Here is a 110,755-nt window from a genome sequence, read left to right on the forward strand (position 1 = left end):
GGGGAGTCCGAGGTACTCGACCAGGGCCGCGCAAAACGACTCTTCACCGGCCCGCAGATCCTCGCCATGGGGATCCGCGACAAGACCTGCCGCAGCGAAGGGTGCCTGGTGCCGGCCAAGTGGTGCGAAGCCCACCACCACACCTTGAGCTGGTTGCACGGCGGCACGACCGACACCAAGGACGGCAAGCTCCTGTGCCGCTGGCACCACCACCGTGCCCACGACGACACCTACGACATGACCCTGATGGCCAACGGTGGGCGGATTCAAGGAGTCAGCGCAACACCTTCATCGTGAAGGAGTTGTTGTCATGGCCTACCAGCCGTTGCGCGCAGAACAGAGCGCGTTCTGGGAGATGTATTCAGTCGGGTCGACGACCGCGGAAGCAAGTGCGCGTGTCGGGCACAGCTTGGGCTGGGGACGGCGGCTCGTGATCAAGGCTGGTGGCGTGCGCCCCGAGTTCACCAAGTCACGTGTCCCGTCGTCACGTTTCCTGAGCATCGCCGAACGCGAGCAGATCCTTGCCGGGATGGAGCGGGGTGACTCGATCCGACAGATCGCTCGTGATCTGGGGAGGGCGCCCTCGACAATCCAACGCGAGATCCGACGCAACGTCCGCAAGAGCCAGAACTACCGCTCGCGGGCGGTGTACGAGAAGAAGCGTCCCGGTGGCCGGCCACGGATCCGTGCGTTGCGGTACTCCCCGCACGTCGCGCAACTGCGCGCCGACCACTTCGCTTCCCGTGCCCGCGACGGCAAGTTGGTTACGACCCAGCGGCTACGCGTGTGGGTGCAAGATCGGCTGGAGGAAGAGCATTCACCCGAGCAGATCTCGGCCATGCTGCACATTGAGTTCCCGCACGACCCGGAGATGCGTGTGTCGCACGAAACGATCTATCGAGCCCTTTACGTCCAGGGTCGGGGCGGGCTTCGGCGTGACCTGCACCAGCGGCTTCGGACCGGACGAGCTGTTAGAAAGCCAGACCGCCACGCAGCGCGGAGGCGTCAGCGGATCCCCGGGATGGTCCTCATTAGCGAACGACCCGCCGAGGTGGCCGACCGTGCCGTTCCTGGCCATTGGGAAGGCGATCTGATCATGGGAGGAACCGGGACCAAGTCGGCGATCGGCACTCTGGTCGAGAGAGCAAGCCGCTATGTGATGCTGCTGCACCTGCCCGACGGGTTCGGGGCCGACGCCGTCGAGACCGCGATGGTCGAGTCGATGTCCAAGCTCCCTGAGCAACTACGCCAGACGCTGACATGGGACCAGGGTTTCGAGATGGCGAATCACGTCCGGATAGCTGCGGCGACCGACCTGGATGTCTACTTCTGCGACCCTCACTCGCCGTGGCAGCGGGGCACGAACGAGAACACCAATGGGCTTCTGCGCCAGTACTTCCCCAAGGGTGCCGACCTGAACAACTTCCCGCCCGACTACCTCGAGCACGTTGCACGCAAGCTCAACACCCGTCCCCGCAAGACCCTCGACTGGAAGACGCCAGCACAAGCCCTTGAGGAGCTACTGTCCAACCCATCCACCCCACCAGGTGTTGCGTTGACCGGTTGAACCCAAGGTGACGTCCGGTTCCGCAAACGCACCTAGGCCATACCCGGACAGCCACAGACACAAGGGCAGCACACCGGGGATTCCTTTGCCATGCCCCGGTGTGCCGTGATGGCGTGGCTTGGTTTCGAGACGGTCGCCAGGGCGACCTCCTCAACCAACGGTCGCGCGGGGCGGCATGGCGGGGGTCTCGATACGGTCGCAGAGCGACCTACTCGACCACCGAAAGAAGACCGCGACCTACTCGACCACCGAAAGAACCGCGGCCTTCTCGACCAACGGTGGCGCGGGTCAGGTGGGAGTGGCGTAGGCCGCGACGCCGGTGTCGAGGAGCACGCACGGCTCGTCGCCGACGGTCCATGCGTCGTGACCGGGGTCGAGGTCGATGACGTCGCCGGGACCGATGGTGATCTCGTCTCCGTCGTCGGGCTTGATGGTCATCTGCCCGGACACGCAGAACCCTGTGTGGTGGACCTGGCAGGAGTCGGTGCCGGCGATCGGCTTCACGTCGTTGGACCAGCGCCAGCCCGGTTCGAAGACGCCGCGGCCGAGCGTGAAGTCGCCGAGGGTGACGACGTCCATGTGCCCGTGGTCGGTGAACGGACGTCGTTCGTGCGCGTCCTCGATGTTCTGCTTGGCGGACATGATGCACTCCTCTTGTCGAAGGGACTGACGGTCGGCGTCGGACTGCCCACGAAGCGATCAGGCGGGGACCTTGGGGCGGATGTTCTGGTTGCCGGAGAAGACGTTGCCCGGGTCGTACTCGGACTTGATCTGCACCAGTCGCTCGTACTTCTCCGCGCCGAAGGCCGCCTTGATGCGGTCGTCACCCTCGTCGCCGATGAAGTTGAGGTAGACGCCGCCGGTCGTGAACGCGGCGTTCGCCTTCCGGTAGTCACGAACCCAGGCGATGTTGGCCGCGTCGTCGGCGGGGTCCTCCCAAGTCGCGAAGGGGTGACTCACCCAACGCGCCGAGCGCTGGCTCAACGGTGTGGCGTCCGCATCGAGGCGTGCCAGCGCGCCGCCCCACGGCAACAGCAGGTGTTGGGTCATCGGCGAGGCACGGCGTGCGCCTGCATCGAGGAACAGGTCGAGCGCCTCGTCGGGGAAGGCATCGTGGTAGTCGGCGCTCCAGTACTGCCGGAACCCGGGCGGGTCGTCGATCATCGACTGCAGGACCGCGTAGGGCATCGGGCCGACCAGGTCGACCTCCGGTGCCAGGTCCCGCAGGACCTGGACGACCTCCAGACCAGTTGCCTCGTCACCGTTCCAGCAGACCGCGACGGCGATCAGGGGCTCACCCTGCAGGTGCGGTGGGATGAACTCCTCGGGCGGTCCGCTGAGCATCACCAAGCCGGGGCCGAGCTCATCCGGAGCGTCGTCCGCCCAGTCCCGGAAGGCGCGAGAGACCTCAGGTCCGCGGTCGGCCGGCCACGCCATCAGCCCGCCGATGATCGTCGGACCGACCGGGTGCAGCTGGAACTCCAGCGCGGTGACGACTCCGAAGTTGCCGCCTCCTCCCTTGCTGGCCCAGAGCAGATCCTGGTGCTGGGTCTCGTCGGCGCGGACCTCTCGGCCGTCAGCGGTCACCAGCTCGACGGCCAGCAGATTGTCGCAGCTGAGTCCGTGCTGGCGTTCGAGCCAGCCCGAGCCGCCTCCGAGTGTCAGCCCGGAGACCCCGGTGGTGGACACTCGCCCGCCGGTGGTGGCGAGACCGAACTCCTGCGCCGCCGCGTCGAAGTCACCCCAGGTGCAGCCGCCTCCGACCCTGGCCCGTCGGGCCGCGACGTCGATGTCGACGGCCTTCATCGGCCGGACGTCGATGACCAGTCCGTCGTCGTTGCTGGACTGCCCGGCCACCGAGTGGCCGCCCGAGCGTATGGCCACCGACAGATGGTCATCGGCGGCACGCTCCAGGGCCTCCTTGACATCGGCTGGCCCGTCGCATGCCGCAATGATCCGCGGCCTCTTCACGATCATCGCGTTGAACAGCGCGCGCCGCTCGTCGTACTCGGAAGCGTCTGCTTCGATCCAATTCGTCATGCTCGCGCCTTCTGCCGGCCCCGCCCTCCTCACCATCCTCCGCGCAGGAGACGGTGACAACGGATCGGGGACGACTGGCCTGCCGAATCCCGAAAATGGGGGACGACCGCGGATCAGCGGCGGGTTGTCAACGCGTGAGGCGATCCCGAGCCTGCGACATCCGTGACGGCCGTCGCGATCCGGATGCGGGCATGTCGACGAGTATTGGGGATCTTGTCGTGCGGCTATGGACGATGCGGGACCGGAGGCGTACGACGGTCAAAGGGGCTCTGAACACACAAACGAAGGGCTCGATCATGATGAGACGCGGCATCACATTGGTGGGGACGACCACGGCGCTGTTGATCCTGGGTGTGACCGGGGCCTCGGCGCACGAGTGCTACAACGCCAGTCGCAGCGACACCGGCAACGCGAACGCGGTCAATGGCCAGGCGATGGTCTCGTACGGCGAGCTGCTCGCCGAATTGTGCCCGGCCGGCGCTGCGATCGTCGAAGGGGCAGTGGCAGCGAACGGGTTCGACACCGACGGGATCCTGGTGAACTCGAACGCGCTGATGGGTGGAGGGAGGCAGGCGACCGATGGCCAGGCCATCGACTACCTGCCGACGTGGTTCTCCGAGAGCGTCGGTGCCGCGTTCGGGACCTGTTTCGGCTGACGGGCGCCAGCCGGTTCCGAGGTTCAGCTGGCTCCGAACTTGGCCTTGGCGAGGTCTTCGACCGCCTGGGGAATCCGGGTCTCGAAGTCGTGGATCTTCACCCAGGTCGGCGTGATGTCTATGCGCGTCATCGTGTCGTAGAGCGCGTTCACGCCCGCTTCCCACTCCGGGAACGCGTCGGCCGGCGTCACCTTCCTGGCACCCTCGACGTACTCCGGGAAGACACCGTCGACGTCGGTGAGCGTGGCCGTCCCGCGGATCAGGAGCGCGTTCGGTGGCCACGTCGGCGGGCTGGTGTCGATGGTGATCGCCACCGCCGGGTTGGCCTTCAGGGCCGCGACCTTCGCGGACGTCGGGATGGTGCCCAGCACGATCGAGGTGCCGTCCCACTCGAAGCCGATCGGGATCACCCGCGGCGTCCCGTCCGGGGCGACATAGGCCAACCGAGCCGGGTTCGCCGACTGCAACAGCCGCTGCGCCACGGGATCTGCCATGGCAGTGCGAATCTCATCCGGGGTCACGAGCCCACCTTCTTCCGAGCGGAGAAAGTACGTCGCCTCGAGCATGCCACTGATCGCCGTGCCTCGCACCGGGTGCCGTGGCAGCGCGACCTCAACCAGTGGTGAGGACGTCGGCGCGGTCGACCAGCACGGCCTTGTGGTCCGAGGCATTCGCCAGCAGCCGCACCGAGGTCGGGAGACCCGGCCCGTGCACGTCGTCGATCTTGCGGCTCGGCCCCAGGGTGCCCGGTTCGGCCTCGCGGCCCTCCCACGCCGAGGTGAGGCCGGTCAGCCGGAATCCGTCGAAGTTCGAGTCGCCGACGGCGTACACCGTGTGCCCCAGGGCCCGGCATTCGTCGACCATGGCCTGCACGCGTGCGACCTCCTCGCGGTGCCGCGCCGCGAGCAGCGGGCGGTCGGCGCGGTAGACGCCGCCGGACTGGACGCCGGGCACGAGGTGGTAGCTGATCAGGCTCACGGTGCGGCCACCCGTGCGGTCGTCGTACGTCGCCACGGTGGCCAGGTGGGGCGGCTCGATGCGACGTCGACGGGCCAGGGCGGCATCGGCGCGGCCGGGCCTGCTGAGCCAGACGGATCCCACGTGCAGCAAGGAGAACCGCTCGCTGCGCGCACCCACCACGCAGTCGCCCAGCACCGGCATCGTCCAGAGGTAGCCGGAGTCCCGGCGGGACCGCCGAGGTCCGCGCAACAGCCCCACACTGCCGGTCTCCGCGAGCAGTCGGACCCGCCAGGGATGCCACTCCTGCAACCCGACGAGGTCGGGCTCGTGCTCGAGCACGTCGCGAAGCGCCTCGCGGGCGTCGCGGGTGCCGAGGCCACGATGGACGTTCGCGGTGGCGACGACGGTGTGGGCGGTCACGGGCCAACCTTGTCAGAAAACAATAATCACCTGCGGATGTTTGCAGGGCACGAGCATGATGTCCTCATGCTGCTGGTGGAGACCCCGCCTCAAGCTGTCGTCGGGGGACGTGTCGCTGCCCTTCTTCGTCAGCGTCCGGGGCATGTCGTCGTGGCGATGGCCGTGCTGACCTGTCTGCTCGGATGGCTGCCCTTCATGGGGCGGCCGTTGAGCCCCGACGAGAGCGGCCTGTTGATGGTGGCCCGGCAATGGGCGCCGGGGGACTCGCTGTACGGCGACTACTGGGTCGACCGGCCGCCCGTCCTCATCGCGCTGGTCGCCCTGGGCAACCTGTTCGGCGGCGCGTGGGGTCTTCGCATCCTCGGCATCGTCGCGGTCTTCACCTCGGTCCTGCTCGCGGGTCGGTTGGGTCGTGTGGTGGCGCCGCATGTGCCGACGGCAGCGCTGCTGCCCGCGGCCACTGCCGCCATCCTGGTCGGTACGCCGCTCTTCGGTGGCACGGTCGTGAACGCCGAGCTGCTGGGGCTTCCCCTGCTGCTGGCCGGCATGATCGCCGCCGTCACGGCGAGCCGGTCGGCCGGGTTCCGCGAGGCGCTGTGGTGGGGGACTGCCGCCGGCGCAGCGGGTGCGGGTGCGGTGCTGACCAAGCAGAACCTCCTCGACGTCCTCGTCTTCCTGCTGGCGCTCCTGATCACCGGCGGCCTCACCCGACAGGGACGTGCGCACGCACGTACGGCGCTCGCCACGGCCCTGGGCGCAGCCCTCGGCGGTGCCACGGTCCTCGTGGTCGTCGTCTCGGGTGCCGCCGCCTTGGGCACCGACCCCGTCGACCTGTGGTCGGCAGCCGTCACGTTCCGATGGGAAGCGGCCAGCGTGGTCCTCGAGTCGCCGTCCTCGGGCGAGCGCTTTCGGTTGATGCTGCTGGCCCTGCTCGGCAGTGGGGCGCCGCTCTTGGTCGGCGTGCTCCTCCCGCGGCTGCGTCGACGGGCGGTCGGTGCCCCCGCGCACCCCGACTTCCGGCTGCCGGTGCTCGCCGTGCTCACCTGGGAGTCAGCGGCCGTCGTCGCGGGCGGCAGCTACTGGCTGCACTACCTGATGGGACTCGTCCCCGGGCTGGTGCTGCTGGCCGCCGTGACCGGCCTGCCCGATCGCGTCCGCGCCTCCCTGGCCCTCACCTACGGGCTTCTGGTCGTGTCGACGCTGTGCTCGATCGGCTGGGTCGCCGTACACCCGATCGACCGGCCGGAGCAGGAGGTGGCGACCTACCTGTCGGATCGTGCGCAGCCGGGCGACACCGCGATGGTCGCCTTCGGGGTCTCCTCGATCCTCGAGTCGTCCGGCCTCGAGAGTCCCTACCCGCATCTGTGGAGCCTTCCGGTGCGGGTGCGTGACCCGCAGCTGCACGAGCTCGCAGCCGTCCTGGCCGGCCCCGACAGACCCACCTGGCTGGTCATCTCGGGCATCGGCCTCGGCAGCTGGGGCCTGGACACCACAGCGGCGCAGCCCCTGATCGCCCGGCACTACGACCGGCTCGCCGACGTGGCCGGCTACCGGATCTTCCGCGAGTCGGAGGCCAGGCGCTGATGGTGATCCTCGAGCTGAAGCCACGCGAGCGGCCACCGATGCCGACGACCCGTCCGGCCGCGCGAGCGAGGGCGTTGGTCGGGTACGTCGCGGTGCTCGCGGTCTGGATCCACTTCATCGGCATCCCCAACGATCCGATCGGCGTGACCCTCTGGCTGTGGCTGTTCACCATCGCCTGGAACGCCGACGCCCCACGCGAGCGGCACCTCGACTTCGGGCGCGACTGGTGGCGGCCGATGCTCCTGTTCACCGGCTACTGGCTCCTGCGTGGACTGGCCGACCAGACCGGGATGCCGATCCACGTCACGGCACCGGTGCGCATCGACGAGTGGTTCGGCGGCGGCACCACACCGACCGTCCTGCTCCAGCACAACCTGTGCGGCAACCCGTGCGACCCCGACAGCGCGCCGCGGTGGTACGACGTCCTGCTCACCACCGTCTACGCGTCGCACTTCCTGACCGCGCTGACGATCGGGGCCGTGCTGTGGATGCGCAACCGGCAGGAGTGGCTGCTGTGGATGCGTCGCTACGTGACGATCCTCTACGCCGGCCTGGTGATCTACTTCCTGTACCCGATGGCGCCGCCGTGGATGGCCTCGAAGCTCGGGGTCATCGAGGAGGTGCACCGGATGACCGGCCGCGGCTGGTCCGAGCTGGGCTTGCACCGCCAGAGCATGGTGTTGATGGGCATGCCCAACAAGGTGGCCGCGATGCCGTCGCTGCACGCCGGCATCGCGTTCCTGATCGTGTTCTACGCGATCACCCGGCTCCGCTCGCAGTTCCGTTGGCTGCTCCTGTTGTATCCGGTGGCGATGTCGACGGCGCTGGTCTACTTCGGGGAGCACTACGTCATCGACGCCGTGGCCGGAGCCGTTCTCGCACTCCTGGTCGTGGTCGGTTGCGCGGCCTTCGAGAGGCGCGGCGAGCGCAGGAAACCTGAACCGCTCGTGCACCACGAGCCCCGGGGCGTGGCCGGACAGCGATGAGTCTCGCGCCGACCCAGGGTCAGTCCTCCGACACTCGTCACCACACCTCGAGGAGAACTACATGACCGCGACCTACACCTGGGACGTCTTCAGCAGTCTTGACGGCTTCGGCTCGTACGACGAGAACGGTGACTGGGGTGGCTACTGGGGCAAGCACGGGCCCGAGTTCCTCGACCGCCGCGTCGAGGTCCTCGCCGAGGAGCAGCGGATGGTCCTCGGCGGCAACACCTTCCGGCTGTTCGTGCGGCTGCTGAGCCCGAGTGCCCCCGAGCCCGTGGACGACCCGGTGAACACCCGCATGAGGAACCTGCCCACCACCGTGGTGTCGAACAAGCTGGAGGGGCCACTCGACTGGCCCGATGCGACCGTCGAGGGCGGCGACGCCGCCGACGTCGTACGCCGGCTCAAGCAGGAGTCCGACGTACCGCTGCGCTCGCACGGCAGCCTCTCGTTGAACCGGGCGCTGATGGCTGCCGGTCTCGTCGATCGCGTGCAGCTGACCGTCTTCCCGGTGCTCACCGGTGAGACCGGCGCCGCACCGCTCTTCCGTGGCGCGGCCGACTTCGACCTCGAGCTCCTCGAGAGCCGGACCCTCGACGGCGGCACCCTGGAGCTGACCTACCGACCCACCCTGCACTGAGTCGGCTGCAGACGAGTGCCCGATCCCACGACCTGACTCTGCCCCGGCACGGGAATCCGCCGAGGCGGCGAACATTCTCACGCCGGGCTGTCGGATCGGGGGGTCGGCGTTCGTAGCGGTGGTGAGAGGCACCCACACGGGGTCGCCATGAACACAAGGAGCTCACCATGACTGCCACCTACACCTGGGACGTCTTCTCCAGCCTCGACGGCTTCGGTTCTGCCACTGGCGACTGGACCGGATACTGGGGCAAGCAGGGCCCGGAGCTGCTCGACCACCGCCTGGCGTTGTACGACGCACCGCAGCGGATGGTGTTCGGCGCGAGGACCTACCGGGAGTTCGTGCAGATGCTGGGCTCGGGCCCGGCCGACTCCGAGGTGCACGACCCGTGGGTCACACGGATGGTGAACCTGCCGGCGACGGTGGTGTCCGCCTCCCTCGAGGGCCCGCTCGACTGGCCCGACGGCACCGTCGAGCGTGGTGACGCCGTCGACGTCGTGGCCCGGATGAAGGAGACCTCGGACGTGCCGCTGCGCTCGCACGGCAGCCTGTCGATGAACCGCGCGCTGATGGCGGCGGGCCTGGTCGACTTCGTCCAGGTGACGGTCTTCCCGGTCATCACGGGACAGACCGGGACTGCGCCGATCTTCGGTGGAGCGGCCGACTTCGACCTCGAGCTGGTCGAGAACCGCACGTTGGACGGGCGCACCCAGCAGATGGTCTACCGGCCGACCCTGCACTGAGCCGGACGCGCGGTTCCTGGTCGTCGGCATGCACGTGCGCTGCTGAAGGCGTCCGGACCGGGGCCCCGGTCCGGACGCACTCACTCTGCGTCGGGCGCGCTCAGCACTTCACCATGGAGCCGTTGTCGCTGAGGTAGGAGTCCTTGAACCACCCCTGCTTGTTGGTGCCGGCGATCCGACCGTGGGTCCACGTGCCGTCATTGTCGGTGAAGGTGAAGCAGTGGTAGTAGATCTTGGTGCGGCGCGCGGCCTGGCCCAGCGACGTGCAGCTGGGGTGCGGCCCTACGCGGTAGCGCAGCCAGTCCGCGTCGACGTACCCGTAGCCGGACTTGTCCTTGTCGGAGTTCGAGTGCGAACAGCTCTGGGTCGTCATGTCGTCGTCACCCGACGGTGGCGCGGCCTGGGCGGTGGTCAGGACGCCGAGTCCCAACGGCACCGCGCCCAGGGTGGTGGCCAGGGTGATGCCTGCGGTCTTCCTGCTGAGCAGTCGTACGGTCATGATGCTTCCTCTCGTGGGTTCCTGCGTTGACTCCACGAGGTTGGCCGTCATCCCTTTCGCATCGCTGTGGTCCCGCTTTCATCCCTGGCCGCACCCGGAGCTGGAGACGACCCGGGAATGGAAGCGGCTCCGCGTGTGGTTGAAGGTTGCATGAAGAAGATCGGATTCCTGAACTTCGGGCACTGGAACGCCTCGCCGCACTCGCAGGTGCGCAACGCCTCGGACGCGCTGCTGCAGTCGATCGACCTGGCCGTGGCGACCGAGGAGCTGGGCGCCGACGGTGCCTACTTCCGGGTGCACCACTTCGCGAACCAGCTGGCCTCGCCGTTCCCGCTGCTGGCCGCGATCGGTGCGAAGACGCAGCGGATCGAGATCGGAACCGGCGTGATCGACATGCGCTACGAGAATCCCCTCTACATGGCCGAGGACGCCGGCGCGGCGGACCTCATCGCAGGCGGCCGACTGCAGCTCGGGATCAGCCGGGGATCACCGGAGCAGGTCATCGACGGGTGGAGCTACTTCGGCTACCAGCCCGGTGAGGACTCCGACGCCTCCGAGATGGCGCGCCGGCACACCGATGTCTTCCTCCAGGTGCTCGAGGGCGAGGGCTTCGCCCGGCCGAACCCGCGGCCGATGTTCCCCAACCCGCCCGGTCTGTTGCGGGTCGAGCCGCACTCCGAGGGCCTGCGCGAGCGGATCTGGTGGGGCGCTGCCTCGGATGCCACCGCACGCTGGGCCGCCGAGCAGGGCATGCACCTGATGAGCTCGACGCTGAAGGCCGACGAGACGGGCGAGCCGTTCCACGTGCAGCAGCGCAAGCAGATCGAGGCGTTCCGTGAGGCATGGGCCGAGGCCGGTCAGGCGCACGAGCCGAGGGTCTCGGTCAGCCGCTCGATCATGCCGATCGTCACTGACACGGACCGCGCCTACTTCGGCCAGGAGGGTGAGAGTCGCGACCAGATCGGGCAGATCGAGCCGCAGCTGCGTGCCGTCTTCGGACGGTCGTACGCCGCAGAGCCCGATCGCCTGGTCGAGCAGCTGGCGCAGGACGAGGCGATCGCCGCGGCCGACACGTTGCTGCTCACCGTGCCCAACCAGCTGGGCGTCGACTACAACGCGCACCTGCTGCGCACGATCCTCGAGGACGTGGCTCCCGGCCTCGGTTGGCGCTGACGTCGTACGAGCCGAGGACGTACGAGGCCCACGAGGCATCAAGAATCCACGGTTCGAGGCGCAAGAACCCACTGTTCGCGGGTGGTGCTGTCAGCCGGCGTGGATGTGCGGGCGGCGCGTCCGCTCGGGCTCGGCACGACGCAGCACCTCCCGGGTGATCGGGGCGACCTCGCCGACACCGAACAGCAGGAAGCGGAGCAGGTGAATGAACGGTTTGCCCTCGGTCCACTCGAAGTAGATGTGCGGGCGTACGCCGGTGCGGTCGCGGATGTCGAGCAGCAGTGAGGCCAGAGTGTTCGGCACGGTCGCGCCGGTGACCGTGAGCACCCGGAACTCGCCGTGCAGCGCCTCCCCGTGGACCTCGATCCGGCTCTCGAAGTCGGAGTAGTCGCCGACGGTCACCTCGACGAAGATGATGTCGCCCGGGTCGAGCAGGTCGTGGTCGTCGACCACCTGGCGGATCTTCTCGCGGTACTCCTCCACGTCCCGCGCGTCCGGCTCGTTGGCGACCAGCCGGATCGAGCGGCGGGCGCAGTCACGCAGGAACGCGTCGGCGCGGTCGTCGTACACGATCTCGGTGGTGCGCAGCTCGAGGGCACGCGCCACCCGGGACAGCAGCGAGACGATCACGATCGCGGCGATGAAGCAGGCGCCGATCTTGACGCCGTCCGGACGCTCGTGCACGTTGTCGAGCGTCGTGTAGGCGAGCACCAGCGTGATCGCGGAGAACGCGACCGTCAGCTTCCGTTGCCCTGCCTTGCGCGCGGCCAGGGTGACGGCGACCGCGGCGGAGGTCATCAGCACCAGCACGCCGGTGGCGTAGGCGCCGCCCTGGGCGTTGACGTCGGCGTCGAAGATCCAGGTGATCAGGAACGCCGTGCAGGTGAGTACGAGCACCAGGGGTCGTACGGCGCCGGCCCACTCCGGCGACATGCCGTAGCGCGGCAGGTAGCGCGGGATCAGGGCGAGCATGCCGGCCATCGCGGAGGCACCGGCGAACCACAGGATCAGGATGGTGGAGGCGTCGTACACCGTGCCGAAGCCGTCGCCCAGGTAGAGGTGCGCGAGGTAGGCCAGGGCACGGCCGTTCGCCGAGCCGCCGTCCTCGAACTCGTGCGCCGGGATCAGCAGCGTGGTGACCAGGCTGGAGGCGATCAGGTAGACGCTCATGATGCAGGCGGCGACGGTGAGCAGCTTCTTGGTGTTGCGGATGCGGCCGGCCGGGCGCACCGGGTCGTCGCCGGGCTCACCGCGCACGTGGCTCATCACGGCCACGCCGGTCTCGAAGCCGGACATTCCCAAGGCCAGCTTGGGGAACAGGGTCAGGGAGACCGCGATCATCAGCCCGATGTTGCCGTGCTCGGCGGTCAGGGTGGTGGTCCAGTCGGTCACCCGGTGCGCGTCCTCGAAGACGTGCACGGCGGCGACCCCGATCACGACCGCGTTGAGCACGAGGTACGTCGACACGAGGGCGACCGCGACTCCGATCGCCTCGGTGAACCCCTTGAGGAAGACCGCGCCGAGCAGGGCCACCAGGCCGAGGGTGATCCACAGCTCCTGGCCGTGCAGGAATCCCGGGACGTGCGGGTTCTCCACCACGTGGGCGCTGGCGTCCGCGGCCGAGAGCGTGATGGTGATGATGAAGTCGGTGAGTGCGAAGCCGAGGAGGACGAGCACGAAGATCTTCCCGCGCCAGAAGGGCAGAAGCCGTTCCAGCATGGCGATCGAACCCTGGCCGTGCGGGCTCTCCGCGGCCACCCGTCGGTAGACCGGCAGTGCGCCGAACAGGGTGAGCAGCACCAGGATGATCGTGGCGATGGGGCTGAGCGCGCCGGCGGCGAGGAAGGCGATGCCCGGCTGGTAGCCCAGCGTGGAGAAGTAGTCGACGCCGGTCAGGCACATCACCTTGCGCCAGGAATGCGTCTTCTCGCCCGGAGGTGCGGCGGCGTGCGGGCCTGCGTGTCGGGCGGTCACCTCGGGACGGTGGAACAGCCACTCCCGGAAGCGCCCCTGGGCGGCCTCGGGTGACTGGAGATCGGTACTCACACCTCCGATCCAACCCGCGGGAACCCCCGACCGGGGGCGGCCTAACGACTCCCTAACAAGGTGCTGACCGATGCACGCGACCAACGGGCGCTCCGCCCTGGGTCGGTGCGACGCATGGGCTCGTGCCGATGTCGTCAGCGTTCTGTCAGGACGTGTCAGGGTTCTGTCAGGAGGCCACCACCCGAGCCCTCGACGGCCTTGACTTGTGGCATGGGCCAGCAACTGATGACGGACGAGGTGGGGGTGCGCTTCGGCATGGGCGCGGGTGCGCAGTTCCTCCTCACCGGACTCGTCGTCGCGACCCAACTGCCGGGGGAGTGGGGCGTGGCCCTGCTGTTGCTGGTCACCGCGCTGCTCTCGGTCTGGCTGGACGAGCCGCACGCCCTCGGGCTCGGCGTCGCGGGGTGGGCGTTCGCGACGGGCTTCGCCGTCAACACTCTCGGCGTGCTCACCTTCGCGCCGTACGACCTTGCCCGTCTGGGCGTCTTCGTCGCGGCGGCGGCACTCACATGTCGGCTCGGGGGTACGGCGTGAGTGCGCGGGCCGGCGACCCGGGGAGCACAATGGGCCGACCCGACAAGTCTGGAGAAGCGATGGTGCGCAGCAGCCTCAGTGCCCGGCGCCGGGGCTACGGCTATCTCCTCGCCGTCCTCGGCACGGCAGCGCTGGTCGGCGTGCTGGTGCCCGCGCGGGAACACCTCGACCTGGCCAGCGACGCGCTGTTGCTCCTGCTCCTCGTGGTGAGTGCGGCCATCCTGGGCGGCCTGGGGCCGGCCCTGACCGCGGGCCTGCTCGGCGCTGTCCTGCTGAACTTCTTCTTCACCGAGCCGTTCCACACGTTCCGCATCTCGGAGTCCACCGACGTCGTCGCCGTACTCGTCTTCGCGGCGGTGGCCCTGATGGTCAGCTGGGTCGTCGACCTGGCCGCCCGCCGTGCGTCCGCCGTGCGCGAGGCCGCCGAGCTCGAGGCGGGCAACAAGTTGCGTACGGCCCTCCTGGCCGCTGTCGGCCACGACCTGCGCACGCCGCTGGCGACCGCGAAGGCAGTGGTCTCGGGGCTCCGGAGTCGCGAGGTGAAGTTGACCGACGACGACCGGGATGAGTTGCTCGAGGCGGCCGACGACGCGCTCGACCGGCTCGCCGGCCTCGTCGACAACCTGCTGGACCTGAGTCGGCTGCAGGCCGGAGCACTGCCGGTGCGCACCCGGCCCGCGTCGGTCCACGACGTCGTCGCGACGGCGCTCGACGACCTCGGTGTGGAGCCCCGGGCCGTCGTCCTGGAGCTGCCCGACGACCTTCCCGACGCCGTGATCGACTCCGGCCTGCTCGAACGGGCGATCGTCAACGTGGTCGCCAATGCGCAGCGCCACGCGAAGCGTCCGCCGCTGCTGACTGCCGGTGTGGTCGGTGAAAGGGTCGAGCTGCGGGTGATCGACACCGGACCCGGGATCCCGGTGGCCGACCGGGACCGGGTCTTCGTCCCGTTCCAGCGGCTCGGCGACACGAGCACCGAAGGACTCGGCCTCGGGCTGGCGCTGTCCCGCGGACTGGTGGAGGCAATGGCCGGTTCGCTGGAGCTCGCCGAGACACCCGGGGGCGGTCTCACCGTGGTGATCTCGCTGCCCGCTGACCCGACCCCGCCGACCGGTACGCCGGACCCGGGACCGCCGGCCGTGCCGACCTCACCCGAGCAGGCATCGCCATGAGCCGGATCCTCGTCGTCGACGACGAGCCGCAGATCCTGCGGGCGCTGACGATCAACCTGCGCGCCCGCGGCTACGCGGTACGTACTGCAGGTGACGGCGAAGAGGCGTTGCAGAGCGCCGCCGCCCATCCGCCGGACGCGGTGATCCTGGACCTGGGCCTTCCCGACCTCGACGGGGTCGACGTGATCACCGGTCTCCGAGGCTGGACCGCCGTGCCGATCCTGGTGCTCTCGGGCCGCAGTGACAGCGTGGACAAGGTGGACGCGCTCGACGCCGGCGCCGACGACTACGTCACCAAGCCGTTCGGGATGGACGAGCTGATGGCCCGCCTGCGTGCCCTGCTGCGCCGAAACGCCCCGACCGAGGAGGCCCCGGCGGTCACGTTCGGGGACGTCGTCGTCGACCTCACCTCCACGCGCGTCACCCGCGCAGGCGAGGAGGTGCGGCTGACCCCCACGGAGTGGCACCTCCTCGCGGCGCTGGTGCGCCACCCGGGCAAGCTGCAGAGCCAACGGCAGCTGCTCGACGAGGTCTGGGGTCCCGGCTACGAGACGGCACAGGGCAACCTGCGGCTCTACATCGGCCAGCTGCGCCGCAAGCTGGAGCCCGATCCGGCCCGGCCGACGTACTTCCGCACCGAGCCCGGCATGGGCTACCGCTTCGAGCCGCACGACGAGTGACCGTGCCCCGGCTACGGTTCCCGACGAAGGTCTCAGACTGCTGTGCACGAGGGGATGACGGATGAGGACGACGAGATCGACGCCCTGGTTGATGATTGGCGCGGTCGTGGTGCTGGTGGCGGCCGGCGTCCTCCTCTGGCAGTCGCGATCTGGTGACAACGACGCGCCCGTGGACGAAGACCTCGCCTCGCGCATCACGGCCACCGGTGTCACGCCGTACGACGTACGCCTCGGCAAGGCCGACATCGACGAGGTGCGGGTGGAGGCCGGCAGTGTGCTGGTCGACTATGACCACACCGACGAGGACCGCCACGCCTACACGCTCGTGCTGTCCAAGGCTCCGTCCGGTGACCTGTGCGGTGCGCAGGGGAGTGGCGAGCAGGACGACGGCAGCACCTGCACGTCGGAGGACGACCGGATGTCCTCCACGTTCGAGGAGATGGGCAGCTTCTCGCTGCGTCGCGACGGCACCCTGCTCACGCTCAGCAACCTGGTGATCGAGAGCGACCCCGGCATCGAGGAACGCGCGTTCACCGCCCTCGAGGCCGCCGAGCCGGTCCCGGCGGACGACCTGGCGCGCCACTGAGTCGAGCGCCGGGGCGAGCGAAGGGCGAGCGAAGGGAGAGGGCCTCCGGTCAGGCGTCGTACGCCGGGTCGCGGGTGCCCACCTTGCGCGCGACGGCGAGGTGGCCGCCCAGGAACCCGGCACCGCCGGCGACAGTCGCACCCAGCAGGGCCAGCCGGGCGCCGGTGCCGTGCGCGCCCCGGCGACGGGCCAGCCAGGACGCGGCATAGAGGCCGATCGCCACGCCGTTGCCGACCGCGTGCACGACGCCCACCCGTTTCTCGCGCGGGCCGGCCTCGGACCACTCCGCCCACCCGGTCCACGCGGTGGGTCCGACGACCACGAGGCCGGTGCCGACGAGGGCCTGTGCCGGCTCGGCCCACCGGCCGCGACCCAGCAGGTCGAGCACGGTCGCCGAGGTCCAGGACCCCAGCACCACGTCGGTGAGCGCCGGATGGACCGCATGCCCCAGCCAGTCACCACGCAGCACGGCGCCACGGGTTCCGGACCCGAAGATCGTCCTGACGTGCGGCTCCAGGGCCTGCACGGGGCCGTCGAGGGCGGCTGAGTCCTCGAGCTTCTTGAGCCAGCGCACGGCTGCGGGCGGTGGTTCGAAGGGAGACATGCGTTCCTCCTCGGTGACGACCGGTCTCGCCTTCACCCTGCCCCGCCGTACGACGAAGATCAACAGCAGCTCAGCTGTGTCGTACCGCCCGGACCACCGCGTCGACACCGGAGCCCGCGATCGAACGCGGCTGCTCCCTTGCGACCACCAGGTCCCACTCGTCCGCCGGGAGCACATCGGTCGCGTCCTTGACCGACACCTGCACCTGACCGGCGGCCGGTGTGGGCTGGCCGGTGGCGGGGTCGACGGGCCGGTGCCCGACCAGGACCAGCGTTCCTCCGGGGGCGACGCCAGCGGCCAGCCGGGTCACGAACTCGGCCACCGACCCGGCAACGTGGACGTAGAGACAGTTGACCAGGTCGAACGCCCCCGCGGCAGGTGCCCAGGTGCCGAGGTCGCCCTCGACCCACTCGATGCGCTCGGCCACCTCGGTGCCGAGCGCCTCTGCCGTGGAACGGCCGTGCTCGAGCGCGGACGGTGAGAAGTCGACGGCGGTGACCTGCCATCCGGAGGTGGCCAGCCAGAGCGCCTCCGCGCCGTGGCCGCACCCGGCGTCGAGTGCACGGCCGGGAGGAAGCCCGACCGTCTGGTCGAGCAGGTGCTGGTTGGGTGCGCGGCTCGCCAGCTTGTCCGGGTGGTCACGCAGAACCTGTTCCCAGCGGTGCTCCCACGCGTCCCGGTCGTGCATCTCGCTCGTCATGGGAGCGACCGTACGCCGGGCGCCCTACTGCTGCTTGCTGTAGCAGGTGATGATCATCGGGTTCACCGCACGCACGGACCACCGCCACACCCCCGGCCTGACGCGGCGCGGGCACACGCGCTCGGCCTCCCGCGTGGCGGTCCGCGACGTGTAGGGGTAGGCGGAGACCCAGCTGAACGTGGCGCGATAGACATGGCTGAGACCACAGTTGATCGCGTAGCCGCGGTAGGTCAGGCACCGTTGGTAGTACTTGCGGATCGCGGGGACCAGCTTGACGGGCTTGCCGGCGGTCGACACCCTCCACTTCCTGGGGGACTGCCAGGAGCCCACGGAGCAGCTCACCCAGCGGGCGCCGCGGCTCTCCTGCGCCGCGGTCGGGAGGAACCTGAACAGCTCGTACGTCGACAGGCCGAACTTCGCACCGCGGTCGCCCAGTGCGGCCTTCACCGCAGGCATACAGACCTTGTACTGGTAGTTGATGGACCTCCTGCTGTAGTCCAGGGGGATGCTGTCCGGGAGGGCGACGGTCCGGAGCACCCACAGCGTGTGTTGGCTCCGGCACGAAACCGTCTGGCTGAGGGAACGCCCGGAGGTCGCCTTCACCCCGGCGTTGTAGCACTGGCCCACGGTGGGCGCGCCGTACATCGTGTCGTCCGCGACCGTCGCCGGCGTCGGGGAGACGGTTGCCGGCGCCGGCGCGACCGGAGCGGCCAGGCCTGCGGAGGGCGAGACGAGGGTCGCCATCACCAGGAGAGTGGTGGTGGCGACCAGACGGAGTGATCGGAGCATGACGGGGTTCCTCTCGAGCGGACTGCGAGCAACCTAGGGGCTGTCGCGTCGTTCCGGGGCGGCTTTGGCGGAAAAGGTGATGGACGGGTGACGCCGCCAGCCCGTCGACACGGCCAGACGTACGCTTCCGGCCCGTCGTCGTCCGCCCTGTCGGTGGTGCCTGTCAGGCTGTCGTCGAGCGAGGACTGGAGGAACCATGTTCCTGATCGACGGGCAGCTTCACTGGAGTGCCTCAGACCTGACCGCCGCCGCGGCCTGCGAGTTCGGGGTGCTCCGCACGCTGGACCACACCCTCGGCCGGGCCGAGCGCATCGAGCAGTCCGAGGACCCGCTGATGGAGCACATCGCGCGACTCGGCGAGCGCCATGAGTCGGCGTTGCTCGAGCAGCGCCGCAGCGCGGGGGGCCTCGTCGAGCTGCCGCACGTGGCGGCTCCCTACACCGCCAGGGCGCTCGGAGCTGCGGCCGACGCAACGCTCGCGGCGTTCCGCGCGGCTCCGACCGTGGTCCACCAGGCGGCCTTCCACGACGGCGAGTTCTTCGGGTACGCCGACTTCGTGGAACGGGCAGAGGACGGCTGGCTGGTCTGCGACGCCAAGCTGGCCCGCCAGGCCAAGCCGCGTGCGCTCCTCCAGCTCGGGGCGTACGCCGACCAGCTGCGCCGTCTCGACCTTCCCGTGTCGTCGACGGTCTCCCTGTTGCTGGGCAACGGCGAGCGCGTCGACTTCCCGGTGGCCGACGTCCTGCCGGTCTTCGAGGAACGACGAGAGCGCTTGCGCACGCTTCTCGGTGAGCACCGGGCCGGGGGAGAGTCTGTCGTCTGGGGCGACCCCCGCTACGTCGCGTGCGGCCGGTGCCAGGAGTGCATCCATGCCGCCGAAGAGACGTCCGACCTGATCCTCGTGGCCGGCCTGCGCATGGAGCAGCGCCGCAGGCTGCGGACCGAAGGACTCACCTCGATCGCCGATCTCGCCCGCGCGACCACGAAACCCGCGGCACTCTCGCAGCGCACCTTCGACAAGCTGCACGCCCAGGCCGCACTCCAGTGGAAGCAGCTCTCCGGCGGTGAGGGAGCACCCGTCGAGTCGGTGCTCACCGACGATGCCGCGGAGACGCTGGCGCTGCTGCCGGCCCCGTCGATCGGCGACCTGTTCTTCGACTTCGAGGGCGACCCGCTCTACGACGAGGGCGACCTGTCGCGCACCGGGCTCGAATACCTCTGGGGCCTCATGGACGACCAGGAGGCGTACGTCCCGTTGTGGGCGCACAGCTCCGCCGAGGAGAAGCAGGCGTTCCTCGAGTTCATGGACCTCGTCGCGAAGCGTCGTGCCGAGCACCCTGACATGCACATCTACCACTACGCGCCCTACGAGACCTCGGCGCTCAAGCGGCTCGCGATGCGCTTCCAGACGAGGGAGAAGGAGCTCGACGACCTGTTGCGCTCGGAGGTCTTCGTCGACCTCTACGCGACGGTCCGCGGGTCCGTGCGCGTCTCGGCGCCCTCCTACAGCATCAAGAAGCTTGAGCCGCTCTACATGGGGGACGAGCTGCGCAGTGCCGACGGCGTGCAAGCTGGTGACGCGTCGATCCTCGCCTACCACGAGTTCCGCGACCTCCGGGCGACCCAGCCGTTGCGCGCGGAGGCGGTGCTCGACGACTTACAGGACTACAACACCTACGACTGCCTCTCGACGCTGCGGCTGCGCGACTGGCTGCTCGCTCGTGCCGTTGACGCAGGGGTTCGCGACCAGATCGTGTCGCGGGCACTCGACGTCAAGGGTGAGGAGACCTCCGACGACGACCCGGTGTTCCTCGCGCTGATGGCGAAGACCGGGCCGGTCAGCCGGGCTGCGCGCACCCCCGAGGAGCAGGCCCACGCCATGCTCGCCACGGCCATCGACTACCACCGGCGCGAGCGCAAGCAGTTCTGGTGGGGGCACTTCGAGCGGCTCCAGCACCCGGTCGACGACTGGTCGCACACCCGCGACGTCTTCGTCGTCGAGAGCGCCGAGGTCGTCGGCGACTGGGCCGTGCCCGAGGGACGCTCGAGCCGGCCCCGCCGCACCGTCCGCCTGATCGGCGACTGGGCTGCGGGCAGCAAGCAGGCGAAGGAGGCCCACGTCATCTACGCCGCACCGACGCCCGTGGGCGTCAACCGGCCCGAGGGTGCCCGCTACGGCTTCGCCCGCACCGAGACGTTGGCGTTCGTCGACACGGACCCACGCGTCGTCCTGCTCACCGAGTCGTGCAAGCCCGACGAGACGTACGCCGAGCTGCCGCTGGCGTTGACGCCCGGGCCGCCGCCGGGCACCCAGGCGCTGGAGGCGGCGATCAAGTCCGTGGCCACCGACGCAGCGGGCGCGGGGTCCCTGCCGCGCGGCGCCGCGCTCGACCTGCTGGCCAGGCGTACGCCGCGTCTCGCCGGAGGACTGCCCCAGGAGGGCTCGGTCGTGGAGCGCGTCGTCGAGGCGCTGCTCGGCATGCAGGACTCCTACGTGGCGATCCAGGGGCCGCCGGGCACGGGCAAGACCTGGAACGGGTCGCGAGTCATCAAGGAGCTCGTGGAGCGCCACCACTGGCGGATCGGGGTGGTGGGGCAGTCGCACGCCGTCGCGGAGAACATGCTGGCCAACGTGGTGGCCGCGGGACTCGACCCTGCCCTGGTCGGCAAGAACTCCAACGACGCGGAGTCGCCCACCTGGACCGACCTCAAGGGTGGTGCGCCCCCGCGGGCGAAGTTCCTCGCCGACCACGCCGAGAGCGGGTGCGTGCTCGGCGGCACGGCCTGGACCTTCGCGAACGCCAACCTCGTCGAGCGTGAGGGCCTTGACCTGCTGGTCGTCGACGAGGCCGGACAGTTCTCGCTCGGACCGACCCTGGCCTCGGCGATCTCCGCCAAGCGGCTCCTGCTGCTCGGTGACCCGCAGCAGCTGCCGCAGGTCAGCCAGGGCACCCACGCCGAACCCGTCGACGAGTCGGCGTTGGGCTGGTTGATGGACGGGCACGACACGATTCCCTCCACCCACGGCTACTTCCTGGAGGAGTCCCGGCGCATGCACCCGGCGTTGTGCGCGAAGGTCTCCGAGCTGTCGTACGACGGCCGACTCTCCTCCGCAGCTTCCGCGTCGCAGCGCCACCTCGACGACGTGCAGCCGGGTCTCTCGGTGGTGACCGTCGCCCACACCGGCAACCGCACGGAGTCTCCCGAGGAGGCCCTGGCGGTCGTGGAGCAGGTGGAGGCGTTGCTCGGCACCGCGTGGACCTCCGCACCCGACGCGGCTCCTCGTCCCCTCGCAGGTGGCGACTTCCTCGTCGTCGCGCCGTACAACGCCCAGGTGGTGACGATCCGCAAGGCACTCGACAAGGCCGGGCTGGCCACGGTGCGGGTCGGCACGGTCGACAAGTTCCAGGGCCAGGAGGCGCCGGTGGCGATCCTGTCGATGACCGCGTCGTCCCACGGCGACGTGCCGCGCGGCATGGGCTTCCTGCTCAGTCGCAACCGTCTCAACGTCGCCCTCTCCCGGGCGCAGTGGCGGGCCATCCTGGTCCGCTCCGAGGCACTCACGTCGTTCATGCCCACCAGCGTGCGCGGGGTCCTCGAGCTCGGCGGGTTCATCGGCCTCTGCCAGGACTGATGTCCGTGATGTTCTCCGGTAACCGAGGGGGAGCCGGGTCAGCGGGCGCGGTCGATGGCGTCGACGATGGCCTGGTAACCCCGGTCGGAGGCGAGTCGGCGGGGGAGCACCCCGTCGCCGTCCGGGATGGCCGGGTCGGCGCCGGCCTCCAGGAGCATCTCGACCACCTTCACGTGTCGCGGTGATCCGTCGCCGAGCACGATCGCCTCGTGCAGTGCCGTCCACGACAGGTTGTTCACGTGGTTGACCGGGACTCCGGCGGCGATCAGGATCCGCACCGTCTCGACGTGCGCGTGCTCGCTGGCGGGGATCAGCGCGGTGCCGCCGTAGCGGTTGATGCTCGACACGTCGGCACCGTGGGCGAGGGTGAGCTCGAGGATCTCGTCGAGGCCCTCGGCCCCGGCGTAGAGGAACGCGGAGTCCTCGAGGTCGTCCTTGGCGTTGGGGTCGGCGCCGGCCTCGAGGAGTGCCCGGGCGATGGCCACCCGGTTCGCCTTGGTCGCGACCACCAGTGGTGTGCGGCCGAGGTCGTTGCGGGACTCGAGGTCCGGGCGGTTGGCGAGGGCCTCTTTCACCGTGGCGAGGTCTCCGTCGGCCGTGGCGCGGGCCAGCAGCGCGGTGGCCTGACGTCGGGTCATCGTGGGTTCCTTCGGGGTGGAGGGCTCGGTGGACTGGGCAGTGGCAGCGGAGCCATCGGCCGCGGAGGTCGGCGACCCGGATGGCGCGGTCGTTGTCTCGGGCGCGGCGTCGTCCGACGTACCACCCGGCGAGCACGCGGACAGCACGAAGACCATCGCCGGGGCGAGGGTCAGTGCCTTCCAGTCGAGGGCCCTCCAGTCGAGGCGGCCGTGGGGGTCTTCCTGCATGGGTGCTCCCTCTGTCAGGGTGAGTCGAGGATCAGGGTGACCGGCCCGTCGTTGACCAGCGACACGGCCATGTCGGCGCCGAACACACCGCGTGCGACCGGTGAGCCGAGACGCTGCAGCTCGTCGCAGAACGCCTCATACAGCGGCTCGCTGACCGCGCCCGGTGCCGCCGCCGACCAGGTGGGACGGCGGCCCTTGCGTGCGTCGCCGTACAACGTGAACTGGCTGACCACCAGCAGCGGCGCACCGGCGTCGGCCACCGACTGCTCGTCGCGCAGGATCCGGACGTCACGCACCTTGCGGGCCAGCCACTCGACGTCGGCCAGCCCGTCGTCGTGGGTCACCCCGAGCAGCACGACGAGCCCGGGTCGGTCGAGCCCGCCGACGACCTCGCCGGCCACGCTGACCGAGGCCGACGACACGCGTTGCAGCACCGCTCTCATGCGCCAATCCAAGCAGAGCAGACCTCATCAGCCCGGACGCGAGCACCAGGACCGGTCCTTCATGGTCCGGTTCCGTGCAGGAGATCAGGTGTGGGACTCGACGAGCGCGGCCAGCTGCTGGGTGACGGCTCCCCAGCCGTCGTGGAAGCCGAGCTGCTCGTGCCTGTCGCGGTCGGCGGCGTCGCGGTGTCGTGCCGTGGCGGCGTACGCCGTACCGCCGTCGGGGTGGTCCGCCATCGTGATGACGGCGGTGACGAACGACGCCGGGGCGGGACGCCAGTCGGCGACCAGTGCGTCGGTCCAGACGAGGCGCGCGAGGTCCTGCACCTCGAGGAAGCAACCCGTGACGTGCGGGCCGTAGGTCGTGCCGTCCTCGCTGATCTCGGTGCGGAAGGCGCCACCGGGTCGCAGGTCGAGCTCGGCGACGCGACACGAGCTGGGCGCCGGAACCCACCACTGTGCGAGGAGCGCCGGATCCGTCCACGCGTTCCAGACGGCGTCGCGGGGTGCGGCGATGATGCGAGTGACGGTGAGGTCGAGGTCGGGGCGGTCGTGCGTCATGAGTCGGCCTTCCTGTTGATGTGCGCGGTGTTCTTGTGGGGATTGCTTGTGCGGCCGGTGACGAACTGCTCGAGACGATCGGTGCGGCCCTCCCAGACCCGGCGCTGCTCGTCGAGCCAGCCCTCGACCAGGTCGAACTGCCCGGTCTCGAGGGTGCACGTGCGCACCCGCCCCGCCTTGCGGGTGCTGATCCAGCCGGTCTGCTCGAGGTGGCGGATGTGCTTCATGAACGAGGGGAGGGCCATGTCGAACGGGGCGGCCAGGTCGCTGATGCTGGCCGGCCCCGCCCCCAGGCGGCTGAGGACCGCGCGTCGGGTGGGGTCCGAGAGCGCGTGGAACACCGAATCGAGGACGGTCGCATGCTGAGCCATGAGGCTAAGTTACGCCGCGCCAACACTTATCGCAAGGGCTAAGTGTTGGCGTGGGTGACCGGTGAGGCCCGCACCACACCACGCGCCGGGAATGCCGGGCCGTGGTGCGGGGTTGCCCGACTGTGCGAAGTGAACCGACCGACGAAGGCGACCTGTTGACCCGTCGCCTCGTCGTCGACCTCGTGCGTCTGCAGCTCTGCAGCTGTCGCTGACCGATCCGGCCGAGCCTGCCCCCGTGATTGGCCCCGTGACTTGGCCCCGTGGTCCGGCCCCGCATCCGTCTGCCCTCCCACCCGACTCTCCTCCGCTGTCGACGCGCCCGGTGGCGCGTCGTACGGCTGCAGTGAAAGGCCCCTCCCGCATGAGTTCCTCCGCAGCAACCACAACCCCCACGAAGCGGCGCAGCTGGCTTCCCTCCTTCGGTGTCCAGGTCCTGATCGGCCTGGCGCTCGGCGTCGTCCTGGGCCTGGTGGCCCGCTCGATGGGCGCCGACGGCGTCGACTCGGCGACCGGCGAGGTCGACCCGAACTGGCTGACCGAGACCCTGACCACCGTCGGCAGCACGTTCGTGACGCTGCTCCGGGCAGTGGTCCCGCCGCTGGTATTCCTGGCCATCGTCGCCTCGATCGCCAACCTGCGTGAGGTCACCGGCGCGGCCAGGCTGGCGTGGAAGACCCTGGTCTGGTTCGCGATCACCGCCCTCATCGCGGTGTCGATCGGCATCGTGCTCGGGCTGGTGCTCGAGCCCGGCAACCACACCAGCGTCTCCAAGGCGGCCGCCGAGGCCCCGGGCAGCACCGGCTCGTGGTTGGACTTCCTCACCGGCCTGGTCCCGGCCAACGTGCTCGGCCTCGAGGCCAGCGCGAACGGCGACGGCTCGATCGGGCTGTCCTTCAACGTGCTGCAGATCCTCGTCGTCGCGATCGCGGTCGGCATCGCCACGCTCAAGGTGGGCGAGGCTGCCGACCCGTTCCTGACGGTGGTGCGCTCGGCCCTGTCCATCGTGCAGAAGGTGCTGTGGTGGATCATCCTGCTGGCCCCGATCGCCACGGTCGGCCTGCTCGGCAACGCGGTCGCGTCGTACGGCTGGGACGCCCTCGGCTCACTGGGCACGTTCGCCGGTGCGATCTACCTCGGCCTCGCGCTGGTGATGTTCGTGGTCTACCCGGTGCTGCTGCGGGCCAACGGCCTCTCCATCAGGCAGTTCTTCTCCGGCGCCTGGCCGGCGATCCAGCTGGCCTTCGTGTCGCGCTCCTCGGTGGGCACCATGCCGGTCACCCAGTCCGTGACCGAGCGCAACCTGGGGGTGCCCTCGGCGTACGCCTCGTTCGCCGTGCCGCTCGGCGCGACCACCAAGATGGACGGCTGCGCCTCGATCTACCCGGCGATCTCGGCGATCTTCGTCGCGCAGTTCTTCGGCGTCGACCTGGCCCTCACCGACTACCTGCTGATCGTGTTCGTCTCCGTGATCGGCTCGGCCGCCACCGCCGGTGTCACCGGAGCGACCGTCATGCTGACGCTCACCCTGTCGACGCTCGGCCTCCCGCTCGAGGGGGTCGGCCTGCTGCTGGCCATCGACCCGATCCTCGACATGGGTCGTACGGCGACCAACGTTGCCGGTCAGGCACTCGTGCCGACGCTGGTGGCCAAGCGTGAGGGCATCCTCGACGAGTCGGCGTACGCCGCATCGCGTCGTGGTGAGGTGTGGCGCGAGGACGACGAGCTGGTCGCCGCCTGACGAACCGCAGGTCTGCTGCGTCGGTGCGTCAGCAGCCCCGCCCCCACACGCCACAACGTTTCGCGTTGAATGAACGTTTGTTCAAGGTCCAGCTTGAACAAACGTTCATTCAACCGCGGCAGGTGGGGCCGCGAGCGCAGGTCGGGGGATCGGCTTCCCGGTCCGAGCTAGGCCACGAGCGCGGTCGGCTCGTCGCTCGAGGCGTTGGCCCGGGGTGAGCCGGGCGAGGCGGGCGCCGAGGGCGCCGCGGGCGCTCGAGTGCCGCGCAGCACCACGATCAACAGTGCGGTCAGGGTCAGGAGGCCGCCGCTCAGCGCCACGACGCCGGTCCAGCCCGCGTGCGTCCAGGCGGTGCTGCCGAGGTTGCCGAACACGGAGGACCCCACGTAGTAGGAGAACAGGTAGAACGACGCGGCCTGGCCGGTGCTGGCCCCCAGCGCGTGCGCGCGCACGGTCACCCAGCCACTGGCCAGGCCGTGCATGCTGAAGAAGCCGATTGACAGCAGGGCGATGCCGAGGACGATCACCGGCAACGATCCGCTCAGGGTGAGCAGGACACCGGCCAGCGCCACGGCGCAGCCGATGGGGATGATGCGCCGGCGGTCGATCCGGTTGGCGAAGCGCCCGGAGACGATCGAGCTGACCGAGCCGAGCGGATTGACCAGGTAGATCAGGCTGATCGCACCCAGTGACAGGCCGTAGGGAGCCGCAGTGAACCTGAAGCCGATCGCGTTGAACACCGAGACGTAGCTGCCGATCAGGCAGGCAGCGAGGGCGTAGAGCGCCAGGAGTGCACGGTCGTCGAGGACTCCGCGCGTGGCCCGGGCCAGGTTGCCGCGGCCCCGGGTGGCGGGCGTGAACTGGCGTGACGACGGCAGCAGGACGGCGACCAGCACGGCGCAGACGAGTGCGAACAAGGCGGCGCTGGCCAGTGCCCACCGCCAGCCGGCCACGTCCGCGACCGGTGCGGTGACGAGTCGACCTGCCATCCCACCCAGGGCGGTGCCTCCGACGTACAGCCCAACGGCGCCGGCCTGGGCGGAGCGGTGCAGCTCCTCGCGCAGGTACGCCGTCGCGACCGCAGGCAGCCCGGCGAGGGCGAAGCCGGCCAGCATGCGCAGGGCGAGCAGGGTCTCCCAGGTGGGGGCCAGGGCGCAGGCGAGCCCGACGACGACGGAGGCCCACATCGAGAGGTGGATCAGCCGGGTTCGTCCGACCACCTCGGAGAGCGGGCCGGCGATCAGCAGTGCCACGGCCAGCGAGGCGGTGGTCAGTGAGACGGTGAGCGTGCTGCGCGTGGGGGAGACGCCGAACTCGTCGACGAAGGCCGGCAGGAGCGACTGTGTGGCATAGAGCAGGACGAAGGTGGCGTTGCCGGCCGCGAACATCGAGATCATGATTCGGCGGTAGCCCGGGCTGCCCGGTGCGTGTCCGGAGTCGGAGGTGGGACGAGTGGTCAGGGTGGTGCTCACGTTTCACAAGGATCCGCCTCCAATGGTGATACGTACAATGCCGAAATTGGAAGCACTCCATACGCAACACGTATGATGTTGGATGTGCTGATCCGAGACCTCGAATGGCTGCTCACCCTGGCCGAGCACGGTCACGTCACGGACACCGCTGCGATCCTGGGCGTCAGCCAGCCGACGCTCTCCCGGTCATTGACCCGGCTCGAGGACGAGCTCGGTGCGCGCCTGTTCGAACGCGTTCCCGCTGGCGTACAACTCAACCCGACGGGGGACCTCGTGGTGGCGGCGGCCCGCGACATCGTCGACCGTCACGCCCAGCTGCGCAGCGACCTCGACACCCGACTCGATCCCGAGGCGGGTGTCGTGCGGCTGGCCTTCCTCGACTCGATGGCCACCTCGTTGGTGCCCCAGATGCTGCGCGCCTTCCACGCCCACGCGCCGCGGACCAAGGTGCTGCTGGCCCAGGAGCCGCACCACGACATCATGCGCGACCTGACCACGGGCGAGGCCGAGCTGGGGGTCACCACCATCCAGCCCGCGGGACCGTTCGGCTGGCTGACGCTGCAGCACGAGCGGTTGGTGGCCGTCGTGCCACCCACGCATCGGCTCCGGGACCGCAAGCGGATCACGCTCCGGGACCTGGCCGGCGACGAGCTCATCACCACTCCGGTCGGCTTCGGCTACCGGGCGGTGGTCCAGCAGCTGATGGCCGAGGACGGGGTGGCGCTGCGGATCTCCTTCGAGAGTGCCGACCTGGCCACCATCGAGGGGCTGGTGGCGGCCGGCCTGGGCGTCGCGATCCTGCCCGAGCAGCTCGCCGGCGTGAACGGAACGATCAGCCTGGCGCTGCGCTCGCCGCTCGCCCGGCGCACGGTCGGCCTGACCTGGCGCACCGACCACGCGCAGGCTCCGCCCGCAGAGCGGATGCTCTCGTTCCTCAGGGACACCTGGAAGCTGGATGGTTCGGTCGTGCCCTGAATGGGGTGGGCCGCGTCGACGGTGGTGTCGCGGTGCAGGAGGATGGATCCATGACTGCCTACTGGATCAGCACCTACAACGAGATCCTCGACCCCGCGAAGATGGCCGCGTATGCCGAGATCGCCGGGCCCGTCCTGACCGAGGCCGGCGGCACGTACCTGGCCCGGGACCAGTCCGCGCACACCTGGGAGGACGCACGAGAGGGCCGCGTGGTGATTATCCGCTTCGACTCGGTCGAGCAGGCGGTGGAGGCGCACGACAGTCCGGCGTACCAGGCAGCGTTGGCAGCGCTCGACGGTGGCGTGCGGCGCGAGGTGCGGATCGTCCCCGGGGTCGAGTGACCCCGTTCCACGCATCCACGAGACAGGCCCACGCTCCCTGGAGGCCGGACCGTCGGACCCCTCTGGAATGCTTGCGCTCCGGTCGGTACGACGAACGCAGTCTGGAGGTGTGGGGATGAGCGAGATCGCCGGTGAGCTGGCGCGGGTCAAGGGGGCGTTCAGCCAGCCCACCCTGACCCTGCTCCACCAGCGCCAGGCGCCCGTGGTGATCACGATCTTCCGGGCCGCGTTCGGACGCAACAACAAGCCGATCCCCACCGCCCGCCTGCATGCCCAGGTCGAGGAGCACCTCGCCCAGATCCGCCTGACCGGCGAGTCCCTGGTGCCCGAGGGGAGCGGACGCGACCTCTGCCAGAAGTGGATGCGCGGTCAGTGGCTGGTGCGCGCGCTCGACGAACGCGGTCACGAGGTCTACACGCTCACCTCCCACGCGCAGCAGGCACTCGAGCTGGTCAAGGGCCTGGCCCGCGACCGGGCCACGCTGAGCGAGCATCGCATCGCCACCATCCTCGGCACGGTCCGGCGGTTCAACGCCGAGGCCAACCCCGATCGCACCGCGCGGGTCTCCCTGCTCAACGAGGAGATCGCCAGGCTCAGCGCCGAGCGCGACCGGCTCGTCGACGGCGCAGAGATGGTCAGCGCCACCGAGGACTACATGCTCGAGGGGTTCACCGAGCTCCAGTCGTTGATCTCCGCGCTGCCGAGCGACTTCGCCCGGGTCGAGGAGCGGTTCGCCGGCATCCGTGCCGAGATCCTGGCCGCCTTCCGCGCCGAGGACCGTCCACCCGGCGACGTGATCGACGACTACCTGGCCCGCGCCGACGCACTGATGACTGCAACCCACGAGGGCCGGGCCTTCGAGGGCGCCTTCGGGCTGCTCCGCGACGACGCCCTGGTTGCCCAGCTCCGCGAAGACCTCACCGCGCTGCTCGAGCACCCGATCTCCGACCGGATCCTCGCCGAGTCCGACCGGGCCGAGCTGCGCGGCACCGTCAAGCTGGTCCGCGACGGGCTCGACCGGGTGCTCACCCAGCGGTCGAGGGTGACCGCGACGCTCAAGGAATACATCGTCTCCCACGACGCCGCCCGTGACCGCGAGCTCGAGCAGACGCTGCGCCAGGTGGAGTCCGAGCTGATGACCTGGATGGCCACCACCGGCCCGCGGGCCACCCACGACGTGCCACTGCTGCCGTTGCGCGCCGGCATCGACCACCTGCGCGAGCGCTTCCACGACCCGGCCGACGACCGGCTGCCCGACCCGATCGAGCCGGTCGACCCCGACGACGCGAGGTCGCCGTCGCTGGCCGAGCTGATGGCCCAGGGCGGGCCGCAGCTGCCGTCGCTGCGGCAGCGCCTCGACGACGCACTCTCCGACCTGCTGCCCGCAGCCACTCTCGGCGAGGTCTTCGACCGGCTCGAGCCCTCGTTGCGCCGACCGGTGGAGATCTACGGACTGCTCCACCTGGCCGCCGACCGCGGCTGGACCACCGACGACGTCGTCGAGACCTGGGCCACGGTCCGCCACGACGGGTCGCGGCGAACCTTCGCCGTGCCGCGGATGCCGCTGCCCGACCCTGACCTCGACGCACACCGCACCCAGCAGAGCCGCACCCAGCAGAAGAGTGAGACCCCCGCATGAGCACCGACGTCGACCTCAACCGGCCGGAGCCGGAAGACGCGCTCGAACCGGACGACGCCCTCGAGCGCGACCCGGCGTACGACGACTCGGTCTCGCTCTTCGAGGGCGACGAAGGCGGTCTCGAGCACTCCCAACGCCAGGCCCTCGTCGTGCTGCTCAAGCAGCGGTTCATCAGCGCCCGCACCCACCCACGTGACTGGCAGGTGCTGGTCGAGCACGAGCGGGTGCTCCGCTCACGCCTCAACGACGTGTTCCTCGACCTGATGGTCGACCGCGAGCGCGAGGTCGCCTGGAAGCGCCAGGCCGTCCCCGAGACCGGCGGCCGGTTCCCGACCCTGCTCCACGACACCGGCTGGTCGCGCGAGGAGACGCTGGTGCTGGTGCACGTGCGCGACCGGCTGCGCGCCGGGCTGGCCAGTGGCGACACCCGGGTCTTCGTCGACCGCGACGACATCCTCGACTACGTGGCCAGCTTCCGACCCGCGCACGCCACCGACGAGTCGGGCGACACCAAGCGCGCCCAGAACGCCGTCCAGAGCGTCGTGAAGTCCGGTCTCCTGATCGGTGCCACCGGTGACGAACGGTTCGAGATCAGCGAGGCGGTGGAGCCGCTGCTCCCGCTCGAGCTGCTCCAGGAGCTCCTGTCCGCGCTCCGCTCCGCCAACGACACCACCCCAGAACCCGAGGAGCCCGCCGACCTCTTCGACGAGGACGGTGCTGACACAGACGGTGCCGGCAAGGACCGTGCCGACAAGGACGGGGCCGACGCCGACGAGGAGCGCGACGCATGAGCACCGACCAGATCAACGAGCACGAGCTCGGCGGCGACGAGGTCGACGAGGCCTCCGACGGGCTCTTCGCCCGACAGGTGGTCGACACCCCGGCCGACGACACCGTCCAGTGGCGGGCGGCCCTTCTCCAGCTGGTCAACTGGGGAGGCTTCGGCGGCCTGACGACGGTGCCGCTGCGCGGTGACACCACGATGATCTCCGGGGCCTCCGGCGTCGGGAAGAGCACGATCCTCGACGCCTACACCGCGCTGATGATGCCCTCCGACACCAAGTTCAACGGCGCCTCCAACGACGCGGTCAGCGGGCGCGCCCGCGGTGTCGGCCAGCGCAACCTGCTCTCCTACCTTCGTGGCGCCGTCGACGTGATCGACGACCCCAGGACCGGCCGACCGGTCGAGAAGCTGCTGCGCGGCAAGGGCGCCGACACCTGGGGTGCGGTCGCGATGACGTTCGTCAACGACCAGGGCGGCCGGTTCACCGCGCTGCGCACCTACTACGTGCCGCGTCGCGCCACCCGGTCGAGCGACGTGCAGATGCAGCTGGCCACCCACGAGGGGGCGCTCACCCTCGACACCCTCGAGGTCGCCGTCCCCGAGCGCTTCCACGCCAACACCTTGAAGAAGCTCCTCCCCGGCATTCGCGTGCACCGCACCTACGCCGAGTTCTCCGCGGTGCTGCACGCCCGCCTCGGCATCGGCGCGAACGGCGACGGTGCCAAGGCTCTGCGCCTGCTCTCACGCATCCAGGCCGGCAACCAGGTGCGCAGCGTCGACGAGCTCTACAAGGAGATGGTGCTCGAGCGCCCCGCGACGTACGCCGCCGCCGACCGCGCCATCGAGCACTTCGACGACCTCGACGCGGCGTACTCCGCGATGCGCACCGAGGAGGAGAAGCTCGACCTCCTCGGCCCGATCACCGAGCTGCACGCGCGCAAGGTCGCGGCAACCCGCCGCCAGTCCCAGCTCGACTCCTACGGCGTCACCCTCGGCGGCGACACCCCGCTGCGACTGTGGCTCCTGCGCACTCACCATCGCCTGCTCGAGGCGGCGGTCGCCGCCAACCGCGACGCGCGTACGACGAACGCGGACGACCTGTCCCAGACGTCGTCGGCCGAGGCCGCCCTGGTCGCCGACCTCGAGAACGCCAAGGACTCCCACCGCGCCGCCGGTGGAACCACGCTCCAGAACCTCGCCCTGTCGATCGAGCAGGAGCAGGTGGTCCGCGACGACCGCGCCGGCCGGCGCGCCGTGTTGCAGGAGCGCCTGCTGCCGCTGGTCGACGTGGCCGACCCGCACGCAGTCAGCGTCGAGACCGCGCTCGAGTCCGATGCCGGCTTCGGCGCCCTGCAGCAGCAGGCCCGTGAGTGGCTGGCCGGCTGGCAGGACCAGGCGGCCAGCCTCAAGCGTGAGCGTGACATCGCCCGCGACGGACTCTTCCCGGTCAAGCAGCGGCAGGCCGAGCTGCGCGAGGAGCGTGCCTCGCTGCAGAGTCGGGCCGGCCGCATGCCGTCCCGCATGCATGAGATGCGTGAAGAGGTGGCCCTGGCCAGCGGGCTCGGCATCGACGAGCTCCCGTTCGTGGCCGAGCTGGTCGACGTCGCCCCCGACGAGTCGCGGTGGCGCACCGCGGTCGAGACCGTCCTCGGCGGCACCGCCCGCCTCATGCTGGTGCCGATCGACCGGCTCAAGGACTTCTCCTCGGCCATCGACGGGCTCCGGCTGCGTGGCCGGCTGACCTTCGAGGGCGTCGAGCTCGACCTGCCCGACACCGGTCCGGCCGACCCCGAGCGCGTCGCCGGCAAGCTGCTCTTCAAGGACTCGCCGTTCTCCGGCTGGGTGCAGGCCCACCTCGGTGAGCCGTCGCGCAACGCCCTGTGCGTCGAGACCGCCGACGGCCTCGCCGGTGGCGGCTTCCGGGTGACTCTCGCCGGCCAGACCCGCAACGGTCGTCGCGGTGCCCACGGACGCGCCGACACCCGCAACATCATCGGTTTCTCCAACGAGGACGCGCTCTCCGAGATCGACTCCGAGCTCGCCGCCCTTGAGGAGAAGCTGCAGGCCTTCGACGCCGACGTGGCCGAGCTCGACCGCCAGGGCCGCGTGCTGGAGCAGGTCCGCACGGCCTACGACACGATCCGCGCGGCGCGCTTCGACGACATCGACGTCGCGGGCAGCGACGAGCGCATTGCCGAGCTCGGTCATCGGCGAGCCGAGATCCTCCGCGCCGACGACAAGCTGCACGTGCTCCAGGGCCAGATCGACGACCTGTCCGACCGACTGGAGCAGGCCCGCAAGAAGCGGTTCGTGCTCGAGGAGCGCCACAAGCGCCTGGCCGCGGAGCATGCCGAGCTGGTCGACTCCGAAGACCTGGTCAACGACCGCCTCGATGTGATGGACCGCAACGGCACGGTGACGCTCACCGAGGAGCAGGACGCGGCGTTGGCCGCCGACTTCGCCGCGGCCGCGACGCCCGACGACCCCGACGACCTCGACCGCTTCCCGGTCACGTCGCAGCGGTTGGCCGAGCGACTGCGTGACGCGGTGGGGGAGACCGAGACCGAGATCAACCGGGTCGACGACGAGCTCGGTGCGATCTTCCGGATGTACAAGCTCAAGTGGGAGTCGCCGAACCTCGCCGCGACCCCCGACTCGTACGCCGACTACGCCCGCATCCTCGACGACATCCGCGGCACCGGCCTGGCCCAACGGCGCACCGAGTGGCGCCGCCGCCTCACCGAGTGGAGTGGCCAGGACCTCGTGCCGCTCGTGGGCGCGATGGCCGCCTCCATCGAGGAGATCGAGGACCGGCTCGAGCCGATCAACGCGATCCTGCGGCGGCTGGAGTTCGGGGCGTCCGGCGACAGACTGCGCATCCGACTGCGGCGGCTCTCACCCGCCCACGTGCAGGTCTTCATGAAGGACCTCCGCATGCTCTCCTCCGGTGTGACGGCCGAGCCGGACGAGGCCGACCTCGAGAAGCGGTTCCTCGACCTGAGCCGGTTCATGCGCCAGCTGCGCAGGCCGGTCCCGGGTGGCGATCCGGTCACCGACCGCGACCGCCTCCTCGACGTACGCCGGCACGTGGAGATCAGCGCCGAGCGCTATGACCACCACACCGGCGAGCTGCGGGCGACGTACCGCACGCTGGGGGAGAAGAGCGGCGGCGAGAGCCAGGAGCTGGTCGCGTTCATCGTCGGCTCGGCGCTGCGGTTCCGGCTCGGCGACGAGATGCGCTCGCGGCCCCGGTTCGCGCCGGTCTTCCTCGACGAGGGCTTCGTGAAGGCCGACTCCGAGTTCGCCGGCCGCGCCGTCCAGGCGTGGAAGGGCCTCGGCTTCCAGCTGATCATCGGTGTGCCCCTCGACAAGGTCACCGGTCTCGAACCGCACATGGACGAGCTGTTGGCGATCACCAAGAGCACCACGACCTACCAGTCGTGGATCACTCCGATCACCGACGCGGAGCAGACTCCCGCTGGTTGAGGCGCGCCACACCCTCGTTGGTCGAGGAGGCGAGCCAGCGCCGCTTCGAACCACCCGACCCCGAGGTGCGGTGCCGTCGGCGAGGACGACCGTCCAGTACGCTTCGAACATGTGTTCGGAGTCGAGGTGCGACGAACAGGCGTTCCTGCCGTTCGACCCGCCACCGACGGCACCGGCGTCCGCCTCGACGACCTCGGCCAAGCGCCGGGGCGACGGAGCCATCCGTCACCTCATGGTCGACGACGCGCTTGCCTCCCTGGGCAGGCCGGCCGGCACGGAGCTCCTGCTGTCCCCGTGCCGTACGCCGCGCCGCGGCCAGGTCGTCCTCGCCAGCGACGGGAGCAGCCTGCGGATCGGCATCTTCGACCTGCATCTTGGCCGCGCGGCACTGCGCACCGACCACGGCACGGTCTGGATCGGTCGCGCGTCGCAGGTGATCGGCGCGGTCACGGAGGCGGCCGCGCCACTGACCGGCATGCCGGGTTCGTGAGGGCCACGGACTGGGGCCGGAGGCGACTGAACCGGCAACTGTCGGGTACCGCCGGACCTTCACGAGCGCGCCGCGACACGCCGACAGAACGCGATCGAGCAGCATCTGTGCTTGTGTTGAGAAGGTCAAATTCGACGCAACCGGGGTGATTCGCAGGCATGTGGGACTTCGTGAAGGACCGCTGGGACCTCATCCTCTACAACGCGTTGCAGCACGCGAACCTCGTCTTCCAGGCCGTGCTGGTCGCGACCGTCGTGGCCATCCTGCTGGCCGTGGTCGTCAACAGGTTCCGGATGCTCGAGTCGGTGGCCAACACGCTGTCCGCGATCGGATTGACCATCCCGTCCTTCGCGTTGGTGGGCCTGCTCCTCCCGGTGACGAAGATCGGCGCGACGACGGCCTTCATCTGCGTCGCCTTCTACGCGATGCTTCCGATCCTGCGCAACGCGGTGGTCGGGTTCAGCCAGGTCGACGCCACCCTGCTCGAGTCGGCCAAGGGCATGGGCATGACCGAGGTCGGCATCCTGATGCGGGTGCGACTGCCGCTGGCCTGGCCGGTGATCCACGCCGGTGTCCGCACCTCGGTGCAGATGTCGATGGGGATCGCCGCCATCGCGGCCTATGTGCTCGGCCCCGGACTCGGGGGCTACATCTTCACCGGCCTCTCGCAGGCCGGGAACGAGAACGCCGTCCGCTACGCCTTGGTCGGCACGGTCGGCATCGTGATCGTCGCCCTCATCGCCGACCTGCTGATGCTCCTGCTCGGACGCATCACCATCTCGAAGGGAATCCGCGCATGACCCAGACCGGCGCCGCCGACAACGAGCGGGCGATCAGTGGAGCGGAACTCCGCCTCGAGGGCGTGATGAAGCGCTACCCTGGCCAGAAGGTTCCGGCCGTCGAGTCGCTCTCGCTGACCGTTCCGGCCGGAGAGATCGTCACGTTCGTCGGGCCCTCGGGCTGTGGCAAGACCACGTCCCTGAAGATGATCAACCGGCTGATCGAGCCGACCGCCGGCACGATCCTCATCGACGGCCAGGACATCAAGGCGGACAGCGCGACCAGCCTGCGCCGCAAGATCGGCTACGTCATCCAGGGCGGCAGTCTCTTCCCGCACATGACGGTGGCCACCAACGTCGGCGTCGTCCCGAAGATGCTCGGCTGGGACTCCGCCAGGATCAGTGCCCGGGTCGACGAGCTGCTCGACCTGGTCGGCCTCGACCCCGATCGCTACCGCGACCGCTATCCCCGCGAGCTCTCGGGTGGCCAGCAGCAGCGCGTGGGCGTCGCCCGGGGCCTGGCCGCGGACCCGCCGGTGATCCTGATGGACGAGCCGTTCGGTGCGGTCGACCCGATCACCCGCCAGCGGCTCCAGGACGAGCTGATCAGCATCCAGCGCGAGCTCGGCAAGACCATCGTCTGTGTCACCCACGACATCGACGAGGCGATCAAGCTGGGCGACCGCATCCTGATCCTCCAGGAGGGCGCGCACATCGCGCAGTACGACACCCCCGAGAACATCCTCGCCGCTCCCGCCAACGACTTCGTGGCCGACTTCGTCGGCGCCGGCTCGACCCTCAAGCAGCTCTCGCTGACCCGGGTCAGGGCCCTCGACCTGAACCAGCCGACCATCGCGCGGGTGGGCGAGGACACCCGGCCCGTGGTGCAGAAGGCCGAGGCGGCGGGGGACGAGACCGTGGTCGTGCTCGACGACCGGGAGCGCCCGGTCGCGTGGCCCTGGCTGAGGCAGATGCGCCACAACCCGACGGTGCGCGGCGAACCCCGCGAGAACCTGCTGACCATCGACCACGCGGCCACCCTCAACGACGCGCTCGACACGATGCTCACCTCGACGCACTCGAAGGTGATCGTCACCGGCGACCGTGACCGCTACCTCGGCGTCCTCGACTTCGAGACGGTCACCGACCACATGCGCCAGGCCGAACGGGAGGCGGCGGAGCATGTCGAGCTGGCCCAGCAGGATCAGGCACAAACAGTGACGGAGCAGCAGGAAGGCAGCCATGGCTGAGCCCAGCCCTGCCGTTCTCGACGAGCCGGTCCCCGAGGGCCACGAGCCGACCGGCAAGCGTGGCGCGCGGGTGATCACCCGCGAGATGGTCATCATGCTGACCTTTCCGCCGATCCTGGTGGCCGCGGTCTTCGGTGGCTTCGTGTGGTGGCGCCAGACCGCCGAGCTCGACGTGGTCGAGGCGAACCAGCTGCGCTGGAGCCTGCTGTTCGACAGCCACTTCCACGAGGTGTTCCCGAGCTGGAACCCGGCCGACTGGCACGCCCCCTTCCCGGGCTGGAACCCGGCCAGCTGGTACGACGGCCCGTTGCTGCAGGGGTTGATCTGGGAGCACGTCCTGCTCACCGTCGTCTCCGCGATCATCGTCGTGGCGATCGCCGTACCGCTGGGCATCATGCTGACCCGCGGTGGCCTCCGGGTCCTGGCGCCGGTCGTCGTCGGCATCGCCAACGCCGGCCAGGCGGCACCCTCCGTGGGACTGATCGTGCTGCTCTTCCTCTGGCTCGACGGTGGCTTCTGGACGGCGATCTTCGCGCTCAGCCTCTACGGGATCCTGCCGGTGCTGCGCAACACCATCGTCGGCATCCAGGGGGTCGACCCCACGCTTGTCGAGGCCGGTCGCGGCATCGGCATGACCGGCGTGATGACGCTGTTCAAGATCGAGCTGCCACTGTCGGTCCCGGTGATCATGGCCGGCGTACGCACGTCGCTGGTGCTGATCGCCGGCACCGCGTCGCTGGCCTGCTTCATCGACGCGGGCGGCCTGGGCGAGATCCTGCAGACGGGCATCTCCCTGTTCAAGTTCTCACTGATGGTGACCGGCGCCGTCCTGATCGCGCTGCTGGCCCTGCTGATCGAGTGGCTGGGCCGCGTCCTGGAGCTGCTCACCCGACCGAAGGGGATCTGACATGTACGACGCGCTGCGCCGTCGCCGTTCCCTGCTCGCCCTGGTCAGCACCATCTCGGCGATGTCCCTGTTGCTGAGCAGCTGCTTCCTGGGCACGGCGGCCGGCCCTATTCGCAAGGGCGATCTGGCCGGCCCGGTGGCCGACGTGAAGCCCCTCGACGGGCTGGACATCTCGATCGGGTCCAAGAACTTCAGCGAGAACATCATCCTCGGCAAGATGGCAGTCACCCTGCTGGCCTCGGCCGGCGCCGACGTGACCGACCTGACCAACATCCCCGGCAGCGCCGCCGCCCGGCAGGCGCAGCTCGAGGGCCAGATCGACGCGATGTGGGAGTACACCGGCACCGGCTGGATCACCTACCTCGGTCACACCAAGCCGATCCCCGACGAGCAGAAGCAGTACGTCGCGGTCCGCGACGAGGACCTGAAGACGAACGACCTGGTCTGGCTGCCCCCGGCGCCGATGAACAACACCTACGGCTTCGCGATCACCCAGGCGGTCAGCAAGCGGTTCGGCATCACCAAGCTCTCCGAGATCAAGGACGTCCCGGTCAAGGACCGCACGTTCTGCGTGGAGTCGGAGTTCACCAACCGGCCCGACGGGCTGCCGGGAATGCTCAAGACGTACGGCATCCCGCAGGGCCAGGCCAACGGGGTTCCCGAGAAGAACCTCAAGACCTACCAGACCGGCGCGGTCTACAGCGCGACCGCGAAGGGCGAGTGCAACTTCGGTGAGGTGTTCACCACCGACGGCCGCATCGTGGCGCTCGACCTGACGGTGCTCAAGGACGACAAGGAGTACTTCCCGAAGTACAACGTCTCCCTGGTGGTCGACGACGACCTGCTCAAGGAGTACCCGCAGATCGAGAAGCTGTTCGCCCCGATCACCGAGAAGCTCACCAACGAGGTCCTGCTCAAGCTCAACGCGAAGGTCGACGTCGACGGACAGGAGCCGGTCGACGTGGCCTACGACTGGCTCAAGGACGAGGGCTTCATCAAGTGACCAGCCCGGCCCGCCAGCTGGTGATCGCCCCGGGGTCCTGGGCCGCCCGAGCGTGGCTAGACTCGCGAGCATGAGCACAGACTGGCGATCCGACACGGTCGAGAAGGTGCGGTCACTCATCGTGACGGCGGAGCCCGACGTCGAGGAGGAGGCCAAGTGGCGCAAGGCCTCCAACCCCGACGGCGTCCCCACGTTCTCGTCGTCCGGACTGATCTGCACGGTCGAGACCTACAAGGACAAGGTGAAGCTGACCTTCGCCAAGGGCGCCGCTCTCGACGACCCGACCGGGCTGTTCAACGCCAGCCTCGACGCCGGCACCCGGCGTGCGATCGACCTCCGCGAGGGTGACCAGCTCGACGAGGACGCGTTCGCCGAGCTGGTCCGCGAAGCCGTTGCACTGAACAGGTCCTGAAGGGCGGAGACGACATGCGTTCGAACGAGGATCCCAAGGACGACCTGAAGGTCACCAAGCCCAAGGAGTGGGCGGCCGGCGTACCTGCTGTGGCGCACGCGATCGAGTACTCCCTCTCGCAGACGTCGGCGAAGCGCACCGCGCTGACCCTGTTCGCGCTGAACCAGACCGACGGCATCGACTGCCCCGGGTGCGCGTGGCCGGACCCGTCCGGCCACCGGCACAAGAACGAGTACTGCGAGAACGGCGCCAAGCACGTCAACGACGAGGCCACCACCAAGCGGGTGACCCGTGAGTTCTTCGCCCAGCACCCGGTCGCGGAGCTCGACGGGAAGTCCGACTACTGGCTCAACCAGCAGGGGCGCCTCACCGAGCCGATGGTGAAGCGGCCCGGTGCCACCCACTACGAGCCGATCAGCTGGGACGACGCCTTCGACCTCGTCGCCGACGGGCTGAACGGCCTGGGGTCGCCGGACGAGGCGATGTTCTACACCTCCGGGAGGCTGAACAACGAGGCGGCCTTCCTGCTGCAGCTGCTCGCCCGGTCGTTCGGCACGAACAACCTGCCCGACTGCTCGAACATGTGCCACGAGTCGAGCGGCTCCGGGCTGGGGGAGAGCCTCGGCATCGGCAAGGGCAGCGTCTCGCTCGACGACATCCACGAGTCCGACCTGATCCTGGTGGCCGGGCAGAACCCGGGCACCAACCACCCGCGCATGCTCAGCGCCCTCGAGGAGACCAAGCACAACGGCGGGCAGGTGGTGGCGATCAACCCGCTCCCCGAAGCCGGCCTGAAGCGGTTCAAGAACCCGCAGAAGCCCAGCGGCGTGATCGGTCGGGGCACGACGATCGCCGACCAGTTCCTCCTGATCCGCCCCGGCGGGGACCTGGCGCTCTTCCAGATGCTCAACAAGCTCCTGTTGGAGGCCGAGGCCGCCGCGCCCGGCACCGTGCTGGACCACGACTTCATCGAGCGCAACACGATCGGCTTCGAGGAGTTCTCGAAGAACGTCGAGGCGATCACCTGGGACGACGTACTCACCGCGACCGGGCTGACCCGTGACGAGGTCGAGGAGCTGCACCGCCAGGTGTTGCAGAGCAAGTCGGTCATCGTGTGCTGGGCGATGGGACTCACCCAGCAGAAGCACGGTGTGCCCACGATCCGCGAGATCGTCAACTTCCTGATGTTGCGCGGCAACCTCGGCCGGCCGGGCGCCGGAGTGTGCCCGGTGCGCGGGCACAGCAACGTGCAGGGCGACCGCACGATGGGCATCTGGGAGCAGATGCCGCAGCCGTTCCTGGACGCCCTCGGTGCGGAGTTCGACTTCACGCCGCCGACCAGCCACGGCTTCGACTCCGTCAACGGAGTGCGGGCGATGCGCGACGGCAAGGCCTCGGTCTTCGTGGGGGTGGCCGGCAACTTCGTGCGCGCCATGTCCGACAGTGACGTCACCGAGCAGGCGCTGCGCAACTGCTCGCTCACCGTGCAGATCTCGACGAAGCTCAACCGCTCGCACACCGTGGTCGGCGAGACCGCGGTGATCCTGCCGACCCTGGGCCGCAGTGACCGCGACGTCCAGGCGACGGGGGAGCAGTTCGTCACCGTCGAGGACTCGATGAGCGAGGTGCACCAGTCCCGCGGGAAGCTCGACCCGGCCTCGCCCGACCTGCTCAGTGAGGTCGCGATCCTGAGCCGCCTGGCCCGTCGTCTCCTGCCCGACAGCGCGATCCCGTGGGAGTCCTTCGAGGGCGACTACGACCTGGTCCGCGAGCGCATCGCCCGCGTCGTTCCGGGCTTCGAGGACTTCAACGCGCGGGTACGCCGACCCGGTGGGTTCCGGTTGCCCAACCCGGTCAACGAGGGCGTCTTCCCGACCCCGAGCGGCAAGGCGGTCTTCACCAGCAACGAGCTCACCATGCCGCGTCCCCCCGAGGGCCACCTGGTGCTGCAGTCGCTGCGTTCGCACGACCAGTGGAACACCATTCCCTACTCGGGCAACGACCGCTACCGCGGCATCCACAACGCCCGCCACGTGGTGCTGGTCAACCCCGACGACCTCGCCGAGCGTGGCCTCTCCGACGGCGACGTGGTCGACATCGTCAGTGTCTGGCACGACGGCACCGAGCGACGCGCCAGCGGGTTCACGGTGGTCGCCTACCCGGCCGCGCGCGGCTCGGCGGCGTCGTACTACCCGGAGACGAACGTGCTGGTCCCGCTGGACAGCGTGGCCGACGTCAGCAACACACCGACGTCGAAGGAAGTCATCGTCCGCCTCGAACCGGTGGGTTGACGATGGGCCGCGTCACCGCCCGCCGCAAGGTGCTGCGCGTCCGTGACGGCGTGGCCGACCACCGCGTCGACACCATCGCCGCGGAGGAGCCGATGGAGCTCCGGGTCAACGGCCGCACGCTCACCGTCACGATGCGCACGCCCGGTGACGACTTCGACCTGGCCGTGGGGTTCCTGGTCAGCGAGGGCGTGGTCCACGCGTCGTCCGACGTGACGTCCGTGCGCTACTGCGCGGGTGCCACGGCCGACGGCACCAACACCTACAACGTGGTCGACGTGCAGCTCGCGTCCGGCGTACCAGCCCCCGACCCGTCGCTGGAGCGCACCTTCCACACCACCTCGTCCTGTGGGCTGTGCGGCAAGGCCAGCCTCGAGTCGGTGCGCACGACGGCCACCTGGTCGGTCTCCGACGACCCGCTGCGCGTCGGACCCGAGCTTCTGGCGACGCTGCCCGAGGCCCTGCGCGAGGCCCAACGGGTCTTCGAGCGCACCGGCGGGCTGCACGCCGCCGGGCTCTTCTCCGCGGCTGGTGAGCTCCGGTGCGTGCGCGAGGACGTCGGCCGGCACAACGCCGTCGACAAGGTGGTCGGCGATGCCCTGCGCTCCGACACGCTCCCGTTGCGCGAGAGCATCCTGATGGTCAGCAGCCGTGCGTCGTTCGAGCTGGTCCAGAAGGCGGTGATGGCCGGAATCCCCATGCTGGCCGCGGTGTCCGCGCCCTCGTCGCTCGCTGTCGAGCTCGCCGAGGAGAGCGGCCTGACCCTGGTCGGGTTCCTGCGCGGCGCATCGATGAACGTGTACGCCGGCGCCGGCCGCATCGACGTCTAGGAGACTGCTGAACAAATCATGGCCGGCGGCGCGCCGCCCGAATTGTTCAGCATCCTCCTAGCCCGCGGCCTTCTTCACCAGTTCGGTGAGCGCCTTCTCAATGGTGGCGTTCGTCGTGGTGACCGCGAAGCAGGTCGGCCACATGTCGCCGTCGTCGAGGGCGGCGTGCTCGTTGAACCCGACCTCGGAGTAGCGCACGTCGAACTTCGAGGCGTTCTTGAAGAACAGGATGATCTTGCCGTCGCGGTGCCAGGCGGGCATGCCGTACCAGGTCTTCGCCAGCAGGTCGGGCGCGTTGGCCGTGACGATCTCGTCGAGCTTCGTGGCGATGGCCTGCTCGTCGGCGGTCATCGCGGCGATCTTCTCCGCCAGGTCCGCGCGGTCGGCCTCCGCCTTCTTGGGGCTGGTGCTGCGCTTCTTGGCCGACTTCAGCTCGGCCGCGCGCTCCTTCATCGCGGCGCGCTCTTCCTTGGTGAATCCGTCGTACGACGTGTCGCTGCTCATCGCTGGTCCTTCCCTCGTGGTCGGTGTGTCCTCGATCCTAGGAAGGCCCCGGCCGTGGTGCTTCTCGATTCCTGATCGCTTCAGCCGAGGACCTCGTCGGGGCTGACGGCGGCGATGCCGGTGGCCTCGCCGACCGGCTTGTTGGTGAGCCGGCCGTCGTGGGTGTTGAGGCCGAGGGCAAGTGAGTGGTCGTCGCGGCAGGCCTGGTGCCAGCCCTTGTCGGCCAGGGCGACGGCGTAGGGGAGGGTGGCGTTGGTCAGGGCGTAGGTGGAGGTGTTCGGCACGGCACCGGGCATGTTGGCCACGCAGTAGAAGGTTGACTGGTGGACCTGGTAGGTGGGGTCCGCGTGGGTGGTGGCGTGGGTGTCCTCGAAGCAGCCGCCCTGGTCGACGGCGATGTCGACGAGCACCGAGCCGGGCTTCATCCGGGAGACCAGGTCGTTGGAGACGAGCTTGGGTGCGGCGGCTCCGGGGATCAGCACGGCCCCGATGACCATGTCGGCCTCCATCACCTGCTGCTCGATGGCGAGCTTGGAGGAGGCGAGGCCGTGGACGCGGTTGTTGTAGCGCCAGAACGACATCCGCAGCTTGTCGAGGTCGGTGTCGAGGAGGGTGACGTCGGCGCCCATGCCGAGGGCGATGTTGGCGGCGTTCTGTCCGGAGACGCCGGCGCCGATGATGACGACCTTGGCGTTGGCGACGCCGCCGACGCCGCCCATGAGGACGCCGCGCCCGCCCTGGGCCTTGAGCAGTGAGTGTGCGCCGACCTGGGGTGCGAGGCAGCCGGCGACCTCGGACATCGGGTAGAGCAGGGGCAGCCCGCCGCTGGGTAGTTGGACGGTCTCGTAGGCGATTGCGGTGACCTTGCGGGCGAGCAGCTCGTCGGTGAGGGGCTTGTCGGCGGCGAGGTGCAGGTAGGTGAAGAGCAGCTGGCCCTCCCGCATGCGGTGGTACTCCTCGGCGACGGGCTCCTTGACCTTGAGCACCAGGTCGACGCCGCCGTCGGTGCCCCACGCCTCCTCGGCTGTTGCGGCGATCGTGGCGCCGGCGGCGACGTACTGCTCGTCGCTGATCGAGGAACCGACCCCGGCACCCTGCTGGATGACCACGTCGTGCCCGTGCGCGGTGAGCTCGTGCACACCGATCGGTGTGATCGCGACGCGGTACTCGTGGTTCTTGACTTCGGTGGGGACGCCGATCCTCGTCATTGGTCTGCCTCTCCTGCAGTCGTTGCCTCTGCCCACTGTGCCACCGCCGGCCACACCACACGAGGAATTTGGCGGCCCTCAGGCGGACGACGTATCCAAGGATGGTGATGCATTCGCGGCTTCGTCGAGGCTAACGTCGAGGCATGACACTTCTCCGTGTCGCGGTGACCGCATTCAGCGCACTGTTCCTCGGGGTGACAAGCCTGTCTTCATCCGGCGCCCCCGGCCCGGGGGTCGAAGCGGCAGACGAACCCACGGCGAAGTTCACGGTGGCGGGCGACTTCTCGTCCTCGCCTTCCGCCAGAGCCGTCCTCGCTGGAATGGCGGGGGGCGGCAGCGACCTCACCCTCGCCCTGGGGGACCTGTCCTACGGCACGACGGGTGCCGAACAGGCGTGGTGCGACGTGGTGACCGCCGGCGTCGGTGCGGGCTACCCGTTCGAACTCATCGCGGGAAACCACGAGGGCAACGGCCAGAACGGCAACATCAACGACTTCTCCGCCTGTCTGCCGAACCAGCTTCCGGGAGTCATCGGCACCTACGGACGGCAGTACTACGTCGATGTCCCCGCGGCGGCACCACTGGTTCGCTACCTCATGATATCGCCGAACATCACGTTCAGCGACGGAACCTGGTCGTACGACGCCGGAACGCCGCGGTACGGCTGGACAGAGGCTGCCATCGACGGAGCCCGTTCGGCCGGCATCCCCTGGGTCGTGGTCGGCATGCACAAACCCTGCCTGTCGGTGGGGGAGTACGCCTGCCAGCCCGGAGCCGACCTGATGAACCTGCTGATCGACAAGAAGGTCGACCTGGTTCTCACCGGTCACGAGCACTACTACGCACGCACCGACCAGCTCGCAACAGGTCAGGAGTGCCCCGCCCTCGTGCCCGACAACTATGCGGCGGCCTGCGCTGTCGACGTCGACGCAACGATGGTGAAGGGTGCGGGCACCGTGTTCGGCACGGTCGGGACGGGCGGCACGCCGCTCCGCGACATCAACACCTCCGATCCGGAGTTCAGCTATTTCGCCGCGACCTCGGGAGCCAACCGGGACCCGGCCTATGGATACCTCGAACTCACGGTGACCCCCGACCGGCTCGACGGCACCTTTCGCGCGGTCTCGGGTGCGACGTTCACCGACGCCTTCGCCATGGTCAGGGGAAACCTGCCGCCCTCGGCCTCGTTCACCACGACGTACGACGGCACGAGCGTCTCCTTCGACGCGGTCGCCTCCAGTGATCCCGACGGCTCGATCGCGTCGTACCTCTGGGACTTCGGTGACGGTGCCACGGCGTCCGGAGTGACGGCGTCACACACGTACGCCGGTACGGGGGACTACCAGGTGCGGTTGACAGTCACCGATGACGCCGGCTCGACAGGTTCGGTGACCAAGGCCGTCACGGTCGTCGACCCGAATGGTGGGCCGGACCCCTTTGCGACCGACGACTTCGCGCGGAACTCGGTCAACGGGTGGGGCACGGCTCCCCTGGGTGGCAACTGGTCCATCACGGGCGCCGTTGGCAACGCCTCGGTGTCCGCGGGGAGCGGCTCGATCCGCATGCCGACGCCCGGCTCTGCCCCGGGCGCACAACTGAACGGAGTGTCGAGCACTGACACCGAGCTCCGGGTGACCGTCGGCCTGGACAAGGCCTCCACCGGCATCGGCACCTCGGTGCGTGTATTGCCCAGACGGCTGGCCAACGGGGACAGCTACTTCGCCGCCGTCCGGTTCGTGCCGAACGGGACGGTGGTGCTCACGCTGATGCGACTGGTCGGGACGCAGACGAAGCTGGCGACCGTGACCGTTGCCGGTCTCACGCACCAGTTGGGAGACCGGTTCAACGTCCGCACCCAGGCCACCGGAACCTTCCCGACCACGATTCGGGCGAAGGTGTGGAAGGTCGGCACGCAGGAACCGACGGCCTGGGCCGCGACCGTGACGGACGCGACGGCCGCGCTGCAGACCCTCGGTGGAATCGGGCTGCGCGGTGAGCTGGCCACCAACGCGACCAATGCCCCGGTCCAAGCCCTGTTCGACGATCTGTGGGCGGGCCCGACGTCTTGACCCGCAGCCTGTCGCCCACCCCGTACGGCGCATCGTGCTGCTCTCCGGATGCGGCGAGGCCCAGGCCCAGCGGGCGGAGGATCTCGTCGCCGTGGCCGGGCAGCGGTACGGCGCCGACCGGACCTACGAGCTGATCGGGCCCCGACCGATGACGTTCGCCGAGGCGACCGCCGACATCGCGACCGCCCTCGGGCGCCCGATCGCCTACGAGCAGGTCACCGCGGAGCAGCTGGTCGCTGACCTCGTCCGTGCCGGGCTGCCGCGCGACGAGGCCTGCTGCATCGGCGCCGCCCTCCGCGCATGAGGGAGGGCTTCTTACGAGGCGCTTACGACCCGGCGCGCACCCTTCTCCGGCGGCGGTTGCGCTGGCAGCGTGGACGACATGAGTGAGCTCCGCGCAGATGTCGCCGTGATCGGTGGCACGGGCTTCTACGCCCTGTTCGACGACGCCCCGACCGCCACGGTCACCACGCCGTACGGCGCCCCGTCGGCACCCATCACGATCGGCTCCGTGGAAGGGCGCAACGTGGCCTTCCTGCCCAGGCACGGATTGCACCACGAGTACCCGCCGCACCGGATCAACTACCGGGCCAACCTGTGGGCGCTGGCCTCACTCGGCGTACGCCAGGTGCTGGCGCCGTGCGCAGTCGGCGGCCTGGGGACGAAGGTGCGTCCGGGATACATCGTGGTGCCCGACCAGCTGGTGGACCGGACCCAGGGCCGCATCCAGACCTTCGTCGAGACCGGCGCCGTGCACGTGCCCTTCGCGGATCCCTACTGCGACGGCGTGACGAAGGCCCTGGCCGCCGGATCGCCCGACGTGATGGTCGGCGGCGCCATGGTCGTCATCGAGGGCCCGAGGTTCTCCACGCGCGCGGAGTCGCGCAGCTACGCGGAGTCCGGGTGGTCGCTGGTGAACATGACCGGCCATCCGGAAGCCGTGCTGGCTCGCGAGCTGCGGCTCTGCTACGCCCCGCTGGCCCTGGTCACCGACATGGACGCGGGGGACGACACCGGCACCGGGGTCGGCCAGGCGGACGTCTTCGCGCTGTTCCGGTCGAACCTCGACCGACTCGGCACGCTGCTCCGGACCGCGATCACCGAGCTGCCCGATCCGACCGGATGCGCGTGTGCCACCTGGGCCGACGAGATCGAGCTGACCTATCCCTCGCCCACCGGCGCACCGTCGTGAAGGTCCTGCTGACCGGCTCCGCGGGCTTCATCGGCTCCGCGGTGAAGCGCCGGCTCGAGGAACGTGGTGACGAGGTGGTCGCGGTCGACGTGATGCTCGACCTGGCCCACGGCGCCACGACTCCACCCGTTGGCACGCACCGGCTCGACGTACGCGACGCCGATGCGTGGGCCGATCTGCTCAGCGGTGTCGACGCGGTGTGCCACCAGGCCGCCGTCGTCGGAGCCGGCGTACGCGTCGCCGACCTGCCGGTATATGCGTCGCACAACGACCTCGGCACCGCTGTGCTGCTGGCCACCATGCACGAGGCGGGCGTACGCCGACTGGTGCTGGCCTCCTCGATGGTGGCCTACGGCGAGGGCGCCTACGAATGCCCCGAGCACGGGCCCCAGGCTCCCGGACCCCGCAGCACCGAGGACCTCGACGCAGGTCGGTTCGACCACGCCTGCCCGGTCTGCGGCCAGTCGTTGCGGTGGACCCTGGTCGACGAGGCGGCGCCCGTCGATCCGCGCAGCTCGTACGCCGCCAGCAAGGTGGCGCAGGAGCACTACGCCTCGGCGTGGGCACGCCACGCGGATGCGCACGCGATCGCCCTTCGCTACCACAACGTCTACGGACCTGGCATGCCCCGTGACACTCCCTATGCCGGAGTGGCGGCGATCTTCCGCTCGAGTCTCGAACGTGGAGCGGCACCCCGGGTCTTCGAGGACGGCGCGCAGATGCGCGACTTCGTGCACGTCGACGACGTCGCCCGCGCCAACCTGGCCGCCCTCGACGCGGTGATCGCCGAGCCGGCGCCCTTCGCGGCGTACAACGTGTGCTCCGGCCGACCGATCTCCATTGCCGAGGTGGCCGACCGGCTCGCCGGTGCCGACGGGCCCTGTCCCGTCGTCACCGGGCAGTACCGCCTCGGCGACGTGCGCCACGTGGTCGCCTCACCCGAGAAGGCCGCCCGGGAACTGGGCTTCACCGCGCTGGTCCACCCCGACGAGGGCATCGCCGACTTCGCCACCGCGCCACTGCGCGACTGACCTCCGGAGCGCTTGGCGGCCGAACCACCCGCGAGCGGTCACCAGCCGGTGTTGACCAGGTGCGCCAACAACAGCGTCCAGCAGGCCTGCCCGACGAGTGCCGGCCCTCGCCACCGCTTCGGCAGGGCGACCACGGCCAGCGTCAGCCAGGGCATGAACGGCAGCCAGATCCGCTCCACCTCGGCCTTGCTCATCAACGACAGGTCGGCCACGACCATCGCGGCCAACGCCCCGACGACCAGGGCCAGGGGAGCCCGGGGGAGATCGCGCAGCCGGGCGAGTCCGGCGGTCGCCCACGGCCCCACAGTGGCCACCACCAGCGCGAGGTCGGCCCACAACCAGTAGCTCGCGGGGCGCAGCGACGCGACGCCGTCCCAGTAGCGCTCACGCAGCACCGTGAAGCCCTCCGGCCACCAGTAGCCGAACGGCGCCAGGGACAAGGGCACCGCCAGCGCCACCAGCGCCGTCGGCAACAGGGGCCTCCACGATCGGGCCGTGAACAGCACGGCGAGGGCGAGGCACCCGAAGAGTCCCAGCCCGTAGGAGAGCAGGACCAGGCTGCCCAACAGGAGGCCGGAGGGGACGCTCCACCACAGTGACCGGGAGGCGGCGAGGGCAAGCGCGGCCAGGCCCCAGGCCGCCACCGCCGCCATCACGGCGTCCGCACTGACGGCCAGCAGCAGGGCAGCCGGCGTCAGGACCAGGTACGGCGCCGCCCGGCGACCGACCTCATCGGCGTCGAGGGCGCGCAGCGTGACCAGCACGGCGGGCACGATCGTCGCCGCCAGCACGGTCACCACGAGCCCGGCGGCGAGGTCTCCGCCCAGCCCGATCCGGGCCAGGAACACGAAGAACAGGGTCATCCCGGGCGGATGGCCCGAGACATGCACCGGCCAGTTGTCCGCGGCGTCGAGTGGCACCCTGTCGACGAACTCGCCGAGGAAGACGGGCACGTCGTGCACCGAACGCGCGGTCTCCAGGTATTCGTTCGGTTCGCCGAGCACGCCGGAGATGCCGGACGTGCCGTCGATCGTGGCCAGGGACACCAGCCACGCCAGGGAGGCGAGGAAGGTGGCGACCGCCAGGCGGGCGAAGGGCAGGCGTTGCGCCAGGGAAGCGCCTCGGGTCACGACGAGTGCCGCGATCACGAGTGCCGGCAGCGTTCCCGGACCGACGCGTGGATCGAGCCAGCCCTGCCAGGGCGGGAAGCCCTCGGGCGCACTGAACCGCGAGTGCACCTCCCACCCGGTCAGCAACGGCGCCAGGATCGCCGCGGCGACGAGCACGAGTCCGGCGGCGAGTCCCAGCCACGGAGCGACCCCACTCGACGAGCCCACGCGGGGTGATGCCGGGCGTGACGCGTGCGCCCCTGAAGGGCGCGGTCCTGGGGCGGTTCGGGTCACAATCGCGAGTCTAGGTTCGCGAAACGGCCTCGCCCCGGGTCGGGCAGGTGACGTCATCACTTCGTAAGCAGCAGGGACGGTTCAGCGACCGCTCCGCGGCCTAGCGTCAATGACATGACTTCAACACCCTCCATCGACGTGGTGCTGCCCTGCCGTGACGAGGCACCGGCGCTGACGGCACTGTTGCCCCGCATCCCTGACGGAATGCGGGTGATCGTGGTCGACAACGGCTCCACCGACACCACCGCCGACGTGGCCCGAGACCTCGGGGCCACGGTCGTGACCGAGCCCGAGGCCGGCTACGGCGCTGCCGTTGCGGCCGGACTCGACGCGGCCACCGCCGACATCGTGGCCTTCATGGACGGCGACGGTTCCTTCGACCCGGCGGACCTCACCGAGCTCGTCGCCGACGTGGTCGCCGGACGCGTCGACCTCGCCGCGGGACGTCGACGTCCGGCAGCGAGGGGTGTCTGGCCGTGGCACGCCCGGTTCGGCAACGCGCTGATCGCGTGGTGGCTGCGCCGACGGATCGGGCTGCCGCTGAGCGACCTCGCCGCGATGCGCGTCGTGCGCCGTGAGGCACTGCTCGAACTCCACATCCAGGATCGACGGTTCGGCTACCCCGTCGAGCTCCTGCAGTCCGCGGTGCATGCCGACTGGCGGTTCTCCGAGCACGACGTCTCCTACGGGCCGCGCGCGGCCTGCACCCGCTCGAAGGTCTCCGGTTCGTTCCTCGGCACCGTGCGGACGGCGCGGGACTTCCGCCGGGTGCTCGCCGACGGCCACCACGACGGCCCCGGCGCCGGTCGAGCCGACGGCCGCCGTACGGGCGGAACCTCTCTCGACGGGAGTCGGGCATGAGGGCGCAACCGCTGGTGCTGGCCAAGGCGCCGCGTCCCGGGCTGGTGAAGACCCGACTGGCCGCCACCGTCGGCGACGACGCTGCTGCGGAGCTCGCCGCGTTGTGCCTGCTCGACACGATCGCGGCCTGCAGCGCGGCGTCCGCGCGGTGCCACCTGGCCCTGGCCGGGGACCTCGCAGGGGTGGTGCTCGAGGACGAGCTCCGCCGGTCCCTGATCGGGTGGAGGGTCTTCGCGCAGCAGGGGGACGGTCTGGCGGAGCGCATCGCGCACGCCCACGCGACGATCGCCGGACCGGTGGTGCAGGTCGGCATGGACACCCCGCAGGTCACTGCCGACGACCTCGCCGCCGCCGACGCGGCACTGGAGGACAGCCCGGCCGTCCTGGGCCACGCGGACGACGGCGGGTGGTGGCTGCTCGGGTTGCAGGACCCGTCGCGGGCCGGCGTCCTCACCGACGTCCCGATGTCGCAAGCCGACACCGGCACGCGCACGGCCCGGGCCCTGCTGGGTGCCGGCCTTCACATCGAGGTCGTACGCCGACTGCGCGACGTCGACACCGCGGAGGATGCGGAGATCGTGGCGCGGCTGGCACCGGGCACGAGGTTCGGCCGTCGCTGGCACGAACTGCCTGTCAGGAGCCCGGTCCGATGAGCACCGACGTGTCGTTCACCTCGACGTTCTCGGCATTGCTGTCCGGTCACCCCACGGTCGTGGTCGGGGTGGACAGCTCTCCGACACCGATCCCGGTCGAGCGCTGGTCGGCACCGGCCGACGAGGACGACAAGCGCATCCTGACGCTGTGCCACGGTCCCACGCTCGACATCGGGTGCGGCCCCGGCCGGATGGCGATGGCCCTTGCGGAGACGGGTCGTATCGCGCTCGGTATCGACGTCGTGGCCGAGGCTGTCGCCCAGACCCGGCGCCGTGGTGCCTCGGCGCTGCAACGCGACGTGTTCGCCGAGGTGCCGGCCGAAGGCAGATGGGGGACCGTGCTCCTGGCCGACGGCAACATCGGCATCGGCGGCGACCCGGTGGCGCTGTTCCGCCGGGCGGGGGACCTGCTCGCGCCCGGAGGCCGTGCCGTGGTCGAGGTGGCCGAGCCTGGGGTCGAGTCGCGCACCGTCTGGGCGGTCCTCGAGTCCCAGGGCGGCAAGCACCGATCGCGCCCGTTCCGTTGGGCCGTGCTCGGCGTGGACGGGCTGGCCGACGCGGCCGCAGCGAGTGACCTGGTCGTCAGCGAGGTGCACGAGATCGGCGGCCGGTGGGTGGCCGTCCTGGTGCGCGGGGAGCGCCGCTCATGAGGGCCCCGGCCGAGACCGACTTCACCTCACGGCTGAGGTCGCCTGCGGTCGCCGCCCGCATCGGTGTCTGGCTCGGCGTGTGCTTCGCCCTGGCGTTCGTGACCGGGGTGATCAGCCACTACGCCCAACTGCCGCACCCGATCGTGCCGTTGCCGACGTCGCCGTCATGGGGCTACCGGCTGACCCAGGGCCTGCACGTCGCCTCGGGCACGGCAGCGATCCCGCTGCTGCTGGTCAAGCTGTGGTGCGTCTACCCGAAGCTCTTCGCCGCACTGCCCAGGTCGTTGCGCACGGGCCTTCTCACCGCCCTCGAACGGGGCTCGATCGCCGTACTGGTGTCGGCGTCGATCTTCCAGCTGGCGACAGGCCTTGCGAACTCCGCGCAGTGGTACCCGTGGGAGTTCCCGTTCCGCAGCTCGCACTACGCGCTGGCCTGGATCGCGATCGGAGCGCTGGCCGTGCACATCGCCGTCAAGCTGCCGGTCATCCGTGAGGCCCTGGGCGCGCCCCTGGAGTCGACGGAGCTCGACCGGCCCGAAGCCTCGGTGCCCGGCGCGGTGAGTCGTCGTACGGTCCTGCGCACGACGTGGGTCAGTGCCGGCGCCGCGGTGTTGTTGACCGCAGGAGCCACGGTGCCGTGGCTGCGCCGGGTCTCGCTCTTCGCCGTGCGCACCGGGGAGGGGCCGCAGGGCGTGCCGGTCAACCGCTCGGCGCGGGCCGCTGCGATCGATCCGGCCGCGACGGGCGAGGCCTACCGGCTGGTGGTGCGCCACGGAGACCGCTCACGTGAGCTCAGCCTCGCCGACCTCAAGGCTCTCCCGCAGCGCACTGAAGACCTGCCGATCGCCTGCGTCGAGGGATGGAGTGCCGGTGCCACCTGGACCGGGGTGAGGGTCCGTGACCTCCTCGACCTCGTGGAGGCACCGTCCGACACCGAGGTACTGGTGCGGTCGCTGCAACGTCGCGGCGGCTACGCACAGTCGGTGCTCCCGGGGTCGTACGCAGACCACGACGACACGTTGCTGGCGCTCGAGCTGAACGGCGAGACGCTGGACTCCGATCACGGCTACCCGGCGCGCCTCATCGCGCCGAACCGGCCCGGGGTGCTGCAGACGAAATGGGTCAACGAGCTGGAGGTGCTCCCATGACCGCACCTCCCGTGGCTCGGCCCCTCATGATCGGCCGGGGGATGTTGGTGGCGGCCGGGGTGGCAGCAGGTGCGTGGGGCGCCTGGCTGCTGTACGACGCGACGCCGTGGGACCGCTGGCCGAACCTGCTGGTCTGGCTGGCCGGTGGCGTGCTCCTGCACGACGCCGTGCTGGCGCCGGTGGTCCTCGTGCTCGGCTGGTCCGCGGCGCGCGTCGTGCCCTGGTTCAGGAGTCCGGTCGTCGTCGGCGCCGTGTTGCTCGGTGCGCTGACCCTGGTGGCCGTGCCGGTACTCGGCGGGTGGGGTCGCCGACCCGACAACCCGACGCTGCTCGACCGCGACTACACCGCCGGCTGGTTCATGATGGCCGGCGGCATCCTGGTCGGCGTGCTCGTGGCCGCTGCCGTCGTACGATCGCGAATGACAGAGATCGGTGCCCCGGAACGGGCACCGGCAGAGGATGGTGATGATGGCGAACGTCCTGGTCGTCGATGACGACGCGACGGTTCGTGAGGTGGTGGTGAGCTACCTGCGCGCCAACAAGCACGACGTGGTCGAGGCCGCCGACGGTGAGTCTGCCGTCGAGGCCGCGATGCGGCGTACGCCGGACCTCGTCGTCCTCGACCTCATGCTGCCCGGCATCGACGGGTTCGAGGTCGCCCGGCAGCTCCGCCTGACCAGTGAGGTGCCGATCGTGATGCTGACCGCCCGGAGCAGCGAGACCGACCGGGTGGTCGGCCTCGAGCTCGGCGCCGACGACTACGTGAGCAAGCCGTTCAGCCCCCGCGAGCTGGCGCTGCGGGTCGAGTCGGTGCTGCGCCGCACCTCGGGTCGTACGCCGACCCTGCCCGACGTACTCACCGACGGTGACCTGGTGATCGACCACCCGCGCCGTCAGGTCACCCGGGCCGGTGCGCCGTTGACGCTGACCGGTCGCGAGTACGACCTGTTGCGGTTCCTGGTGGCGCACCCCGAGGTGACCTATTCGCGTGAAGAGCTCCTCGAGCTGGTCTGGGGCTGGAGCTTCGGCGACCGCTCGACCGTGACCGTGCACGTGCGCCGGGTCAGGGAGAAGGTCGAGGCCGATCCGACCCACCCGGTGCGACTGTGCACGGTGTGGGGCGTCGGCTACCTGTGGTCCGCGTCTGGAGGCGACCGATGACCGGCGACGCGTTCTGGACCATCGTGCTGGTCGCCTCTCTCTCGGCTGCGGTGGTCGGCATGCTCGGCTTCGCGGCCAGCTGGCTGGTCAGGCAGCGGTCGCTGGTCTGGCACCTCGCGATCCTTGCCCTGGTGGCGGTGCTGGCTCCGTTGGTGGGCCTGATCGCGGTGACCCGGATGATGTTCTTCTCGGGCCACGACCTTGCCGTGGCGACGTACGTCGGCATCGTCGCGGCCGTCGTGACCCTCGGAGTTGCGATCGGGCTGGGCCTGGCCATCGGACAGTGGTCGGGCGCCGTGCAGCGCAACGTCCGGCAACTCGGTGGGGACGGCGAGCTCGCACCGCCCAGCGGTGCGAAGGAGTTCCGTGACCTCAGCACCGCACTGCACGAGACCCGCCGCGAGCTGGCCACGTCGCGCGAACGCGAGCAGCTGCTCGACCAGTCGCGGCGCGACCTGGTCTCGTGGGTCTCCCACGACCTGCGCACCCCGCTGGCCGGGCTGCGGGCGATGTCGGAGGCCCTCGAGGACGGCATGGCCGCCGACCCGCAGCGCTACCTGACCCAGATCCGGCAGGACGTCGACCGGATGGCGACGATGGTCGACGACCTCTTCGAGCTGTCAAGGATCCACGCCGGCGTGCTGGTGCCGCAGCGCGAGACCGTGCTGCTGCACGACCTGGTCAGCGAGGCCATCGCCAGCCTCGACCCGGTCGCCCGCACGCGCGACGTCAGGGTGGGTGGCGCTGTCCAGGACGGCATCTGTGTCTCGGCCGACCCGGCGGCCCTCTCGAGGGCCCTCTCGAACCTGATCATGAACGCGATCCGGCACACGCCGCCCTCGGGCGAGGTGCAGGTGCGTGCCGAGCAGGTCGAGGGCGGCGTCGTGCTCAGTGTCGCGGACCAGTGCGGCGGCATCGCCGAGCACGACATGACCCAGGTCTTCGAGGTCGGTTGGCAGGGCTCGTCGGCCCGTACGCCGGACCGTGACCTGGGCGGCCGGGCCGGGCTGGGGCTGGCCATCGTGCGCGGCATCGTCGAGGCCCACGACGGGGTGGTCGGCGTCGAGAACCTCGAGTCCGCCGACGGGTGCCGGTTCCTGATCCGGCTGCCCTCGTCACCGGAGGTCGCCGCGGTCTGACGCCGGGCCATTGACGAAACTCTCTTGTTGAACACTGATGTTCGAGTTAACATCTCGAACATCAGTGTTCATCTTGCATCGGAAGGGGTTTCGGCCATGGCACACGAACCACGCACGACGGTGGCGGACGGCCCGGTGGCCGACCCTCGCCGCTGGACCATCCTGGGCTTCCTCGGAGTCGCCCAGTTCATGCTGATCATCGACGTCACGGTGGTCGCGATCGCGTTGCCACACATGGGCGCCGACCTCGGGCTCGACCGCGAGGCGACCACCTGGGTGGTCAGCGCCTACACCCTCGCCTTCGGGGGACTCATGCTGTTGGGCGGTCGCATCGCCGACCTGCTGGGATCACGCAACGTCGTGATCGCGGGACTGGCCGTGTTCACCGTCGCTTCGCTGGTCTCCGGTGTGGCGGACAGCTCGACGGCGCTGCTTGGTGGCCGGGTCGCGCAGGGAGTCGGTGCGGCGCTGCTCTCGCCGGCCGCACTCTCGGCCGTGGTCCAGCTCTTCGACGGAGAGGAGCGCAACAAGGCGCTCGGCATCTGGTCCGGACTCGGCGGGGCGGGGGCCGCGGTCGGCGTACTGCTGGGCGGCGTGCTCACCGCAGGGCCCGGCTGGCCCTGGGTGTTCTACGTCAACGTGCCGATCGGCGTCGTCGTGACCGTTGTCCTGTTGCGCGTGCTGCCTGTGGCTCCGGGTGCTGGAGCCACCGGGATGCGACGGGGGAGCCTGGACGTCATCGGCGCCGGGTTGGTCACCGCCGCCACCGGCACCGCCATCTACGCGTTGATCGGCGCCGGTGACCGGGGTTGGACCGACCGCACGACCCTGCTGCTCCTGCTGGGTGCGGTGCTGCTCTACGTGCTGTTCGGGTTGCGGCAGCGTACGGCGGCCGTGCCCCTCATGGACCTTGCGCTGCTGGCCCGTCGACCGGTGGCAGCCGGCACGTTCCTGGTGGTCAGTGCGACCTCCCTGATGGTGGCCGCCTTCTTCCTGGGCACGTTCTACCTCCAGCACCACGCCGACCTCGGAGCCCTGCTGACCGGAGTGCTGTTCCTGCCGATCGCGCTGGCCACCATGGCCGGTGCCACGGTCGCCGGGCAGCAGCTCGCCGCCGTCGGTGGCCGACTGCTCACCGCACTCGGGTTCGGCATCGCGGCGCTCGGGTTCACGGTGGCCGCCGTCGGCCTCGGCACGACGGCTGTCGTGGTCGGTCTGACCATCGGCGCCGTCGGGCTCGGGGTCCTCTTCGTCGTGGCCGCGGCCACGGCCCTCGGCCAGGTCGCTCCCCACGAGTCAGGCATCGCGTCCGGCATCGTGAGCACCTTCCACGAGTTCGGTGCCTCCCTGGGGGCCGCGGTGGTCTCGAGCGTCGCCGCGGCGAGCATCGCCGGCAGTGGCACTGACGGGTTCGTCGACGGCTTCACCCTCGGAGCCGCCGTCGCCGTGGCGGCCGGCCTCGTCGCAATGTTCCTGGTTCCGGGCCGGCCAGCCCAGGCTGCCACCGTCGCCGACGGAGGTGAGTGGTGATGACGTCGCGCGAGGTGCGCAGGTTCGCCCTGCACTACGGCGAGATGGTGCTGGCCATGGTGATCGGGATGATGGCGCTCCACCCGTTGTGGACGCTCGCAGTGTCCGGCACCGACCCACAGGGCGTGCTCCGTTCGGTGGAGGTCGACTCCCTGGCCATGGCGACCACCATGGCGGTCCCGATGGGGGCGTGGATGCGGTTCCGTGGCCACGCCTGGCGCCCGGTCCTGGAGATGAGTGGCGTGATGTACGCCGGGTTCGTCGTACTCTTCCCGTTCCTGTGGGCCGGCTTGCTCGGTGAGGACGGCGTGATGGTGCTCGGCCACGTCCTCATGTTCCTCCTCATGTTCGTGGCCATGCTCTGGCGGAGCGAGGAGTACGTCGGCACGCACGCCCACCACGGCGATGCGACACGGCTCGCAGGCTCCGGGGCCGTGGAACGCGTCGACCTAGGATGAAGGCATTGTGACGACGACCGGACAGTCTGCAGGTGCCGCGGAGAAGCGGCCGCCCCGCGCGGACGCACGACGCAACATCGCCGCGATCCTCGATGCGGCGACCGAGTGCCTGGCCCGTGATCCCGATGCGACGATCAACCAGGTCGCCAAGGCTGCAGGCGTCGGACGCGTGACCCTCTACGGGCACTTCGACTCCCGCGCGACCCTGGTCGCGGCGGTCGCCGAGCGGGCGATGGCCGAGGCGGACTCCGTGCTCAAGGACGTCGACCTCGCCGGAGATCCGGTCGCCGCACTCCAGCGCCTGATCGAGGCCACCTGGGCGGTCACCCACCGGTACGGCGCTCTGGTGGTCGCCGCCGAACGCGCCCTTCCGAGTGAGCAGGTCGACCAGGCTCACGCCGACCTGCGCGCACGGGCCGAGCGGCTGCTGAAGCGTGGCCAGCGCTCGGGGGCGTTCCGCAAGGACCTGCCCGTGTCGTGGCTGGTCACCGTGCTGCACTCGGTCACCCACGCCGCGGTGACCGCCGTACATGCCGGTGATCTCGACGCAGCTGACGGCCCGCGGATGATCAGCGCCGCGATGCTCGGCGTCACCACCCCGGCCGGGGGAGTCGTCCCCGATCCGGCTGGCTGACCCCGCGGGGGCGCGGGACCAGGGGGCCAAGGATCGTCAGGGCGTCGGCCGGAGCAGTCGGACCCTGAGCACCCGCTCGCGGTCGCGGGCCTCCTGCTGGTCACGGCGCCGTGCGGCGAGCAGCTGGGGCAGCGAGACCACGCCGACAACGACGTCGGGATCGTCGCGGTCCAGCACCGGCAAGGTGGTGATCCCGTCGACCGCCATCGTCTCGGCGACGGCACGAAGGGTCTGGTCGCTGTGGGTGTGGACGGGGTCGCGGACCAGGAGGTCGCCGATCGTGCCACCCGGTGTCCGTGCACTGCCGAGCAGCGCCCCGCGGGCAACCACGCCCGCGAACGCGCCGTCATCGGTGACCGGATAGAGCTGCTGTCGCCAGGCCGCGTGGTCGTCGGCAGGTTCCTCGAGGGCGGTGAGGGCACTGGCGATCGGCAGGTCGGGCGTGAACTCGACGATCTCACTGGTCATCACCTCGCTGACGAAGGTGATCTCGAGCGGATCGACGTCGTACTCGCGGCTGAGGTGGTAGCCGCGTCGGGCGATCTTCTCCGTCAGCACGGAACGCTTGAGGATCAGTGCCGAGGCGCCGTACGCCGTGAAGGAGCCGATCATCACCGGCAGGATCGCGTCCCACTGATGGGTCAGCTCGAGTGCGAACACGACCCCGGTGAGCGGGGAGCGCATCACGCCGCCGAGCACTCCGGCGAGCGCGACCAGCGCCCAGAAGCCGGGGCCGACCGCGGGGAAGAGGTGCGACTCGAGCGCACCGAGGGCTCCACCGATCATGAACATCGGTGCGAGCACGCCGCCGGACGTGCCCGAGCCCAGCGACAGCGACCAGACCAGGGTCTTGACGACGAGGATGCCCACGATCAGGCCCAGGCCGATCTCGCCGCTGAGCTCGGCCTCGATCACGTCGTAGCCGACACCGAGCGCCTCGGGGACGAGGAGCCCGCCCAGGCCGATCAGCACGCCACCGATCGCCGGCCACCACATCCAGTGGATCGGCAGGCGGCGGAACGCGTCCTCCGAGGCATAGACCAGGACGGTCGCGACCAAGGCGAGCAGTGCGGCGATCAGGCCGGACACCACGCACAGCGCGTAGTCGACGTCGTGCAGGTGCAGGGCGCCGGTGACCGGGAAGACCGCTCCCTCGCCGAGCAGGTGGTGTCGGAGTACGGTGCCGACCGCGACGGCTCCGGCCACGGGGACCAGGCTCCTGGGCCGGAACTCGAAGAGCAGCAGCTCTGCGGCCAGCAACAGGGCCGCGAGTGGCGAGTTGAAGGTGGCCGCCATCCCGGCCGCGGAACCGGCGACCAGCAGCGTCTTGCGTTCGTCGGCGGTCAGGTGGAGGAACTGTGCGAGCAGCGAGCCGAGCGCCCCGCCGGTCATGATGATCGGGCCCTCCGCACCGAACGGACCGCCGGTGCCGATGGCGATCGCCGATGACGTGGGCTTGAGTACGGCGACGCGGGGCTGCACCTTGCTGCCACCGAGCAGGATCGCCTCGATTGCCTCGGGCATGCCGTGGCCACGAATCTTCTCCGAGCCGTAGCGCGCCATCACGCCGATGACCAGGCCACCGACGACCGGCGCGAGCAACACGAGCCACCAGGGGTGATCCCCGCCGCCGGGCGCGACGAGCTCGGTCGAGGTGCGTTGGTAGAAGACCGCGTTGGTGATCAGGCCGATCAGCTGCAACAGGGACCACGCGGCCAGGGCGGCGACGGCGCCCACCGGCAGGGCAAGCAGGGCGATCACGACCATGCGCGGGGTGACGGTGAAGTCGCCGAGGTGGCGCACGTCCCGGACCGCGACGTTGCTGGAGGGATTGCTCATGGGGAAAAAGTATCGGAACACGACATATTAGGCTGAGGGTGTGTCAACCGATGAGCAGTACCAGCGCCTCCTGCTGTTCCGCACCACCTTGCGGCGCTTCGAGCAGTGGAGCAGGCAGGCGGCCGAGGAGCACGGGCTGACCCATGCCCAGCATCAGCTCCTGCTCGCGATCAGGGGGAGCACGACGGACGGGGGGCCGTCGATCGGCGAGGTCGCCGATGCCCTGCTGGTGCGGCACCACACTGCCAGTGAGCTGGCCGACCGTACGGCGCAGCTCGGCCTTCTGAAGCGGTCGCGCAGCACTGAGGACGCTCGCCGCGTGCAGCTCCGCCTGACCTCGTCCGGTGCTCGCGTGCTCGAGGAACTCACCGCCGTACACGTCGAGGAGCTGCGACGGCTCTCGGGACTGCTCGATCCGCTCGCCCCACCCACGTCGGGGACCTGACTGAGGTCGTTTTCACAGCGTTGGGGCCGAGGTGCCTCAGCTTCTCGGCCTGACCCGGAGCACCGCGTCGTTGCCGTCGTTGGCCGTGGTGATCAGGAGGTCGCCGTTGGGAGCGCTGGTGACCGAGCGGAGCCGTCCGAAGCTGCGCAGCGCGGACGGGATGCGGACCGACACCAACGTGCCTGCAGCGGTGAACTTCATGAACAGCACCCGCTCTGCCTTCAGTGCCGCCACGGCCAGGGTGCCGTTGTAGACACCCCATCGGCTGCCCCGCACCCTCGCGGCACCGGACGTGGCGATCGTGGGGTCGCCCGAGCGCCACCGCGCGTTGATCTGCGTGCCCGGCAGCGACTGGTCGGTCATCGGCACGCTCTCGTCGTAGCCGGGCACGGGGTTCCACCCGTAGTTGCCCCGCGTGCGCAGCCGGTTGACCTCGTCGTCGCGGTAGCTCCCGTGCTCGACGGACCACAGCGACCCGTCCGCGCGTTGGGCGAGGCCCTGCACGTTGCGGTGCCCGTAGGTCAGCACGTAGCGCCGCTTCAGGTTCGTGGACGTGAGGAAGGGGTTGGTGGGCCACGGCTTCCCGGTCATCCGGTTGAGTCGGAGCACCTTGCCGTTGAGCGAGTTGAGGTTCTGTGGGTTGGTGCCCACGGCGGCGTCACCGGTCCCGACCAGAAGGTCACCACCACGGCCGATCAGCAACCGGCAGCCGCCGTGACGCCCGGAGGTGGCCTGGATTCCCGAGAGCAGTACCCGGCTGCGGACCGCTCTGCCGTGGGTGAAGTCGAGGGTCCAGGCGACCACGCGGACGTCGTGGCGGCCGGATCCGGCATTGCCGCCCTGGCACATGTAGAAGCGGTGGTTGCGCGCGAAGCCCGGATCGATCGCCAGCGACATCAGTCCGGTCTCGCCACTGACCCACACCGAGCTCTTCGGGTAGGCGAGGCTGCGCAGTCGCCCGCGCGAGTAGAGCAGGAGCCGCCGGGTGTCCCGCTCGGTGATCAGCAGGCGTCCGCCGCCGATCGCCTTGACATCCCACGGTTGCTGGAGGTTGCGCACCTGGCGAGTCACCTGGAGCGAGGGGACCACCGCCGCCGCTCGTGGCTTGCTCTCCTCTGCGGACTGGTCGGCCGAGCCCGGGGGAGTCAGCCCCGCGAGCAGGGCGAGGAAGAGGACCACGGACAGTGCGGCGGCTCGGCGCATGACGCCCACGCTACGCCTGGCTTGTCGCGCAGGTGGCGAACGCCGGCTGAGTTCGCCACGGGCGTTCACGGCGTTCGGGCTCTGGCGCCCCTGCCTGGCCGCACTTCCACGCCCGCCTGGTCGACGGAGTCGCGGCTCGACCGGACCCGACGTAGATGCAGGTTGACCAGGACGCTCGTGACGGCGGCCCACACGCACCACAGGGAGATGACACCACCCTGGTTGAGGGCAGCCAGGCCGAGCACGACGACGAGGTTGAGCACACCGAAGAGCTGGAGTGAGCGTGCCCGGGCGAGCAGTGGTGGTCCCAGACAGGCAACGGCATAGACCGGGAGGACGTGATCGGGGATGTACTCGCCGGCGAAGTAGGTGATCTGGTGTCCGTCGACTCGACGGTCCGGAGCATCAAGTCCCAGCAGATTTCCGCAGATGGCAACCGCAGTGAGACCGGCAACCACGAAGCCGACGTCGGCCACTCGCGAGCGGCCGACTCCGAGGCGGAGGAACGCCCACGGGATCAGCAGTGGGACCACCAGCAGTGCGATGACCAGGTAGGAGTACGTCGCCACGTCGCCGGTGCACTGGCCGACCCTTCCCTGCAGCTCCCACCAGACGAGCGTCTCGATCAGTTGATGAACCCCGAAGACGACCGGCACGGCGGCCAGGGCGACCTGCCTGCGTGAGGTCACCTGGCGCAGGCAGTCGATGCCGATCCCGGTCACGACCACACCGGCGACGACATCCATCTCGGGGGAGAAGCACACGACGTGAACCTAGCAAGGGTCGCGTGGCGAACTGCGGCAGTTCACGCCCCGGACGTGGGTCGGCAGCGGGAGGAGGCTCGGCCCGCCGCCCAACTGCCGCAGTTGCCGACAGACAGAACGGCCCCCGACCTGCGTGGTGCAGGTCGGGGGCCGTCGTACGACGATCAGATGTCGTAATACTGACTGACTGACCCATGCTGACCTGCGCAAACGTCGAGATTTCCCGGCCGTTTGTACCGGGCTTGTAACAGGCTACCTCCTGCAACGGGGCACCCTGAGCGGGTGAACAGGTCTAGATTCGCCTAGATTCTGGCCACTCTCTAGTTGGTGCGCCGCGCCGTGACCCACGTGAACTGTTGCTCGGCGCCGCCGGGAGTGCGGTGCATCCGCATCTCCGCACGAGTGAGGGTGAAGGTGGGCGCGAAGAGCGCGGCGAGGTCGTCGGCCGAATGACGGGACGTCGGCAGTCCCGAGCAAGAGGTGGGTCCGTCGGGGCCGAACGTGGCCACGACCAGCAGGCCACCGGGGGAGAGGGCGCGGGCGGCCAGGTCGACGTACGCCGCTTGGTGTGCCGGTTCTGTGAGGAAGTGGAGCACGGCGCGGTCGTGCCAGGCGTCGTAGGTGCGCGCGGGCTCCCAGGCGAGGACGTCGCTGACGACGTAGGCGACCCGCCCCTCTGCGGAGCCGAGCCGCTCGCGCGTCACTGCGAGCGCCTCCTGGGAGATGTCGAGCACGGTGATGTCCTCGCGACCGTCGGCGAGGAGTGCGTCGGGGAGCCTGGACGCGCCGGCTCCGATGTCGATCACCGAGCCGGGCTGTTGGCGTAGCAGCTCCACAGAGTGGGCGGGCGTCTCTTCGAACCACGAGACCGCGTCGAGGTCGCGCGACGCGAAGACAGCATCCCAGTGGTCAGCGCTGTCGTCGCTCATCGGAAGGCGCACCCGTTGCTGACGCCGAGTCGGCGGAAGATGACGGCCGCGGGGCAGAAGCCGGTGATGGACGACTGGAGCAGGTTGAGCCCGACGAAGGCGGTCAACAGCAGCCACCACGGTGATACGAGGGCCACCAGCAGAGCGCTGAGCAGGGTCATGGTGCCGGCGAGGAGGAGCACGGCGCGGTCGAGGTTCATGCCTTGCCTCCGAAGAGGCGGCTGAAGAACCCGGTGCCGGGCTCGTGGGGGTGGCCGGCGCACCGGTCGGCGCGAGGGACGCGGGCGAGGACCTGGTCGACGTGCTGGCCGCAGCCGGCCCAGGTGGTCTTGCCGCACTTCTTACAAGTGACTGCTCGGCACATGGTGGAGCTCCTTTGGTTCGGGTGATCGTGCGGGAGGGGTGAGGGTGGTGAGTCTGGAAGGGGAGGTGTGGTCCGGACCCCCGTGGGGTCGGGCGCCCGGACCACGTGCCGCGGCGCAGGGGGATACGCCGCGGCGGTCGAGGAGCGCTCAGCCGTGCGAGAACGTGATGGTCGGCAACACACGGCGCAGCCAGGCCGGCGACCACCACGCCGCCTTGCCGGTCAGGCGCAGCATGACCGGCAGCAGCACGAGCCGCACGAGGAAGGCGTCGAGGAGCACAGCGACGCCGAGCACGATGCCCATCTCCTTGGGGGGCAGCGGGCCGGAGAGGGCGAAGGTGAAGAACACCGCGACCATGACCGCGCCGGCGGCGAAGATGACCCGTCCAGAGTGGGCGAGCGAGCCGACCATCGCGTCCTTAGGGTCGCCCGAGTGCTCGTAGTGCTCCTTGGCCGACGCGAGCAGGAAGACCGTGTAGTCCATCGCGATCGCGAAGATCATGGCGAAGAAGAACACCGGGGCCCACGCGTCGAGGAAGCCCTGACTCTCAAAGCCGAAGAAGTCAGCGCCGATGCCTTCCTGGAAGACCAGGCGGGCCACGCCAAACGCAGCAGCCGTCGACAGCAGGCTGGCCAGCGTGCCGAGCAACGAGATCAGCGGCGCCTGGAGCGCCACCAGCAACAGCAGGAACCCGAGCACGAGCACGACCCCGATCACGAGCGGCGTAGATTCGTCGAGCTGGGCCTTGAGGTCGAGGTTCTCCACCGCCGCGCCTCCGACTAGGGCGCTCGACGGCAGGTCGGCGCGCAGCCGGTCGACGGTGTCGTTGAGAGCGGGGTCGGACGGGTCGACGGTCGGCACGGCCTGGATCAGGACCAGTCCGCTGTCGTCGGCTGCCGGCATTGAGGGCATTGCTCCGGCGATGCCGGGGTCGGAGGCGAGCACGGTCTTCGCGGCGTCGGCGTCGGAGGCCTTCATCACGATCTGCAGCGTGCCGGGCGCACCTTCGCCGAACGACTCCTGGACGAGGTCGTAGCCGACGCGTGCGCTGGCGTCCTCGGGCAGGACCTTGATGGAGGGCATGGCGGTCTTGAGGCCGATGATGGGTGCGGCGAGTGCGAGCAGCACGATGAGCGCGCCCAGGCCCCAGACGAGGGGGCGCTTCCAGAGTCGCTCGCCCCATGCGGCGAACTTCGGGGAGCGGTGCTCCCCGGTCTTGACCCAGGGCAGGGACAGCTTGTTGATCTTGTGGTCGAGCTTGAACAGCACCAGCGGGAGCAGGGTGAGTGTGGCGGCCAGGACGAAGACGACCGAGAGCATGATCCCGCCGGCCATCGAGCGGAACGAGGGCGAGGGCACGAGCATCACGGCCGACAGCGAGATCAGGACGGTGGCGCCGGAGAGCAGGACGGCCTTGCCGGCGGTGTCCATGGTCTCGGCGATGGCCTGCTTGGCGGAGTTGCCCGAGCCCATGCGGGAGGCGCGGTAGCGGACGACGAGGAAAAGCGCGTAGTCGATGCCGAGCGCGAGGGCGAACATCATCGCGAAGTTCATCGCCCAGATGGAGACCGGGACGAGCTCATTGATGAGGACCAGGGAGCCGGCGGAGGCGACGAGGCCGGCGAGGGTCAGGATCAGGGGGAGGCCTGCGGCGACCAGGGCGCCGAAGGCGAGCACCAGGATCGCCATGGTGACGGGCCAGGAGACCATCTCGGACTTCAGCATGGCTTCGAGGTTGGCCTCGTTGAAGTCTGACCAGAGCAGCGAGGAGCCGGTCGGGTTGACCTGGATGCCCTCGACGGAAAGGTCCTGGAGGTCGCCCTTGACGTCGGTGGCGACCCGGACCATCTCGTTGGTGTCGGCACCCGCGCCCGCGAGGATGATCGCGGTGCTGCCGTCCTGGCTGATGGTCGCGCCGGGCATCGGCGCGATCACGTCGGCGATGCGTGGTTCGGCTTCGAGCATCCGGGTGACCTGGGCGAGGACCTCGGCGCCGGGGCCCTCGGTGACGGGTCCGTCGGTGGAGTGCACGACGACCTGGATGGCCGAGGAGGCGTTGCCGCCGAAGCTCTTTTGGGCGAGCTCGCGTGCGGCGACGGACTCCGATCCGTCGGCCTGCCAGCCGGCGCCGGACAGGTTGTGCTCGACCTGGGGGGCGAAGGCGCCCAGGCCGACGATGAGCAGCAGCCAGACGCCGGTGACGAGCTTGGCGTGGTCGGTGACCCACAGGCCGAGGCGGCCGAGGGGGCCGGGGCGGAAGCCGGGAGTGAAGTCGGGGGAGGCGCCCTTCGATCGGGCGGTGGTGGTGCTCATGAGTGTTCCGTTCGATGAGGGTTGAGCGGTGGGTGTGATCAGAGAAGGGCGGGAGCCGCCCGGGCTGCCGTGTAGACGGCGACGCCGAGGACCAGGACGGCGAAGGCGGCCTGGAGGCGGTTGGTGCCGACACGGTCGGCGAGGCGTGCCCCTACAACGGCTGCTGCCGCCGACGTTGCGGTGAGGACGGCGACGGACGTCCAGTCCGGCGCGGCGTTAGAGCCGGCCCGGACGGTCAGCGCTGCGGCGCTGGTGATGGTGATGACCACCAGTGACGTGCCGGCGGCGTACTCCATCGGCAGCGCGAGGGCGAGCAGGAGGGCGGGAACGACGAGGAAGCCGCCGCCCACGCCCAGGAAGCCGGTCAGTGCCCCGACGACGGTCGCGGTCAGCAGCACCTTGAGGGCCCGGGGGCACTGGCAGGCGAAGGTCGGGCTGAACGTGATGATCGGGTCGTCCAGGGTGGGCCGCGCGACGTGCCGAGGGTCGTCTCCGCGACGGTGGCGTAGCTGGCGCCAGGCCAGCATCCCGCCGACCAGCAGCATCAAGGCGGCGAAGGCGGCCAACAGGATGTCCTCGGGGACCCGGATGGACGCCTCCGCTCCCGCCACCGCCCCGCCGATCGCGACCAGGCCGAAGACCAGGCCGTGGCCGAGCAGCACGTTGCCGGCGCGGTGTGCGGCGATCGCCCCGATCAGGGAGGTGACGCCGACGACCACCAGCGACCCGGTCGTCGCCTGGGAGGCGGACTGATCGAGCAGGTACACCAGCACCGGCACGGCCAGGATCGAGCCGCCGCCGCCGAGTGCTCCAAGGGACAGGCCGATGAGCGCGCCGGCGGCGACGGCGAGGAGCAGTGTCATATCAGGCGTCGGGCCCGTCGGCGCCGTGGGTGGTGTCAGAGGAGTCGCCTTCGGGGCTCACCAGGTGCAGGCCGACCTTCTCGGCGTTCTCGAAGGAGTCGTCGACCGCGACCGGGGTGCGGCCGGCGGCGGCGACGAACGAGGCGGCGACCGAGGCGCGGTAGCCGCTGGCGCAGTGCACCCACACCTCACCGGTCGGCACCTCGCCGACGCGGCGGGGCAGCTCGTGGATCGGGATGTTGACCGCCCCGGCGATCGCTGCGCCCTCGTACTCGTCAGCGCGGCGCACGTCGAGCACGACGACGTCGCGGTGATGGCGCACCTGCGCCAGGTCGGCGAAGGTGGCGGTGGGAAAACTGCCGAGCTCACCGTCGGTCCAGTCCTGCGGACCGCCGGTGGCCTGGGCTGCGGGCCGGTCGATGCCGATCCGGACCAGCTCACGCTGGGCGGTGGCCACGTCCTCGGCGGTCTCGCCGAGCAGAGTCACGGCGGTGCCCCACTCGATCAGCCAGCCCAGGTAGGTCGAGAAGGCACCGTCGAGTCCGAAGTTGAACGCTCCAGGGGCATGCCCAGCGGCGAAGGCCTTGCGATTGCGCAGGTCCACCACCCACTCACCCGCGTCGATCCGGCGCCGCAGCTCGGTCGCGTCTGCCTCCTGCACCGGGGAGAGGTCGGGCGCGGAGGGACCGGCGGCGTTGGCGGGTCCCATGTGCACGTAGTACGCCGGCCAGGCACCGAGGCCGTCCAGCAACTCGCGGACGTAGGTCTCCTCGTCCTGGGTCAGGACCGGGTTCGAGCGCTTCTCCTCGCCGATCGTCGAGGCCGTGGCATCGGACTGCGTGGCCGAACAGAACGACCCGAACCCGTGAGTCGGGTAGACCTCGGCCTCGTCGGGCAGCTGCTCGGCGAGCTTGTGCGCCGATGCGTGCTGGTGACGCACCAGGGCGTCGGTGTGCTCCTCGCCGAGCAGGTCGGGTCGACCGGTGGCGCCGTAGAGCAGCGAGCCGCCGGTGAACACGGCGTACGGCTCCTCGCCGTCAGGCCCGTCGACAGAGAGCGCGTAGGACAGGTGGGTGAAGGTGTGACCGGGGGTGGCGATCGCACGGACGCGCATACGGTCGCCCACCTCGACGACCTCGCCGTCGGCGATCGAGGTGCGGTCGAAGGACACCTCGTCCTCGCCGTTGACCAGGTATGCCGCTCCGGTTGCCTGCGCGAGCGCCAGGCCACCGGTGACGTAGTCGTTGTGGATGTGGGTCTCGAAGACGTGGGTCAGTCGGACGCCGTCGGCCTCGAGCACCTCCAGCACCCGGTCGATGTCGCGCTGAGGGTCAATCACCAGGGCGGCTTCGCCGTCGTGGACCACGTAGGTGCGGTCCCCGAGCGATGAGGTCTCGAGGGTGCGGACGGTCAGTCCCTCGGCCGGCCGCTGCTGGGCCTCCTCGGTCGCCGAGGCCGGTGCGGGTGTCTCGGTGGTGGTGTCGTCAGTCATGTTCGCCTCACTTCTCAATCGGTCGCCCGGAGCGGACCCAGGCGCTGGTGCCGCCGGCGACGTTGATCGCCTCGAAGCCGTTGGCGGTCAGGACGTCGGCCATCGCGCTGCTGCGGTTGCCAGAAGCGCACACCACGTGCACCGGTCGATTCCGCTCGATCTCGCCCAGCCGGGCTGTCAGCTGACCCATCGGGATGTTGGTCGCACCTGGCACGTGACCCTCGCGGAACTCCGCAGGCTCACGGACGTCGACCACCGACGCGCCCTGATCGAGCGCCGCAGCGAGCTGGTCGATGGTGGTTTCACGCATAGAGGGGACTCCTTTGCTGGCATGTCGAACTACCCAAACGCAACCCCCGGGGGGGTTATGCCCAAACATTAACACATCCCCCAGGGGGGTTGTACAGTTGTGGGTGCAGCCCAGCCACGGACCTCGTGATCGGTACCCGAGAGGAAGAGACCCATGACGCAGTACACGCTCGAAACGACGGTGCGCCGCCCCTACGACGAGACCGTCGAGGCGGTGCGCGCTGAGCTCGCGACTGCGGGGTTCGGCATCCTCAGCGAGATCGACCTGAAGGCCACGCTGAAGGCCAAGCTCGACGTCGACGTCGCACCCCAGGTCATCCTGGGTGCCTGCCGCCCCCAGCTAGCGCACCAGGCATTACAGGCCGATCCCTCCATCGCCGCACTGCTGCCCTGCAACGTCGTCGTCCGCGCCCTCGACGACACCACCACGGTCGTCGAGGCCTTCGACCCCGACGCCATGATGTCCCTCGCCGGTCACGCCGGCGACACCCTCCGCACCGTCGCGACCGACGCACGACAGCGGCTGACCGCGGCCCTGGCCGCACTGGAGAAGAACTGATGGACCTCGAACCCACCGAGATCAAGGCGATCATCACCCGCATGAAGCGCGCCAACGGGCACCTTGCCAGCGTGATCCGGATGATGGAGGAAGGCTCTGACTGCGAGTCCGTCCTCACACAGTTGGCCGCCGTCAACAAGGCGCTCTCCCGCGCCGGCTACGCCATCGTCGCCACCGGCCTGCAGCAGTGCCTCACCGAGTCCGACGAGGGTCTTGACGACGTTGACGTCAAGAAGATGGAGAAGCTCTTTCTCGCCCTTGCCTGAGGCGGCCCCACCCGGCGCGCTGGGGTGCTATCGGGAGCGCATGTCCTAGTCGATCTTCTCGAGGCTCGGGGTGGACGCCGGGTCATCATTCTGCGAGTTGCCGTGGCGTCGGCGCCAAGCGACCGTCAGTGCCCCGAGCAGGATGACTGCGGGCAACAGCCAGTCCGGCGCCGCGGCGGCCCACGTCGCGACCGTCTGTTGGGCGGTGAACTCCAATTCCACGTGCGACGCCTTGCTGAGCCCTTCGCCAGGGCTTGCCCGCGACGACGCGGAGGCGCAACGAGGGCCCCGGCTAAGCCAGGGCCCTCGGTACCCGAACGGCGAGTTCGAGCTTTACGTGCACAAGTGACTATATGTCGTAGTACTGACTGACTGACCCATGCTGACCTGCGCAAACGTCGAGGATGTTCGACTACTTGTACCACGTTTGTAACGACCGTGGCCCTGACTGTCCGGTCAGGGCTCGTGAGCGAGGTCAGTTGGCGCGCGGCCACCCCGAAGTGCTCGCAGGCCGTCGAGGAGGCGATCAATGACTTAGCCACCGCCCTGCAGCTACCAGTCGGAGCCGCCAAGGTCCGTGGCCGGCCCGAGTTGAGTCCGCCGTCGCATTGCTCGAGTGAGAAGCTGTGCGGCCAGACGGGGGTCGTCGACTTCGAGCGACACTGCGGTGACTTCGCGGCTGCGGCGCCCGGTGAAGCTGCGCCACGGCGCGGGTTCGACCAAGTCGATGTCGAGGTTCGTGCCACCGCCTGAGCCGCCGAGCATGAGGCGGCCCTCGGAACCGAGCCCTCGCCGTCGCGGTGACACGTGCCCGATCCGGTCGAGCGGGACTCGTAAGGTCACGACAGTGGCGTTCCGCAGGACGAGCTCGTCGCCGGTGATCAGGTGAGGGTGCGTGCGTTGAGCGGCCCACCAGGCCAGGAGCCAGACCGCACCATAGGCAGAGAGTGCGAACGCCACCCATTGCAGCCAGGACCCGGCCCCCAGGCGGTGCCAGGGGAGGATGAGGTGGACGGCGAGCAGCTCGATTACGCACACCACCCCGATCATCAGGTAGACGCCACCTCGCCCGGCGGCGTAGGAGATCGTCACGTCCTCTGGGTTTTCGGTAGCGGTGCGGCTGCGGACCAGCAAACACAGCGCGCGAAGCTGACCGAGTTCGAGCAGCACCAGCGTGGCGATCGGGCCCGGCAGGATCGCGCGCACCGCAGCTGTGACCCGGTCGCCGCGGGACGTACGCGCCGCCCGCCACGCAACGGTCAAGATCACGGCGGCCAAGGCGGCCTCGACTGCGAGGAAGACGCCGACTGCGGCACCGAGACTGACCCGCCCGACAAACAGCAGCACCACTTCGGCGGCCACCACGGCGACGGCGGCGCCCCGCGCGAAGCGAGCCAAATGGTGATAACTCACATTGCTCTCCGGGTGACTTGGGACTTTACCGGGTCGTCCTTCGCGATCGTGGACCGGCCAGGAGTCGGCGATGGGGATCGCCCTGTGCCTCGAGGCTTGAGCGCTATGCAGAGTCGGCCAGCTCTCGAACGGCGTGTGCCACTTGCGGCCACAACGGCTCAGGCAGGTCGTGCCCGACCCCGGGCCACGTGATCATCCGTGCTCCGCTGATGCGGGCAGCGGTGGCGCGTCCGGCCGAAAGACGCAGGATCGGGTCCGCGTCCCCGTGCATCACGAGGGTCGGTTTGTTCAGCTTCGGCAGCCGCGGACCGTGCCACTGGGCACCGATCTGGCGACTTTGCGCCTTGCTGTCGCGGGGCCCGCTGTCTACCTCACGCTCGATCCACTCCCGCGCTGCGGCCTCGTCGAACGGGTATGCCGGGGAAGCCACTCCCCGCGCCACAGCAAGGCTCGCAGCGATGTCACCCTCGCGACCCTCGGGGAACTTCGTGCGGGCCAGTCGGGCGAGCAGTCCGAAGCGCAGATAGCGGGCCACCTTAACGCCGGACACGTCGCTGGGCAGCGCGGCAGAGGACACCACGCTCAGAACCCGGTCAGGATGGCGAAGAGCGACGCGTTGGGCGATGGCACCACCCAGGGAGTGACCGAAAACGTGCGCGGCCGACCAGCCGAGATCATCGAGGACGGCGACAGCGTCGTCGGTCATGTCCTCGGCGGTGTAGGCGTCCCCGCGCTTGCGAAACAGAGCGGTGACCGGGTTGGTGACACTGACATCCGGCATCCGGGTGGACTGGCCCGCGTCGCGCTGGTCGTAGCGCACCACTTGGAAGCCCTCCTCTGCGAAGCTCCGGCACAGCCCGGCCGGCCACCAGAACCGTGACGTTCCCAATCCCATGACCAGCAGCAACGGGTCCCCTTGGGACCCGACGAGCTGGTCCCAGGCGATCTCCACCTCTCCATTGCGGGCGTATCGCGTCCGGCTCCACTCAACAGCACCGACCATCAGAGCGCTCCCTTCATTCGCGAACGACGTTCGCGTCATTGGCCACGATAGAGTTTGCGTACGATGTTCGCAAAATTGGGGATCGGTCCGAGGAGGGGGTTGTGACGTGCCAGCAGAACGGGGGTCGAGTCGAATGGCGATAGGCGCTCGTCGTGGCCGGACTCCGTCGCGAAGCAGCCGCGAGATTGCCGAGGCTGCCATCGCCCTGGCCGACCGCGACGGGCTGTCCGCCGTCACCATGCGCGCAGTCGCGGGGGACATCGGCACCGGTGCTGCCTCGCTCTACCGCTACGTCAGCACCCGCAACGAGCTCATCGATCTCATGGTGGAGGAGGTCAACGGCGAGTTCGACCTCCAGGCCGCAGCCACCTGGTCGTGGGTGGATCACATGCTCGACCTGGCCCGACAGGCGCGGGGAATCTACCGCCGGCACCCCTGGATGCTTGAGGCGCTGGACACCACGCCGGCGCTCGGGGGGAACGGATACGCCTACCTCGACCACACGCTGGCGGTCCTGGCCCCCACCGGCGCCGATGGCCGCACGAAGCTGGAGGCAGTGGGCGTGTTCACCGGCCTGGTGCGGATGCTCTGCAAGCAAGAGCACGAACAGCGCCGCGCAGCCCGAGCGGAGGCCCGCGAGGACACCGCGCTTACCGTCCACCTGACGGCAATTGCGTCCACGGGGTCATACCCCCACTTGGCCGCAGCCCTGGCCGACAACGCTCCCACCGACGACCAGTTCGACCGCATCCTGCGGCGCGTGATCACCGGACTGCTCCTCATCGACGACTGAGCGCCGACGCCACCGAGTCCTCCTTCACCGTCCTCGTGGAACGCCGCAGCGACAGAGATGACCCCCTGGGAGTGCCTCGCTGCGTCGCCGAGGACCATGATTGCCGCACCTACGCCCATCGCGCCGTCTGCTGCTGACCCGATTCGCCCACTCCGCAAAAGATCGCCCGTAGCGCGACTCTGCTCATGGTTGACTCGTCGCGCGAAACTCCCCGGCGGGGGCCTCGAAATGAAGTAGCGAGTCCGCCGCGTCGTCGCCCCAGTCGATCGGCGTCTGTCCGGTCAGGCGCCAACCGAGCCGGCTGTAGAGGTTAATGGCTTTGGCGCAGTTGTCGGCGACGTCGAGGGTCAAGCGGGACCGGCGCCCGGCCGCCCAGTCGCTTGCATGGTTGATCAGGGCTCGACCCACACCGCTGCCTGCCGCGTCGGGCGACGCGAAGAGCCGTTCAAGCGTCAGTTCCGACCGCACCAGGTCTTTGCTGACGACACAGACGTGGCCTATGACTTCGTCGCGAAGCGTCGCCACCCAGGCGCCAGCGGCGTCCGGCGGCGTCAGCCAGACCCGAGGGTCGTCGGGCCATCGGATGGGATAGCGCTGCGTGCCATGCACCTGAGCGAGCAGCGCGACGCAGGTGTCGAGATCACAGGCCCGTCGCTCTCGGATCACGTACGTCACTGGTTCCCCCGAGCGGATGGACGCGGGGGAGTCCATCCGCATGCCGCGGGGCTCACGGTGCACCCGGAAGCGCGTGCACGCTGGGTGCCGCGGCTCGTGGTCGGTTCCTTGGAATGCGTCATGCCGCACACTCTGCACTCCGCGGGAGAGTTTGACAACAAGATTGCTATGTTGACATGCTAGTTGTCATGTCCGAGACCGGTGCAGAACTCTACGAAGTGTTTCGTCACATTCGGCCGGTGCATCAGCTCTCGGCTCGGGTGGTCGCCGCGGGGCTGGCGCACCGCGACGTGTCCATGCCGGTGAGGGCCGTCATCGAGCACGTCCATGACGCCGGGCCGCGGACAGTCCCACAGATTGCCCGCGCGCTGTGGATCACCCGCCAGGGCGTGCAGAGACTGGTCGACGAGGGCAAGGAGCTGGGCTACCTGGAGGCCCGGCCGAACCCGGAGCACAAGCGCTCGCACCTGATCGCTGCCACCGAGGCAGGCCGGGCGGTCTACGCGTCGCTGCACGACGAAGAGCTGACCCGGCTGGACCGGATCGCGGCCGGTCTGGACGCCGGTGACATCAATGCCTGTGTGCGGGTGCTGGCGCACTTGGTGCACGAGCTCGGCGCGCTGGACGCCCTGCTCACCCCGACGATGGAGGACCAGTGATGGAGCGGATCGACCTGCCCGGAGGGCACCTTGCCTACACAGAAGCCGGCTCCGGAGAGCTCGTGGTGCTGCTGCATGCCGGCTTCGTCGACCACACCATGTGGGAGCGCGAGATCACTCACCTCGCGAGACGATGCAGGGTCGTCGCTCCGGACGCGCGCACGCACGGCCTCTCTTCGACGGCCATCGCCCCGTTCCGGCACTGCGACGACGTGGCCGCGCTGATACGCCACTTCGACGCGGGACCGGCGATCCTGGTCGGGATCAGCATGGGCGCCAGCGCCGCGCTGGACACCGCCATCGAGCACCCCGACTGCGTACGGGGCGTCGTGATCAGCGGCGCCGGGACCGGCGAACTAACCTTTGAGGATCCCTGGTCACTGAAGATCCTCGGCCGCCTCGAGCGGGCCATCGCCGAGATGGACGCTGCAGCCTGGATCGAGGCGGAGCTGGACTTCGCGGCGGGACCACGGCGAAACCTCGGGGCCATGGACTCGGGCATTGTGGCCCGGCTGCGTGCGATGCACGAGCACTTCGCATCGACCCATGTGGTCGTCCCTGGTGTCACCCCGCCTACTCCGGTGGCCGAGTCCTGGTCCCGGCTCGTCGAGGTGACCGTTCCCGTGTTGGGCATTGTGGGGGAGGAGGACTCCGCCGACCACCACCGGATGACCCACAGCGCCGTCAACACGGTCCGGGACGGCCGCGGGGTCGCCACGATCGCAGGCGCCGGGCACTACCCCAACCTCGAGCGCCCCGAAGAGTGGGCGCGGATCGTCGACGGCTTCCTGGCCGACCTCGGCATTCCCAGCCCCGCCGCCGAGTAGGCGTAGCAGCTCTGGACAGTCCACCGCCCCGATCGAGCACGGCTGCCCGCCCCTCGCCACGCGTCGTGCTCGGCCCACCGGAGTCGGTCCGGCCGATGCCCTGAGGCGCTGCCGGGGAGCCACGCGACGCTGAACCGTGACTGGATTCGGGCGATCGCCGACTACTGCTCGACCTGCATGCGACGGACCAGACGACCCTCGAACTCGTACACGTGACGAACGTCTTCTCGCGCAAGGACGGAACCGCCCGGGTCGCGAGCAACGAGCCTGACCGCCACTTCGGTTCGGCCGTCGCCCCGTTGCCGGAACTGCACAGGCGTGAGGGACAGCCGGACCTCGTCCCACTGGCGAGTCCAGTAGTCGCGGACCGACTCCCGCCCCTCGAGCTGTCCGCCTTCCCAGCCGTTGGGCCACTGGACGTCGGCGGTCATGGCCGCGAGGACCCGATCGATCTCACGGGCGTTGAATGCCTCGTACAGCTCGCGGAGCTCTTGCGATCGGGTGGATGTCGACGGCGTGTCGTCACTGTCGGGCGCTGAGCGGGTCACAGTCCACCAGCTACCCGGATGCTGGCTCCGGTGACGTAGCTGGCCTCGGGGCCGAGCAGCCAGGCGATGGCTGGGGCGATCTCGTCGGGCTCCCCGGCTCGGCCCATCGGGATGCGTGCGGCAGCGCGCGCGGGACGGTCCGGATCGCCGGCATCGGCGTGGATCCTCGTGTGCACCGTGCCCGGCGCCACGGCGTTGACCCGGATTCCTTGGTCGGCGACCTCCTTGGCCAGGCCCACGGTCATGGCCTCGACCCCGGCCTTGGCTGCGGCGTAGTGGACGTAGTCGTGTGCCGAGCCCAGCGTGGCTGCGGCCGAGGAGACGTTGACGATCGCCCCGCCGTGCCCGCCGCGGGCGGTGGACATCGCCCGGACCGCCGCTCGTGCGCACAGCAGTGCGCCGACGAGGTTCACGTCGACGACCCGGCGCAGCACCTCGACGGGGGTGTCCGCCAGGTCGCCGAGGTGTGCGGTCAGTCCGGCGTTGTTCACCAGCCCCGTGACGGCACCCAGCTCCGCGGCAGCGGCGAACAGCTCGGCAACGTCGTCCTCGTCGGTGACGTCGCCGGCTACGGCAATGGCACGCACGCCGTGGACCTGTGCCGCCGAGACAGCCCTCGTGGCGGAGGCACGGTCGTCGCGGCAGCCGACGACCACGTCGTGCCCTGCGCGCGCCAGATGCGCGACGGTGGCGGCGCCGATCCCTCGCGCTCCGCCGGTGACGATCGTGAGCGGACGGACTGCCAGGGATCCCGGTCCCGCGGGTCGGGTTCGTGTGTCACTCATGGTCGTCGGTCCTGTTCTGGCTGGTGTCTGCACTCCAGGCCGCCCAGAGGGATGCGTAGGAGGTCGCGGTGGCGACGAGGTCGTCGTGGTGGCCGAGCTCGGTGATGCAGCCCTCCTCCATGACGGCGATGCGGTCAGCGTCCCGGGCTGTCTGGAGTCGGTGGGCGACGGCGATGATCGTGCGGCCCTGGATGGTGGCGGCGAGGGCTTCTTCGGTACGGCGAGCGGTCCTCGGGTCCAGCAGGGCGGTGGCCTCGTCGAGGACGAGGGTGTGGGGATTGGCGAGCAGGACGCGGGCGAGCGCGACGTGCTGGGCCTGGGCGCCGCCGAGCCGATGGGTGCCGAGATCGGTGTCCAGCCCGTCGGGTAGGTCCTCGAACCAGTCTGCGCCGAGGACGTCGAGTGCCTCGAGGAGCTCGTCGTCGGTGGCGTGAGGTGCCGCGATGGTGAGGTTGTCGCGCAGCGGGTCGGCGAACACGTGGTGCTCCTGGGTCACCAGGACGACGTGCTGGCGAAGCTGCTCGGGTCCGAGGTCGGCGACGTCCGCCCCGCCCACGGTGACCCGTCCTGATCGGGGACGGTCGATGCCGGCAATGAGGCGGCCCAGGGTGGTCTTGCCTGCTCCCGACGTTCCCACGACGGCGAGATGCTCGCCGGCTCGGACGTCGAGGTCGACACCGTGGAGGACGTCGGCCCCGTCGTAGGCGTAGCGGACGTCGGTGACGACGATGTCCTGGTTGGTGGGGACGACCGTGACGTCCTCGGCGCTGCGTCGTGCCGGTTCCGCTGACGAGGCGAGGCCCTCGATGCGGGCGAACGAGGCGGCGCTGCTCTGCAAGGTCTCCACCCAGACCAGGATCGTGTCGATCGGGGTGGTGAGCTGGCGCAGGTAGAGCACGACCGCGACGACGGTGCCGAGGCTGAGCTGGTGGTCGAGGTAGAGCAGTCCACCCACGCCGAACGCGGCGCCGACGGCAAGGGCGGTGGAGGCGTCGATGGTCGGGAAGAACACGCTCCGCAGCCGCAGGGTGCGCAGCTGCGCGGCGGTCGCGGCAGCGATCGCGGCCGAGCAGTCGGCAGCTCGCCGCTCCTGCAGGCCGAGCGCCTCCACCGTCCGGGCACCAGCGGCGGTGCCGGCCAGGACGTCGGCGACCTCGGCTTGCGCGGCGGCCTGGGCCAGGTAGGCCGACCGGGCGCGGCGCAGGTACCAGCGCAGGACGACGGGGATGGCGACGAGAGCGACCAGTCCGACGAGGCCCAGGACGGGGGAGAGCAGGACGACGGCGACGATGATGATCAGCGCCTGGGCCAGGGCGAACACCATCTCCGGGGCGGCGTCGCGCAGAGCGAACGAGACCAGTGCGGCGTCGGTGGTGGCCCGTGAGGTGAGGTCGCCGGCCCCCGCCCCTTCGACAGCTCGGGCAGGGATCCGCATGAGCCGGTCGGCCAGCTGCTCGCGCAGGCGGGCGGCGGTCCGTTCACCGAACCGGTAGCCCAGGCGGCGGGCCTGGTGCCCGATCAGGAGCTGCGCGGCCGCGGCGAGCACCACGAGGAGGCCCCAGCGGTCGATGGTCGCGACCTCGGCTCCGGCCTGCACCTCGTTGACGATCTGCCCGATCAGCCACGGCGCGACCAGGCCTGCGCCCGCCGCCGCGCAGTTGGTGAGCAGCACGACGATGAACGCTGCGTAGTCGGAGCGGATGAGTCGCCAGGCAGCACGGCGGACCTCACCGGACTCTGCCACCGGCAACGCCTGCGCGCTCATGCTGGGACCTCGGGGTCATGGGCGCCGGCAGGCGGTGCTCCGCGGTGGACCAGTGCGGCGTAGGCGGGGTTGGCCAGCAAGGCGGTGTGGCTGCCACTGGCCACCACCCGACCGTCAGCGAGCAGGTGCACCTCGTCGGCGCCTTGCAGCACGAGCGCGGACGTCGAGGTGACCAGCGTGGTCCGGCCGCGACGGTGGCGGGTGAGACGGTCGATGATGGTGGCTTCCGTGGCCGCGTCGAGCGCCGAGGTGGGGTCGACCGCCAGCAGGATGGTCGGGTCGGCGATCGTCGCCCGGGCGAGCCGGACGCGTTGGCGTTGACCACCCGAGAGGTTCCGTCCCCCCGAGTCGATCCCCGAACCCAGGCCGTCGGGGAGGCCCCGCACCACGTCGTCGGCGGCGGCGGTGTGCAGCGCGTCCAGCAGCGCGGCCGCACCGAGGTCGTCGACGTCGAGACGCCCGGCCACCACCTGGGCCAGGGACCCGGCGAAGAGGGCGGCATCGTTGTCGGCGACCAGCACCTGCTCGTGCAGCTGGGCAGGATCGAGCTCGGAGGTCGGCTGCCCGGCCCAGGTCGCACCTGGGCGGAAGCCGCCGAGTCGGTCGACCAGCGCCACGGCATCAGAGTGCTGGGCAGTGGCGACCGCGGCGAACGACCCCGGCGTGATCCGCAACCCGGTGGTCTCGTCGACCAGGTCTCCCCGTCCCCGGGGCACTGACGTGCCGGTGCTCTCGGGGCGCACGGCCAGGAAGTCGGTCACCCGCCGTGCGGCCACGAGAGCCTGGCTGAGATCGAGCGCGCCCTCGATGAAGGAGGCCACCGGCACCGCCAGCACCGCGGCGTAGCCGGCGACCGCGACCAGCTCGCCCACCGTGATGCTGCCCTCGACCGCGAGCCGAGCGGCCAGCCAGACCACCACGGCGGAGAACAGCGTCGGCAGGCCCAGACCGACTGCCTGGATCACGCTCGTGACGCGGCCGACCCGGTAGCCGTGGTGCAGCAGCCGCTGCGACTCCGCGCGGAAGCGGTCGGCGTACACCGCTTTGCCGCCCAACCCGTTCAGGACGCCCAGCCCCGCGACGATGTCCACGATCCGGCCCGTCACCCGACCCTGCTGCTCGCGGTACGGCGTACCGACCGTCCGGAGCCGGCCCGTCGCCGGGCCGACGACCAGGGCCAGGACCGGGACCCCTGCCAGCACGACCACAGCCAGTGGCACCGAGATCCGCAGCAGAAGCACCGCGATCACCGCGTAGGCGAGCACCGCGCCGACCCCCGGCCCGGTCGCGGTGAGGCTGCGCCCGATCGTCCACGCGTCCCCACCTCCGATGGCCACGACCTCTCCGGTGAGCGAGCGGCGCGTCATGGTGTCTCCCAGACGGATGCCATGGGCGTTCACCTCGGACACTGTCCGCAGCGCGGCGTCCATGCGCACCCGGGTCATGGTGCGATGCCGCCAGATGCTCAGGCCCGCCAGGACGCCCCCGACCAGGAGCAGGACAGCCGTCCACCCCAGCACGACGTTCCGCTGGCCGTCGGCAAGGCTGTCGATCGCACGCGAGATCACGTACGGCGGCAGCGCGAGCCCCACCATCCAAGCACTGCCGAGCACCGCTCCCAGCGTCACCCGGCCGCTCTGCCGTGACACGAGCCAGGCCAGGTACGACCACGGGCCACGGGTGTAGGGGCGCGAAGGCGACGCGGTGCTCTGGCGCATGTGTCGGCGTCCCCAGGCCTTGCCCGTCTGGACGACGACGGCCAGCATCACGGCGAGAAGCGCGGCAGAGGCCGCCGGGACGAGGTCCAGGGGCAGCGTGTAGCTCATCACGACCCTGGCCGCAGCGTCGATGAGGAAGGCCAGTCCGAAGCCCCAGGTCATCCCTCGCATCGCTCTGCGGAAGGTCTCGCTCGTCTCCCAGGACCGGTGCCAGTCCTCGGCCGCCGCCGGTGGCATGAAACCGACGGTTGCGGTGAAGACGAGCGGTCGTGCCCGCAGCAGGGACAGCAGGATCCAGCCTCCGACGAAGCCGGTCAGGTAGCTCTCGCGGGCCATCAGCAGCCGTGAGTCGGCGGTCATGAGACCGATCGCAGTCCCCGCGGTGATGAGCCCGAGGGTGAAGAGGCTCGCTCCGGGGACGCTCCGGCGGAGCACCAGGCTGACGCCCAGGCGGAGCACCGGCAGCGCGGCCCCGACGAGTAGTGCTGTCCAGACGGATGCGCCCAGTGCGCGGAGCACGTAGTAGGACGAGAGAGGAATGACGAGGTCGATGAGGAGGAAACCCGTGAAGGTGGCCGGACCGCTTCTCGGCGTCTTCATGGTGTCTCCGTGGCCTGCAGCGCTCGTCGAACGATGAGGACGAGGTGCTCGGCATGGCCTCGTGGATCAGCCGTCGGATCGACGGCGGCGCGGGCAGCTGCGGCGTCGATCGAGGCCCGGATCGTCATGGCAAGCACCCTGGCGTCCACCTCCGTGACCTCACCGGTCGCCTGCCCTCGCTCGATCAGCTTCCGCAGTTGAGCGCTCAAGGGATCCTCTTCTGCTGGGACTCCGCCGTGGGGTCGTATGTTCGCCGCCACCTCCATGACCGCGCGAACGTGCCTCGGATGGTCGGCGACGAAGGCGAGGTTGCTCCTGATGTAGGTCGCGAGCTCGCCGATGACCGAGTCGCTGTCTCCCGTCGCCTCGGTGATCTGTTGTCCCGCGTCGCGGTAGAGGGAGGTCACCACCTCGCCCAACAGGTCCTCCTTGGTCCGGAAGTGGTAGGTCACCACGCCCTTGCTGACGCCGGCGCGGCGCGCAACCTCGGCGACCGATGTTCCTGCGAAACCCCGCTCGACGAGGGCGTCGACCGCGCAGTCGACCAGCTGGGCCTTCCGGGCCTGGCCGCCGGGCGACGGGGTGGACGCAGGGTTCGTACGCACGTACGAAGATTAGCACGATCGTACGACTCCGCGATACGGCTCTGGTGTCAGGGCTTCAGTGCGATGCCGGCACCTCTCGGATGGCCTGCGCGGTGGCACTCGGGTCGTAGTCCTGGGGGACCCCGCCGACGAGGATGATGTCGCCCTCGATGTGCCGCGAACGAAGAGGTGCGATCTCCCGGTAGGCGGGTGAGTCCCACCATTCCCTGGCCTCGTCGATCCCCGGAAAGCCGATCACCACGACGTGTCCGGCCCATGCACCCTCCTTCACCTCCGGTGGCGTGCCGTGCACGAGGAAGCGACCCCCGAAGGGCTCGAACGTGCCGGCGATCCGCTCTATGTACTCGGCGACATCCGGGTGCGGCTCGGCGTCGCGCAGGTGGGCGATGGCGTAGGCGGTCATAGGAGGTTCCTATCTGGTGAGGGGTCGGTTCGGCGAGCGTCAGTCGCGTGGCGAGGTGGCGTGGCCGTGAAGCCTGTGGACAAGGAAGTCGAGGATCTCGTCGCGTGCGATGGCGGTCGGTTCGCCCTCGCGATCGATGAGGTGAACAGTGACGACGCTGTGGGGATAGGCGACGTGAGCGGCGAAGAACGGCGGTGCATCGGGATTCGCGGCAGTGTCGGGGAGCTCGCGGCTGACGAAGGAGTCACCCAGGGCTTGCGCGTAGGCATCGAAGCGTGCCTTGGTGCAGACCTTGTCGCCCTCGAATCGGTAGGCCAGGACGGTGAGACCGTCGCGGTCGAGACGTTCCTTCACGGCGGCGAGTTCGGCGTCACTGATCTCCAAGGCGGCAGGCTCATCGACCGGCAGGGCCGGCTGGCAGGCGATCGGGGCTACGACGGCGCTCTCGAGCATCATGGTGATGGCGAAGTTGCCGGTGAAGCACATCCCGATTGCGCCCACACCCGTTCCTCCGCACTCCTGGTGCGCCAGGCGAGCGAGGGCCATCAACCATGTCGTGATGGGGCTCGACTCGCCGCCGCCGAGTGCGCGGAACTCCCTCGCGACGCACAGACGACGAAACACCTGTGCCCCGCTCTCGGCGTCGCCGAGGGCGCCGTCGGTGCCGAAGAGGGAAGGCAGGTAGACCGTCATACCGCTGTCGCGGACCCATCGGGCGAACCGAGCGACGTGGGGGCTGATGCCGGGCATCTCGTGCATCACGATCACGCCGGGACCGTCGCCGCTGACATACACGCGACGCGTTTCACCAAGGAGCGAGATGGACCGAATCGTGAAGTCGGCGAGGTCGTCGTCTCGGGTCACGTCGTGATTCGTCATGGAGATCCCTCTGGCATGGGTCGTCGCGGAGTGCGGGTGATCTGGTGATTACGATGGGTCAACGATGAAGTCCTGGGGAGAGCGAGACCGGCCACGATTCGGGCGGTTCGAGACATGACCTCGGTGCGCGTCCTAGATCTCGAGGGAGCGATGGCCACCTCCGTGGCCATCACGGTTGATGTCCTCGACACCGCGAACCGGTTGGCCCACCGATCGGGACAGGCCGATCAATTCGACGTCCAGCGCGGGGTCGGTCTCGACCATGAAGACGCCACGGATCAGGTCGATCTCGTGGTCGTCCCTGGCCTCGGGATGAGAAACACGCAAGAGGTTCGCAGCCGACTCGCAGCGCCCGACGCAAGAGCGGGGGCGCACTACCTGAACGCCGCCGCCGCAGCGGGTAGCGAGATCGCAGCCTCGTGCGCCGGAGTGTTCCTCCTCGCCGAAGCAGGCATCCTCGATCAGCGACGTGCGACTACCACCTGGTGGCCGGCGCCGCTGTTCGCCCGCAGGTACCCCGCAGTTCGGTTGACGCCTGCCGATCTCGTCGTCACCGACGGCCCGGTGACAACCGCAGGGGCAGCCTTGGCGCACCTGGACCTGATGCTGACGCTCGTAGGGCGTCACGGTGGTGAGGCGCTTGCCCGGGAGTGCGCCAGGTACCTCGCGGTGGACCGTCGTCAGTCGCAGTCTCCTTACGTGATGCCCGAGACGATCGAGGGCGCCGACAGCGATGTCGCAATCGCGCGGTCGTGGGCGCTCCAGCACCTGGACGCACGCATAGGAGTGAAGGACTTGGCCGCTGCTGCACACCTCAGTCCGCGCACCTTCACCCGCCGAGTCAGCGAAGCCACGGGTATGCCACCTGCTCGCTTCCTGCGACGCCTGCGTGTCGAGCGAGCTGTCGAGCTTCTGCACAACACCGACCTCGCCGTCACCGGAATCGCCCACGCAGTCGGGTTCGGCGACCCAACGGCTCTTCGACGTGCCATGAGCCAAGAACTCGGCATGAGCCCCCGGACAGTCCGCGGACAGCGCACGCCCGCCCACTGAACGACATCTGCCATCGGCGCGGCCGTTCGAGTGATCGCAGATGTTCGGCTTTGGCCGTCGCCCGAACGAGTCGAGCAGCCGAGTCTGTGGCGACGCGTCAGCAGGCAGCGTTCCGCTCGGACCGGCGCCATACGCTCCGAAGGCAAGCATCTCGTCCAGGTGCGGCTCGACCGTCTTCAGCACGCCGACAACAACCTGCGCATCAAGGGTGTCGTCGAGATTCGCGGCACGCAGGAGGTCCCACGCGTGGACCACCAGGTCGACGAGACGGAATCGCACGTAGGCAGCGACGGGAACGTCGCCGTTCGGGCCCGCGACCTGTTGCCCGGGCGATGTCGCGAAGAACGCCTGTGCCTGGCGCAGTGTGGACTCACGCACGTCGGCGACTGGATCATCTCCGACCTGGGCACCAGCGAGCATGGTCTGGGCCTCGTCGCGGTCAACGCCTGCGAGCAGCAGTGCGGTGAAGCGGTTCCCCACCACCACGTGCTCAATCAACTCGCGTACCGAGATTCCCGACGACGTCGGCTCTTCAGATGAGTCCGGGGGCAGTTGGCGGACAGCCCGTTCGAACTCTGCCGACGCTGCGCTGATCAACTCCACGTGGGCTCGAACGTGCTGGTGATCCGCTCCATGTACTCGGCCACCTCTGGGTGCGGATCGGCGTCGTGCAGGTGGGCGATGGCGTCGTCAGTCATGCGAAGCTCCGGTCTGTCGAGGAAGTCGGTACGGGAGGGCGCCGGTAGGGCGGTCACTGCGGGATCCGGTCCAGGAAGCCACGCACGTCGAGGATGCGCCCTTCCTGGTCGAGGACCATAACGTCGAAGCCGATCACGACGGGTTCGGTTCCGGCGGGACCGAGCCCCCACTGGAACCTGAGCTGGTCGTGGTGCGAGTCGATGTCGCCGACGAGCGAGAACACCCATCCCGGGAACTGCTCGTGGACGCCGGACACCACCGCCCGGAGGCCGTCGTGACCCTGCACGGCCGCCAAGGGATCCACATAGGTCACCGCGGGGGACCAGTGCTGCCCGAGCAACCGCCGTTGCTCCTGCTCCTCGGTCGCGTTCCACGTAGCCAGGTAGGCCCGCACGACCTCCTGGACGTTCCTGGTGTTCGTCACGCTGTCGGTCGTGGTGCCCGTAGCGGTGGTGTTGCTGGCGGTCTTCATGGTTTCCCTCTCGTCTGGATGCGTTTGAGGTGCAGCCTGACGGGAGTCCGTGCATCGTGGCGATTACCTCCGACGTCATGGTCGAGGCGAGAGCCGCCACTAGGGTCTGTGTCCATGTCTCCAGTGACGACGCGCGAGCACACGGTCGGCGACCTCCTCCGGGAGTGGCGCGGACGGCGCCGGCTGAGCCAGCTGGAGCTCTCGAACCTGGCGTCGGTCAGCACCCGGCACCTCAGCTTCGTGGAGAACGGGCGGTCCGCACCGACGCGCGGCATGGTCGCTACGCTCGCCGACCACCTCGAGGTCCCGTTGCGCGCCAAGAACCAGCTCTTCCTCGCGGCCGGCTTCGCGCCGCCTCACGCCGAGCGGGGCATCGACGACCAAGACCTCGCTCCCGTGTTGGACGGGCTGCGTCGGCTTCTCGACGCCCACCTACCCTGGCCGGCACTGCTGCTCGACGACCACTGGGACGTCGTGGACAGCAATGCGGCGGTGGACGCCCTGCTGGTCGGGTGTGCGCCCGAGCTCCTAGAGCCGCCCGTCAACGCCATCCGCATCACCCTGGACCCGCGCGGTCTCGCTCCTCGCATCCGCAATCTTGGCGAATGGGGCGGCCACCTGGTCGGCCAGCTCCGTCATCGCGCGGAGCAGACACGGGACCCGCGGCTCGGCGCCCTGCTGACCGAGGCCGAATCGTGGCTCGGTGCCGTCCGACCCGAGTCGGTCAGGCCGGGTCCGGTCGTCACCATGGAGATCGACCAGGGTGAGCACGTGCTGCGGCTCTTCAGCGTCTCGGCGCGCTTGGAGATGGCCACCGACCTCACGCTCGACGGCCTCCACCTCGAAACCTTCGTCCCCGCTGACGCCGCCACGGCTGACCGCTTCTCTTCTTCGACGACGGCTCCTCAGCCTGATTGCTAGGAGCCGCGCCACCTGTTCGGTACTTCTGGACTGGGGTCGGGTTTGGCCTAGCTGAGTGACGGTTCGCTCTCCTGGCGTCGGCGCACCGGTCGAAGTCTCGTGAGGAGGCCGCGCTCGACGGGCATGTGTGGGTGACGCACTCCCGGAGTCAGGGGACCCAACCTCCGAATACGTGGTCCTGGATCTCGAGCATCCGTAGATCCGGCGGGCTCAACCGGTGGAAGCAACACCAGTCTGTTGGAGTGAACGTAGTTGCTCATCGAAGGCCTCTGCTGGCTCTTCGCCATCCGAGGGTCTTGCGGCGGCGTCCGTTCAGGGTTGCGGGTGCGCGAGTGAGGAGTTTTCGAACCGCATGAACGGGCACTTCGGCAACGGCGGCCGGGGAGTGGCACCTGTCTGCGAAGGTCGATGTCGCCACGTCGAAAGCTGAGATGCAACGAGGGCCCCGGGTAACCGGAGCCCTCGTTCTCGAACGGTGAGTTCGAGCTTTACGTGCACAAGTGACTATATGTCGTAGTACTGACTGACTGACCCATGCTGACCTGCGCAAACGTCGAGGACTTTCGACAATTTGTACCACGCTTGTAACGGATGCGGGTCTGCTAGGGAGTCGGGGTCATCGCTCCGGGCCGTCGAGCTCCGTGCCCTGTGTCGGATCTTCCTGGCGGGCGGGGGAGTGGACGCAGTCGATGCGCCCGCCCATGGCAGCCATGAGCGAGCGACCGACGGGCGCGAGATTCTCACGGCATGGCCGATCGGGACGACCTGCCCGCCGTCCTTGGGGAGGGCGAATACTTGGTCGCCAACGACTACAGGATGGGCGGGTTCTGGGGAGTTCTCATCGCTCCTTCTGAGGAAGCCATCCGCGCGAAGACCCCGAACTCATCATCGCCAAGACCCGACCGAAGTGGATGGACGAGGCCGCGCTAGAAGCAAAGCTGAGAGACGCCGTTGTGGTTGGACGACCACCCGCCGCAGGCTCTGCTTCTGGGCGCTGGTGCCTCAACCGGTGATCATGGCTTTGACCTTACCGAGCACGGTTCGCGGCCGAGGCGTGCGAGCGGTGCTTTGCTCCACGATGTTGCGTCGTCGCGCTTCCAATTCGAGACGGTGGCCGACTCGAACTGCTGGTTCATCGAAGGCACTGGCCAGCCCGGCGGCGACGGCCATGGCGGCCCAGTCGTTGTGCGCGGTCGCGCGGACGGCATGAGCAACTTCTTCGGTGGGAGGGTGGTCCGCGAGGTCGTCGATGACCTTCCGCACGCCCGAGTAGATCCGGGTGGCGTGCCGCCAGGCTTCGATGACGGCCTCCCTGCGGTCTTCAGGGTCGTCGACGAGGCTGCGTTCTAGTGATGCCACGAGGCGGGTGTGCCAGCGGAGCAGCAGCGCGTTCGCGAGATCCTCGATGTTGTTGAAGTAGGTGTCGGTGCCTTCGATGTTGGTGGGGATTTGCCCGTCGTTTCGGGCGAGGATCTCCTCGATCAGATTGTGGAGGACTGTTGCGCGGCTCGGCTTCGGTCGGTCCTTCACGGGTACTCCTTCGTGGGACTGGATGGTGTGTGGCTGACCTACTGAATGGGTAGAGATGCGAACCCGCGGATCGGGCCTGAGCGGAGTCGGACCGCGGAGTCGATGTCGACATCCCAGTCACGGCGGCGGGTGAGGAGTGCTCGCAGAGCGATACGTGCTTCGAGGCGGGCTAGGGATGCGCCGAGGCAGAAGTGGATGCCGCGCCCGAACGCGACCTGTCGTTCGGGGCGACGGTTGATGTCGAAGTGGTCGGCGTCGGGGAACGCGTGGTCGTCGCGGTTGGCTGAGCCGAAGAGCAGCAGCACGGTGTCGCCGGCTGCCATGGCCTGCCCGTGCAGATCGACCTGTCGGGTCAGGGTGCGTGCCAGGCCCTGGACCGGTGAGTCGTAGCGGAGCAGCTCTTCGACGGCTGCTGGCACGAGTTCGGGGTCGTCGGCGAGAGCGCGTCGGTCCTCAGGGTGCTGGGCGAGGATGACAGCGCTGTTGGACAGGAGGTTGGTCGTCGTTTCGTGCCCGGCGACGAGCAGCAGCAGGCAGAAGCCGAGAAGTTCTTCCTCGGTGAGGTGCTCGCCGTCCACTTCGGCTTGGACGAGCGCTGTCATGAGGTCGTCTTGGGGGTGCGCGCGTCGGTCGGCCAGGAATGCGGAGAAGTACTCGTAGAGGGCTGCAGCGGCGTCCAGCCCGGCGCCGAACTCGCCTCGCACGGGGTTGGACTGGATCAGGGTGGTGGACCAGGTCCGAAAGCGGTCGCGGTCTTCACGCGGCACGCCGAGCATGTCGGCGATCACGATCGCGGGCAGAGGTCCGGAGAATTCGGAGACGAAGTCCCACGGGCCGGTCTCGGGGGATTGGTCGAGGAGGTCGTCGACGATGGTGTGGATGTGTGTCTCGAGCCCGGCGATGCGGCGGGGGGTGAAGGCCTTGCTGACGAGGTGACGCAGTTGGGTGTGCCGGGGTGGGTCGCTCATGATGAGCATGGGCAGGAACAGGTCGGTCATGTCCACCCCGGGCGGGGTGGGGAAGATCCCGGACGCCGAGGAGTACGTCGCCGGATCGGCGAGGGCGGCGGAGACGTCGTCGTAGCGGCTGAGGACCCAACAGCTCGCCTGCGAGGACCAGTACACGGGAGCGTGGTCGCGCAGCTCGCGGTAGACGGGGTACGGGTCCGCCATGACTTCCGGGTCGAACGGGCTGTAGGTCAGCTGCTGGTTGCTCATCGCATCTCTCTCGGTTGTCGGTTCACGCGTGTGCATCGGATGTGGTGGCTGGCTGCAGTGCGGACGGGGCGCGCGTGGGCCTGCGGTGTGGCCACCAGCTGCGGTCCTCGAAAAGGGCCGCGCAGGCGGGTACGACCAGGGTGCGGACGATGAAGGTGTCGAGCAGGAGTCCGGCGGCGACGGCGAACCCGGTCTGGGCGAGCGCTTCGACGGGGGAGAACAGCAGGGCCACGAAGGTGGAGGCGAAGATGAGGCCGGCGGCGGTGATGACGGGTCCGGTGGCGGTGACTGCGCGGGCGACCTCGTCGCGGTCCAGGGCGAGGCCGCTCTCGCGCATCCGGCTCATGAGCAGGATGTTGTAGTCCGCGCCCACGGCGACGAGCAGGACGAACACGATGACCGGGACGGTGAAGTGGATGTCTTGTCCGACCAGCTGCTGGAACACGAGGGTGGTGAGCCCCAGCGCGGCCGCACAGGACAGGACGACGGAGGCGAGGAGGTAGAGCGGTGCGGTGAGGGCGCGCAGCGTGAGGATGAGGATGAGGAGCACCATGAGCAGGACCGCGGCGACCACGAGGACGGCGTCGTCGGCGAGGTAGTGGGCCAGGTCGGCGCCGAGGCCGGCCGCGCCGGTGGCGAGGATGGTGGAGTCGTCGAGGCGGGTGTTGTTCATGGCCTGGTCGGCGGTGTCCTGGACTTCGTTGTAGCGCTCCTGTCCGGCGGGGGTGAGGGGGTCGGTATCGCCGGTGACCTGGATGCGGGCCAGTTTTCCGTCCTCGGAGAGGAACTGGGTGCGGGCCAGGGCGAAGTCGGGCTTTCCGAGTGCGGAGGCGGGTAGGTAGAAGCCTCCGGCCTCTGGGGTGTCGGCGCGCTGGTTGATGGCCTGGAGGTAGTCGCCGGATTCGTCGAGCCCGTTGCTGAGCTTCTCGGTCTGGGTGAGGAGCTGCTCGATGCCAGGTGCGATGCCGGCGGCACCGGTGGCGAGCCGGTCGGTGCCGCCTTCGAGCTCGCCGAGCTTCTCGCTCAACAGCGCTTGGCCCTCGGCGATCCGGTTGCTGCCCGACTGGGCTTGGCGGAGCCCGGCGGCGAGCTGGTCGAGCCCGGTCGCGAGGCGTCCGTCGCCGGCGGCGAGGCGTTCGGCGCCGGCGGCCGCTTGGGCCAGGCCGGGCAGGAGCCGGTCGCGTTCGCCGGTGTAGATCTTGCGCAGGCCCTCACGGGAGCGTTTGCAGATCGGGTCGGCGGTGCAGATCGGATCGTCCTCCAGGGCTTCGACGATCCTGCCGAGGCCCTCGACGGCCTGGGCGACCTGGTCGTGTGCGGTGCGGAGCCCGGCGGCCAGTGCGGCGGCGCCCAAGCGGAGCCGGCGGGCGCCGCTGGCGGCCTGGCTCGTGTGATCGGCTGCCTGCCCGAGGCCGTGGGCGATGCGGCGGCTGCCGTCGCTGAGCTTCCCGGCGCCGTCTTGGGCCTTCCCGGCGCCTGCGGAGACCTGGCCGAGGGCGTCTCCGAGGTCGCCGGCCCCGGACGCGAGGCGTTCCAGCCCGGGTTCCCCGGACTCGAGCTTGCGGTCGGCCTGGTGGAGTCCTCGGGCGAGTTTCCCGAGCTGGTTGGCGATGGAGGCGGGTTCCAGTCGCCTTCCGGCCGGTTGGGTGATGCTGCGGACCTGGTTGACGCCGTCGACCTTCGCGACCGCGGTGCTCACGGAGTTGATGACAGCCAGGTCGCGGGTGTTGGCCATGTTGTGGTCGGAGCGGATGAGCAGGTAGTCGGGCAGGGTCTGGTTGGGTGGGAAGTGCTCGGTCATCGCCGCGAGGCCCAGGTTGCTGGGGGTGTCTGGCGGTTGGGCGGCGCGTTCGTCGAAGGAGAGCTGCATCGTGGGCAGCGCGAGCGCGAGCAGCACCAGGACCGTCACTCCCGCGACCAGGATCCGGGCGGGGTGTCGTCCGACGAGGCGGCCGGTGCGGGCCCACCGCGAGTCCGGCCGCGGTGCCGGAGCTGGCCCGATGCGGGGTCCGAACCAGCGGATCAGGGCGGGGGTGAAGGTGAGGCTGACCGCGAGGGTGACCGCGATACAGATCGCCATCGGGGGGCCGGTGGTGGCGAAGATGGCGAGTTCGGTGAATCCGAGGCAGATGGCGCCGAGGATGACGGTGGCTGCCGAGGCCAGCAGGGCGGGCCCGACCCGGGAGACCGACTCGGCTACCGCATCGAGGGGTTCGAGGCCGTTGCCGTATTCCTCGCGGAAGCGGGAGATGAGGAAGACGCAGTAGTCGGTCCCGGCGCCCAGGGTGATGGCTACGACGAACGCGTCGGTGTAGGTGGACAGGGCCAGCCCGTGCTCACCTGCCCAGGCCAGGGCGCCGCGGGTGCACAGCAGGGCGACACCGATGGTCACCAGCGACACCAGGACGGTCGCGATCCGGCGGTAGACCAGCCAGAGGATTCCGACCAGAAGGAACAGGGAGACCGCGGTGATCTTCAACGAGGCGTCGTTCACCGCCGTGGTCAGGTCGGCGATCATCGCCGGGTCGCCGGTCACGTGAACTTCGGTGCCGGGTGGAGCATCGAGGTCGTCGACGACCGAGCGGAGCCACTTCACGTCCTCGTCGGATGCCGGTGAGCCGACCGCGGATCGCAGCCCGACGACTAGGTAGGTCGCCTCGCCGTCCTTGCTGGTCATCGAGCGCCGGGCCTCGGGCTTGCCGAGGTAGTCCTGGACCTCCGAGACCCGCTCCGGCTCCTTCTGGAGGGTGCTCACGAGGTCGGCGTAGACGCGGCGGTCCCCCACGCCCAGGCCGTCGTCGTCGGTGATGACCACGAACACATACGAGTGGGTGTTGCCCGACCCGAACGCGGTGTCCATCACCCGCAGCCCGTGCAGGGTCGGTGAGTCCTCGGGCAGGAAGGCAGTGCTGCTGCGTTCGACCACGGTCCCCAGCGGGGTGACCAGCAGCGAGAGCGCGGCGGCGGCCAGCACCCAGCCGAGCACCACGATCGATGGGAAGCGGTGCCCCAGCCTGAGGGCAGACCTCAGCGGTCCGCTGCTTCCGGCTCGTGGTCCGCGACCCATTCACCCGCACCAATGCTCTGGACTGAAATGTTGTACTGGCAGTACAACATAGGATGTGGTCGACGTCGAGGCCAGTTGGCACGGTGGGGCACAAGGGGAGGAGTGAGAGCGGTGAGGAAACTTCCGGCGAAGCTGGCCAGTCAGCTCTACGGCGCGGCCGAGCTGATCGCCGAGCGCGGTCTGGACGGCACCAAGATCGACGACATCGCCGAAGCCACGGGTATCCCGAAGGCCACGATCTATTACCACCTGGACGGCAAGAACGGGGTCCTCGCATTCCTTTTGGGAGACCTGCTTGACCTCATCGCTGGCGAGGTCGGTGTCGCAGTCTCAACGGTCGAGGATGCCCGTACCCGGCTCGAGGCCGCCGTCGCAGCACAACTAAGTGTGATGGTCGAGCATCCGTTCCTGTGCCGGGCACTCGTGGGGGACCTCGGCCGTGCCACCCGGCTGCCTGACCTCGCCGAGGCTTTGCGGAGCGCGTTCTACCAGCCGATCGAGAAGCTTCTGGCCGACGGCGTCGCCGACGGCTCGCTGCGCCAGGTCGCCGATCCGGGTGCCGTTGCAATGAGCGTCTTCGGTGCCATCACCGTGGCCGGTCTCAGCGCCGCGGTCGAGGGGTCTTCAACTGGCCCGTCCGCAGATGCGGCCCGTTTCTCTGCGGCGATCTGCGAACTGATCCTCGACGGTCTCGCGACACCTCGCACTCGCGATGACCACGAATCGGGTGAGCGGCCGTGACCAGCCTGGATGAGCTCCTCGCGAGCTGGAACGAGAAGTTCCGGGCGTACGAGGACGGCGCCCGGCTTCCGCCGCACCACGACCACTGCCTCGCCTGCGGACCCGACAACCCCCACGGCCATCACCTCACCGTCCAGCGTCGCGGCGACGAGGTGCATGCGGTTCACGTCTTCGACGAGCGCCACGTCGGCGCTCCCGGGATCGCGCACGGAGGCGCCGTGGCAACGGTCCTCGACGACCTGTTCGGGTTCCTGCTCTACCTCACCGGCAGTCCAGCGGTGACCCGGAAGCTCGAGGTGCGCTACGACTCGCCCGTCATCCTCGGCACCACCTACGAGCTCGCGGCCAGGGTCGTCCGGACAGAAGGGCGCAAGCTCTTCGTGGAGGCCGACATGAGTGAGACCGGAGGACCAACTGTCGCCTTCGCTTCGGCCCTTTTCCTGAGGGTGGACGTGACCCACTTCGACCAGGGCAGGCCGCGATGACTAAGACGTGGGTGGGCCGCTTTATCCCCGAAGTTCCCGTGGGCGCCACGGTCGCAAGCGCACCGTGGCGGAGGGACTCTGCGGGATCTCAGCGCGGTCGGGTTCGACACGGGCGCGACCGGTACTCCCGGTCGGTACTCCCGGCTGGTGCCTGTTCCTCTGCCGTGTGACGACGGAAGGGTGCGAGTCGCACGCTGAGCTGACATGGCTGTCGGCGTGCGTGTCGGGAGGGATGACGCCCCCACTTGGATCGTCAACGGTGACGTGACTGCGTGAACAACGCCGCGAGCGTGCTGCTTGAGTGGCGCGAAGCGAGCGAAGGTTGGTAGCCGGGCCCTACCTAGCCCGGTTCGCGGCGACCGAACTGACGGAATTCGCTTGGCGACTGCCCGGTCCAGCGTTTAAAGGCATGCGAGAAGTTGCCCAGGTCGCTATAGCCGAGATCTATGGCGATCTGACCGACCGTCAGCGATCGGTCGAGCAGGCGGACGATCGCCCTCTCGCGCAACAGCGATTGCTGTACGTCGCGGAAGGTCGTGCCCTCCTCGTGGAGGCGCCTTTTCATGGTGCTCGGGGAGACTGCGAGGAGCTCAGCCATGTCATGGCTGCTGATGTGTCCGGGGTCCTCCTCGAGCAATCGCCTCACGGTCTCGGTAAAGCTGGTGGCAGCGGTGTGACGGTCGAGGCTTCGGCGCAGTTCGCCGATGGCCATGCGATAGGCGACCGGGTCGGGGAAGCGACAGGGTGCTTGGAGGATGTCGACGGGAACGTCGATGAACGACGCGCGTGCGCCGAACACCAAGCGTCCGGCCAGCGCGCCGGCGATGCGCTGAGGGGACTGGGGTGTCTTCCAAGCCAGGTTCATCGTGACGCCTGGCAGCGGGCCCGTCAGCATGTCGAGGAGCCGCAGCAGTGCCGCTCCGCCGTAGGTGATGACTAGGCAGTCGAGATCACGATCGCCGGTGTGGCCGGTGAGGCCCACGGTTAGGCTGCGCTGACTGCTGTGGAAGTGGGGGCGCAAGGCGCTCGAGATGATCGGAAGATACCCGAGCAGCTCGAAGACCTCGGCCACGGAGCCGGAGCTGACTAGCGGCAGGCTGAGCGGGCCGAACGACGTCAATTGCGCGTGCTCGGCGAAGGAGAGCCCGAGGCTTGTGGCTTCGTCGTGGTCGAGTCCGGGGTAGACCTCACGGAACCACCGGATCGGCACCTGTCGGTCGCGCTGGACCAGCTCCAGTTCGGAAGTCCCCTCGCGGTCGATGATCGCGCGGAAGCGACCTACGGCTTGAGGACCGAGAGCATCGCTGTTCAAGAGCTGGACGAACGCCAACGGAGGCACCCCGGGCTCGGGGGACTTCATGGGCAGTGACCTCCTGAGCCGAAATCACAACATATTGACTCGAGTGACCATAGCCACAGCATGTCCAGAGTGCCAACACTTGACTCACGTTCGAGCAAGGAGTCGTTCCATGTCAGTTGTCACCTTCATCTCCCACGACGGGGAGAAGCGCGAGGCACCCCTCGAGGAGGGTGCGTCCCTCATGCAGATCGCCGTAGACAACATGGTGCCCGGGATCGACGGCGATTGTGGCGGGGAGGCCGCGTGTGGCACGTGCCATGTGATCGTCGAGGACCAGTGGATCGCCGAAGTCGGCCGTTCGGGTCCGGTCGAGGAGGAGATGCTCGCCATGAACCCCGAGCGCGAGCCGACCTCGCGGCTCTCGTGCCAGATGCGGGTGAGCGAGAGCTGGGACGGCCTCGTCGTCCGACTCCCCGAGTTCCAGATGTGACCGTCGAGAGGAAGACTGCACCATGACGACCCTGACTACCGTGACCGACGCCGTGGCTGAGCGAGCCCAGTCCATCATCCCGATGGAGATCCAGATCCGCGGGGCGCACCTGTACGACAAGACCCGTCGCTTCGTGACACGGACCAACGGGAAGAAGATCTTCGTCGAGGAGCCCATTCCCCCCGTGGAGGACGTCGCCCTCGCCGACATCGACCTGAGCAACCCGTTCCTCTACCGTCAGGGCAAGTGGCAGTCCTACTTCGAGCGCGTGCGCAACGAGGCACCCGTCCACTACCAGGCCGACAGCCCGTTCGGACCTTTCTGGTCCGTCACTCGGCACGCCGACATCATCGCGGTCGACAAAGACCATGAGACCTTCTCGGCTGAGCCCTTCATCATCATCGGCGAGCCCCCACGGTTCATGGATGTCGCGATGTTCATCGCCATGGACCCGCCCCGACACGACCGCCAGCGAGCCGCGGTCCAAGGCGTAGTCGCCCCCAAGAACCTGCGCGAGATGGAGAGTTTGATCCGCACGCGGGTCCAGGAAGTACTGGACGAGCTCCCGGTAGGTGAGCCCTTCAACTGGGTCGACCGCGTCTCGATCGAGCTCACCGCGCGGATGCTCGCGACCCTACTCGACTTCCCATACGACCAACGCCGCAAGCTCGTCGAGTGGTCGGACCTGGCCAGCTCCATGGAGCAGGCCAACGGCGGACCATCCGACAACGACGAGGTCTTCCGGGGCTTCGTCGACGCGGCGCGGGGACTGAGCGCGCTGTGGCGGGACAAGCAGGCGCGACTCGCGGCAGGTGAGGAACCCGGGTTCGACCTGATCACCATGCTCCAGAGCAACGAGCACACCAAGGACCTGATCGACCGCCCGATGGAGTTCCTGGGCAACCTGGTGCTCCTGATCGTCGGCGGCAACGACACCACACGCAACTCTATGAGCGGGGGTGTTCTCGCCCTCAATCAGTTCCCCGACCAGTTCGAGAAGCTCAAGGCCAACCCGGACCTCATCCCCAACATGATCTCAGAGATCATCCGCTGGCAGACGCCGCTGGCCTACATGCGTCGCGTTGCGAAGAAGGACACGGTCCTCAACGGCCAGTTCATCCGTGAGGGCGACAAGGTGGTCATGTGGTACGCCTCGGGAAACCGCGACGAGCGAGTGTTCGAACGTCCGGACGATCTCATCATCGACCGCAAAAACGCACGCAACCACATCGCGTTCGGCTTTGGCGTCCACCGGTGCATGGGCAACCGTCTGGCCGAGCTGCAGCTGCGGATCCTGTGGGAAGAGCTGCTCCCGCGCTTCGAGAAGATCGAGGTCGTGGGTGAGCCGGAGTATGTCCAGTCCAACTTCGTGCGCGGGATCAGCCGGTTGATGGTCCAGTTGACGCCGAAGACCGACGCGTGACCTCGGGGAGGGCGCTGATCGTCGGGGCCAGCCACGCCGGGGCCCAGTTGGCCGCCAGCCTTCGCCAGGAGGGGTGGGCAGGTGAGGTTGTCGTCATCGGTGACGAAGCCGCGCTTCCGTACCAGCGGCCTCCCCTGTCCAAGGCCTACCTTGCCGGCAAGAGCAGCTTGGAGGAGCTCGCCATCCGCAAGGCGGAGTTCTACGACAAGCAGAAGATCCGCCTGTTGCGGGCGACGGTCACCGAGATTGATCGTGCGGCCGGAGAGGTCGTGCTGAGCGACGGTGAGACGCTCGCCTACGACGGCCTCGCGTTGTGCACCGGGGGCCGGGCGCGTCCGCTGGCTATTCCTGGCATCGATCTGCCGGGCGTCTTCTACCTGCGGACGTTCGCGGACGTCGAGGCGATCCGTGAGGCCACGGCCTCGGGTCGCCGAGCCGTGATCGTCGGCGGGGGCTACATCGGGCTGGAGACCGCCGCGTCGTTGCGCGCCCTCGGGCTGGAGGTAACGGTCCTGGAGGCCGCCGAACGTGTCCTGGAGAGGGTCACGGCTGCTGAGGTGTCGATGTTCTACGAGCGCATCCACCGCGACGCCGGGGTCGTGGTGCGGACGGGCGCTCTCGTCGAGGCCGTGGCCGGCGACGGCCGCGCCGGCGAGGTGGTGCTAGCCGGGGGTGAGCGGATTCCCGCAGACCTGGTCATCGTGGGTGTGGGCTTGGTCCCGAACACCGAGCTCGCCTCTGAGGCGGGCCTGCAGGTCGAGGACGGTGTCGTGATCGACGACTTCGCCTCGACCAGCGATCCCAAGATCGTCGCGGCGGGGGACTGCGCCATCCATTACATTTCTCGCTACGGCCGGCGGGTGCGACTTGAAGCGGTGCCCAGCGCGGGTGAGCAGGCGAAGGCGGCTGCCGCCACGCTGTGCGGCAAGGAGCGGCCTATCTCGGCGCTGCCGTGGTTTTGGTCCGACCAGTACGACCTGAAGCTGCAGATCGCGGGACTGAACACGGGCTACGACGAGATCGTGCTAAGCGGCGACCCCGCGCGCGATCGCGACTTCACCTGCTACTACCTCCAACGTGGGCGGTTGCTCGCCGCGGACTGTGTGAACCGTCCCCGGGACTTCATGAAGGCCAAGAGAACGCTCGGCCAGGGTCTCGACGTCGATCGGGCGGAACTGCAACGGCCCGCCGCCTCCTGATTCACAGTGCCGGGCGCGCGCCTCGGCGAAGCCCCGCACCCCATCACCGCCCCCCTCAACACCCCATCGCCGGAGGACTACTCGTGCAGAGCACCATGATGAACGTCCAGCTGACGACGGCAGCCATCCTGCGGCACGGTGCCCGTGTGCACGCCACCGCGCGCGTGCGCACGCTCCAGCCCGACGGCTCGGTCAGGACCGGCACGTTCGCCGAGGTGGGACGCCGCTCGGCGCAGCTGGCCCACGCGCTGCGGGCCTGCGGGGTCGTGGGGGACGAGCGGGTCGCCACCTTGATGTGGAACAACCAGGAGCACGTCGAGGCCTACTGTGCAGTGCCCTCCATGGGGGCAGTCCTGCACACCCTCAACCCTCGACTGACCCCCGAGCAGCTGGTCTACATCGCCAACCACGCTGACGACCGGGTGGTGATCGTCGACGGTACGCTCGCCCCGCTCCTGGCGGCGGTCCTACCGCAGCTCGCCGAGGTGCACACCGTGGTCGTCACGGGGGGTGTCGATCTCGCGCCGCTCGAACGTGACGGCCTCACCGTTGTCGGTTACGACGACTTCATCGGAGGTCACCTGGAGACGTTCGAGTGGCCGGAACTCGATGAGCTCTCCGCTGCGGCCATGTGCTACACCTCGGGCACTACCGGCAACCCCAAGGGCGTGGCCTACAGCCACCGATCGACCTACCTCCACTCGATGGCTGCGTGTGCCGCCGACGGGCTGAGCGTCACCGGTGACGATGCCATCCTGGCGATCGTGCCGATGTTCCATGCCAACGCCTGGGGACTGGTCTACGCGGCTTTGATGGCAGGAGCCGACCTGGTCATGCCCGAACGGTTCCTCCAGGCCGAGCCACTGGTGCGACTCATCAGCAGCGAGCGCCCCACGATCGCCGGAGCTGTGCCTACGATCTGGAGTGACGTCCTGAATCACCTCGACTCCAACCCCGGTCACGACATCTCGTCGCTGGGGCTGGTGGCCTGCGGTGGATCGGCCGTGCCGCTTCATCTAATGAAGGCCTTCCAGGAGAAGTACGGCGTGCAGATCGTGCAGGCGTGGGGGATGACCGAGACCTCGCCCCTAGCCGCTATCGCTCGGCCGCCGGCAGCGGTCGAGGGCGAGGAGCACTGGGCACTGCGGGCCTCCCAAGGTCGTCCCGTCGCCGGGGTCGAGCTGCGACTGATCGACGACGACGGTAACGAGGTGCCGCACGACGGGAAGTCAGTCGGGGAGATCCAGGTTCGCGGCCCATGGATCACGGGGTCCTACATCGGTGACGAGGACGCGGAAAAGTTCGACGACGGATGGCTGCGTACCGGAGACGTGGGACGGATCGACGAGCGTAGTTTCGTCACCTTGACCGACCGGGCGAAGGACGTCATCAAATCGGGCGGCGAGTGGATCTCGTCAGTGGAGCTCGAGTTGCTGCTCGCAGGTCACCCGGATGTGCTGGAAGCGACCGTCATCGGCGTTCCGGACGAGAAGTGGCAGGAACGGCCCCTGGCCGTGATCGTCGTTCGGGACGGGTCCGAGGTGACTCCCTCCCAGTTGCGGGACTTTCTCGAGGGCAAGGTCGCCAAGTGGTGGCTGCCCGAGCGGTGGTGCTTCGTGCCCGACGTGCCCAAGACCTCGGTCGGCAAGTTCGACAAGAAGCTGCTCCGCGCCCGGCACGCCGACGGCGACCTCGCTGTCATCGATCTCTGACTGCATGGGAAGGCATCACGGCGCGAGGCGCGATTGGTGGACGAGCTCGCGGCCGAGTCCGGCCGGGAGTTGCCGCCGCTGCCGCCGATCTCGTTCCAGCAGGAGCCGTCCAACGGCATCCCGCGCCGCTCCCAGCGCGAGCCCGGGGCATGGTGCCGCGAGCACGGGATCACCACGCCTGCGTACTCCTTCGCCAGCGACTTCGCAACTGCTGCTGTCCCGCGCACTCCGCTGCAAGCCCACAGCGGCCCCCGTCGACCGTCGTCTGATGGCGCAGCAAGCCAGGCCCTCCCGGGCACCGTCACCGACCTCGAGGAAGTGTCATGAACGCCCCGTCCGCACCCACCCTGCACATCCGACGTCCCGCCGACGGCGAAGTACTCCGATCGGTCCCGATCGTCGACGGCGACCGCGTGCGCGCCGCCGCTGAGGACCTGCGCGCGGCGCAGGTCGCGTGGCGCGACATGGGTCCTGCTGCGCGAGCCACCTGGCTGCGCAAGTGGCGGGGCTGGATCCTCGACCACACCGATGAGCTCACTGACCTGCTCGTCGCAGAGACCGGCAAGGTCCGCCCTGACGCCTTGGTGGAGACGACCGCTTCGTGCGAGTTCATCTCCTTCTACGCCGACCATGCGAAGGAGTTCCTCGCCCCCGAACGAGTGGGGGCAGGAGGGCTGCTCAGCCTTCCGAAGCGGCTGACCCGCAGCTATCGGCCCTACCCGTTGGTCGGACTGATCATCCCGTGGAACTTCCCGATCACCCTGTTCCTGATGGATGCGGCGCCGGCGCTCGCAGCGGGATGTGCGGTGCTGACAAAGTCGTCGGAGATGACCCCGCTGACGTGCGCGCGCATCATCGAGGGATGGCACGAGATCGGCGCCCCGCCGGTCCTCCTGCACGTCGCGGGGGCCGGGGACACTGGAGGAGCGGTGGTCGAGGCTGTTGACTTCGTTCAGTTCACGGGCTCGACGGCGACGGGCCGTCGGGTGGCCACGCGCTGTGCTCAGCTGCTCAAGCCGGTCAGCCTGGAGTTGGGCGGTAAGGACGCTGCCATCGTGCTCGAGGATGCCGACCTCGATCGGGCCGCGCACGGGATCGTCTGGGGCGGGATCTTCAACTCGGGGCAGGTCTGCATCTCGGTCGAGCGGGTCTACGTGGTGGACGCGGTCTACGACCGGTTCGTGGAGAAGGTGGTGGCGGCCCTCGGAGCGCTGAAGCAGGGCTCTCGAGCCCGCGATGATGTCGGCGCCATGGTGACCCGGGCGCAGGTGGACACGGTCGAGCGGCATGTGCGGGAGGCTCAGGAGTCCGGTGCGCGCGTGCTTGTCGGCGGGTCGCGGGCCGACGAAGGCAACTTCTTCGCCCCCACGCTGCTGGTGGACGTCGACCACAGCATGGCCTGCATGACCGAGGAGACGTTCGGGCCAACACTGCCGGTCATGCGGGTGGCCGACGAGGCCGAAGCGGTGGCCCTGGCCAACGATTCCGCGTACGGGCTCTCGGCCACCGTGTGGACACGAGACGTCTCCCGAGGGCGGCGCATCGCCGACCAACTGGAGGTCGGTGCGGTCAACATCAACGACGTCTTCAGCAACCTCTTCGCCGTGGGGCTACCCCACAGCGGCTGGAAGTCCTCGGGCCTGGGGGCTCGCCTCGGCGGCGCGCAGGGTCTGCGGAAGTACTGCCGCGTCCAAGCAATCACCGAGCCGCGGATCCCGCTGACCACCAAGGAGCTCACCTGGTACCCGTACTCCGCCCGGCGTACGGCGATCGCCGGCCGAGTGCTGCGCCTGGCCGCTGGTCGCGGCCTGCGGCAGCGACTCGGCCTCTGAAAGGAACAGGAACCATGACGACAACGAACAAGCGACGGGTGGTCGCCATCACCGGGGGCGCCCGGGGGATCGGATACCACACCGCGGAGGAACTCATCCGGCGCGGTCACCGGGTCGCCATCGGGGACATCGACCAGATCCAGCTCAAGGTGGCCGCCGAGGAGCTCGGCCTCGACGTCGCGGTGCGTCTAGATGTCACCGACCCTGCCTCCGTGGCGTCCTTCCTCGACGTGACCGAGGAAGCACTGGGGCCGATCGACGTCCTCATCAACAACGCGGGTGTCATGCCGACGGGGCACGTGCACGAGGAGACCGACGAGGTCACCCGCCGGCAGGTGGAGATCAACATCCTGGGCGTCATCTTCGGCACCAAGATCGCCCTGCAGCGGATGCTGCCACGGCGACAGGGACACATCATCAACACGGCTTCACTGGCCGGGGAGCTCCCGGTCCCGGGGCTGGCGACGTATTGCGGGACCAAGTTCGCGGTCATCGGGTTCACCGAGGCCGCCCGGCAGGAGTACCGCAGGTCGGGTGTCACCCTGTCCACTGTGCGTCCGACCTTCACCAACACCGAGCTGGTCGCGGGGACGAGCGGGGCCAAGGGCATGCGCAACGCAGAGCCGCAGGAGATCGCGCGCGCCACGGCGGCTCTCATCGAGCGCCCGCAGCCCTTCGTGCGAGTCACGCGTATCGCCGGCACGATGGTGGCGGCGATGAAGTTCGTTCCCGAGCGGATCGCGACCCAGCTCGGGGCGATGCTCGGGACCGACACGGTCTTCCTCGACCGCGTGGACTCCGCGGCGCGTCAGGCCTACTTGGAGCGGGTCGGTCGCAGCTGATGCCACAGGGCGCGATCGCGCGCCACGGATCATCCGAAACGACCGCGAGCGTCGCGTGGCGCTCGCGGTCGTCTCCTGTCCCGTGGCTTAGGCCGGGTGCTGGCCGCCCTCGACGACGGGCATCAGGTCCGGGGGGCGAAGGCCGGCCGCTCCGGCTCAATGGCGGAGATCCGCTGGTAGCCGGCGCCCAACGGGGGACGCTCGTCCCGATTGCCCTTGTTGGGCCACAGGGAGGCTGCCCGCTCGGCCTGCGCGGTGATCGTCAACGACGGGTTAACCCCCAGGTTCGCCGTGATACTGGAGCCGTCGACGACGAAGATCCCGTCGTGCCCGTAGAGACGGTGGTAGGGGTCGATGACCCCGGTCTCCGGGGAGTCACCGATGGCACACCCGCCGATGAAGTGAGCGGTCATCGGGATGTTGGCGATCTCCCCCGTGGACCCGCCGGCCACGCCGTTGATCTTCTCGGCGACGCGACGGGTGACTTCATTGCCGACGGGGATCCAGGTGGGGTTGGGCGCCCCGTGGCCAGGTCCCGAGGTGATCGTGGGGCGACCGAGGAGGGTCTTCCTCGACCGCACCGTGATGGAGTTGTCCAGCGTCTGCATGACCAGCAGGATGACTGTGCGCTCCGACCACCGTCGCGGGCTGAACCACGTCAGATGAGAGGGCTGGGTCGCGATTGTCCGCAGCCAGCGCCACCACCGGGGCCCATGGCCGTCCCCGTCGGTGAGCGCGGTCTGGAGTAGGGACATGGCGTTGCTGCCCTTGCCGTAGCGCACCGGCTCGATGTGGGTGAACTCGTCGGGGTGGATCGAGGATGTGATGGCCACGCCGCGCGTGAAGTCGCTGGATCGATCGCGGGACTTCGCCCCCAGGATCGACTCGGAGTTGGTACGGGTCAGGGTGCCCAGTCGGGCGGAGATGTGCGGCAGGGAGCCCGTGGCCTTCAGTCGGTGGAGCAGCTTCTGGGTGTTGTAGGTGCCCGCTGCGAAGACGACGTGGTCGGCCGTGAATGACTGCCGGTTGCGGCGACGGCGCGCGGACCTGCCGGTGCGGACGGTGTCGACGACGTACCCGCTTCCCTTGCGCGGGCGCACGTCGACCACGGTGGTCAGGGGACGTACCTCGGCCCCGAGCTTCTCCGCGAAGTACAGGTAGTTCTTGTCCAGGGTGTTCTTCGCCCCGACCCGGCACCCGGTCATGCACGACCCGCACTGGGTGCACCCGGTGCGGCGCGGCCCCGCCCCGCCGAAGAACGGGTCGGGAACCTCTTTGCCGGGCTCTCCGAAGAAGACGCCGACGGGGGTCAGTGTGAAGGTGTGCTCCACACCCATGTCGCGCGCGACCTCGCGCAGCACCTTGTCCGAAGGCGTCACGTGGGGGTTCTGCGTGACACCCAGCATCCGCCGTGCCGTCTGGTAGTGCGGGTCCAGCTCGGCGTGCCAATCGGTGATGTGCGCCCACTGTGGATCGTTGAAGAACGGGGCAGGAGGTTGGTAGAGGGTGTTGGCGTAGTTGAGCGAACCGCCGCCGACGCCGGCGCCCGCCAAGATGACGACGTCGCGCAGCAGGTGGATGCGCTGGATGCCGAAGCAGCCGAGCCGTGGCGCCCAGACGAACCGACGGGTGTCCCAGGACGAGGTGGGCAGGTCGTCGGTGTCGTAGCGCTTGCCTGCTTCGAGCACCCCGACGTGGTAGCCCTTCTCCGCCAGGCGCATGGCGGTCACCGAGCCGCCGAAGCCGGAGCCGATGATCAGCACGTCGTAGTGGGCCGAGGTCATGGGATGTGGATCCTTCTGTGAGGTGTTCGACGCGAGTGGGGCGGCGGACCGGCAGTGCCGCCGATCTGACGGGTGTACGTGCGGGCGGTCAGCTGTGGATGGCGTGGAGCGGTCTCCACTTGTCGGCCAGGAGTACCGAGTCCGGGTCGATGCCCGGTCGATGAGGGCGACTCGCTAGCTCATGGCACTCCTGTCAGACGATGTCTGTCGAGGGTGTCACCTCGGTGGAGTGGGCGTCATGTGCCGTTGCTCAACGCGGAGGATCCCGCGGGGCTCGGCGCACAAGGCCCGGCCCGCCGGCTCCAGCGGTGCCGCCGGAGCCGGGTCGGTCCTCACAGGGACCGGCTGATGATCTCCTTCATGATCTCGGAGGTGCCGGCGTAGATCTGGGAGACGCGCATGTCGGCCCAGATGCGGGCGATGGGGTACTCGTTCATGTACCCGTAGCCGCCGTGCAGCTGGAGGCAGGTGTCGGCGACGCGCTGCGCTCGTTCGGAGCACCACAGCTTCGCCATGGCGGCGGTGGGGATGTCCAGACCCTCGCCGACGTGGAGCTGGATGCACTCGTCCACGAAGGACCGTGCCACGCGAGCTTCTGTAGCGACCTCTGCCATTTTGAACTTGGTGTTCTGGAACCCCCAGATCGGCCGTCCGAAGGCGCTTCGGTCGCGCACGTAGGCCAGTGTCTCGGCCAAGCAGAACTCCATGGCTGCGACGTTCGACACTGCGACCAACAGCCGCTCCTGGGGGAGCTGCTGCATGAGCTGCACGAAGCCCTGGCCTTCGGTGAGGCCCAGCAGGTTGGTGACCGGGACGCGGACGTTGTCGAAGAAGAGCTCCGAGGTGTCCTGCCCCTTCATCCCGATCTTGTCGAGCACCCGACCGCGGGAGAAGCCCTCCGTGCTGGTGGGGACCAGCATCAGCGAGATGCCGGCGGCGCGGTCGTCCGGATCGGTCTTGACCACGGTGAGCACCAGGTCGGCCTGCGAGCCGTTGGTGATGAAGGTCTTGGAGCCGCTGACAAGGTAGTCGTCACCCTCGCGCACCGCCTTAGTCTTGATGTTCTGCAAGTCCGAGCCGGTCCCGGGCTCGGTCATCGCGATCGCGCCGACGACCTCGCCGGAAGCCATCTTGGGAAGCCACTGCTGCTTCTGCTCCTCCGTGCCGTAGGCGAACAGGTAGTGGGCGACGATGCCGTTGTGCAGGGACGCCCCCCAGGAGCTGTCGCCGACCCGTGCCTGCTCCTCGATCAAGATGGCCTCGTGGGCGAAGGTGCCGCCGCCGCCGCCGTACTCCTCGGGGATCGACAGGCAGAGCAGACCGACATCACCAGCGCGGTTCCACAGTTCCCTGTCGACGTGCTTGTCGGCGATAAAGGTCTCGATGTGCGGTTTGATCTCCTTCTCACAGAACGTACGTGCCAGGTCGCGCACGTCGTCGAGGTCTTTGTCCATCCAGGGGGAGCGACGAGTGGGCAAGGGGTGCCTCCGGCAGGTCGGGTACAGGGTGTACCAATCTGACCACACCCGTCGCCCTGGGTACAAGGTGTTCCATGCATGCGGACCCGGGAGTCGTTGGTTTCGTCGACCCCGCATAGGCTGCCTCTTGTGGTCGAGGTCGGGCGATGGGTGGATTCAACGGTGCGGCGCCGGTCGTCGCGCGATGATCAGGTCCGGGCGCGGCGACGACAACAGGTGGCGAGCGCCGCTCTGCAGGTCGTCGACGAGGCAGGAGTGGGTGCCGGCACGGCCCTGATTGCCGAGCGGGCTGGCATCCCGAGGCCGCACGTCTACCGCTACTTCTCCAGCCGTGAGGACCTGGATGACGATGTGGTACGCCTCGCCGCGCAGGACCTCATTGCCTGCGTCCGGCCCCACCTGACTCGGCGCGGCACGCCCTCACAGGTCGTCGAGGGGCTGGTCCACGCCTGCGCCACCTGGGCCGACGTCCACCCTCACCTCTTCCGTTTCCTAGCCGCACGGGGGCAGAGTCGCACCCTTCACCGCGCTCGGATGGGTCGCTCGCGATTGCTGGACGAGATCGCTGCGGCGGCTCGCGGCTATACCAACTCGGCCGAGGAGACCTTTCCCGAGGGCATCTTGGTGGGCGTGATGGGGATGGTCGACGCGACAATCATCTGGTGGCTCGACCAGCGCGACGAAACCCTCGAGGTCATGGTGGGGCGCCTCTCGCGCCACGTCACTCTAGTGCTGCACGATGCCTTGGCCGCCCACGGAATCGACCTCGACCCAGCGGTCGAGCTGGAGCCGTTCATCGGCGGGTGAGTCATCAACGGCCCGCAATCTTGCCCTGCTCAAAGTGCTCAACATCGACGACGACGAATGTCGCGTGTGCGGTGGCGACCGGGTTGCCGTCCGCATCCAACGCCGCGGCTTCCACGTGTAACCGCCGTCCCGAGCGGTCCCGGACGTGGGCAGAGAACTCGTAGTCGGTCCTCAGCAGCACCGGACGGAGGTACTCGACGGTCAGGGACCTCGTCACGGCAAGCTCTCCGACCCGGTAGAGGAGGAAGCCGAAGAGGTCGTCGAACGCTGCAGCGACCAGGCCGCCGTGGGTGATCCCGGGCGCCCCTTCCTGACGGTGGTCGAAGCGGTGCACGGCGCGAACGCCGACCTCGGTGGCGTCGACCTTCAGTGCAAGACCAGCAGGATTCTCCGTCCCGCATCCCGCGCAGGTGGGGGAGTGCGAGGGGAGGCGTCCCTCCGCCGACGGCTCGGGCCGCGACATCGAGCGGATCCACGCCTCCAATGCCGACATGGCGCCCCCCTCGGAGCGTACCTCGTTCGCCGGGGCGGTTTGCTCGCCTGCGCCGGAGGCGCCTCGGATCGGTTCGCGCATGGAAAGCTCCTCAGATTCAAGACCGACGGGCGCGGAGGCACAACGTCGCATCTGTCTCTCTCGCATACAGGATCAAGTCGTCGTCGTGACGAGAGTGGCCTATAGCCGAAAGTCAATGACCCGCCGTTCGCCAACGCACGAGACATGATGGCATATTTGTATTCACGTGAGACGTTGGGGCTACATTTGTCTACACTCGTCGCTATGCGGCTCATCTGGACACCTCACCGTCCTCAAACCGATGCCGAGCGACGTGGCCTTGCCTGGTGGGTGGCCGTGCTGAGCTGCAAGCCGTTCCTGATCGTGCTGCGCCGGCCGGACTGGCGCGGAGTCTCAGGGATCCCGAGGTCGGGTGGGGCAGTGCTGGCCGCCAACCACGTCTCGCACATCGACCCTCTGCTAGTCGCGGAGCTGGTGCTGGCCTCGGGGCGGGTGCCGCGGTTCTTGGCGAAGGACAGCCTCTTCCACGGTCCGATCGTGGGCAGGTGGTTCCGTGCGGCCGGCCACGTCAAGGTCGACCGGGCTGCCGGACGCGCAGGGTACGACGACGCGGTGAAGGCGGCACGCTGTGGTCAGCTCCTTCTGGTGTATCCCGAGGGTTCTATCAGCAAGCGGGAGGACGGTATGCCGATGACGATGAAGTCAGGGGCGGTTCGCATCGCCCTCGAGGCGTCGGTCCCGCTCCTCCCGGTGGCCCAGTGGGGTGCCCAGGAGATCCTGCCCGCATACAGCGGGCGGTTGCGATGGGGTTGGCGACGGCAGGTGAGCGTGTTCGTCGGCGCTCCCGTCCCGCTCGAGGACCTCCGTGACCTGGAGCCCGCACGTGCCGTCGAAGTGGGCCGTCAACGGCTCGAGGACGTCCTCATCACGATGGTGTGCGAGCTGCGTGGAGCCACCGCGGCGGCGCGGTCCATCCGTGCTCAGGCGCCGAAGGCGGGATCCTCAGGGCGCGAGGATCCCGAGCCGCGCACCATCGCGGGGCCGTAGGTGTCCAGCAGTGTTGCCATCAGCTCATCGAACGGTAGGTCCACGAACATCCCCCGCTCGCGGACGTACTCCATGTGGCGGCGGCCGGCGCCGTCGGCTGCGTGGAGCAGGGCGTCCTGCGATCCGTCGAACTCCAACGGAGGTACGCCGAAGCGGCGGCACAGCTCGGAGTTGAAGGCCGGCGAGCCCTTGCGCCACCGGCCGTCGACGTACGCCGCGCTCCACCCGTGGAACACGAACAGGTCCGTGCCCATCAGCTCCAGCAGCGCCTCGCTGTTGAGGTGGTTGCGGACATCGGAGAACCCCAGTACGGCCGGGATCCCCGCAGCGCGCAGGCTCGCCGTGAGCAGCACCGCCTTCGGGACGCACCAGGTGGGGCCACCGTCAAGGATCGCGCTGGCGCGGTAGGTCGGGGGGGCCGCGGTGACGCTGTAGGGGTCGTAGCGGAGTCGGTCGCGGACCTCCGCGAAGAGCAGCCCGACCCGCTCACGCGGATCCTGGACACCTCGCACCACGGACTCGGTGAAGTCGCGCACGTCGTGGTGGTCGCTGTCGATGAACCCGGTCGGGGCAAGGGCCTGCCGGGGGTCGAGCTCGTCGCCCATCAGGCACTGACCTCGGCGTTCTGGAGTGCGCCGGCCGCCCCGAGGGCCGTGACGAGGTCCCGCTCGAGCGACGGGAGGGCGGCAGCTGCGAGGGCGGCTTGCTCCGCCCGGCCCCGGGCCGGGCCCTCCTGCCGGCCCAGCGACGCGACCAGTGACCATGTCTCCGCGCAGAGGTGCGCAGCGTTGGCGACTTCGCTCGCGCGAACGTCCCCGGTCAGACGCGCGATGTCGGCGGCGCCGCTGGAGAGCAGTCGCCGGAACAGCCCACCGCCGGTGCCGGCCTTCTCCACGAATGCGCTGAGTCCCTGGAGCGCCAGGTCCAAGACCTCGTCGGGGAAGACCTCTGGCCATCGAGCGAGGTCCTCGGCGAACAGGTCGACGGCGGCCAGCCCCGTGGCCCCGGTCGCCGTGTCCCTCCCGGTGACAATCGAGGGACCGGTCGAGGTGGTCATCGCGACAGCCGCCTGGGCGAACGCCGCCCGGGCGACGGTGGCCAGGTCGGGCAGCGAATCGGGCCAGGCGATGTCGAAGTAGGTGTGGCGCGTCGGGACCGGAAATCCTCGGGAGCAGCGAGCCCGAGCCAGAGCCTCGTAAGGCACCAGCTGCACCTCGTCGCGGTCGTTGTCGACGACGTGCGCGAGCTGCTGCACGTCGTCGTAGCCGATCACAACGATGTCATGGCGACTCATCTGAAGGCGCACGCGCAGGTAGGGCAGCTCTGCGATGTCGGCCCACACAAGGGCTGGGCGACCGGCGCGCACGGCATCGCGCACGTAGGTCCAGCCCACCTGGGGGTCCTCCGTGGCGTGCACGGTGACCACGGCGCCGAGTCGTGTCGGGAGATCGGTCTCCAGGTCCCCGCCCCGACCCACGAGGTACACCGGTGGCATGAGCGCTGCATTCCGGACGTAGGAGAGGTCCAGCGACCCGCTTAGCGCGAAGACGAGGCCCTCGTCGGGCGGGCCTTCCCAGCCGAGCCCGGCCCATTCGAGGAGGTCGCGCATCGCGCCCGAGCCGCAGTGGCCGCCACGTCGGTGCGGGTAGGGAACCGCGACGGCGTCGCTCGAGCTGGCCATGGAACTCATTCCTAAAGACAATTTGCATGATTTGTTCCAACCTAAGGCACGAGCATCTCATTGTCATGGCCAGGTCCGATGTGACATGAGTCCGTTGGGCACCACGGTCGCTATCGTGTCCACCGTGTCATCCCCCTCCATGCGCGATCGGTACCGCGAGCACGTCCGCACGGCTGTGGTGGAGGCTGCTCACGACCTGATCGCCGATCGAGGCTGGGAGCGAGTCCGCATGGGTGAGATCGCCGAGGCAGTCGGGATTTCACGCGCCCTGCTCTATAAAGAGTTCGGCGACAAGCCCGGATTGGGAGAGGCCGTCGTCCTGAGGGAGGCGGCGCGCTTCATCGAGGGCATCGAAGGAGTGCTCGCGCACCACGACGCCGATGCTGCTCGCGGCCTCGCGGCCTCGGTGAAATTCGTGCTCGAGGAAGCTGAGAACAGCTCTCTACTCAGGGCGGTGCTGATCGCCAACCGCGATTCCTCCCCGACCGCGACGGGCATTCTCCCCCTGATGACGACCTCCGCGCAGCTGCTGGAACTGGCCTCGAACTCGTTGGCACGGTGGCTCATGGCTCACGTGCCCGGGGTGCAGGCCGACGATGTGGCGGACGCTGCGGAGGCTCTGGTGAGGCTCACCGTGAGCCATCTAGCCCTGCCCACCATGTCCCGCAAGGACACTTCACGGAAGATCACCGAGGTCGGACTGAGGTACCTCGGGCTCTCCGTCGAAGCGGCGACGTCCGAAGCCACGACCTGACGTACACTCCCAGCCGGTGATCGGGTCCGCCGCCACCGCAAGGACCAAAAGCCAGAGCTTCTACGGCCACTTCTACATCGAGCACAACCGGGGCCATCACGTCCGCGTCGCCACACCGGAGGACCCCGCCAGCAGCAGGTACGGCGAGAACTTCTACCAGTTCTGGCCGCGTACGGTCGGTGGTTCCCTCAAGAGTGCCTGGAACATCGAGAAGAAGCGCTACGCGCGCAAGAAGCAGCACCCGTTCCGGATCGGCAACGACGTGCTCAACGCGTGGCTGATGTCGGCGGTGCTGTGGGGCGCGATGATCGCGTGGCTCGGTGTCGGCATCACGCCGTACCTCGTCATCCAGGCTGTCGTGGGATTCTCGCTCCTCGAGGTGGTCAAGCACATGGAGCACTACGGGATGGTGCGCTAGAAGGTTGGCGCACCCGGCAAGGAACGCTACGAGCGTGTCGACCCCAGCCACAGCTGGAACTCCAACAACATCGCGACCAATGTGCCCCTGCACCACCTGCAGCGGCACTCCGACCATCACGCCAACCCGACCCGGCGCTACCAGACACTGCGCGACTTCGAGGAGTCGCCGGTCCTGCCCACCGGCTACGCCTGGCATGATCGTCCTCGCCCTCTTCCCCCCGGTGTGGCGAAGGGTGATGGATCACCGCGTGCTCGCCCACTTCAACGGTGACCTCACGTGCGCCAACCTGAGCCCCCGCAAACGCGACAAGATCCTCACCAGGTATCCCGCACCGGAGACGACCCCGACCCGGGAGTCAACGGATGCACTCGGTTCGGGGGCCGCACCAGCGTGCATATTGTCCCGAGGGCGGACATCCTCGCGCATGCCGCCGATCGTGGGAACCAGGCCCACAAGCCCGGCGCCTCTTGGTCCACCTCCGAGTTCGAGCTCTACGTGAAAAGTGAATCGCCCCGGGTTTCGTGGAGGCTCGGTTACTTGGAACCAGCCCCGGTCGGGACGGGTGCTTCACGGTAGTGCTCGGGCCGGATGCTGGCCCAGTGGTTGGCCTCGAACTCGGCGGGCGGGACGAGCCCGATCTCGCCGTGAAGGCGCCTGTGGTTGAACCAGTCGACGTACTCGGCGGCGGCGATCTCGACGTCGCTCACGGACTTCCAGCCGCCCTTAGGGCTCATGACCGGGTTGCGGATGCACTCGGCCTTGAACAGCGAGTTGAGCGCCTCGGCCATCGCGTTGTCATACGAATCTCCTCGGCTTCCGACCGACGCGACGGCCTCGGCCTCGGCGAGTCGCTCGGTGTATCGAATCGCTCGATACTGACTGGGTTCAACCGGTGGTAGCAACACCAGCTTGGTGGAGCAATCGTAGGTGCTCGTCGAGGGCCTCTGCTGGGGTCTTCCATCCGAGGCTCTTCCTGG

The 110,755-nt window shown here is 69.2% G+C and carries 109 protein-coding genes and 3 pseudogenes; 62 read left to right on the top strand and 50 right to left on the bottom strand.

Translation table 11 applies throughout. The annotated features are described in order from the left end of the window. Both ASD30_RS26875 and ASD30_RS08795 read left to right on the top strand, forming a co-directional pair. A pseudogene (locus ASD30_RS26875) lies at nt 1-297 on the top strand (hypothetical protein); the annotation flags it as partial. Nucleotides 298-310: 13 nt separating this feature from the next. Beyond that, the gene (locus ASD30_RS08795) at nt 311-1,567 is read left to right on the top strand and encodes an IS30 family transposase (protein ID WP_056680183.1); all 1,257 of its coding nucleotides are present in this window, start codon (nt 311-313) and stop codon (nt 1,565-1,567) included. 288 nt (nt 1,568-1,855) lie between these two features. On the opposite strand, the gene ASD30_RS08800 is transcribed toward ASD30_RS08795, so the two are convergent. Then, entirely contained in the window at nt 1,856-2,209 is a 354-nt protein-coding gene (locus ASD30_RS08800; RefSeq protein WP_056680187.1) for a cupin domain-containing protein, read from the bottom strand. A 57-nt stretch (nt 2,210-2,266) separates the two neighbouring features. Further along, the gene (locus ASD30_RS08805; RefSeq protein WP_056680190.1) at nt 2,267-3,607 is read right to left on the bottom strand and encodes an FAD-binding oxidoreductase; all 1,341 of its coding nucleotides are present in this window, start codon (nt 3,605-3,607) and stop codon (nt 2,267-2,269) included. Nucleotides 3,608-3,798: 191 nt separating this feature from the next. Between ASD30_RS08805 and ASD30_RS08810 the strand changes: the two genes are divergently transcribed. Further along, nucleotides 3,799-4,263 carry a hypothetical protein gene (locus ASD30_RS08810; protein WP_156388671.1) on the top strand — a complete coding sequence of 155 codons (465 nt, stop codon included), beginning with the start codon at nt 3,799-3,801 and terminating at the stop codon, nt 4,261-4,263. A 23-nt stretch (nt 4,264-4,286) separates the two neighbouring features. Here the strand turns inward: ASD30_RS08810 and ASD30_RS08815 are convergent, their stop codons facing one another. Both ASD30_RS08815 and ASD30_RS08820 read right to left on the bottom strand, forming a co-directional pair. Then, nucleotides 4,287-4,757 (bottom strand): pyridoxamine 5'-phosphate oxidase family protein, encoded by a 471-nt coding sequence (locus ASD30_RS08815; RefSeq protein WP_056680195.1) that lies wholly within the window; start codon nt 4,755-4,757, stop codon nt 4,287-4,289. Between the two features lie 118 nt (nt 4,758-4,875). Further along, entirely contained in the window at nt 4,876-5,643 is a 768-nt protein-coding gene (locus ASD30_RS08820) for an endonuclease/exonuclease/phosphatase family protein (protein ID WP_056680198.1), read from the bottom strand. Nucleotides 5,644-5,709: 66 nt separating this feature from the next. On the opposite strand from ASD30_RS08820, the gene ASD30_RS08825 reads away from it, so the two are divergent. From ASD30_RS08825 to ASD30_RS08840, 4 genes are all read left to right on the top strand, one after another. After that, entirely contained in the window at nt 5,710-7,227 is a 1,518-nt protein-coding gene (locus ASD30_RS08825; protein WP_156388670.1) for a hypothetical protein, read from the top strand. Then, nucleotides 7,227-8,213: a phosphatase PAP2 family protein gene (locus ASD30_RS08830; protein WP_056680204.1), complete on the top strand. Its 987-nt coding sequence runs from the start codon at nt 7,227-7,229 to the stop codon at nt 8,211-8,213. The genes ASD30_RS08825 and ASD30_RS08830 overlap by 1 nt, the downstream gene beginning before the upstream one ends. Before the next feature lie 61 nt (nt 8,214-8,274). Further along, nucleotides 8,275-8,853, top strand: a complete 579-nt coding sequence (locus ASD30_RS08835; RefSeq protein ID WP_056680207.1) for a dihydrofolate reductase family protein — start codon at nt 8,275-8,277, stop codon at nt 8,851-8,853. 167 nt (nt 8,854-9,020) lie between these two features. After that, nucleotides 9,021-9,596: a dihydrofolate reductase family protein gene (locus ASD30_RS08840; protein ID WP_056680210.1), complete on the top strand. Its 576-nt coding sequence runs from the start codon at nt 9,021-9,023 to the stop codon at nt 9,594-9,596. 100 nt (nt 9,597-9,696) lie between these two features. Here the strand turns inward: ASD30_RS08840 and ASD30_RS08845 are convergent, their stop codons facing one another. Next, nucleotides 9,697-10,095 carry a hypothetical protein gene (locus tag ASD30_RS08845; protein WP_056680213.1) on the bottom strand — a complete coding sequence of 133 codons (399 nt, stop codon included), beginning with the start codon at nt 10,093-10,095 and terminating at the stop codon, nt 9,697-9,699. 150 nt (nt 10,096-10,245) lie between these two features. Here ASD30_RS08845 and ASD30_RS08850 point away from each other — a divergent pair, with 150 nt between their 5' ends. After that, the gene (locus ASD30_RS08850) at nt 10,246-11,268 is read left to right on the top strand and encodes an LLM class flavin-dependent oxidoreductase (RefSeq protein ID WP_056680216.1); all 1,023 of its coding nucleotides are present in this window, start codon (nt 10,246-10,248) and stop codon (nt 11,266-11,268) included. A gap of 90 nt (nt 11,269-11,358) precedes the next feature. On the opposite strand, the gene ASD30_RS08855 is transcribed toward ASD30_RS08850, so the two are convergent. After that, nucleotides 11,359-13,314: an amino acid transporter gene (locus ASD30_RS08855; RefSeq protein WP_082563703.1), complete on the bottom strand. Its 1,956-nt coding sequence runs from the start codon at nt 13,312-13,314 to the stop codon at nt 11,359-11,361. 210 nt (nt 13,315-13,524) lie between these two features. On the opposite strand from ASD30_RS08855, the gene ASD30_RS08860 reads away from it, so the two are divergent. The 4 genes from ASD30_RS08860 (at nt 13,525) to ASD30_RS08875 (ending at nt 16,286) form a co-directional block, all read left to right on the top strand. Further along, nucleotides 13,525-13,848 carry a hypothetical protein gene (locus tag ASD30_RS08860; protein ID WP_056680220.1) on the top strand — a complete coding sequence of 108 codons (324 nt, stop codon included), beginning with the start codon at nt 13,525-13,527 and terminating at the stop codon, nt 13,846-13,848. A 59-nt stretch (nt 13,849-13,907) separates the two neighbouring features. Beyond that, on the top strand, nt 13,908-15,020 hold the full coding sequence (locus tag ASD30_RS08865; RefSeq protein ID WP_056680223.1) for a sensor histidine kinase: 1,113 nt from the start codon (nt 13,908-13,910) through the stop codon (nt 15,018-15,020). Further along, nucleotides 15,017-15,700, top strand: a complete 684-nt coding sequence (locus ASD30_RS08870; protein ID WP_056680226.1) for a response regulator — start codon at nt 15,017-15,019, stop codon at nt 15,698-15,700. Before ASD30_RS08865 ends, ASD30_RS08870 begins: the two co-directional genes overlap by 4 nt. A gap of 61 nt (nt 15,701-15,761) precedes the next feature. Next, nucleotides 15,762-16,286 carry a hypothetical protein gene (locus tag ASD30_RS08875; RefSeq protein WP_156388669.1) on the top strand — a complete coding sequence of 175 codons (525 nt, stop codon included), beginning with the start codon at nt 15,762-15,764 and terminating at the stop codon, nt 16,284-16,286. A gap of 49 nt (nt 16,287-16,335) precedes the next feature. On the opposite strand, the gene ASD30_RS08880 is transcribed toward ASD30_RS08875, so the two are convergent. The 3 genes from ASD30_RS08880 to ASD30_RS08890 all read right to left on the bottom strand — a co-directional run bounded on the left by ASD30_RS08880 (nt 16,336) and on the right by ASD30_RS08890 (nt 18,379). Further along, on the bottom strand, nt 16,336-16,890 hold the full coding sequence (locus tag ASD30_RS08880) for a DUF2231 domain-containing protein (RefSeq protein ID WP_056680496.1): 555 nt from the start codon (nt 16,888-16,890) through the stop codon (nt 16,336-16,338). 70 nt (nt 16,891-16,960) lie between these two features. Continuing rightward, nucleotides 16,961-17,590: a class I SAM-dependent methyltransferase gene (locus ASD30_RS08885; protein WP_082563705.1), complete on the bottom strand. Its 630-nt coding sequence runs from the start codon at nt 17,588-17,590 to the stop codon at nt 16,961-16,963. A 24-nt stretch (nt 17,591-17,614) separates the two neighbouring features. Further along, complete coding sequence (locus tag ASD30_RS08890; RefSeq protein WP_056680235.1) at nt 17,615-18,379, bottom strand: septum formation family protein; 765 nt, start codon at nt 18,377-18,379, stop codon at nt 17,615-17,617. A 196-nt stretch (nt 18,380-18,575) separates the two neighbouring features. Here ASD30_RS08890 and ASD30_RS08895 point away from each other — a divergent pair, with 196 nt between their 5' ends. Beyond that, on the top strand, nt 18,576-22,013 hold the full coding sequence (locus ASD30_RS08895) for a TM0106 family RecB-like putative nuclease (protein ID WP_056680238.1): 3,438 nt from the start codon (nt 18,576-18,578) through the stop codon (nt 22,011-22,013). Nucleotides 22,014-22,051: 38 nt separating this feature from the next. Here ASD30_RS08895 and ASD30_RS08900 read toward each other — a convergent pair whose 3' ends face one another. The 4 genes from ASD30_RS08900 to ASD30_RS08915 form a co-directional block, all read right to left on the bottom strand. Continuing rightward, nucleotides 22,052-22,879, bottom strand: a complete 828-nt coding sequence (locus tag ASD30_RS08900) for an ankyrin repeat domain-containing protein (RefSeq protein WP_200951119.1) — start codon at nt 22,877-22,879, stop codon at nt 22,052-22,054. A 14-nt stretch (nt 22,880-22,893) separates the two neighbouring features. Beyond that, nucleotides 22,894-23,322, bottom strand: a complete 429-nt coding sequence (gene dtd / locus ASD30_RS08905) for a D-aminoacyl-tRNA deacylase (protein ID WP_056680241.1) — start codon at nt 23,320-23,322, stop codon at nt 22,894-22,896. Nucleotides 23,323-23,406: 84 nt separating this feature from the next. Beyond that, a complete protein-coding gene (locus ASD30_RS08910; protein ID WP_056680244.1) occupies nt 23,407-23,883 on the bottom strand; it encodes an SRPBCC family protein in 477 nt (158 codons plus the stop codon). Continuing rightward, nucleotides 23,880-24,254 carry an ArsR/SmtB family transcription factor gene (locus ASD30_RS08915; RefSeq protein ID WP_056680247.1) on the bottom strand — a complete coding sequence of 125 codons (375 nt, stop codon included), beginning with the start codon at nt 24,252-24,254 and terminating at the stop codon, nt 23,880-23,882. The genes ASD30_RS08910 and ASD30_RS08915 overlap by 4 nt, the downstream gene beginning before the upstream one ends. Before the next feature lie 361 nt (nt 24,255-24,615). Between ASD30_RS08915 and ASD30_RS08920 the strand changes: the two genes are divergently transcribed. Further along, nucleotides 24,616-25,992 (top strand): dicarboxylate/amino acid:cation symporter, encoded by a 1,377-nt coding sequence (locus tag ASD30_RS08920; RefSeq protein ID WP_056680250.1) that lies wholly within the window; start codon nt 24,616-24,618, stop codon nt 25,990-25,992. Nucleotides 25,993-26,159: 167 nt separating this feature from the next. On the opposite strand, the gene ASD30_RS08925 is transcribed toward ASD30_RS08920, so the two are convergent. Continuing rightward, entirely contained in the window at nt 26,160-27,464 is a 1,305-nt protein-coding gene (locus tag ASD30_RS08925; protein WP_235532544.1) for an MFS transporter, read from the bottom strand. An 84-nt stretch (nt 27,465-27,548) separates the two neighbouring features. Between ASD30_RS08925 and ASD30_RS08930 the strand changes: the two genes are divergently transcribed. From ASD30_RS08930 to fdhD, 13 genes are all read left to right on the top strand, one after another. Continuing rightward, on the top strand, nt 27,549-28,439 hold the full coding sequence (locus ASD30_RS08930; RefSeq protein WP_200951120.1) for a LysR family transcriptional regulator: 891 nt from the start codon (nt 27,549-27,551) through the stop codon (nt 28,437-28,439). 50 nt (nt 28,440-28,489) lie between these two features. After that, on the top strand, nt 28,490-28,780 hold the full coding sequence (locus ASD30_RS08935) for a DUF1330 domain-containing protein (RefSeq protein ID WP_056680505.1): 291 nt from the start codon (nt 28,490-28,492) through the stop codon (nt 28,778-28,780). Between the two features lie 115 nt (nt 28,781-28,895). Further along, nucleotides 28,896-30,419, top strand: coding sequence for a DUF3375 domain-containing protein (locus tag ASD30_RS08940; protein ID WP_056680255.1), 1,524 nt, complete (start codon nt 28,896-28,898; stop codon nt 30,417-30,419). After that, complete coding sequence (locus ASD30_RS08945) at nt 30,416-31,210, top strand: DUF4194 domain-containing protein (protein WP_056680258.1); 795 nt, start codon at nt 30,416-30,418, stop codon at nt 31,208-31,210. The genes ASD30_RS08940 and ASD30_RS08945 overlap by 4 nt, the downstream gene beginning before the upstream one ends. Next, nucleotides 31,207-34,689 (top strand): ATP-binding protein, encoded by a 3,483-nt coding sequence (locus tag ASD30_RS08950; RefSeq protein WP_056680261.1) that lies wholly within the window; start codon nt 31,207-31,209, stop codon nt 34,687-34,689. Before ASD30_RS08945 ends, ASD30_RS08950 begins: the two co-directional genes overlap by 4 nt. Before the next feature lie 109 nt (nt 34,690-34,798). Continuing rightward, on the top strand, nt 34,799-35,179 hold the full coding sequence (locus ASD30_RS08955; RefSeq protein ID WP_056680264.1) for a hypothetical protein: 381 nt from the start codon (nt 34,799-34,801) through the stop codon (nt 35,177-35,179). Between the two features lie 158 nt (nt 35,180-35,337). After that, complete coding sequence (locus ASD30_RS08960; protein WP_056680267.1) at nt 35,338-35,979, top strand: ABC transporter permease; 642 nt, start codon at nt 35,338-35,340, stop codon at nt 35,977-35,979. Then, nucleotides 35,976-37,208 (top strand): ABC transporter ATP-binding protein, encoded by a 1,233-nt coding sequence (locus ASD30_RS27835; RefSeq protein ID WP_056680270.1) that lies wholly within the window; start codon nt 35,976-35,978, stop codon nt 37,206-37,208. Before ASD30_RS08960 ends, ASD30_RS27835 begins: the two co-directional genes overlap by 4 nt. Next, a complete protein-coding gene (locus tag ASD30_RS08970; RefSeq protein ID WP_235532545.1) occupies nt 37,201-38,115 on the top strand; it encodes an ABC transporter permease in 915 nt (304 codons plus the stop codon). The genes ASD30_RS27835 and ASD30_RS08970 overlap by 8 nt, the downstream gene beginning before the upstream one ends. Nucleotide 38,116: 1 nt before the next feature. Next, the gene (locus ASD30_RS08975) at nt 38,117-39,118 is read left to right on the top strand and encodes a glycine betaine ABC transporter substrate-binding protein (protein WP_056680273.1); all 1,002 of its coding nucleotides are present in this window, start codon (nt 38,117-38,119) and stop codon (nt 39,116-39,118) included. 70 nt (nt 39,119-39,188) lie between these two features. Then, a complete protein-coding gene (locus ASD30_RS08980; protein WP_056680275.1) occupies nt 39,189-39,530 on the top strand; it encodes a DUF1801 domain-containing protein in 342 nt (113 codons plus the stop codon). A gap of 14 nt (nt 39,531-39,544) precedes the next feature. Then, on the top strand, nt 39,545-41,821 hold the full coding sequence (locus tag ASD30_RS08985) for an FdhF/YdeP family oxidoreductase (RefSeq protein ID WP_056680279.1): 2,277 nt from the start codon (nt 39,545-39,547) through the stop codon (nt 41,819-41,821). Between the two features lie 2 nt (nt 41,822-41,823). After that, complete coding sequence (gene fdhD, locus ASD30_RS08990; RefSeq protein ID WP_056680282.1) at nt 41,824-42,648, top strand: formate dehydrogenase accessory sulfurtransferase FdhD; 825 nt, start codon at nt 41,824-41,826, stop codon at nt 42,646-42,648. Between the two features lie 57 nt (nt 42,649-42,705). Here fdhD and ASD30_RS08995 read toward each other — a convergent pair whose 3' ends face one another. Both ASD30_RS08995 and ald read right to left on the bottom strand, forming a co-directional pair. After that, complete coding sequence (locus ASD30_RS08995; protein WP_056680285.1) at nt 42,706-43,152, bottom strand: DUF1801 domain-containing protein; 447 nt, start codon at nt 43,150-43,152, stop codon at nt 42,706-42,708. Between the two features lie 80 nt (nt 43,153-43,232). Further along, entirely contained in the window at nt 43,233-44,360 is a 1,128-nt protein-coding gene (ald, locus tag ASD30_RS09000) for an alanine dehydrogenase (protein ID WP_056680288.1), read from the bottom strand. Nucleotides 44,361-44,503: 143 nt separating this feature from the next. Between ald and ASD30_RS26000 the strand changes: the two genes are divergently transcribed. The 4 genes from ASD30_RS26000 (at nt 44,504) to ASD30_RS09020 (ending at nt 48,652) form a co-directional block, all read left to right on the top strand. Then, a complete protein-coding gene (locus ASD30_RS26000) occupies nt 44,504-46,429 on the top strand; it encodes a PKD domain-containing protein (protein WP_082563706.1) in 1,926 nt (641 codons plus the stop codon). Between the two features lie 34 nt (nt 46,430-46,463). After that, nucleotides 46,464-46,733: a hypothetical protein gene (locus ASD30_RS09010; protein ID WP_056680295.1), complete on the top strand. Its 270-nt coding sequence runs from the start codon at nt 46,464-46,466 to the stop codon at nt 46,731-46,733. Nucleotides 46,734-46,811: 78 nt separating this feature from the next. Beyond that, nucleotides 46,812-47,621, top strand: a complete 810-nt coding sequence (locus tag ASD30_RS09015; RefSeq protein ID WP_056680298.1) for an S-methyl-5'-thioadenosine phosphorylase — start codon at nt 46,812-46,814, stop codon at nt 47,619-47,621. Continuing rightward, the gene (locus ASD30_RS09020; protein ID WP_056680301.1) at nt 47,618-48,652 is read left to right on the top strand and encodes an NAD-dependent epimerase/dehydratase family protein; all 1,035 of its coding nucleotides are present in this window, start codon (nt 47,618-47,620) and stop codon (nt 48,650-48,652) included. Before ASD30_RS09015 ends, ASD30_RS09020 begins: the two co-directional genes overlap by 4 nt. Before the next feature lie 38 nt (nt 48,653-48,690). Here ASD30_RS09020 and ASD30_RS09025 read toward each other — a convergent pair whose 3' ends face one another. Then, nucleotides 48,691-49,989, bottom strand: a complete 1,299-nt coding sequence (locus tag ASD30_RS09025) for a hypothetical protein (protein ID WP_056680304.1) — start codon at nt 49,987-49,989, stop codon at nt 48,691-48,693. Between the two features lie 180 nt (nt 49,990-50,169). Between ASD30_RS09025 and ASD30_RS09030 the strand changes: the two genes are divergently transcribed. The 10 genes from ASD30_RS09030 (at nt 50,170) to ASD30_RS09075 (ending at nt 58,289) form a co-directional block, all read left to right on the top strand. Next, nucleotides 50,170-50,916: a glycosyltransferase family 2 protein gene (locus ASD30_RS09030; RefSeq protein ID WP_082563707.1), complete on the top strand. Its 747-nt coding sequence runs from the start codon at nt 50,170-50,172 to the stop codon at nt 50,914-50,916. Further along, on the top strand, nt 50,913-51,569 hold the full coding sequence (locus ASD30_RS09035) for a TIGR04282 family arsenosugar biosynthesis glycosyltransferase (RefSeq protein ID WP_056680307.1): 657 nt from the start codon (nt 50,913-50,915) through the stop codon (nt 51,567-51,569). The genes ASD30_RS09030 and ASD30_RS09035 overlap by 4 nt, the downstream gene beginning before the upstream one ends. Next, on the top strand, nt 51,566-52,219 hold the full coding sequence (locus ASD30_RS09040; RefSeq protein WP_056680310.1) for a class I SAM-dependent methyltransferase: 654 nt from the start codon (nt 51,566-51,568) through the stop codon (nt 52,217-52,219). Before ASD30_RS09035 ends, ASD30_RS09040 begins: the two co-directional genes overlap by 4 nt. Next, nucleotides 52,216-53,367, top strand: a complete 1,152-nt coding sequence (locus tag ASD30_RS09045) for a molybdopterin-dependent oxidoreductase (RefSeq protein WP_056680312.1) — start codon at nt 52,216-52,218, stop codon at nt 53,365-53,367. Before ASD30_RS09040 ends, ASD30_RS09045 begins: the two co-directional genes overlap by 4 nt. Beyond that, complete coding sequence (locus tag ASD30_RS09050) at nt 53,364-53,861, top strand: hypothetical protein (protein ID WP_156393563.1); 498 nt, start codon at nt 53,364-53,366, stop codon at nt 53,859-53,861. The genes ASD30_RS09045 and ASD30_RS09050 overlap by 4 nt, the downstream gene beginning before the upstream one ends. Next, nucleotides 53,836-54,528: a response regulator transcription factor gene (locus tag ASD30_RS09055; protein WP_056680318.1), complete on the top strand. Its 693-nt coding sequence runs from the start codon at nt 53,836-53,838 to the stop codon at nt 54,526-54,528. The genes ASD30_RS09050 and ASD30_RS09055 overlap by 26 nt, the downstream gene beginning before the upstream one ends. Continuing rightward, nucleotides 54,525-55,667: a sensor histidine kinase gene (locus ASD30_RS09060; protein WP_056680321.1), complete on the top strand. Its 1,143-nt coding sequence runs from the start codon at nt 54,525-54,527 to the stop codon at nt 55,665-55,667. The genes ASD30_RS09055 and ASD30_RS09060 overlap by 4 nt, the downstream gene beginning before the upstream one ends. 96 nt (nt 55,668-55,763) lie before the next feature. After that, nucleotides 55,764-57,197 carry an MFS transporter gene (locus tag ASD30_RS09065; RefSeq protein ID WP_056680336.1) on the top strand — a complete coding sequence of 478 codons (1,434 nt, stop codon included), beginning with the start codon at nt 55,764-55,766 and terminating at the stop codon, nt 57,195-57,197. Continuing rightward, nucleotides 57,197-57,655, top strand: coding sequence for a hypothetical protein (locus ASD30_RS09070; RefSeq protein WP_200950037.1), 459 nt, complete (start codon nt 57,197-57,199; stop codon nt 57,653-57,655). The genes ASD30_RS09065 and ASD30_RS09070 overlap by 1 nt, the downstream gene beginning before the upstream one ends. 7 nt (nt 57,656-57,662) lie before the next feature. Further along, the gene (locus ASD30_RS09075; RefSeq protein WP_200950036.1) at nt 57,663-58,289 is read left to right on the top strand and encodes a TetR/AcrR family transcriptional regulator; all 627 of its coding nucleotides are present in this window, start codon (nt 57,663-57,665) and stop codon (nt 58,287-58,289) included. A gap of 36 nt (nt 58,290-58,325) precedes the next feature. Here the strand turns inward: ASD30_RS09075 and ASD30_RS09080 are convergent, their stop codons facing one another. Then, nucleotides 58,326-60,128: a chloride channel protein gene (locus tag ASD30_RS09080; protein ID WP_200950034.1), complete on the bottom strand. Its 1,803-nt coding sequence runs from the start codon at nt 60,126-60,128 to the stop codon at nt 58,326-58,328. A gap of 40 nt (nt 60,129-60,168) precedes the next feature. Here ASD30_RS09080 and ASD30_RS09085 point away from each other — a divergent pair, with 40 nt between their 5' ends. Next, nucleotides 60,169-60,573, top strand: a complete 405-nt coding sequence (locus ASD30_RS09085) for a MarR family winged helix-turn-helix transcriptional regulator (protein WP_056680342.1) — start codon at nt 60,169-60,171, stop codon at nt 60,571-60,573. A 36-nt stretch (nt 60,574-60,609) separates the two neighbouring features. Here the strand turns inward: ASD30_RS09085 and ASD30_RS09090 are convergent, their stop codons facing one another. The 9 genes from ASD30_RS09090 to ASD30_RS09125 form a co-directional block, all read right to left on the bottom strand. Further along, nucleotides 60,610-61,776, bottom strand: coding sequence for a PQQ-dependent sugar dehydrogenase (locus ASD30_RS09090; RefSeq protein ID WP_056891208.1), 1,167 nt, complete (start codon nt 61,774-61,776; stop codon nt 60,610-60,612). A 65-nt stretch (nt 61,777-61,841) separates the two neighbouring features. Further along, the gene (locus ASD30_RS09095) at nt 61,842-62,540 is read right to left on the bottom strand and encodes a DUF6629 family protein (protein ID WP_056680348.1); all 699 of its coding nucleotides are present in this window, start codon (nt 62,538-62,540) and stop codon (nt 61,842-61,844) included. Between the two features lie 320 nt (nt 62,541-62,860). Further along, a complete protein-coding gene (locus ASD30_RS09100) occupies nt 62,861-63,469 on the bottom strand; it encodes a class I SAM-dependent methyltransferase (protein WP_056680353.1) in 609 nt (202 codons plus the stop codon). Next, nucleotides 63,466-63,669 (bottom strand): YgaP family membrane protein, encoded by a 204-nt coding sequence (locus ASD30_RS09105; RefSeq protein ID WP_030485876.1) that lies wholly within the window; start codon nt 63,667-63,669, stop codon nt 63,466-63,468. The genes ASD30_RS09100 and ASD30_RS09105 overlap by 4 nt, the downstream gene beginning before the upstream one ends. Further along, nucleotides 63,666-63,833 (bottom strand): hypothetical protein, encoded by a 168-nt coding sequence (locus tag ASD30_RS27120; protein ID WP_156388667.1) that lies wholly within the window; start codon nt 63,831-63,833, stop codon nt 63,666-63,668. The genes ASD30_RS09105 and ASD30_RS27120 overlap by 4 nt, the downstream gene beginning before the upstream one ends. 148 nt (nt 63,834-63,981) lie before the next feature. Beyond that, nucleotides 63,982-66,147 (bottom strand): MMPL family transporter, encoded by a 2,166-nt coding sequence (locus ASD30_RS09110; RefSeq protein ID WP_056680356.1) that lies wholly within the window; start codon nt 66,145-66,147, stop codon nt 63,982-63,984. 38 nt (nt 66,148-66,185) lie between these two features. Beyond that, the gene (locus ASD30_RS09115; RefSeq protein ID WP_056680360.1) at nt 66,186-67,010 is read right to left on the bottom strand and encodes a sulfite exporter TauE/SafE family protein; all 825 of its coding nucleotides are present in this window, start codon (nt 67,008-67,010) and stop codon (nt 66,186-66,188) included. A gap of 1 nt (nt 67,011) precedes the next feature. Next, on the bottom strand, nt 67,012-68,502 hold the full coding sequence (locus ASD30_RS09120) for an MBL fold metallo-hydrolase (protein ID WP_082563708.1): 1,491 nt from the start codon (nt 68,500-68,502) through the stop codon (nt 67,012-67,014). A gap of 7 nt (nt 68,503-68,509) precedes the next feature. Then, the gene (locus ASD30_RS09125) at nt 68,510-68,812 is read right to left on the bottom strand and encodes a rhodanese-like domain-containing protein (protein WP_056680363.1); all 303 of its coding nucleotides are present in this window, start codon (nt 68,810-68,812) and stop codon (nt 68,510-68,512) included. A 153-nt stretch (nt 68,813-68,965) separates the two neighbouring features. On the opposite strand from ASD30_RS09125, the gene ASD30_RS09130 reads away from it, so the two are divergent. Next, nucleotides 68,966-69,370, top strand: a complete 405-nt coding sequence (locus ASD30_RS09130) for a DUF302 domain-containing protein (RefSeq protein WP_056680366.1) — start codon at nt 68,966-68,968, stop codon at nt 69,368-69,370. Beyond that, on the top strand, nt 69,370-69,636 hold the full coding sequence (locus tag ASD30_RS09135) for a metal-sensitive transcriptional regulator (protein WP_010833475.1): 267 nt from the start codon (nt 69,370-69,372) through the stop codon (nt 69,634-69,636). Before ASD30_RS09130 ends, ASD30_RS09135 begins: the two co-directional genes overlap by 1 nt. A gap of 45 nt (nt 69,637-69,681) precedes the next feature. On the opposite strand, the gene ASD30_RS26470 is transcribed toward ASD30_RS09135, so the two are convergent. From ASD30_RS26470 to ASD30_RS09145, 3 genes are all read right to left on the bottom strand, one after another. Continuing rightward, nucleotides 69,682-69,858 carry a hypothetical protein gene (locus ASD30_RS26470; RefSeq protein WP_156388666.1) on the bottom strand — a complete coding sequence of 59 codons (177 nt, stop codon included), beginning with the start codon at nt 69,856-69,858 and terminating at the stop codon, nt 69,682-69,684. 330 nt (nt 69,859-70,188) lie between these two features. Beyond that, nucleotides 70,189-70,998 (bottom strand): hypothetical protein, encoded by an 810-nt coding sequence (locus tag ASD30_RS09140; RefSeq protein WP_156393564.1) that lies wholly within the window; start codon nt 70,996-70,998, stop codon nt 70,189-70,191. A gap of 154 nt (nt 70,999-71,152) precedes the next feature. Beyond that, entirely contained in the window at nt 71,153-72,001 is an 849-nt protein-coding gene (locus tag ASD30_RS09145; RefSeq protein ID WP_200950031.1) for an alpha/beta fold hydrolase, read from the bottom strand. 184 nt (nt 72,002-72,185) lie between these two features. Here ASD30_RS09145 and ASD30_RS26475 point away from each other — a divergent pair, with 184 nt between their 5' ends. Further along, complete coding sequence (locus ASD30_RS26475; protein WP_056680374.1) at nt 72,186-72,845, top strand: TetR/AcrR family transcriptional regulator; 660 nt, start codon at nt 72,186-72,188, stop codon at nt 72,843-72,845. Nucleotides 72,846-73,028: 183 nt separating this feature from the next. Here ASD30_RS26475 and ASD30_RS09155 read toward each other — a convergent pair whose 3' ends face one another. Continuing rightward, nucleotides 73,029-73,520: a GNAT family N-acetyltransferase gene (locus ASD30_RS09155; protein ID WP_235530087.1), complete on the bottom strand. Its 492-nt coding sequence runs from the start codon at nt 73,518-73,520 to the stop codon at nt 73,029-73,031. A gap of 239 nt (nt 73,521-73,759) precedes the next feature. Here ASD30_RS09155 and ASD30_RS09160 point away from each other — a divergent pair, with 239 nt between their 5' ends. Together ASD30_RS09160 and ASD30_RS09165 are read left to right on the top strand one after the other, a co-directional pair. Next, the gene (locus tag ASD30_RS09160) at nt 73,760-74,179 is read left to right on the top strand and encodes a MarR family winged helix-turn-helix transcriptional regulator (protein WP_162250934.1); all 420 of its coding nucleotides are present in this window, start codon (nt 73,760-73,762) and stop codon (nt 74,177-74,179) included. Next, nucleotides 74,179-75,006, top strand: a complete 828-nt coding sequence (locus tag ASD30_RS09165; RefSeq protein WP_082563711.1) for an alpha/beta fold hydrolase — start codon at nt 74,179-74,181, stop codon at nt 75,004-75,006. Before ASD30_RS09160 ends, ASD30_RS09165 begins: the two co-directional genes overlap by 1 nt. Before the next feature lie 161 nt (nt 75,007-75,167). Here the strand turns inward: ASD30_RS09165 and ASD30_RS09170 are convergent, their stop codons facing one another. From ASD30_RS09170 to ASD30_RS09200, 7 genes are read right to left on the bottom strand one after another with little or no spacing between them, the layout of a single operon-like run. Further along, nucleotides 75,168-75,554, bottom strand: coding sequence for a nuclear transport factor 2 family protein (locus ASD30_RS09170; protein WP_056680383.1), 387 nt, complete (start codon nt 75,552-75,554; stop codon nt 75,168-75,170). Beyond that, nucleotides 75,551-76,339 carry an SDR family oxidoreductase gene (locus ASD30_RS09175; protein WP_056680385.1) on the bottom strand — a complete coding sequence of 263 codons (789 nt, stop codon included), beginning with the start codon at nt 76,337-76,339 and terminating at the stop codon, nt 75,551-75,553. The genes ASD30_RS09170 and ASD30_RS09175 overlap by 4 nt, the downstream gene beginning before the upstream one ends. After that, on the bottom strand, nt 76,332-78,104 hold the full coding sequence (locus ASD30_RS09180) for an ABC transporter ATP-binding protein (protein ID WP_056680388.1): 1,773 nt from the start codon (nt 78,102-78,104) through the stop codon (nt 76,332-76,334). Before ASD30_RS09180 ends, ASD30_RS09175 begins: the two co-directional genes overlap by 8 nt. Further along, on the bottom strand, nt 78,101-80,422 hold the full coding sequence (locus ASD30_RS09185) for an ABC transporter ATP-binding protein (protein ID WP_200950030.1): 2,322 nt from the start codon (nt 80,420-80,422) through the stop codon (nt 78,101-78,103). The genes ASD30_RS09180 and ASD30_RS09185 overlap by 4 nt, the downstream gene beginning before the upstream one ends. Then, nucleotides 80,419-81,027 (bottom strand): TetR/AcrR family transcriptional regulator, encoded by a 609-nt coding sequence (locus ASD30_RS09190; protein ID WP_056680390.1) that lies wholly within the window; start codon nt 81,025-81,027, stop codon nt 80,419-80,421. Before ASD30_RS09190 ends, ASD30_RS09185 begins: the two co-directional genes overlap by 4 nt. A 55-nt stretch (nt 81,028-81,082) precedes the next feature. Beyond that, entirely contained in the window at nt 81,083-81,430 is a 348-nt protein-coding gene (locus ASD30_RS09195; RefSeq protein ID WP_056680393.1) for a DUF1330 domain-containing protein, read from the bottom strand. 39 nt (nt 81,431-81,469) lie between these two features. After that, nucleotides 81,470-82,309, bottom strand: a complete 840-nt coding sequence (locus ASD30_RS09200) for a dienelactone hydrolase family protein (RefSeq protein ID WP_056680396.1) — start codon at nt 82,307-82,309, stop codon at nt 81,470-81,472. 312 nt (nt 82,310-82,621) lie between these two features. Between ASD30_RS09200 and ASD30_RS27915 the strand changes: the two genes are divergently transcribed. Next, nucleotides 82,622-83,362 carry a GlxA family transcriptional regulator gene (locus ASD30_RS27915; protein ID WP_442938231.1) on the top strand — a complete coding sequence of 247 codons (741 nt, stop codon included), beginning with the start codon at nt 82,622-82,624 and terminating at the stop codon, nt 83,360-83,362. 69 nt (nt 83,363-83,431) lie between these two features. Here the strand turns inward: ASD30_RS27915 and ASD30_RS27920 are convergent. Next, a pseudogene (locus tag ASD30_RS27920) lies at nt 83,432-83,965 on the bottom strand (TIGR03086 family metal-binding protein); the annotation flags it as partial. Nucleotides 83,966-84,113: 148 nt separating this feature from the next. Then, nucleotides 84,114-84,533, bottom strand: a complete 420-nt coding sequence (locus ASD30_RS09215) for a nuclear transport factor 2 family protein (RefSeq protein ID WP_082563712.1) — start codon at nt 84,531-84,533, stop codon at nt 84,114-84,116. A gap of 114 nt (nt 84,534-84,647) precedes the next feature. On the opposite strand from ASD30_RS09215, the gene ASD30_RS09220 reads away from it, so the two are divergent. Continuing rightward, on the top strand, nt 84,648-85,454 hold the full coding sequence (locus tag ASD30_RS09220) for a helix-turn-helix domain-containing protein (protein WP_056680403.1): 807 nt from the start codon (nt 84,648-84,650) through the stop codon (nt 85,452-85,454). Between the two features lie 1,002 nt (nt 85,455-86,456). Here the strand turns inward: ASD30_RS09220 and ASD30_RS09225 are convergent. From ASD30_RS09225 to ASD30_RS09235, 3 genes are read right to left on the bottom strand one after another with little or no spacing between them, the layout of a single operon-like run. Continuing rightward, nucleotides 86,457-86,984, bottom strand: a complete 528-nt coding sequence (locus ASD30_RS09225) for a hypothetical protein (protein WP_056680406.1) — start codon at nt 86,982-86,984, stop codon at nt 86,457-86,459. Between the two features lie 38 nt (nt 86,985-87,022). Next, nucleotides 87,023-88,201: a cytochrome P450 gene (locus tag ASD30_RS09230; protein WP_056680409.1), complete on the bottom strand. Its 1,179-nt coding sequence runs from the start codon at nt 88,199-88,201 to the stop codon at nt 87,023-87,025. A gap of 22 nt (nt 88,202-88,223) precedes the next feature. Further along, nucleotides 88,224-91,268: an MMPL family transporter gene (locus tag ASD30_RS09235; protein WP_056680410.1), complete on the bottom strand. Its 3,045-nt coding sequence runs from the start codon at nt 91,266-91,268 to the stop codon at nt 88,224-88,226. A 75-nt stretch (nt 91,269-91,343) separates the two neighbouring features. Here ASD30_RS09235 and ASD30_RS09240 point away from each other — a divergent pair, with 75 nt between their 5' ends. Together ASD30_RS09240 and ASD30_RS09245 are read left to right on the top strand one after the other, a co-directional pair. Then, a complete protein-coding gene (locus tag ASD30_RS09240) occupies nt 91,344-92,009 on the top strand; it encodes a TetR/AcrR family transcriptional regulator (protein WP_235532546.1) in 666 nt (221 codons plus the stop codon). Continuing rightward, complete coding sequence (locus tag ASD30_RS09245; protein WP_056680421.1) at nt 92,006-92,494, top strand: PaaI family thioesterase; 489 nt, start codon at nt 92,006-92,008, stop codon at nt 92,492-92,494. The genes ASD30_RS09240 and ASD30_RS09245 overlap by 4 nt, the downstream gene beginning before the upstream one ends. A gap of 340 nt (nt 92,495-92,834) precedes the next feature. On the opposite strand, the gene ASD30_RS09250 is transcribed toward ASD30_RS09245, so the two are convergent. Beyond that, the gene (locus ASD30_RS09250; RefSeq protein WP_056680425.1) at nt 92,835-93,854 is read right to left on the bottom strand and encodes a helix-turn-helix domain-containing protein; all 1,020 of its coding nucleotides are present in this window, start codon (nt 93,852-93,854) and stop codon (nt 92,835-92,837) included. 109 nt (nt 93,855-93,963) lie between these two features. Here ASD30_RS09250 and ASD30_RS09255 point away from each other — a divergent pair, with 109 nt between their 5' ends. The 7 genes from ASD30_RS09255 (at nt 93,964) to ASD30_RS09285 (ending at nt 101,292) form a co-directional block, all read left to right on the top strand. Then, the gene (locus ASD30_RS09255; protein ID WP_056680426.1) at nt 93,964-94,284 is read left to right on the top strand and encodes a 2Fe-2S iron-sulfur cluster-binding protein; all 321 of its coding nucleotides are present in this window, start codon (nt 93,964-93,966) and stop codon (nt 94,282-94,284) included. A gap of 22 nt (nt 94,285-94,306) precedes the next feature. After that, the gene (locus ASD30_RS09260; protein ID WP_056680429.1) at nt 94,307-95,707 is read left to right on the top strand and encodes a cytochrome P450; all 1,401 of its coding nucleotides are present in this window, start codon (nt 94,307-94,309) and stop codon (nt 95,705-95,707) included. Further along, nucleotides 95,704-96,906: an NAD(P)/FAD-dependent oxidoreductase gene (locus ASD30_RS09265; RefSeq protein ID WP_056680432.1), complete on the top strand. Its 1,203-nt coding sequence runs from the start codon at nt 95,704-95,706 to the stop codon at nt 96,904-96,906. The genes ASD30_RS09260 and ASD30_RS09265 overlap by 4 nt, the downstream gene beginning before the upstream one ends. A gap of 83 nt (nt 96,907-96,989) precedes the next feature. Continuing rightward, nucleotides 96,990-98,618, top strand: coding sequence for a long-chain fatty acid--CoA ligase (locus ASD30_RS09270; protein ID WP_056680435.1), 1,629 nt, complete (start codon nt 96,990-96,992; stop codon nt 98,616-98,618). A 36-nt stretch (nt 98,619-98,654) separates the two neighbouring features. Beyond that, the gene (locus ASD30_RS27135; RefSeq protein WP_056680439.1) at nt 98,655-98,945 is read left to right on the top strand and encodes a hypothetical protein; all 291 of its coding nucleotides are present in this window, start codon (nt 98,655-98,657) and stop codon (nt 98,943-98,945) included. Further along, nucleotides 98,942-100,450, top strand: a complete 1,509-nt coding sequence (locus ASD30_RS09280) for an aldehyde dehydrogenase family protein (RefSeq protein ID WP_056680442.1) — start codon at nt 98,942-98,944, stop codon at nt 100,448-100,450. The genes ASD30_RS27135 and ASD30_RS09280 overlap by 4 nt, the downstream gene beginning before the upstream one ends. Before the next feature lie 14 nt (nt 100,451-100,464). Next, on the top strand, nt 100,465-101,292 hold the full coding sequence (locus ASD30_RS09285; RefSeq protein ID WP_056680445.1) for an SDR family oxidoreductase: 828 nt from the start codon (nt 100,465-100,467) through the stop codon (nt 101,290-101,292). Between the two features lie 122 nt (nt 101,293-101,414). Here the strand turns inward: ASD30_RS09285 and ASD30_RS09290 are convergent, their stop codons facing one another. Both ASD30_RS09290 and ASD30_RS09295 read right to left on the bottom strand, forming a co-directional pair. Further along, nucleotides 101,415-103,076, bottom strand: coding sequence for a GMC oxidoreductase (locus ASD30_RS09290; protein ID WP_056680447.1), 1,662 nt, complete (start codon nt 103,074-103,076; stop codon nt 101,415-101,417). A 332-nt stretch (nt 103,077-103,408) separates the two neighbouring features. Further along, complete coding sequence (locus ASD30_RS09295) at nt 103,409-104,530, bottom strand: acyl-CoA dehydrogenase family protein (protein ID WP_056680449.1); 1,122 nt, start codon at nt 104,528-104,530, stop codon at nt 103,409-103,411. Between the two features lie 153 nt (nt 104,531-104,683). Between ASD30_RS09295 and ASD30_RS09300 the strand changes: the two genes are divergently transcribed. After that, a complete protein-coding gene (locus ASD30_RS09300) occupies nt 104,684-105,361 on the top strand; it encodes a TetR/AcrR family transcriptional regulator (protein WP_229662973.1) in 678 nt (225 codons plus the stop codon). 4 nt (nt 105,362-105,365) lie between these two features. On the opposite strand, the gene ASD30_RS09305 is transcribed toward ASD30_RS09300, so the two are convergent. Continuing rightward, nucleotides 105,366-105,935, bottom strand: a complete 570-nt coding sequence (locus ASD30_RS09305) for a PaaI family thioesterase (protein ID WP_200951121.1) — start codon at nt 105,933-105,935, stop codon at nt 105,366-105,368. A 204-nt stretch (nt 105,936-106,139) separates the two neighbouring features. Between ASD30_RS09305 and ASD30_RS09310 the strand changes: the two genes are divergently transcribed. Further along, nucleotides 106,140-106,922 (top strand): lysophospholipid acyltransferase family protein, encoded by a 783-nt coding sequence (locus tag ASD30_RS09310; protein WP_082563713.1) that lies wholly within the window; start codon nt 106,140-106,142, stop codon nt 106,920-106,922. Here the strand turns inward: ASD30_RS09310 and ASD30_RS09315 are convergent. Both ASD30_RS09315 and ASD30_RS09320 read right to left on the bottom strand, forming a co-directional pair. Continuing rightward, entirely contained in the window at nt 106,856-107,527 is a 672-nt protein-coding gene (locus ASD30_RS09315; RefSeq protein WP_056680455.1) for a transglutaminase-like domain-containing protein, read from the bottom strand. The genes ASD30_RS09310 and ASD30_RS09315 overlap by 67 nt on opposite strands. After that, the gene (locus tag ASD30_RS09320) at nt 107,527-108,603 is read right to left on the bottom strand and encodes a BtrH N-terminal domain-containing protein (protein ID WP_056680457.1); all 1,077 of its coding nucleotides are present in this window, start codon (nt 108,601-108,603) and stop codon (nt 107,527-107,529) included. Before ASD30_RS09320 ends, ASD30_RS09315 begins: the two co-directional genes overlap by 1 nt. Before the next feature lie 115 nt (nt 108,604-108,718). Here ASD30_RS09320 and ASD30_RS09325 point away from each other — a divergent pair, with 115 nt between their 5' ends. Both ASD30_RS09325 and ASD30_RS27485 read left to right on the top strand, forming a co-directional pair. After that, nucleotides 108,719-109,357, top strand: coding sequence for a TetR family transcriptional regulator (locus tag ASD30_RS09325; protein ID WP_235532548.1), 639 nt, complete (start codon nt 108,719-108,721; stop codon nt 109,355-109,357). Nucleotides 109,358-109,373: 16 nt separating this feature from the next. Continuing rightward, nucleotides 109,374-109,775: a fatty acid desaturase gene (locus ASD30_RS27485; RefSeq protein ID WP_229662970.1), complete on the top strand. Its 402-nt coding sequence runs from the start codon at nt 109,374-109,376 to the stop codon at nt 109,773-109,775. Nucleotides 109,776-110,311: 536 nt separating this feature from the next. On the opposite strand, the pseudogene ASD30_RS26880 reads toward ASD30_RS27485, so the two are convergent. Next, nucleotides 110,312-110,659, bottom strand: a pseudogene (locus ASD30_RS26880) (integrase core domain-containing protein); the annotation flags it as partial. Between the last annotated feature and the right edge of the window lie 96 nt (nt 110,660-110,755).

It is taken from the genome of Nocardioides sp. Root140 (assembly GCF_001426745.1).
Classification (GTDB): domain Bacteria; phylum Actinomycetota; class Actinomycetes; order Propionibacteriales; family Nocardioidaceae; genus Nocardioides.

What these genes read in the sequence shown, in the direction of transcription:
- ASD30_RS08795 (WP_056680183.1), top strand. Translation starts at nt 311, where the DNA reads ATGGCCTACCAGCCGTTGCGCGCAGAACAGAGCGCGTTCTGGGAGATG.
- ASD30_RS08800 (WP_056680187.1), bottom strand. Translation starts at nt 2,209, where the DNA reads ATGTCCGCCAAGCAGAACATCGAGGACGCGCACGAACGACGTCCGTTC.
- ASD30_RS08805 (WP_056680190.1), bottom strand. Translation starts at nt 3,607, where the DNA reads ATGACGAATTGGATCGAAGCAGACGCTTCCGAGTACGACGAGCGGCGC.
- ASD30_RS08810 (WP_156388671.1), top strand. Translation starts at nt 3,799, where the DNA reads ATGTCGACGAGTATTGGGGATCTTGTCGTGCGGCTATGGACGATGCGG.
- ASD30_RS08815 (WP_056680195.1), bottom strand. Translation starts at nt 4,757, where the DNA reads ATGGCAGATCCCGTGGCGCAGCGGCTGTTGCAGTCGGCGAACCCGGCT.
- ASD30_RS08825 (WP_156388670.1), top strand. Translation starts at nt 5,710, where the DNA reads ATGCTGCTGGTGGAGACCCCGCCTCAAGCTGTCGTCGGGGGACGTGTC.
- ASD30_RS08830 (WP_056680204.1), top strand. Translation starts at nt 7,227, where the DNA reads ATGGTGATCCTCGAGCTGAAGCCACGCGAGCGGCCACCGATGCCGACG.
- ASD30_RS08835 (WP_056680207.1), top strand. Translation starts at nt 8,275, where the DNA reads ATGACCGCGACCTACACCTGGGACGTCTTCAGCAGTCTTGACGGCTTC.
- ASD30_RS08840 (WP_056680210.1), top strand. Translation starts at nt 9,021, where the DNA reads ATGACTGCCACCTACACCTGGGACGTCTTCTCCAGCCTCGACGGCTTC.
- ASD30_RS08845 (WP_056680213.1), bottom strand. Translation starts at nt 10,095, where the DNA reads ATGACCGTACGACTGCTCAGCAGGAAGACCGCAGGCATCACCCTGGCC.
- ASD30_RS08850 (WP_056680216.1), top strand. Translation starts at nt 10,246, where the DNA reads ATGAAGAAGATCGGATTCCTGAACTTCGGGCACTGGAACGCCTCGCCG.
- ASD30_RS08860 (WP_056680220.1), top strand. Translation starts at nt 13,525, where the DNA reads ATGGGCCAGCAACTGATGACGGACGAGGTGGGGGTGCGCTTCGGCATG.
- ASD30_RS08865 (WP_056680223.1), top strand. Translation starts at nt 13,908, where the DNA reads ATGGTGCGCAGCAGCCTCAGTGCCCGGCGCCGGGGCTACGGCTATCTC.
- ASD30_RS08870 (WP_056680226.1), top strand. Translation starts at nt 15,017, where the DNA reads ATGAGCCGGATCCTCGTCGTCGACGACGAGCCGCAGATCCTGCGGGCG.
- ASD30_RS08875 (WP_156388669.1), top strand. Translation starts at nt 15,762, where the DNA reads ATGAGGACGACGAGATCGACGCCCTGGTTGATGATTGGCGCGGTCGTG.
- ASD30_RS08880 (WP_056680496.1), bottom strand. Translation starts at nt 16,890, where the DNA reads ATGTCTCCCTTCGAACCACCGCCCGCAGCCGTGCGCTGGCTCAAGAAG.
- ASD30_RS08885 (WP_082563705.1), bottom strand. Translation starts at nt 17,590, where the DNA reads ATGACGAGCGAGATGCACGACCGGGACGCGTGGGAGCACCGCTGGGAA.
- ASD30_RS08890 (WP_056680235.1), bottom strand. Translation starts at nt 18,379, where the DNA reads ATGCTCCGATCACTCCGTCTGGTCGCCACCACCACTCTCCTGGTGATG.
- ASD30_RS08895 (WP_056680238.1), top strand. Translation starts at nt 18,576, where the DNA reads ATGTTCCTGATCGACGGGCAGCTTCACTGGAGTGCCTCAGACCTGACC.
- ASD30_RS08900 (WP_200951119.1), bottom strand. Translation starts at nt 22,879, where the DNA reads ATGCAGGAAGACCCCCACGGCCGCCTCGACTGGAGGGCCCTCGACTGG.
- dtd (WP_056680241.1), bottom strand. Translation starts at nt 23,322, where the DNA reads ATGAGAGCGGTGCTGCAACGCGTGTCGTCGGCCTCGGTCAGCGTGGCC.
- ASD30_RS08910 (WP_056680244.1), bottom strand. Translation starts at nt 23,883, where the DNA reads ATGACGCACGACCGCCCCGACCTCGACCTCACCGTCACTCGCATCATC.
- ASD30_RS08915 (WP_056680247.1), bottom strand. Translation starts at nt 24,254, where the DNA reads ATGGCTCAGCATGCGACCGTCCTCGATTCGGTGTTCCACGCGCTCTCG.
- ASD30_RS08920 (WP_056680250.1), top strand. Translation starts at nt 24,616, where the DNA reads ATGAGTTCCTCCGCAGCAACCACAACCCCCACGAAGCGGCGCAGCTGG.
- ASD30_RS08935 (WP_056680505.1), top strand. Translation starts at nt 28,490, where the DNA reads ATGACTGCCTACTGGATCAGCACCTACAACGAGATCCTCGACCCCGCG.
- ASD30_RS08940 (WP_056680255.1), top strand. Translation starts at nt 28,896, where the DNA reads ATGAGCGAGATCGCCGGTGAGCTGGCGCGGGTCAAGGGGGCGTTCAGC.
- ASD30_RS08945 (WP_056680258.1), top strand. Translation starts at nt 30,416, where the DNA reads ATGAGCACCGACGTCGACCTCAACCGGCCGGAGCCGGAAGACGCGCTC.
- ASD30_RS08950 (WP_056680261.1), top strand. Translation starts at nt 31,207, where the DNA reads ATGAGCACCGACCAGATCAACGAGCACGAGCTCGGCGGCGACGAGGTC.
- ASD30_RS08955 (WP_056680264.1), top strand. Translation starts at nt 34,799, where the DNA reads ATGTGTTCGGAGTCGAGGTGCGACGAACAGGCGTTCCTGCCGTTCGAC.
- ASD30_RS08960 (WP_056680267.1), top strand. Translation starts at nt 35,338, where the DNA reads ATGTGGGACTTCGTGAAGGACCGCTGGGACCTCATCCTCTACAACGCG.
- ASD30_RS27835 (WP_056680270.1), top strand. Translation starts at nt 35,976, where the DNA reads ATGACCCAGACCGGCGCCGCCGACAACGAGCGGGCGATCAGTGGAGCG.
- ASD30_RS08970 (WP_235532545.1), top strand. Translation starts at nt 37,201, where the DNA reads ATGGCTGAGCCCAGCCCTGCCGTTCTCGACGAGCCGGTCCCCGAGGGC.
- ASD30_RS08975 (WP_056680273.1), top strand. Translation starts at nt 38,117, where the DNA reads ATGTACGACGCGCTGCGCCGTCGCCGTTCCCTGCTCGCCCTGGTCAGC.
- ASD30_RS08980 (WP_056680275.1), top strand. Translation starts at nt 39,189, where the DNA reads ATGAGCACAGACTGGCGATCCGACACGGTCGAGAAGGTGCGGTCACTC.
- ASD30_RS08985 (WP_056680279.1), top strand. Translation starts at nt 39,545, where the DNA reads ATGCGTTCGAACGAGGATCCCAAGGACGACCTGAAGGTCACCAAGCCC.
- fdhD (WP_056680282.1), top strand. Translation starts at nt 41,824, where the DNA reads ATGGGCCGCGTCACCGCCCGCCGCAAGGTGCTGCGCGTCCGTGACGGC.
- ASD30_RS08995 (WP_056680285.1), bottom strand. Translation starts at nt 43,152, where the DNA reads ATGAGCAGCGACACGTCGTACGACGGATTCACCAAGGAAGAGCGCGCC.
- ald (WP_056680288.1), bottom strand. Translation starts at nt 44,360, where the DNA reads ATGACGAGGATCGGCGTCCCCACCGAAGTCAAGAACCACGAGTACCGC.
- ASD30_RS26000 (WP_082563706.1), top strand. Translation starts at nt 44,504, where the DNA reads ATGACACTTCTCCGTGTCGCGGTGACCGCATTCAGCGCACTGTTCCTC.
- ASD30_RS09015 (WP_056680298.1), top strand. Translation starts at nt 46,812, where the DNA reads ATGAGTGAGCTCCGCGCAGATGTCGCCGTGATCGGTGGCACGGGCTTC.
- ASD30_RS09030 (WP_082563707.1), top strand. Translation starts at nt 50,170, where the DNA reads ATGACTTCAACACCCTCCATCGACGTGGTGCTGCCCTGCCGTGACGAG.
- ASD30_RS09035 (WP_056680307.1), top strand. Translation starts at nt 50,913, where the DNA reads ATGAGGGCGCAACCGCTGGTGCTGGCCAAGGCGCCGCGTCCCGGGCTG.
- ASD30_RS09040 (WP_056680310.1), top strand. Translation starts at nt 51,566, where the DNA reads ATGAGCACCGACGTGTCGTTCACCTCGACGTTCTCGGCATTGCTGTCC.
- ASD30_RS09045 (WP_056680312.1), top strand. Translation starts at nt 52,216, where the DNA reads ATGAGGGCCCCGGCCGAGACCGACTTCACCTCACGGCTGAGGTCGCCT.
- ASD30_RS09050 (WP_156393563.1), top strand. Translation starts at nt 53,364, where the DNA reads ATGACCGCACCTCCCGTGGCTCGGCCCCTCATGATCGGCCGGGGGATG.
- ASD30_RS09055 (WP_056680318.1), top strand. Translation starts at nt 53,836, where the DNA reads ATGGCGAACGTCCTGGTCGTCGATGACGACGCGACGGTTCGTGAGGTG.
- ASD30_RS09060 (WP_056680321.1), top strand. Translation starts at nt 54,525, where the DNA reads ATGACCGGCGACGCGTTCTGGACCATCGTGCTGGTCGCCTCTCTCTCG.
- ASD30_RS09065 (WP_056680336.1), top strand. Translation starts at nt 55,764, where the DNA reads ATGGCACACGAACCACGCACGACGGTGGCGGACGGCCCGGTGGCCGAC.
- ASD30_RS09070 (WP_200950037.1), top strand. Translation starts at nt 57,197, where the DNA reads ATGACGTCGCGCGAGGTGCGCAGGTTCGCCCTGCACTACGGCGAGATG.
- ASD30_RS09080 (WP_200950034.1), bottom strand. Translation starts at nt 60,128, where the DNA reads ATGAGCAATCCCTCCAGCAACGTCGCGGTCCGGGACGTGCGCCACCTC.
- ASD30_RS09090 (WP_056891208.1), bottom strand. Translation starts at nt 61,776, where the DNA reads ATGCGCCGAGCCGCCGCACTGTCCGTGGTCCTCTTCCTCGCCCTGCTC.
- ASD30_RS09100 (WP_056680353.1), bottom strand. Translation starts at nt 63,469, where the DNA reads ATGAGCGACGACAGCGCTGACCACTGGGATGCTGTCTTCGCGTCGCGC.
- ASD30_RS09105 (WP_030485876.1), bottom strand. Translation starts at nt 63,669, where the DNA reads ATGAACCTCGACCGCGCCGTGCTCCTCCTCGCCGGCACCATGACCCTG.
- ASD30_RS27120 (WP_156388667.1), bottom strand. Translation starts at nt 63,833, where the DNA reads ATGTGCCGAGCAGTCACTTGTAAGAAGTGCGGCAAGACCACCTGGGCC.
- ASD30_RS09110 (WP_056680356.1), bottom strand. Translation starts at nt 66,147, where the DNA reads ATGAGCACCACCACCGCCCGATCGAAGGGCGCCTCCCCCGACTTCACT.
- ASD30_RS09115 (WP_056680360.1), bottom strand. Translation starts at nt 67,010, where the DNA reads ATGACACTGCTCCTCGCCGTCGCCGCCGGCGCGCTCATCGGCCTGTCC.
- ASD30_RS09120 (WP_082563708.1), bottom strand. Translation starts at nt 68,502, where the DNA reads ATGACTGACGACACCACCACCGAGACACCCGCACCGGCCTCGGCGACC.
- ASD30_RS09125 (WP_056680363.1), bottom strand. Translation starts at nt 68,812, where the DNA reads ATGCGTGAAACCACCATCGACCAGCTCGCTGCGGCGCTCGATCAGGGC.
- ASD30_RS09130 (WP_056680366.1), top strand. Translation starts at nt 68,966, where the DNA reads ATGACGCAGTACACGCTCGAAACGACGGTGCGCCGCCCCTACGACGAG.
- ASD30_RS09135 (WP_010833475.1), top strand. Translation starts at nt 69,370, where the DNA reads ATGGACCTCGAACCCACCGAGATCAAGGCGATCATCACCCGCATGAAG.
- ASD30_RS26475 (WP_056680374.1), top strand. Translation starts at nt 72,186, where the DNA reads ATGGCGATAGGCGCTCGTCGTGGCCGGACTCCGTCGCGAAGCAGCCGC.
- ASD30_RS09165 (WP_082563711.1), top strand. Translation starts at nt 74,179, where the DNA reads ATGGAGCGGATCGACCTGCCCGGAGGGCACCTTGCCTACACAGAAGCC.
- ASD30_RS09175 (WP_056680385.1), bottom strand. Translation starts at nt 76,339, where the DNA reads ATGAGTGACACACGAACCCGACCCGCGGGACCGGGATCCCTGGCAGTC.
- ASD30_RS09180 (WP_056680388.1), bottom strand. Translation starts at nt 78,104, where the DNA reads ATGAGCGCGCAGGCGTTGCCGGTGGCAGAGTCCGGTGAGGTCCGCCGT.
- ASD30_RS09185 (WP_200950030.1), bottom strand. Translation starts at nt 80,422, where the DNA reads ATGAAGACGCCGAGAAGCGGTCCGGCCACCTTCACGGGTTTCCTCCTC.
- ASD30_RS09195 (WP_056680393.1), bottom strand. Translation starts at nt 81,430, where the DNA reads ATGACCGCCTACGCCATCGCCCACCTGCGCGACGCCGAGCCGCACCCG.
- ASD30_RS09200 (WP_056680396.1), bottom strand. Translation starts at nt 82,309, where the DNA reads ATGACGAATCACGACGTGACCCGAGACGACGACCTCGCCGACTTCACG.
- ASD30_RS27915 (WP_442938231.1), top strand. Translation starts at nt 82,622, where the DNA reads ATGAGAAACACGCAAGAGGTTCGCAGCCGACTCGCAGCGCCCGACGCA.
- ASD30_RS09215 (WP_082563712.1), bottom strand. Translation starts at nt 84,533, where the DNA reads ATGAAGACCGCCAGCAACACCACCGCTACGGGCACCACGACCGACAGC.
- ASD30_RS09220 (WP_056680403.1), top strand. Translation starts at nt 84,648, where the DNA reads ATGTCTCCAGTGACGACGCGCGAGCACACGGTCGGCGACCTCCTCCGG.
- ASD30_RS09230 (WP_056680409.1), bottom strand. Translation starts at nt 88,201, where the DNA reads ATGAGCAACCAGCAGCTGACCTACAGCCCGTTCGACCCGGAAGTCATG.
- ASD30_RS09235 (WP_056680410.1), bottom strand. Translation starts at nt 91,268, where the DNA reads ATGGGTCGCGGACCACGAGCCGGAAGCAGCGGACCGCTGAGGTCTGCC.
- ASD30_RS09250 (WP_056680425.1), bottom strand. Translation starts at nt 93,854, where the DNA reads ATGAAGTCCCCCGAGCCCGGGGTGCCTCCGTTGGCGTTCGTCCAGCTC.
- ASD30_RS09255 (WP_056680426.1), top strand. Translation starts at nt 93,964, where the DNA reads ATGTCAGTTGTCACCTTCATCTCCCACGACGGGGAGAAGCGCGAGGCA.
- ASD30_RS09260 (WP_056680429.1), top strand. Translation starts at nt 94,307, where the DNA reads ATGACGACCCTGACTACCGTGACCGACGCCGTGGCTGAGCGAGCCCAG.
- ASD30_RS09280 (WP_056680442.1), top strand. Translation starts at nt 98,942, where the DNA reads ATGAACGCCCCGTCCGCACCCACCCTGCACATCCGACGTCCCGCCGAC.
- ASD30_RS09285 (WP_056680445.1), top strand. Translation starts at nt 100,465, where the DNA reads ATGACGACAACGAACAAGCGACGGGTGGTCGCCATCACCGGGGGCGCC.
- ASD30_RS09290 (WP_056680447.1), bottom strand. Translation starts at nt 103,076, where the DNA reads ATGACCTCGGCCCACTACGACGTGCTGATCATCGGCTCCGGCTTCGGC.
- ASD30_RS09295 (WP_056680449.1), bottom strand. Translation starts at nt 104,530, where the DNA reads ATGGACAAAGACCTCGACGACGTGCGCGACCTGGCACGTACGTTCTGT.
- ASD30_RS09305 (WP_200951121.1), bottom strand. Translation starts at nt 105,935, where the DNA reads ATGCGCGAACCGATCCGAGGCGCCTCCGGCGCAGGCGAGCAAACCGCC.
- ASD30_RS09310 (WP_082563713.1), top strand. Translation starts at nt 106,140, where the DNA reads ATGCGGCTCATCTGGACACCTCACCGTCCTCAAACCGATGCCGAGCGA.
- ASD30_RS09315 (WP_056680455.1), bottom strand. Translation starts at nt 107,527, where the DNA reads ATGGGCGACGAGCTCGACCCCCGGCAGGCCCTTGCCCCGACCGGGTTC.
- ASD30_RS09320 (WP_056680457.1), bottom strand. Translation starts at nt 108,603, where the DNA reads ATGGCCAGCTCGAGCGACGCCGTCGCGGTTCCCTACCCGCACCGACGT.